Below are 115,343 nucleotides of genomic sequence, written 5' to 3'. Positions count from 1 at the left end.
ACTCTCGCCACTTCTCCATATCTAGCAGCAAAACTCCAGCATTGAAGTAAAATCCCAAGTGATTGCTACACGCGCTAGAAGCGTCATTAAAGGCTAGATCACGCACCGCACCCAAAAGCGCGCCGTGCAACTCATAAGAAAAAAGCCTAGCAATATCTGTGCGCACTAGCACATCGCAATCAAGATAGACGCATTTGCCAATGCTAGGGGGCAAGATAGAGTCTAGCAATAAGCGCAAGTAGGTGATATGGCTGTCATTCTCGCCTTGGGTGGGCAAGGATACAAAGCGTGCTAGAGAGTGGCAAGAGTGTGAAATACTAGCATTGGGGTAGGTGGATTCTATGCGCGAGAGCTTGGCTTGTGTGGCTAGAGATAGGGGGCTATCGCTTAGGAGATAGAAAGTAATATCTGCTTGCGTTGTCTCTAGCACAGAGATCATCACCACGCTTGCGTATTTGACATAGCTCTCATCAGCGCATAGCACGATGGGCAGGGCATTATCTTTTGGCATTATTAGCCCTTGCGCTTTTTAAGCCGCGCACAAACTCCGCGATAAATACCGCCAAAATCGCGCAGACAAAGCCACTCACACAAAGCAGTATCCACATACTTTTGCCACCATAATGACTCCCCACGCCCTCTTTTAGCACACTTAGATCGCGGAAGCCTTTGGCATAAGTTTTAGCAGGGCTAGAGTAGATGAAAAAGCCATTGTTAAGAATATCATCAACCCCAGCCATCCACGCCGCTACCTCATCGCTCTTGGGCTGCAAATCGCGCAAAAAGCCAAGAGAGTCTAAAAGGGCTTGCACCTCTGGCGCAGAGTCTAGCTCCTTTTGCACCGCTTGGGCTACTTGCTTTGCTTGGCTCTCACTCTCTGCTGGATAAACACACCAATACACATCAGCATAGCTCATCGAATACCCAGCCGGTGCTAGAATCCACATTTTGCCCTGAATTATATGCGCGATTTCTCTGCCCACATTCTCCAGAGGCTTTGCATACAGGCGGCTAAGGAGCGGGTTTAAGATCCTATTGCTCACAAAATACGCGCTTTGAGAGTTAGGCGATCTAGTCGCACTCTTTGATAGGATAAAAAACGCATAATTATCCCCAGCACTTAGGCTAGCATTTTGCGCGGTGCGCTGCTTGTATAATATCCCCACACCCCCTACACCAAGCACCAAAGCAAGCACCACAATAAACACCCACTTATACCGCCAAAACACCGCTAATGTAGAATCCATCACAACTCCTTAAAAATATAGTAAAACCACTTCCCATAGATCCCATAGCTATCAAAAAGATAGATATTTTCCTTGCCAAAGAGCATAGTTTTAAGCTTATAAAGCAAGCACGCCCCAGCAAAAAATAGCGCGAGTATGGAGAATCTACGCAGCCCTACAAAGAGCAAAAATCCCAGCAAAATCGTGGTAAAAAGTATGGTAAATCTATGTGCGATCCCGCCAATGACCAAATGCAAAGCAAAATACATCATCACAAACCACACCACAAAGAAAAACCACCGCTTTTTGATAGGGTCATTTGTCGGTAGCAAAATCAGCCCCGCCACCATAATGACCAAGCCCAGCTCAATGGCATTTGGCATAAACTCCCCAAACCCCATCGCATAGAATCCTAGCTTATCAAAGAGCGGCAGCTCTCTAGGCAGCACACCACTATTATAAAGAGCTAGAATCTGGGGGAATGTAAGCCCTGCAAGCACCACGACAGCAAAGCTTAGAGCAAGCGTGGCTTTAGGATAATGCCTAAGTGCAAAAAGCAAGGGCGCAATCAGCAGGGTGCTTGTGTGAAAAAGTGTGGCAAGCGCGATTGCAAAAAGCTTGCCTAAAGTGGTGCGTGCATAAAGTGCATAGAGGATCACAAGCGAGGCAAAAAACTGCCGCGTGTATTCCCCGGCGATATAAAAGTCAAAAAACAGCAACGATAAGCACACGCAGAGGGATTTCTCACTTTCTTTAAGCTCGCTCATAGCGTATTTCTCTAGCCATGCGATAAGCACGACATACCAGAATCCAAGCGCACACTCAATCTTATAGAGCGAAAACACTTGCATAATATCGCCATTTAATAGCGTGCGATAGGTGGCAAAATAGCGGATAAAATCATCGCCCTCCCAGTGGAAATACATTCTACTTGCATAGAGTATGCTTCCACTTAGGATAATGCCCACGCCAAGTGCGATACGGCAGAGCTTATCAAGCTCTCTTCCACACGCCAAAAGTAGTAAAAACCCCAAAATGAAAGAAAAAAGCGGGCAAAAAGGCAGAGCCATATAGGGCAAAAGGCACGCCACATATAGCCCATAATGCCTAGAATCTAGCACGACTAGCATACACGCGCCTTGCTAGGCTTGCGGTAGAATCTATGCTTGATGACTCCATTTACCGCATAGTGCGCGAAGTAATACGCCGCTTTATGTAGCGGCAGCTGCAAAATCTCGCGATAGACTTGCCATTGTCTATGCGCGGATTTAAGCTTATTGGCAGTGTCGCTTTGGCTATGGATCCTAATGCGTGCTAGATAGCAAATATCATCTAACGGGGGGGGGGGGGGGCGAAATATATGCGCAATGATCGCGCAAGATAGAGAGCCAAAGCTCATAGTCGTGGCGGATTATGCCAGCTTGTGGAGTGCCGACTTTGTCTCTATCATACATTGCCGTGGAGTTGCCGATTTGACAAGTTTTAAGCATATCGTTGTAGGTGATTGTAGGGCTGGGGAGAAAGCCCCCAAGCATTGCCCCACTCTCATCAATCACGCGATAGCCCCCATAGCTTAGGGCTGCATCTTGCTCAAGCATTGTGCTTACCTGCACTTCTAGCTTATGAGCCTCCCACACATCATCAGCGTCTAAAAATGCGATAAACCGCCCCTTGGCTTGTGAGAGAGCGTGATTGCGCGCGGCACTTACGCCTTGATTGCGTGGGAAGAATGTAGGCTTAATGCGAGAATCCTTGTGCGCATAGGCTGCAATGATAGATTGCGAGCTATCTTTAGAGCCATCATCGACTATCAATGCCTCCCAATGTGCATAGCTCTGTGCTAGGACAGAATCTAGCGCGGCAGCGATATACCGCTCGTTGTTAAAATTGGGAATGATGATAGAGACAAGATGTGGCATTGTGATCCTAAAAGCGCGTAAAGTAAGCGCGAATTCTAGCTAGATTATTTTTAAGCGACAATAAACACCGCGCTCTCCTACTCACTTATGCGTCCTTCAGCACTCTCTTCTAGCTCATTTGGCGTGTCTTCAAACTCAAGGCGTGTTTTTTGGATTTGTATGATTGCATTGGCTAGCTCTTTGGCGATATTATGGCTAAAGCCCACGGCATTAAGCAGTGAAGTCCCATTGGGAACGCTTATTTGCTTTTTGCTTAGTATGGATTCTATATGCACGATAGAATCTTTATCGATTTTTTTAAACGCCTTTTTCTGGGATTTTAGCTTGATAATGGCTACTTGCGGGTGGATCTCTTCATCAGTATTGATCTGCTCGATACTGCGCAAAAGTAGGGCTAAATGTGTCCGTAAGGCGTTGTATTCACTAGATAGAATCTGGTTTCTTGATAGGCTATTTTTCTTAAGATTTGGCTGCAAAAGCTCCATATTTTTGATAGCTTCAATGATATGGCGCGAGGCAGAAGTAAGCATAGCAAACTTATAAATATGCTCTTTATCTTGCGTGTGGGCTTGGGCTTCTGTGGAGAAGTCAAGGATCGCATTAAAAAGCACTTTGATTTTTTTGATATAAAAAATCTCAATATCCACATCATCTTCATTTACCCTATTCCAAATATGCTCCTTTAGCACCTCTTCTATGTCTTTTTCACTTCGTATGTCGTGCCGCGAGAAGCCAAGCGCGTGGGCGATAAGCTCAAAGGCGTTTTCATAGAGATGATACACCTCTCTTGTAAGCGCGATTAGCGCGGTGTTTTGATACTGCACGATAGTATCACTCACATACAAAGGCTTATCGACTTGAGAGTCTTCATCTTTCATCAGCACTTCTAAGAATCTAGCGATTTTAGGGATAAATGGCAGGAGAAGCACCACGCCCACAAGATTAAAGAGTGTGTGAAACACCGCAATGCGCAAGACACTATCCTCCCCAAAGCCTAAAAGCGCGGAAATGGTGCTATTAGCCCACATAAAGTAGTCAAATGCCACAATCACAAGTAGCGCGATACCAAAGTTGAAGATACAATTGGCTATGGCTAGGCGTTTGCCATCGATATTGGTGCTAAGAGATGCGATAACAGCAGTCATAACCCCACCCACACTTGTGCCAAGTGTCGCTGCAAGGGCGTTTTCATAGCTCATACTGCCAGCTGCAAAAGCGGAGATGATGATAGTAAGCGTAGCGTGGGAGCTTTGCACGATAGCGGTCATCAATGCACCAAGTCCTACAAAGAGCAAGACCCCGCCCAAGCCCTCCATAGCATATTGCGAAAAATCTACAATCTCTTTATACTCTTCAAATCCTTCTTTAATATACCCCACACCTAAGAAGAAAAACCCAATACCCACAAAAATCTGCCCTATGCCTTTACTCACTTTTGAGCTTTGGAAGTTGAAAAGCACGCCACCCACGATGAGTGGCAGGGCTAGGGCTGAGATTTTCATACCACTTACCCCAGCAATAAGCCAAGAGCCTGCACTATTGCCAAGATTTGCGCCAAAGATCACGCCTATGCCTTGCGCAAGACTTAAGAGTGCCGCGGAGACAAAAGAGATTGATAGCACAGAGACTAGCGATGAGCTTTGCATAACTGCTGTGGCAATGCTCCCAAAGGCGACACTCCTTATCGAAGTGCTTGTAGAGCTTGCTAGGAGATTTTCTAAAAAGCCGCCGTTAAAGGCGCGGAATCCACTCCCAAGACTTAGCATACCAAAGAGTAAAATCGCAAGCCCAGCGGCGACATTTGTAAGGGCTTCACTTGTGGAGACAAGATAAATGATGGCTATAATGCACAAAGGAATCAAGTATCGCTGAAACATAGCTCCCCCTAGTGTGGCGTAAAGTGGAAAGTGGTGGGTGCAAACTTCTATCTAGTGCATTATATGATTGATTACTTAAGCAAACTTTAGCAACAATGCCGCCAAATCTTGCGACCCACCAAATCTTGCGACTAGGTAGGTCGCGATAAAGAGCGCGTATGCAAGGCTATATCATCTCTGTGCAGAAGCAAAAAAACGAAGATGTCATTGTGCGCATTCTCACACAAAACCACATCAAAACCCTGTATAGATTCTATGGGGCGCGGCACTCTATCGTGCATATCGGGCGTAAGATTGACTTCACCCAAGAGCATAATGGCACCTTTATGCCAAAGCTTAGAAATGTTATGCACTTAGGCTTTAGCTGGGAGAGAGAGCTAGAGAGAGTGTATGTGTGGCAGCGATTTATCCAGCTTTTGCACAGACATTTGCGCGATATTTCTCATATTGAAGAAGAGTATTTTGGCATTGTGGATTCTAGTGCATATAGGCTTAGCTCGCAAAATCCCAAGCGAGTCGTGCTAGAAGCCTATGCCCAAATCTTGCGCCTAGAAGGGCGAGTCCCACCCCTAAGCCACTGCCTAATCTGCGATCAGCCACTAGAGAGCGAGCCAGATCATAACGCACTAGAATCTTTGGAGCTAGGCTATTTGAGCAGTGATACAAGCGCGAGTTTGCAGGCATTGCAAGAATCTAGGGAGGCTACCTTAAGCACAAAGCTAGATCACAGGGCGCATACTTGTCCTATCACACCTCCGCAACACATCGCAAATATAGCGGTGCTACGAGGGTTTTTAAGTGCGCATACGGCGTGTGCAAATGCAGCGACCCTGCCTTATACTAAGCTAGAATCCTATCTCCGCACAGCTAGCACGATTGATCTAGATGATGAAGAGCTTGAGCGAGCATATCAAGTGCTGCTGCTTGGCTTGTAGGTGCCTTATAATCCCTTTAAGGCAAGTTTTGGCTATAATCACGGCTGTGATTTAGATTTAGGAGTTTGGTGGTGGGCTTAGGCAGGGCGTTTATCATAGGAGTATTGCGACAATCTTGCTCTAAATGGCTTATGTGTGGGGGCTTATGTGTGGCGGTGCTGTTTGGGATTCTGGCTTGTGCGAGAGTGCCAAAGCCTACGACAGAAACGCCCATACGCCTTACAATCAATGTCGCCGGTGTCTTTAGCGATCTTACAGATGAAAGCACCACGATAAAATCCGCACTCACTTATTGGCGTAAGCGCAATGATGATGGCAGCTTTGGCGATCGCTTTGCCATAGGCGGGGCAAATGCCTTTAACCGCGCGATCAACACGACACGATTCCGCAAGGTGCGCGATGAGGTGGTGGCACTTGATGCTGGGGAGTATGTCTTGGACTCCTTTGAGCTTCAAGCACCAAAATCCATAGCCATCTCACAAGATGGTGATTATACAAAGCGCGATGGCTGGGATCACACAAGCAACACCCCTAAATACTTGCTTCTATCACTGCAAAAGCCCGTTGTGCTACCGAGATTTATCATAGAAGTGCTAGATTCTAGGGCGCAAGGTGGGCAGAGAGTGCGGCTGCTTATGTGCCTAGCAGATAATGAGTGTGTCCCTGAAGCCTTGCGCTTTGGCAGATATATGCAGCCAGCGCGTGCGCCAAAGGCTATGTGCGATAGAGTCTTTGGCAATATGCGTGTAAGCAAAGAAGAAGGCAGGTAGGGCGTGGTATCTCTAGGAATGTAATTTGCTTTAGATTCTACAAATCTAGCACGCCCATAATGACTCTATATTTAAGATTATTTGTAAGGAGCAACAATGGCAGAAGTCATCACCATAACTTCCGGTAAAGGCGGTGTAGGCAAATCTACCGCCACGGCAAATCTCGCAGTAGGGCTTGCGCAAGTGGGGCAAAAGGTCGTAGCAGTGGATTTTGACATAGGGCTTAGAAATCTTGATATGATCCTAGGGCTTGAAAATCGCATAGTCTATGATGTGATTGATGTGATGGAGGGCAAATGCGCCATCTCCCAAGCCCTAATCCAAGACAAAAAGACGCCAAATCTTAGCTTCCTCCCAGCAAGCCAGAGTAAAGACAAAACGATCTTAGATAAGCAAAAGGTAAAGGCACTAATCGAGTCGCTTAAAGAGCAGTTTGACTATATTTTGCTAGATTCTCCAGCGGGGATTGAAGGCGGCTTTGAGCACGCGATTTTCTGGGCGGATCGCGCGCTTGTGGTGGTAACGCCAGAGGTAAGCTCGGTGCGTGATAGCGATAGAGTCATAGGCATAATCGATGCTAAAAGTGATAAAGCCGCCAAGGGCGCAAAGGTGCAAAAGCACTTAATCATCAATCGCATTAAGCCAGAGCTTGTGGAGAGCGGCTCTATGCTTAGTAGTGAAGATGTGCTAAAGATCCTAGCGATCCCGCTTATCGGGCTTGTGCCAGAAGATGAGCGAGTCGTATCTGCGACAAACTGCGGCGAGCCTGTGATCTATGACAAATCTAGCATAAGCGGCGAATGCTATAAGCGCATTGTGGCTAGAATCCTAGGTGATGAAGTGCCATTTGTGGAGTTTAAGAAGCAAGGCGGGATTTTGCAAGGCTTTAAAAGGCTGTTTCAATGAGCTGGAAACTTTTTAGCAGAGATGGCGGCAGCGCGAAAGTCGCACGCGATAGGCTTACGATAATGCTCGCACACGAGAGAAGCGTGAAAGTGCCGTATATGGAGCAGATGAAAGAAGAGATTTTAGCCGTGGTGCGCAAATACACCCAAACGGACAAAATCGCTATCCGCGCGGATTCTAATCAAGAAGTAAGCACGCTAGAAGTAGAAATCACTTTAGGATAGGATATGAATAAAACAAAGTTTTTCAAGGTATTGCAGCTTATCAGCTCGCTTGTGATTATCGCAGTCATCGCCACGGGCGCGTATTTTGGCTATGGACTTTATAAAGAATACAAGATCGATCAAGCCGCCAAAGCCGAGCACATAAGCCCAAGCACCCCAGACACTCAAGCAAAATCTAGCAACGCAGAATCTAGTCAAGAATCTAGCATTGATTGGGATAAAATTAGAGCCAATGCCAAAAATGACACAAAAGAGCAAGTAGCAGTGCAAGAGCCTGTGATAAAGACACTCGCCCCGCCCAAGAAGCAAGCCAAAAAGCAAAAGCCAAAGCTTGCTATCATTATGGACGATCTAGCATACAAAAGCCAGCTTAATGACTTGCAAAAGCTTAATCTGCCCATCACGCCCTCATTTTTCCCTGTGAGTCCGGACTCTCCTGATACGGCAAAGCTTGCGGCTTCTACGCCTTTTTATATGGTGCATTTGCCATTAGAAGCCCAAAATCCACAGCATTCGCGCCAAAAGTGGATTCTAGTAGGCTCCAATCAAGATGAGATCCGCGCACAGATCGCGACAATCAAAGAGCAGTTCCCTAGGCTGATGTTTCTCAATAATCACACCGGTAGCAAATTTACTGCCAGCGAGCCTGATATGGCAAATCTCTTGCAAGTGTTAGGGGAGTTTGGGATAGAGTTTGTGGATTCTAGGACGAGTGCTGATACAGCCGCGCCAAAGCTCTATAAGCAGGCAAGCCGCCCACTGCTCTCACGCGATGTGTTTTTAGATAACACGCCAAGTGTGAGCTACACGACAGACCAACTCAAGCTTGCGATAAAAATCGCCAAGAAAAAGGGCTATGCCATAGCGATATGCCACCCACATAAAAGCACCTTTAAAGCCCTAGCAAATGCCAAGCATAGTCTCTTCAAAGAAGTGGAGCTTGTGTATATCAAAGATCTCCCTATAGCACGCACGCTACTTGCTCAAAATCTCCCTAAAACTCCGCCCAAAGCCCCCGCCACAGAGACTAGCACGCTAGCACACACACCAGAATCTACAGCCCCCATACTCCCTAGCACACCAAGCCAGCTGCCCAACGCCCAAACTAACGCCCCAAAAGACAATGCCCCAGATACTACCCCAAAGGACAATGGAATCGCAGGGCTTTTTGACTCAGCACAAGGTGGCGAAATACCGCATAATGCGTATTTAGACCACACCCCAAGCAACGAGCCTTTGCAAGCAGATTCTAGCTCCTCTGCGCCTTTAGAGACTCTCCTAGAAGCCCCAGAAGCTCAAGAAGCCCAAGTCTCTGCTCCACAAACCGCGCAAGCCCAAACACCACCTACTAAAGAGCCGATCCCAAAGCCCTCAAAGATTGATACCACGATGTTTAAAGAAGCTAAGCGCGTAAGTAATGAGCAAAGAGCAAAAGCCAAGCCCACCCAGCCGCCAAAGCCCAAAGTCAAAAGCGAAAAATCCACCACAAAGACTTATGAGAGTAGCCAAGATTGTGCGCAAAATGAAGTAGAAGCCTTTGTCTCTGGCTGCCCAAGTGATAAAGCTAAGAAAAAGCAAGGCTTTATCGATATTAAGTGGAATGGCAATGAGCAAAACCCCAGCAAAAAGCCTAAAGATTTTTTAGATTCTAGTGATTTAGACTCTAGCTTATAAAATGCCAAGCCCTAGCAGCGTATCGCCTTATCTTATTGATATTCCGCGCTCTTTGCAGATCTTGCCAGATCCGCCTGCTAGGCTCTTTGCCCTAGGGGATAGCGCGCTTTTAGACCCTAGGCTAAAGATCGCCATAATCGGCACAAGAAAGCCTAACACCTACACTCAAACCTACACCACCTTGCTTGCTAGCTCACTTGCTAATATCGGTGCGATTATTGTGAGCGGTGGTGCGCTAGGCACGGATATTATCGCCCATAGTGCCGCGCTGCCTAAGACTATTTGCGTGCTACCTACAAGCCTTGATCGCTTCTACCCAGCAAGCAATGCCAAGATGATCCAAGCTATCGCAGAGCAGGGACTTGTGCTTAGTGAGTATGAGTGCAATCCCACCCCCCAGCGATATGACTTCCTCCATAGAAATCGCTTGATTGTAGCTTTGAGCGATATTGTCATAATCCCTCAAGCTGATCGATATAGCGGCTCACTTGCTAGTGCGAATCTTTGCACCAAGCTTGATAAGCCGATATTTGTGCTATCTCACCGCATAGGAGAGTCGCTTGGCACACAGGATTTGCTAGCTAAAAAGCGTGCGAGTGCGATCACCGATATAGAAGCTTTCACACAAGCCCTAGCCACGCGCTTTGGGCTTAAGGCACAAGAAGCCAAAGAGCGCGATAGGCTGCTAGAATTTGCCCTAAGCAATCCCACCTTTGAAGAAGCTTTTGCGCGATTTGGGGAAAAGGTGCTTGAGTATGAGCTTATGGGCAAAATTACGCGCGAAAATGGGCGCATAATCATTAGCGGCGCATAATATTAGTGGAGTAAAAAGTGGATTCTAGTCAAAGCTCTAAAATCCTAGCGTGTGATGTGGGGCTAAAGCGCATAGGGCTAGCGCATATTGTGCAAGGCATTATCCTGCCATTAAAGCCAATTATACGGCGCAATCGCGATCAAGCTGCCACAGAGCTTGCAGAGCTTCTAGCACAAATGGGTGTGGAGAGGCTTGTCATAGGGCTGCCAAGCGGAGGGCTAGGAGGAGATACGAGCACGCAGAAACGCATTAAGCATTTTGTGGGGTTGCTTACTTTTGGCGGGGAGGTGGTGTATGTCGATGAGGATTTTACTAGCACGCACGCGCTAGAGTCTTTACACCACGCTAAAAGAGAGTCTAGGCAAGCATATAGGAAAAACGGCGTGCTAGATTCTCTAAGCGCGTGTGAGATACTTAGACGCTATCTTGGACAAATGGCTTAGGTGGCGCATTGTAGGCATATCTCGCTAGAGCGCAAGGGGGAATTTGCTACAATGCTAGGAATTTATCATAAAGGGTTGTTATGGATATTCGTGCCAAGTTTTTAGAATTTTTTGCAAAAAAGGGGCATAAGGTGTATAGCTCTATGCCTTTAGTCCCAGATGATGCAAGTTTGCTTTTTACCAATGCGGGAATGGTGCAGTTTAAGGATATTTTCACAGGCAAGATTCCAGCCCCAAGTCCCAATATCGCTACAAGCTCACAGCTGTGTATCCGTGCAGGCGGGAAGCATAATGACCTAGAAAATGTCGGCTATACCGCGCGTCATCACACACTTTTTGAAATGCTGGGGAACTTCAGCTTTGGAGCGTATTTTAAAAAAGATGCGATCGCGTATGCGTGGGAGTTTGTAACTGAGATTTTGGGCTTTGATAAGAGCCTTTTGTATGTAACAATCCACGAGAGCGATGATGAAGCCTATGAGCTATGGTGCGAGCATATAGAGCCTAGTCGCATTAAAAGAATGGGCGATAAGGATAACTTCTGGCAAATGGGCGATACAGGACCTTGCGGACCTTGCAGTGAGATATATGTGGATCAAGGGGCGGAGTTTTTCAATGGGAAGGAAGATTATTTCGGCGGAGAGGGGGATAGATTTTTAGAAATATGGAATCTTGTGTTTATGCAGTATGAGCGGGATTCTAGTGGGGCGTTGAAGCCGCTGCCTAAGCCTAGCATTGATACAGGTATGGGGCTAGAGAGAGTAATCGCACTGAAAGAAGGAAAGATTAATAACTTTGATACTTCGCTGTTTGCACCGCTTATGGAGTGTATTGAGGGGATAACGGGGGAGAAGTATTATAGAGATGATGAGATGTTAAATGCAGATTCTAATGCGACTCAAGCAAGTTTTAGAGTCATCGCCGACCACTCTCGAAGCGTAGCCTTTCTGCTCGCTCAAGGGGTAAATTTTGATAAAGAGGGGCGCGGCTATGTCTTGCGGAGAATCTTGCGCCGAGCGGTGAGACACGGCTATTTGCTAGGCTTAAGAAAGGCGTTTTTATACGAAGTGGTGGGGGTGGTGTGTGATACTATGGGCGGACATTATAGCTATTTACAAGAGCGTAAAAACGCGCTGCAAGAGCAGTGCAAGGCAGAGGAAGAGAGGTTTTTTGAGACGATAGAGTTGGGGATGGCGTTGTTTAATAAAGAGATTGAAATACTAAAAGCAAGAATTAGCTCAAAGATCTCTAAATTAGATAATGATAATGCGGAAGCAGTTGAGATGATAAATCGTGGTTTTCAAGGCGAGGGCGAAGGGATTTATCTAGGCGATAATGAGCAAGCCCTCGCCGCAGAATCCGCGATTTATCGCTCAAATGCAACGCATTTTAGCGGTGAAGTTGCTTTCAAGCTTTATGACACTTACGGCTTTCCACTTGATTTAACACAAGATATGCTAAGGGAGCTTGATTTAAGCGTAGATTTGCAGGGCTTTGAAAAATGTATGCAGGAGCAAAAAGAGCGGAGCAAGGCACACTGGAAGGGCAGCGGCGATAGCGCAAAAGAAGGTGATTTTAATGCACTTTTAAGCGAGTTTGGCGAGAATGAGTTTGTAGGCTATGAGTGTGTGAGTGTGGAGTCTAGGATTCTAGCCCTTTTGGATTCTAGCTTTCAGCGCGTGGAATCTTTACAGGCAGGGGAAGAGGGCTGGGTGATGTTGGAAGCTACACCATTTTATCCAGAGTCAGGGGGACCGGTGGGAGATAAAGGGTTTTTATTGGGGCATTCAGTATTGAGCGATAAATCAGGGAGTGCTTCGCCTTGCTCACTGCAACGCACGCCTAGTGCGTCTCATTCGCAAGACTCGCACAACCCTAATTTCTCATCTCAATCCTTAGAATGCCAAGATTCTAGTGGAGTGGAATCTCACAAAGTGGATTCTAGTCATTGCGAGACTTCCTTAGGAAGTCGTGGCAATCCACAAAACATAATCGCTAAAGTCTTAGATACACAAAAATACTTTGGTTTAAATCTCTCTAAAATCCACGCCCTAAGCCCATTAAAAGCAGGGGATTTGGTAAAAGCACAAGTAGATTCTAGCCGTTTTGAAATCATTAAGCACCACTCTGCTACACATTTGCTCCATTATGCTCTAAGGCAGATTCTAGGACCCCACATCGCTCAAGCTGGAAGCCTTGTAGAAGCAAATCGCTTGCGCTTTGACTTCTCTCACCCAAAGGCGTTAAGCGTCAATGAGCTAGAGCAAATAGAAGCCCTAGTCAATAGCAAAATCGCAGAATCTTCACCGCAAATTTGTGAGACTATGGGCATAGAGCAGGCAAAAGCAAAAGGGGCTATGGCACTCTTTGGCGAAAAGTATGGAGAGAGTGTGCGTGTTATTTCACTTGGGGATTCTATTGAGCTATGTGGGGGGATTCATATCCAAAATACCGCAGAGATTGGGAGCTTTTATATCGTGCGTGAAAGTAGCGTGAGTAGCGGTGTTCGGCGTATTGAAGCGGTGTGTGGCAAAGCTGCATATCACTATGGCAAAGCGGCATTAGAATCTATAAAGAGCCTAAAAGAGCAGCTAAAAGCCCAAGATGTCTTGCAAGGTGTAGCAAAGCTACAAAATGCACTCAAAGAAGCAAGAGATAACGCAAACAAGGCAAAGCAAAGTGTCAAAAGCCTAGATTATGAGGAAGCAAATGGCACAAAACTCATCGTCCTAAAGCTAGATTCAGTGGAAACAAAAGAGGCAAAAGACATCATAGATAGGGCAAAAAATGAGAATGAAAAAGTAGCGATTTTGCTTGTAACAGAATCTAGTGGAAAAGTAGCTTTAACTGCTGGGGTAAAAGGTGTGGCAAATCTCAAAGCCGGAGCGTGGGTAAAGCAAGTCGCACAAATCTTAGGGGGCAATGGTGGTGGCAGAGATGACTTTGCTACCGCTGGGGGCAAGATCACAGATTCTAACAAAATCCAAGAAGCCCTAGATTTGGCGAAAAGAATCGCAAGAGAGAAGCTAAGCTAAAAGGAAAAAAAGATAAAAGGGAGCGGTATGCAATTTAGTTTTATTGATTTATTTGCTGGAGTGGGCGGATTCCACCTAGCATTATCACAGGCAAATAACGGGGGGGGGGGGGCAAAATGTCACAAAATGCGTATTTGCAAGTGAGATAGATTCTAACGCACAAGTAACCTATACGCAAAACTTCCCCAAAACGCCACTTTATGGTGATATTACACAAGATTCTACACAGGCTTGTATCCCTAAAGATTTTGACATTTTATGTGCTGGGTTTCCCTGCCAAGCCTTTAGCATAGCAGGCTATCAAAAAGGCTTTGAAGACACACGCGGGACACTCTTTTTTGAAATTGCAAAAATTGCTAAAATCCATAAGCCAAAAGTGCTATTTTTAGAAAATGTTAAGAATCTAAAAAACCACGATAATGGCAAGACATTTCAAGTCATCAAGAGTGTTTTAGAATCTTTAAATTACATCGTGTATGACTCCATACTTAACACCGCTACACACGCAAATATCCCGCAAAATAGAGAGCGGATTTTCATAGTAGCCTTTCATAAAGATAAAGTGAAAAATCACGCAGATTTTAGCTTCCCAAGCCCTATAAAACTTACAAAAAGCATACATAATTGCATAGATTCTGCAAAACAAGATGATAGTTTTTACTACACGCCAAAGAGCAAATATTATGCGTGGCTAGAAAAAGAAGTGATAAAACAAGATAGTATTTATCAGCTACGGCGTATTTATATAAGAGAGAATAAAAGCAAGCTTTGCCCAACACTCACTGCAAATATGGGGACAGGTGGGCATAATGTGCCAATTATCAAAGATAATTATGGTATCCGCAAACTCACACCTAGAGAATGCTTCAACTTTCAAGGCTATCCTAAAAATTTTAAACTGCCAAACCTAGCAAACTCTAAGCTTTATATGCAAGCTGGAAATTCTATCACTTTGCCTTTAGTCAAACGCATAGCACAAGAGATTTTAAAGGTGCTACATAATGGGTAGTTTAGATTTTTACGCAATCGATAAAGAGCAAAACAAAAATTATGCAAAATCTTTAGGCATTATCGCAACTTTATCAAGGCTTTTTAGTGATAATACAACACCCTATTTGCATTATAGGATTATGGAAAATCTTTTTTGTGATTGTTTTGGATTTGAGAATCTTAGTCGCTCTGATACTGCTTATGATGCAAGGCTAAATCACTTAGGAGTAGGATTAAAAACTTTCATTTGCAATAGTAATGCAAGTGTTGAAAAAGTGGCAGAATTTAATAAAGATTCTGCGTTTTTAAAACACATAACAGACAAAAGAGATTTAGCAGAAAAACTAGCACATTTACGCAATGAACGCATAGAATCTGCTAATAAAATTTATGATATAAAGAATTCTGTTTATCATATCATCGCAAGGCAGGATAAGAAACTACTATTTTTTGAAACTGATTATGAAAAAATCAATATAAACAATATACAAAAAATTAAAAACAATGATAAAAGTTTAAGCTTTTACGATGGAACTAATGAATACATTTTTAATCATTCTAAAAGTGTTTTGCAAAGAAAATTTTATATCCCTACAAATCCCCATATTTTAGAAATAGAAATTGCCAATAATCCTTTTGAGTTGCTTCTATCACTACAAGACTTACAAATAAAGCAGCATAAAGAAAAAATTGCAGGGCTTGATTATGTCGTTTTGCCTTTGTATAGCATAAAAGGTGGGGTAAAAAATGTGCCTGAAAAAAGCGGTTTAAATCAATGGAATGCAGGAGGTAGGATACGAAAATATGGCGAAGTATATATCCCTGTGCCAAGAGAAATCCACAAAAAATATCCTAACTTTTTCCCACCAAGAGATGAGATATTTACCCTAATAACGCCCAATAAAGAACAATTACAAGCCAAACTCTGTCAAGATAACGCAAAAGCTCTAATGAGTAATCCAAACACAAATTTAGCAAAATGGCTTTTACAAACTGCCCTGCACTATAAAGAAGGGGAGCTTGCGACTTATGAAAGAATGCTAGAGCTTGGCTTTGATAGCGTGATTATCACAAAGGAATCACAATCACACTTTAGCATAGACATTATGCCACTTGATAGCTATGAGAAGTTCATTAGTCTTTAGATACAAAAAGAGCCTATAAACAAGTGGTAGAAACGCCCGTATAAAGCCCAATAGTCCCTAGTAGCCTTATCCTGCATAGTTTTCAAAAGTGGATTCTAGTGTGGATTACCAAAAGACTGCGGCTATGTCTTGCTTCTAGCAACTTCGCTTTACCGCGCCGTGCTAGCACAAGGCTCGCAATGTGATAAATCGCCCCTTTAATCAAACCCCCTAGAATCCACTTTCACACAATGCCACAAATGTGTATTTAAGAGCTTCTGGGCAAATATTGCTGCACTTTGCTTGGTGTTTAATATATTTTTCCCTACAATCACGGACATATTTATCACGCACGACATATTTAAAGCATTGGAGCTGCTATGGCTGCATCGCAAAAGTGGATTCTAGTCGTATCACAAGCTCTAGCAAAGCCCATAGCAAAAGTCGCGATTCTCTAAGCACACTAGAATCCAAACCCCAAAGAGCCAGCAATGAACAAACCACAAAACTCCGCCAACACACGCCGCAAGATCTTTTTCATCAATCTATTGCCAATTATTTTGATCACCCTAAATCTCCGCGCCCCTATCACTTCTATCGCGCCTGTGGTGGATAGCGTGCGTGAGTATTACGCGCTTAATGCCGCGCTTGCTGGGCTGCTTACCAGCCTGCCGCTGCTTGCCTTTGGGCTTGTGTCTTTTGTCGTCTCGTATTTTCAGCCTGTGCGTGCGATGTTTGTGGGGCTGCTTTGTATCCTGCTAGGTGAGATTGTGCGCTGCGTGGGCGGGAGCGCGGAGCTTTTCATCGGCACGGCGATTATGGGCAGTGGGATTGCTGTGGCAAATGTGCTACTCCCAAGCCTTGTCAAAGCTAAATTCCCCCGACAAATCCCCAAAATAATGGGGATTTACAGCCTTGTGCTGAATTTCTCTGCTATGCTTGGGGTGCTGCTTATCCTCCCACTTATGGGGCTACTCCCTGTGCCTTTAGCTCTCTCTAGCTGGGCGGTTTTCGCAGTAGCTGCGATTGCTAGCTATCTGCCTCAAATGAGCAACCGCAGGATCTCACGCCCCAAGCTCAAATCCACCGCCACAGGCACGCTGTTTGCCAATGTAAATGCGTGGAAAATCACGCTGTTTATGGGGATTACAAGCACGATCGCATATAGCTTTTTTGCGTGGTATCCTAGCTTTCTTATGTCCTTTGGATTCTCCGCGCATTTTGCCTCTCAAATGATGATCCTTTCATACTGCGTCCTTGTGCCTACGGCATTTTTCGCGCCGCTTATGCTTGGGGTGCTGCCTAGTGCGCGTAGGATCTATCTCATCATTTTCATTTGCGGGGCGTATATTGTGTGCTTTGCCTTGCTGCTTATCTCCCAGCAAGTGTGGGTGGTGCTCATCGTCTCTATGCTGATTGGCGTGCCTGTGGGAGGGGTGTTTGGGATCGCGCTGCTCTTTATCTCCACAAAAAGTGCCAATGTCCAAACCGCCACCAAACTCTCCGCTATGGCACAAGGCGTGGGCTATCTCATCGCCGCGCTCTCCCCTGTGGTAATCGGCAAAATCTATGATCATTTTCATAGCTTTACCTACGCGCTTGTGGGGCTGCTTGGCTTGGCGATTTTGCTAAATTATATCGGCTATCTCGCCTACAAATCCCCGCAGATCTAGGGGCTAGGGTGGGTGGATCTGCGTGCTTTGTGTGAAATGGCTTGAAATGAAGGGCTTGCTACTACAATGCGCGTATGTTGATATTGGGTGTTAGGGCGTGCCTTTAGGCAAATTTACCGCGCTTTGCTTGGTATTTAATGTATTTTGCCCTACAATCGCGGATAATTTATAACATTGGGAGTTGCTATGCGTTTGATTATGTGTGCGGTGCTGTTATTTGGGGTTTGCTTGGCACAAGAGGTAGGTGTGGGCGTGGATTTGGGCATTGGGGATTCTCCTACGCCGCCTGTGGATATGAGTGAAGTGGATTCTAGTAAAGTCTCGCTTGTGCAGGGACCAAACCTTACAGACATACTCCCTCGACCAAACACCGATGAAATGGGCAACCACACGCCCACCGAGCATACAGAGCTGCTTGTGCTAGCTGGGAATAGTAGCGGCAGAGAGAATGTATCTGATTTGCTCTCTATTATGAGCCCTGAAGGGGGTGTTTTGACGCTCTGGGCTTTAGCGGTGGGGAATTGGGTGTGGGGGTATCCACTCATAGATACCCTAGATTTCGGTGGGGCTAGGATTTGGCGGATTTTTACCAAAGCTAATGGCAGCGTAGCAATCCAAAATGCCAAAGAAGGCACCTGCCTAAGTGCGTATAGAAATGGCGTGATCCATAGCTACTGCAATATGGAAGATCCAGCGCAGCTATGGAGGTTTAATTTCTTTGACAATCAAGCAGTGCAAATCCAAAATGTCGCCACGAAGCAATGTTTGCAGACCCCAAGCAATCAAGCCACGAGATTTTTTAGCATTTTTCTTACAAACTGCGTGCAAGGCGGGCAGCTAAATAGTGATCAGCAGTGGTTCATCACCGCTCCTCCGCTTCAAGCAGGTGTGGTCTTTAGCACCGATGGCAGATAGATTGATACAATATGACATAACAGGGAGTAGCACAATGAAAATTATCGCGCTAATGTTACTAGGCATAAGCCTACTTTTTGGCAAGATTGAGGACTATGTTGTAGGCACTTGGAATTTGCAGGGCTCTTCAGCTAGCACGGAAAATAAGTGGAATGTAAGTGTGCGGCAGCTCATCACCGGGGATAATCCTGTGAATATCCTAATGGTGCAAGAAGCCGGCAGAGTGCCTGCCACTGCTAGACCCACAGGCAGAGTGATCCAGCCCGGTGGCACGCCCATTGAGGAATACACTTGGGATCTAGGCACGCGATCACGACCAAATTCTGTGTTTATCTACTATGCCAATATCGATGTAGGAGCTAGGCGAGTGAATATGGCGATTGTGAGTGCTAGACAGGCGGAGGAAGTCTTTGTGGTCCGTCAAGATAGGGTTGCGGCTGATGTTTCACGCCCGGCTATTGGCATTAGGATCGGCAATGATGTGTTTTTCAATATCCACGCATTAGCAAGTGGGGGCGGCGATGCGACAGCTCTAGTAACAGCGGTGCATGATACATTTCTCACGCGTCAAGAATTAAGCTGGATCATCGCTGGGGACTTCAACCGCGATCCTGCAAGCCTACAATCCGGGCTTGATACAAGGATCACCAATCATATACACATCGTTACGCAAAATTCCGCCACGCATTTTAGCAGAGGTGCTGCTAATAGGATTTTGGACTATGCGGTTGTGGGGCGAAGCTCTAGTGATAGGAGGACGCTAGCCCTGCCTGCTATCACCGCGCTTTTGATGGCAGCTAGCGTGCGATCGCATTTAGCTTCAGATCATGTCCCTGTGCGTTTTGGCAAATTTAAGTAGTAAGGAGTGGGTATGAAAAGATTATTGCTAGTTGCGATATTTATGCTTAGTGCGTATGCAGATGATCCAGAGCTGCCAGATTTTGTAGAATTTACCACGCCTGTGTCGATACGAAGTGCGTTTTCTGGGGATATTGTGGGCTTTGGGAAAGATAGGAATTGGACTATACGGGATATTCCTTTGACAGAGGATATGAGTAAAGATGATCCTTTTAAGGATTTTGGGCTTGGTGCGGTGCAGTTTGTGCAGCTAGGCACGCAAGATGTCTGCCTAGCCTTAGGCGAAGATGGGCTTTTCACGCGTAAAAACTGCGATGAAGATTTGGATTCTAAAAAATATGAGACACTCTATACCATTATCCCCACAACCACGCCCGCAGTGCAAATCCGCTCCTTTGTGCTAGCAAAAAATGAGTGTATGACCGTGTTTAATAACCCCCAGCTCCCTAGGGGCAGGGGCATTGGAATCCGCCCTTGCGATGTGGATAGTCTCTTTTCTGTGGATTTGGATAATCTCTTTTTGCTCAATCCCCCTATCCGTGATGCAAGACTTATCAATCCTTAATCTTGCTCCTTGCCTAGAGTCTTTTACTGCGCAAGAGAATCTCTCTACAAACAATATTCCTAGAAAAGGGGCATTTAAACGAGGGCTGGATACTCAAATCACTTGGCTCTAGGGTGAAATTCACCCCCACGCCCGCTACTTCTGCGCGGAAGCGATTGCGCACAAAGCCTAGCCGACATTGTTTGGATTCTAGTGTGTGGGCTTCTATAAGTGCGCGCACTTGGGATTGCGTAGGCTTGCTGCCTAGCAGGCTGTGGCGCGTATAGAGAAAAGAGAGCTGCTCTTGTATCGTGCCTAGTGTGTGGGCTAGCTTGGTATAGCAGGCTTTCTTGCTAAAATCTAGCTGCTTGATGAGCGTAGCACTTAGCACACCAAGCACGGCTATCACAAACACTAGCTCAATCATACTAAACGCCCTGCTTAAGCGCATAGTAGATCTATTTAGCGGGGGTTTTTATGATATATGGCACGCCTTGCAAGCCTGCTTTTTGCAGCTCTAGCCCTATTAGAGTAAGTTTGGCAGTGATATCTCCTTGCTCTGTGGGCTTATCAAAGCGCACGCTACTTGGTTCAAAGTTTTTGTCAAACACCCTTTTTAGCACGGCGATTTGCTCATTCTTGGCTTTGGCACTTTGGATAAGCTTGGTAAATGCCGCTGCTTTATCTATGGAGCTTTGCTTGAGAATGCCTACAATCATAAGCACGAGTGTAGAATCTTTGGCATATTCTTCAAGCTTTTCTATTTCATTTTTACAATAAGGGCAGTTGGGATCAAGCACCATATAAAGTGTGTTTTTGGCTGATTTGTTTGCGATAGTTATGGTGCTATTTGCGTGCTGTTTAAATACCTTTAGCACGCCATCATCGGTGATTTGCTTGTTATGTAGGCTGACTTTTTGCAAAAGTGCTTCAAGCTTGGCATCAAACTTCTCATCTTTGGAAAAGACAAGGTTTGGCGATATGCCTAAGATGATTTTGCCACTATCGTGGGCGAGCAGAGGTATCCAGAATCTATCTTGCTCGACTATGGCAAATGTAAATCCCTGCAAGCCAGAATCCACTTTCTGCACGACTTGGGCAGAGAGTCCTTGTGCTTGTAAAGTGGATTCTAGCTGCTTAGAATCTAGCCCATAAGCTAAGCCTACAAGAAGCACACTATAAATACACACTCTAATACCGCGAATATATGGCATTATCATTGTTTGTCCTTTTTGATTGGTTTGAGATAGCCTTGGGCGATAAGCTCTTTGGCGATTTTTTGGAAAACAGGCGCAGAAGTTTGTGAGCCATAGTAGTGCTGCCCTGATGAGCCAAAGGTTACTACCCCTATGACATAGGCGTTTTCATCATCTTTGGCAAAGCCAAAAAATGAGCCATTATAAGTCTCGCCATAGCCACCAGATGACGCCACAACGCGTGCTGTGCCTGTCTTGCCCCCTACGATGATCTGCTCTACTTTAGCTGCTTTGCCCGTGCCAGATTCTACGACTTTGATTAGCACTTCTTGCATTTTTTGCGCGGTGGTGCTAGAGATAGCGTGCTTGGGAGATGGGAGATTGGGGACATAGATGGAGCTATCTTGGGCGATGAAGTGCTGTGTGATATGTGGGGTAACCAAATATCCACCATTGACAAATGTCCCATAAGAACGCAAAAGCTGCATAAAAGTAACGCGCACGCGATAGCCATAAGACACCGATGCCTTTGCCGCGGAGGACTCTTGGCTTAGCTCGCGCACAGATGGGATCACGCCATCTTTCTCATAAGGCAGATCAATCCCTGTAATCTGTGCTAGCCCAAATGCTTTTAACCCATCATAAAACTCCCTCCCACTAAGTAGCATTGAGAGCTTGACCATTCCTACATTGCTAGAGCGCACAAGCACATCTTCTATCGTGGGATTTTTGGGCATTATGGAATCATCTTTAATGATATATCGCCCCACGCGGTAGTAGCCATCGTTTAGATCAATGGCACTTAGTGGATTGATAAGCTTCTTTTCTAAAAGTAGCGCATAGACTAGTGGCTTAATGGTGCTGCCGGGCTCAAAGGACTCTATCGCGCGGATTTTTAGGCTTGTGTAGTCTTGCTTGCGTATGGATTTTGGATTGAAGCGATTGGAAGTGGCTAGGGCTAGAATCTGCCCTGTTTTTGGATGTAGCACGCCAGCGATCACTTCATCAGAGTCAAACTCCCTAATGGCATCATCTACGATGGCTTCTACCTTTTGCTGGAATTTAAGCGGAATGCCTAGCACCACATCAAAGCCATCATAGCGTTTTTGCTGCAATGCCCCCTTGCTTTGAATGACATTAAACCCTATATCGCGCCTGCCAGATACTTTGCCGTGGCTTACGGCTTTTAAGATCGGGTCTTGGGATTTTTCTATACCATCGACACCTTTGGGGATTGTTAGCCCAGATTCCTGCTCCTTTCTTGTGTAGCCTACAATTGGCTCTAGTAAATCTGCATACGGATACTCCCTATCAACCCCACTTACCTCGATACTAAGCCCTATTTTTTGCACGAGCTTACCGCTATCATCTTCGTATTCTTGGAACACATCATAAGCGAGCAGCTTGGCATTTAGGGCTTTTAGATTAGCGGCGGTATTGGGGCTTATGGCATAGGAGAGAGTCGTGTAGTTTGTCTGGGCGAAAGCTTCTAGAATCTTAGATCTTGGTATATGGCTATATATCTCTAGAAGTTTGATAAAAAGCTCTTTTTTATCAGGGTCAATGGAGCGTGGGTTGAAGCTTAGTTTATAGAGCTTTTTGCTTCTTGCGAGTGAGTAATTATCCTGCGTATAGATAGTGCCACGCACTGCTATGTCAGCTTTGGTGATGATAAGGGTAGGCATTTTGCGAGGCAAAACTGCCTTGAAATACGCCACAGCTAGAAATACGATAAACCCCACCAAAAGCAGTAGAAAAAAAACAAGAATTCTACGCGATTTTTCTAACTGCATACACAAGAATCTAGAATCTACACTTGTGTGCGTAAAATCTCTTTATACGCGCTCAAAGCCTTATTGCGCACTTCTAGCATAAGTTTCATACTTGTCTCTGCTTTGCCAATAGCAATGGCTGCTTGATGAAGATCTTTAAGCTGACCGCTTGCCATATCAGCAAGAGCTTTGTCGGAAGTTTCTTGGACTTGATTAAGCTCATCAATGGACTTTTTCAAAAGCTTTGAAAACTCCCCACTAGAAGCATCGCTACTCCCAGCGGTGCGAGATGATCCCGTAGAGCTTGTGATAGAGAGTGCTTGGTTTAAGCCAATCTTTTTAATCTCATCCATTTGGTTTCTCCGTGTTATTTATCAAATTATTATATCGGTTTTTTGTAATTTTACTATATACAACCATATCGCTATGCTTGCATCATTAAAATCGCATTGCCAGCCATAGTCTTAGCACTTTGAAATGCCGCAACATTAGCTTGATATGCCCTTGTGGCTTCGATTAGATCAGCCATTTCTACCACAGGATTGATATTAGGATATGCGACATAGCCTTCAGAATTTGCATCTGGGTGGTTTGGCTCATATTTCATAATGGGTGCGCGATCATCACGCACGATTTTATCGATATACACGCCCATTATCGCGGGCTTTGGAGTTTTGCCTAAATCCCCTTCGTTGAGCGGATCTTCGTATTCTATGCCATTAGAGTTTTTCTCAAGCTTTTGGTTTAATGCCTTATTAAAATCAAATGCACGGAATGAGAGCATTTGCCGCCTATAAGGTCCGCCCTCATCAGTGCGCGTGGTGTTGGCATTTGCGATATTAGCAGAGATGAGATTGGCGCGGATCCTTTGAGCCGATAGCCCATAGCCGCTAATGTCAAATGAGTTGAAAAAATTCATCGCTTATCCTTTGTTAAATGTTTTTGCCAGCTTCAATGGCGTAGTTTAAGATGCCTTTGTGCTTTTTTAGCGCGGTGGTTAAGCCTTGATAGACAACAGAGTTTTTCCCAAGCTCTGTTGTCTCAATGTCCAAATCCACACTATTGCCATCATTTCTTGCCAAATGCCCATCACGGAAAAACATATCGGGTCTATGGATATGGCGCGATGTGCGACTATCATCTAGGCTAAAATGCTTGGATTTTGTTTGTGCGATATGAAGAATAGGTGGCTTTTTGTTTTCAAGTATTTCTGCTTGCTCTAGAGCTAGCATTTGTGTAAATTCTATATCTCTTGGGCGATAAAAGGGGGTGTTTTGATTAGCGATATTGCCAGCTATCAAATCTTGTCGCAAAGAGCGAAAATCCAACGCCTTATATGTGAGAGAATAGACTTTAGCCTCAGCTGCAAAAGAAATCATCACAACTCCTTTATGACTCTTCATAAATATATTAAGCAATGAAGCAAATTTAATTCCATATTGAATGGGCTTGAAGGAGATTGGAGAAAATTATGGCATTTGATCGTGTTTAATGGTAGATGATAATTGTGGGGATAAGGCAGATGGCGACCCTTGAAAGATTCGAACTTCCGTGACTGCCTAGAAAGGGCAGTATCCTTGACCGCTAGATGAAAGGGTCTTGTATAAAAAAGCCTTTAGATTCTAGTAGAATCTAAAGGCTATGCACATACTATGGGATTTCGACAGGTGTTGGATTTTCTTTAAACATATTGGCTATTTCTTCGCGATTTGGGGCTTGCGCTCTGCTTTTGTATGGTCCTAAAAGATAGCGAGCATTTGGCTTGTTGTCTAAAACAATATGCTGGATTCTATAAGGGTATTTTTTAATGAGTGTCAAAAATTCTGCATTTGGCTCTTTCTCAAATGCGCCAACCTGCCAATAAAACCCTTGTGTAGGTGCAGATCCATTTGCCACTGCGGGGGCACTCGCGCTAGCAGACTGGGCTTTGGGGCTAGATTCTGGCTTGGGCTTTGGAGCTTCTGGCTTAGGCGCAGGCTTTGGCGTGGTAGTAGGCTTAGGAGTAGGGGCTTGTGGCTTTTGGACAGGTTTTGGCTTTTCTGCTGGCTTTGGAGCTTCTGGCTTAGGTGTGGTAGTAGGCTTAGGAGCGGGGCTAGGGCTAATTGTATCTTCGATATTGCTCAAGGCATTGTCAATATCGACAGCATTGCCTGCATTGGTATTGTCTTGAGAGATTGGATCTTGCTCAAAGCCCATATTCAAATCCTGTGGGATAGATGGCATACCATAGGTATCTATGGAGCTGGGCGCACTACTATCTTGCCCAAAATCTAAACTACCAAAATTACTACTAAACACATCATCGGCTGGTTTCATTGCATTTTGATCGACAATCTCGCTTGGAGTAGCTAGCGGCTCTTCTTTGGTGATGAGAAATTTCCATACCAAAAACGCTACCACCGCGATAATCGCAATAGCCGCTATGACGACAAACACCGCTTTCTTGCCACTTGAAGATTGTTTATTGTTTCCTAGTAGAATCTCGCTTAATTCTTTCCTATCTTCCATATATGCTCCTTCCTACATATGTCTAGCCCAAGAAGCCCCACGCTCTTTGGCATAGACTTCATAAGGCACGATAAGTATATTAAAATCTCTTGGTAAATCAATATTCGGGAAAACGCGCCATTCAAGGGGCATTTTTTGTCCAAGTTTTAGTGAGAGTGTGCGTGCAAGCCGCTGCCCCTCGCTCAAATCTGTGTGTCCTTTGTGGATATACAAATGCAAATGCCCAGGGGTTTTTGTGTTATAAGCGGTAAAATTGATGAACCCTTCATCGCGCAAGAGTAGCTGCGCTTTGTGGTAGAAGCGATCAGGATTCCTACCATTGTAGTCAAAAACGATATTTTCTACCTTATCACCGGGTAAAATTAGGCTATGTGCCACAGTGATCTTGCGCGCGAAATGATCCCGTATAATCTGGCTTGTGAGCATACTATTGACGCGTTGGAATTTATCAAACAATAATCGCCCATTGTAATGCACCTTTTGCCCCAATCCATCAAGCTTCTTGAAGTAAAACGCGCTATGCATTTTGATGAGCTTCAATTCCATTTCTGTCATACTGCGTCCTTAAAAAATGGGCTTTTGATAGACCACAAACCCTCTATTTAGCTCCCTAATCTCAGCTTTAATGCGCTCTTGGAGTTTTGTATCAGTAATATTATCTAAAATATCAGCGATTTTGTGTGCTATCCACTCAAACTCTGCTTCTTTCATCCCCCTAGCCGTCAAGGCAGGAGAGCCTATGCGGATACCGCTTGTTACAAATGGGCTTCTTTTTTCGCCCGGCACGGTGTTTTTATTGACCGTGATTCCAGCATTGCCTAGGGCGATGTCCGCATCTTTGCCGCTAAAATCTTTAGCCAAAAAGCTCATTAAAATAAGGTGATTATCACTTCCGCCGCTCACTAGATCATAGCCTCTATCGACAAGCACTTCTGCCATTTTGCTAATGTTTGCTTTGACTTGTTTGGCATACGATTTCCACTCGGGTTTTAGATTTTCTTTAAAGCCCACTGCCTTGCCTGCGATGATGTGCATAAGCGGTCCGCCTTGCAAGCCCGGGAAGACACTTTTGTTGATTTTAGCGGCGATTTCTTCATCATTGGTTAGGATAAGCCCTCCTCTAGGACCGCGCAAAGTCTTGTGGGTAGTGGAGGTTACCACATCACAATGGGGGAAAGGATTGGGGTATTCGCCCGCGCAAACAAGTCCGGCGATATGGGCAATATCTGCCATCAAAATCGCCCCCACTTCATCAGCGATTTCTCTAAACTTGGCAAAATCTAGCTCTCTTGTATAGGCAGAAAATCCACATACCAAAATCTTTGGCTTGATGATATGCGCACTTTGGCGTAGCTTTTCATAATCAATCCTGCCATCTAGCTCCACGCCATAAAAAAAGCTTTGATAGATCTGTCCTGTAATGCTCACTTTCGCACCGTGCGTGAGATGCCCTCCGTGGCTTAGATCCATACCCAAAATCTTGTCATAAGGCTTGAGCAACGCACTATACACCGCGCCATTTGCTTGGCTACCAGAGTGTGGCTGCACATTGGCAAATTTGCAGCCAAAGAGCTTTTTAGCCCGCTCAATAGCTATGGATTCTATCGCATCGACAAACTCGCAGCCTCCATAATATCGCTTATTTGGATAGCCCTCTGCGTATTTGTTTGTCAGCACGCTGCCCATAGCCTCCATAACGGCTGGAAAAGTGTAGTTCTCACTAGCAATCATCTCTAAATGCTCATTTTGGCGCGTAAGCTCGGCATTGATGAGATTGTAAATCTCAGCATCAACTCGCTCTATTTCATATCCCATATTTACTCCTTTAAGTCTTGGCTAGATTCTAGGTCTGTGCCTTTTGCTTGGGGCTTCATCGCGGGGAAAAGCAAGACATCTTTAATGCTCTTATTGTTGGTAAGCAACATCACAAGTCGGTCGATCCCTATGCCCTGCCCAGCAGTTGGCGGCATACCATAGCCTAGCGCGGTTACAAAATCCTCGTCCATATATTGAGCTTCTTCATCGCCCGCATCCTTTTGACGCACTTGGGCGAGAAATCGCTCATATTGATCGATAGGGTCATTGAGCTCGCTAAAGCCATTGGCAATCTCCTTGCCTCCGATAAATAGCTCAAATCGATCAGCAATGCTTGGGTCTTCATCATTGCGGCGTGCTAGGGGGCTTATATCTATGGGGTATTGTGTGATAAATGTGGGGTTTATGAGCTTGGATTCTACAAACTCGCTAAAGGCAGCATCTTGCAGCTTACCATAGCTTAAATTGGATTCTAGCTTCACGCCCTTTTGTGCGAGATAGGATTCTAGGCTTTTGGCATTTTCTAGGGCGGATTCTGGGATATTGCCGATTGTCCTAAGGCTATCTTTGTAGCTTAGAGTACTCCATTTGCTAAAATCCACTTCCGTATCGCCCCAAGGTAGCTGCGTGGGGAGCTGGAGCTTTTCTAGCAAGTAGGTGAAAAACTCCTGTGTCAGCGTGATTAAATCCTTATAAGTATGATACGCCCAATAAAATTCAATCATACTAAACTCTGGGTTGTGGGAGTGATCCATTCCTTCATTGCGGAAGTTGCGATTAAGCTCAAACACCGCTTCAAATCCCCCTACAATGAGCCGCTTTAGATACAGCTCTGGGGCTATGCGCAAGTAGCGATCCACGCCTAGGGCATTATGATGGGTTACAAAAGGCTTGGCATTAGCACCGCCGGGGATTGGGTGCAGCATTGGCGTCTCTACCTCTAAGAATCCTTTTTCTTCAAAAAATCTCCGCACAAGCGCGACAATGCGCGATCGTAAAATAAAAGTCTCTTTCACGCCAGGATTCATAATCAAATCCACATATCGCTGGCGATAGCGCGCTTCAATATCAGTAAGCCCGTGAAACTTCTCTGGCAAAGGGATAATGGCTTTAGTAAGGATTGTAAATGCACTAGCGTGGATACTTAGCTCACCTGTTTTGGTAACAAATGCGTAGCCTGTGATATTGACAATATCGCCCACTTCAAGCAGCTTTTTGACAATGAAAAATTCTTGCTCACTTAGCTCATTTTTTGACAAATATGCCTGCAAAATCGCGCTTTCATCTTGGATTTTGATAAAGCAGGCTTTGCCCATAATGCGGATAAACTTCACACGCCCTACAACCGACTCGGTTGGCATTTCAGCTTGGTCGGTGGATTTGGCTTGTAGCGATAAATCGTGGATTCTGCGTGATTGGCTGCAGTCATTACCGCTAAGATAACTCCCTTGCCAATCGCTTGAAAGCCCCGATTTACTAAAGAAACTGCGGCTATGCCCCGATTTCTCATCTACAATCCTAGAATCCTTTGCGGAGTTGGCTAGAGCTGGGGCGTTATCCAAAGCTGAATCCCCATCACCAGAATCCACTTTTTGCGCGTTGATGTCAAAAGTGGATTCTAGCAAATGCGCGTAGCGTTGCAAAAACGCCGCATTGCTCATCGTGCGTGTAAGCGCATTGGTATATGGGTTTAGATCCTGCTCTCGTAGGGCGTTTGCCTTTTGGATTCTCTGTGTGATATAAGTATTCTCAAACATACCAATCCGCTTTATTTAGTGTTTAGATTCTGGACTGCTTGCTTGACTTCTTCAAGCCCTTGCTCAAGACTATCGGCACTCGCCTTGCCTTGCGTGATGTCGCTGAGATTTTGGAGCGTGCCATCAACCACAGAGAGCTTCATAATCTTTTGGGCGATATTGATCATATTGACATACATTTGGCTATTTGCCCTAGCACTTTGCACGAAATTTTCACGGATAAAGCTAATTTGCGACACCGCATAAGCGATAAAGCTAAAGATGAAAAACACCTTCACCGAGGCAAAGACAAAGCCTAAGCCTTTATTGAGAAAATCTAAACGCAAAAATACAAGCTTGCTTGCTAGCACAATCCCAATAAGCACAAACAGAGCCCAGCACACAAGCAGCACGATGATAAAGCCTAGAGTCGTGTGGATTGTGCTGCTCCCAAAGTCATAGACATTTTTGAGCACATTGCCCACAGGGCTAGCAAATACCGAGCCTAGATACACCCCAAGCAGCACGCCTACCAAGCTACAAAATTCCGCGACAAAGCCAGATGCAAACCCACGAAATCCAATCACTACAATAATCACAATCAGCGCGACATCAATATAATTCATCACCACTCTTTACGGAAAATTTAGCTTAAAAAGGCTACCATTGTAGCCAAAGATACATAAAATCAAGGTAAATATTTTGAAAAAAGCTTCCGCGCAGGGCTTGCTTGATAAAGGCTTGCTAGAATCCACTTTTGACAGAACGCAAAAAGTGGATTCTAAGACAAACGCCCAAAATGTAGAAACGCCGCCGAACGAAAAAACAAAAAGCGTGTTTGATAGTGAGCAGCAGGCGGCAGGATTTGTGATGAGAAAACAAGGCGTAACCGCAGTTTCTTTAGTAAATCGTGGTTTTCAAAGCGGGGGCAAAGGGATTTACCTAGCGGAGAGCCAAGCCCCCGCCGCAGGATCCACGACTTATCGCGCAAAGCCAACGCCCAAAACACAATTTTTCTCGCGTCTGCTGCTGGGCTTGCTCTATGCGCTAGGATTTTGTGCGTGGCTTTATGTCTTTGCGCTTATCGCGCTTATGCAGGATTCTACTCTTGAGGTAAGTTTTTCAGCTCATATTACTAGTGCTTTGCTCCTTAGCATTCTTGTGCTAGCAAGCTTTAGTATCTGGCTCTATGTGCCACGCGCGATAGGGGGGTATTTTGGGTTTTTTGTGGGGGTGTTGCTGTTTTATTGGATTGGGCTTTCTTTTCGCTTTTCTATCGCGCCATTTTTGCTAGGCTTTGTGTGTGTGGGCGTAGGGCTTGCGTATGCGGCGTTGCTGTATCTGGGGCTATATTTTACAAGCAAGATCTATCGTATTTTTTCACTCTTTGCGCTAGGGATTTTCGCGCCTTTTTCGTTTGATTGGTTTGTGCCGCAATCGTGGCTGGCGTATAGTGTGTTTGGGGTGGGGGATTTGGCGTTTATAGGCATTTTGTGTGCGCTGGCTTTTGGGCTATATCGTGGCAAGGCTAGGGTAGTGAGAATGCTAGTAAGCGCGGTGCTTTTGCTTGTTTGCGTGGATTGGGCGATGGTGGATTCTAGTGCGCATAGGCAAGCCCTAGCGCATATCACGCCGCTTGCAGATGAGATTGTCATCGTCCAAAGTGCTATCCCCCAAGATCTCAAATGGGAGCAAAGCACCATAGATTCTGTGCTTGAAGGCATTATGAGCGATATTGATTCTGCGATTATGGATTCTAAGCAGATGATCATCTTCCCAGAGACGATCCTACCCTTTGTGCTTAATCATCAGCAAGGCTTCCCAAAGCGCGTGCTAGAGGCATTTCTAGCAAAAAGCGCGAAGATCACCATAGTGCTTGGGGCTTTTAGCGAGGAGGGATCACAGGTGCATAACTCCACCTATGTTTTTAAAGATATGGGCGTGGAGATTTTGCACAAAGTCATCTTAGCCCCCTTTGGTGAGAAGATCCCGCTCCCAGACTTCTTGGCAAAGCCTTTGTATAAGCTCTTTTTTGGCATAGATGATGGACTGCAAGCCGCCAAAGATCCGCAAGATTTTAGCGCATTAGGCAGGCTCTGGCGCAATGCGATCTGCTATGAGGGCACGAGCAAGGAGATCTATGCCAATGCCCCAAAATATCTTGTGATGATTAGCAATAATGCGTGGTTTTACCCAAGTATCGAGCCGTTTTTACAACGCGTGCTGCTAAAATACTACGCGCGTAAATTTGGCACGACACTCGTGCATTCTGCTAATTATTCTCGCTCGATGATTATCACGCCCTTGATCGATGATACAAGGGCTACTAGAATCCTATCTCACAAGGAGTAGTATGCTACTACAAGCCAAAGCCCTATCGCATCATTTTGATACCCTGCTCTATGACAATGTCTCTCTCAAAGTGGATTCTGGGCAGAGTGTGGCTATCCTTGGGGTCTCTGGCTCTGGGAAATCCACCCTGCTAGCAAATCTCTCTACAATGCTAAAGCCACGAAGCGGGAGCGTGGAGATTTTGGGGCAGGATATTTACGCGCTTAAAGAGTCTCAAAGGCTTGAGCTTTTGCGCACAAAGCTTGGGATAATCTTTCAAGCACACTATCTCTTCCGTGGTTTTAGTGCGTTGGAGAATCTTCAAGTAGGCGCGATTTTGGCAAGGCAGCCCATTGATATGGAGCTTTTAGAGCGATTTGGCATAGCGCACACTTTGGAGCAAAACTCTGCTGATCTCTCTGGCGGGCAGCAGCAGCGGCTCTCTATCGCACGCGTGCTAATGAAGCAGCCTACTATAATTTTCGCCGATGAGCCCACGGGCAATCTTGATAAAGCCACCGCCCATAGCGTGATGGACGCGCTGCTAGCGTATATTGCTAGCAAGCAAGGTGCGCTCATCATCGCTACCCACGATGAGTCTATCGCTCACAAATGCACGAGAATCTATCGCATACAAAAGCACGGCTTAGAGCCATTGCAGCTTCATTAAATACATTGAAGGACAGCTATGAAACCGCTAGAATCCACTTTTACCCCCCCTGCTAAAATGCCCCTAAAGGTGCTTATTATCGCCGCTTGTCTGCTAAGTCTCATCGTCATCGCTGCAAACTACTCTGTGCAGTTTCACCTAGGCGACACGCCCCTAACCTTTGGGGCTTTGACCTATCCTTTTAGCTTTTTGCTGCTAGATATTTTGAGCGAGAAATACCGCCGAGCAGATGTTACAAAAGTGATCGCCCTTGCTATTTGTATCGCCTTTTACCCCTCTTATCTCTCGGCTACTACGCAAATTGCGCTTGCTTCTATCGCGGCGTTTTGTATCTCCCAGCCTGTTGATGTGGCGATTTTTTATGCGTTTAAGCGGTTTTTCCCTAAGCTTTGGTGGCTTAGAAATGGATTTTCTACGATTTTTGCGCAAAGCTTTGATACACTTATTTTCTTTAGCTTTGCATTTTGGGGGGTGAAAAGCTTTAGCGAGTGTATGGATATGGCAGCGGCGGATTATACGATTAAGGCGATTGTAGGCATTATGAATACGCCGCTCTTTTATATCCTTGCCATTCGGGCAAAACGCCTATGGCGACACCTTACCTAGATCTACAAGGAGCAGAAATGAAAATAGTCAATCTTGATGTAAGCACACTTGGCGCAAATGCGGATTTTAGCGAGCTAGAGAGCTTTGGCAGCTATGTGAGCTATGATCTCACAAGCCCAGAGCAGACACTTGAGCGGGTAAAAGATGCAGAGATTATCCTTACCAACAAAGTCGTGCTAGATAAGCCCCTGCTCTCTAAGCTCCCTAGTCTTAAGCTTATTGTCGTAACGGCTACTGGCACAAATATCGTTGATGTAGAGTATGCCAAAGAGCGTGGAATCCCCGTGAAAAACGCCGCTGGCTACTCCACGCTAAGTGTCGCCCAGCACACGCTGACTTTTGCGCTTAATCTGCTTAGTCAAATGCCTTATTATGATAGCTATGTCAAGCAGGGGCAGTGGGCTAAAAGTGCTTGCTTCACGCATTTAGCGCAAGGGCGGCGCGATATAAATGGGCTTGCTTGGGGGATCATTGGACTTGGGGCTATTGGGCTAAGGGTCGCAGAGCTTGCTACAAGCTTTGGGGCAAAGGTGGCTTACACCTCCACAAGCGGCAAAAACACCGCCCAAGCCTATCCGCATTTAGCCCTAGATGAGCTACTTGCACAAAGTGATATTCTCTCTATCCACGCCCCGCTAAACCCCGCTACAAAGGGGCTAATCAACGCGCAAAAGCTTGGATTGCTTAAAAGAGACTGCATTCTCATCAATGTCGGTAGAGGGGGGATTGTCGATGAGCAAGCTGTGGCAGCTAGGCTAAAGGGCGGGGCGGAGTTTTACTATGCTTGCGATGTGCTAGAGAGTGAGCCTATGAGGGGTGATCATCCATTTTTGGATTCTAGTATCCAAGATCGCTTGCTCCTAAGCCCCCATATCGCCTATGCCTATCAAAACTCGCTTAAAACCTTGGTGCAAATGAGTATCGATAATGTCAAAGAGTTTTTAAAGGCATAAGCCTTGCGCCATCTCTATCTCTCCACAAAGCCCCTTGATGAGCGAGCTAAGTCGAAATATCTTTTAAGCGATGAATTGCTTATGGAAAATGCCGCTAATGCTCTATGTGGGCTTATAGGCTCGCTCACGCATAAGGGCAGTGTGGTTACTATCGTGTGTGGCAGTGGGGATAATGGCGCAGATGGCTACGCGCTAGCAAGAAAGCTTCAAGGCAGCTATATCACTAGAATCTATGAGGCAAAAGAGCCTAAATCGCGCTTATGTAAGCTCCAAAGTGAGAGAGCGCAAGTCGCAGGTGTAGAGTGGATAAAAAAGCTTCTGCCTTGTGATGTGATAGTGGATTGTCTCTTTGGCAGTGGGTTTGCTGGGGAGCTAGGCGCGGAGTTTATCAAGCTTTTAGAGCAGATGAATACTTGTGCGCGCCTAAAAATCGCGTGCGATGTCCCAAGTGGGCTAGATCTACAAGGGCGCGTGGAGTCCTATGCCTTTAGCGCGGATTATACGCTAAGTATGGGTGCGCTTAAGGTCGCGCTTTTTAGCGATGTGGCAAAGGATCTCACAGGCAAGGTGCTAGTAGGCGATCTAGGCGTATCAAGGGAGCTTTTTGAAGTGCAAAGCCCCTTTTATCTGCTTGAAGAAAGCGATTTATGCTTGCCACACCGCACCAAGCACAACTGCCATAAAGGCAGCTTTGGGCATATCGCAGTGATTGCTGGAGAGAAGGCTGGGGCGGCGGAGCTTAGTGCGATGAGTGGGCTTAGGATGGGGGCGGGGTTGGTGAGTGTGGTTAGCAGGGATTCGGTTTTACTAAAGAAACATCGGCTAACGCCGACCGCTTCGCTTGTTTTGGGTAGTCATTCCGCAGATTTTGGGGATTTTAGGGCAACCGCAGACCATCAGTCTAGCTCTGCCCTAAAATCCCCAAAAAACTACGAAAGCAATACCGCAAATCCTAGAATCCTAGAAGAAAAAGCCACCGAGAGTGAAAATCTTCCACAATCCTGCCGCGAGCAACTTGAGCTAGAATTCACTTTTGAGCAAAACGAGCAAGACGCCACCGCAAAGCGCAGAATCCTTGCAGACAAACAAGCCGCGCTAGAGTCGTCATCGCGAGATTTGCCCCAGCAAATCGTGGCGATCCATAATCAAAACGCGGATTCTAGCCTTGAAGCTATGGATTGCCACGCAAGCACTAGCGCGCTTGCTCGCAATGACGGAAACAACAATCAAGCGCAAAACGCAGATTCTAGGCAAATCGCGCGAAATGTAGCCGCCCCACAGACAGAAGCAAAAGTGGATTCTAGGAATGAAGCCCAAACCCTAGAATCCACTTTTGAAAGCACTCCCACCACCGCGCAAAAAGTGGATTCTAGCACCGCCCAAAATCTAAACAACTCGGCGCAGGATTCTAAGAGTGAAGCCCAAACCCTAGAATCCACTTTTGAAAACGCCACAAATGTGAGTGAGTCGCAGGCGGCAGGATTTGCCGATGATTTTTGGGGTTTTCAAGCGGTAGGCGCAGGGATTTACCTAGTCGGTAATGAGCAAGCCTACCGCGCAGAATCCCCAAAAAGCGCGGCAAAACAAGCGACAGCGGTGCAAGGCGAAGCCGAAGCAGGTTTCTTTAGAAAGCCAACGCCCAAACCAAGCCAAGCGCAATCGCTATATAGCACCATCACCACCCATAGCGAGCTTATGTATCCCCACGCAATCCCCCCCACCGCCAATGTCCTATGCCTAGGTATGGGGCTTGGCAGTGGCTATGGATACTTGCTTGAGCCTAGCTTCATCGGCGAGAGATTGTGCGTGCTTGATGCTGATGTGTTTTATGAAAGCACATTGCCCAATCTACTAGAATCCACTTTTGCCCACAATCTTGTCCTAACTCCCCACCCCAAAGAATTTCACGCGCTTTTGCACTTATGCGGGCTTTTTAGCGGCGATATAGCAGAAGTCGCAAACAATCGCTTCGAGCTAGCCTTGCGCTTTAGCCAAGCTTACAAGTCCCCCACACTGCTGCTTAAAGGCGCAAGCCCCATCATCGCCCACAATGCCAAGCTCTATATCAATCCCCTAGGCACACCAGCCCTAGCCAAAGGCGGTAGCGGCGATGTGCTTAGCGGCGTTATCGCAGCCTATCTCGCACAAGGCTTTAGCCCCCTACAATCCGCCATCAATGCCTCTCTAGCCCACGCACTAGCCGCCACTAAAGAGAAAAACACCTACGCCCTAACGCCCCTACGCTTAATCGAGCATTTAGGCACGCTTTAGCACTTTTCTAGCTAGATAGATTCTAGGCGGCTCTTCCCTTTCCTTGACTCGTTTTTTTTTTTTTTGTAATCTGCGCGTTTTTGGATTCTAGCCTATTATAAGGATAAGCGATGAAGCAAGCTATCAAAGCCCTTTACACGCGCGCACCACAACGCCTAAAGACCAAATTCCACAATCTCCTAAATAGCGATGGCTTTTATAGTCATAAATCCCAAGCCCTAATTGATAGGATCACCGCCCTTAGCCTGCCTATCACAGATACAGAGCTACAAAAGCGTATCATCAAGGACAATCTTTTGCTAGTTGAGATAGAGATTTCTAGCTTTTGCAATCGCACTTGCTGGTTTTGCCCAAACTCTAGCGTGGATAGAAAGAGCAAAAGCATAGAGCTGCCTGAAGAAGTGTTTATGAAGCTTATTGATAATCTCGCGCAAATTGATTATGACAAGGATCTAAATTTCCATAGATTTAATGAGCCTTTAGCTGATATGGAGCTACTGCTAAAGCGCGTGCGACAGGCTAGGGCGGCTCTGCCAAAGGCGCGGTTTAGTATCTTTTCTAATGGTGATTATGCAAGTAGGGAGAATCTAGAAGCTTTACGAGAAGCTGGGGTAGATAGTATGCTTATGTCTTATTACTACGGCAAGGATAAGTCCTATGACAAAGAGTCTGTGATACTCCCAGCTATGGAGAAAATGCGCCAAAAGCTAGGGCTAGATTATGCCGTGGTAGAAGATAATTTGCAGCAGTTTTGCGTGCAGTTTGCTATGGAGGGTATGGAGGTGTATTATCGCGTGTGGAATCCAAGCACAAGCGGGCAGTCTAGAGGCGGTGCCATAGAGTCGATGAAAAGAGCGCGAAAAGTGGATTCTGGCTGCTTCCAAGGGGCTATGAATTTCTATGTGGATTATAATGGCTTGGTGATGCCCTGCTGCCATACGCGCAGCGATGTCAAAGCGCATAAAGACTTTATCATAGGGGATTGCAACAAGCAGGATATGTTTGAGATATTTTTTAGCCCAAGATTTACGCGCTTGCGTCAAGAGCTATTTATGAGCGGGGCTTGCTCGCCTGCTGTGCGGCGTATCTGTGCGGATTGTAGCGATAGGCGAAGGGAGCAGTTTCTATCACTAGGCTAGATTCTAGCTAGATCAAGCACGCCTAGATCAGCGGGCGATCCATTTCTTTGGGGATTGCTAGTCCCATAATCTTTAGCACACTTGGGGCGATATTATTCAGCGAGCCAGAATCCACTTTTTCCACGCCATTAGCTAGCACAAAGCACCATACATCGCCTATGGTGTGATTGGTCTTAATCTCGCCTTGCTCGCTTTTCATCTCCTCACAATTGCCGTGATCGCTTGTAAGCACCACCGCATAGCCTAGCTCACGCGCTTTGGCAAATATCCGCCCTAGCTCATAATCCACCGCTTCTACCGCCTTTAGCGCGGCTGCATAATTGCCCGTATGCCCCACCATATCGCCATTTGCGAAATTGACCACGATGAAGTCATAGGCGTTGGTATCATCGCGGTCTTCTCCCATAGCCTTTAGCACCGCATCGCCCACTTCTGGCGCGCTCATTTGGGGCTGCAGGTCATAGGTAGCGACTTTGGGCGAGGGGATAAGCACGCGCGACTCTCCTATGAAAGGCTCCTCCACGCCGCCGTTGAAAAAGAAGGTTACATGCGCGTATTTTTCTGTCTCAGCGATATGGGCTTGGCTCTTCTTAGCATCTGCTAGCACTTGGGCTAGGGTGTTTGCGGGCTTTTGCTTAGTGAAAAGCACAGGATAAGAGAAGCTCTCATCATACTCACACATCGTTACAATCCGCTCCATACGCTTAGGGCGTGGGAAATGCTCGAACTTCTCCGCCCCAAGCGCGGTGATAATCTCTCTCGCGCGATCAGAGCGGAAATTGCTCATAAGCAGCCCATCTTCACTAGCAAAGCCGCCATTTTTAGCAAACTCCCCAAAGCACATAGGCGTGATAAACTCATCTGTAATGTCTTTGGCATAGCAAGATTCTATATACTCCCTAGGGCTTTGCTCTGTGTGTGGCGTGGCGTGGGCTAGGGTATTGTAGGCTTCTTGTATGCGCTCCCAGCGTTTATCTCTATCCATCGCATAATATCGCCCGCTAATGCTTGCTATGCTGATAGAATCCACTTTTGCACACATTGCCTCCACTTTTGCCAAAAATCCTAGCGCGCTTTTAGGCAGCACATCGCGCCCATCGGTGATTAGGTGCAAAAACACACGCTTTTTATGCGCGGCAAAAATCTCTGCCAACCCTAGAAAATGCGATAAATGCGAATGCACGCCACCATCGCTCATAAGCCCTAGCAAATGCACTGCTTGTGTTTCTTGCATAAACTGCTGCAAAAGTGGATTCTCTGCTAGCTCATTAGACTCTAGTGCGCGAGAGATCCGCACCAAATCTTGGTAGAGCACCCGCCCAGAGCCTAGGCTCATATGCCCCACTTCAGAATTCCCCATCTGCCCCTCTGGTAGCCCCACACTCTCCCCATAAGTATGGATAAGGCTATAAGGCACATTTTTAAAGAGCCAATCATAAGTAGGCTTAGTGGCATTGGCAAAGGCATTGTAGGGAGAATCTGGCTTATAGCCGATCCCATCTGTGATGATAAGCACGCATTTTTGAGACATTGATAATCCTTTGGTGAGCGATAGAATCAAGCCTTTATTAAAGCTAAAAATATTAAACCACTGCTCATAAAGCGCGGATAGAATCCACTTAAGATCTGCTACAATACGCGCAAAATATCCCAAGGACTCTTTTATGTATGCATTCCAGCAGGCAAATGCCATTCCTATCCTTAGTGTCGCTGGGAGTGATTGTAGCGGTGGGGCAGGGCTACAAGCAGATCTAAAGACCTTTGCCGCGCACGGATTGTATGGTATGAGCGTGGTGCTAAGTGTCGTAGCAGAGAACACTCAGCGCGTGATAAGTAGCATAGATATGCCTAGTGAGTCTATTTTCGCGCAGTTTGATGCGGTGTTTGAAGATATTGTGCCTAGGGCTGTGAAGATCGGTATGCTAGGCTCATCTTCTATCATCGAGAGCGTGGCTCAAAGCCTATCGCGCTATCTTCCTAGCAATATTGTCATCGATCCTGTGATGTTTGCGAAAAATGGCTTCCCACTTATGCCTAAATCTATCCGCAAGGAGTTTGCTACATCACTTATCCCTTATGCGTGTGTGCTTACCCCAAATATCCCAGAAGCTAGCGAGCTATGTGGCTTTGAGATAACAAGCCTTGAAGATATGAAAAAATCCGCGCTAATGCTCCACAAAATGGGTGCAAAAAGCGTGCTTGTCAAAGGTGGGCATAAAGAGGACTTTGCTGATGATGTGCTTTATGATGGCAAGGAGTTTCATATATTCCGCGCTAAGAAGCTCCAAAGCACCAGCACGCACGGCACAGGCTGCACGCTAAGTAGTGCTATTGCCAGCAATCTAGCCTTGGGCGTTGGCTTGCAGGATTCTATCAAAAATGCCAAGGCTTATACCTACAATGCCATAGCCCACGCCGCGCCTCTTGGCAGGGGCTTTGGTCCTACTAACCACCTCTATGGGCTTACCCATAATACTATGGCAGGTGTGGAATTTTAGAGATTAGGAGTGTGTATGGAGTTTTTGTATAACTATATCAATGTGGTGTTTTATATCGTGGCATTTCTTGTGGGGGGGATCCCCTTTGGCGTGTTTTTCACGAGGCTTTATGGTGTTAAGATCCAGGAAGTAGGCTCAGGTAGCACGGGTGCTACCAATGTCTATCGCGCGTTGAAAGACATCGCCCCTAAGCAGGCTAAGCTGCTCTCTATCGCCACGCTTGTGCTTGATGCGATTAAGGGGCTGCTTGTGGTGCTTGTAGCAAAGCTTGTGGGGCTGCCTTATGGGGCGCAGTGGATGATCGCGCTACTAGCGATTGTGGGGCATTGTTATAGCCCATATCTGGGCTTTAAAGGGGGCAAGGGCGTATCCACGGCTATTGGCTCTGTGCTATTGCTTATCCCTATTGAAGGTGCGCTTGGGCTTGTGGTGTGGGCGATTGTAGGGAAGGTGTTTAAAGTCTCTTCGCTTTCTTCACTGCTTGGTGTGCTAAGTGGGATTGTGCTGACCTTTGTCGTGCCCTATGTCCTGCCGATCCCAGATTCTATCAATATCGTTGCTCAAATCCATAGCCACACGCCAGTGGTGTTAATCGGGCTGCTTATCCTCTATACACATATCCCAAATATCAAGCGGCTATTTTCTGGGCAGGAAAACAAGGTGCTATAAATGCCCTATGAAATCGTGCTAGAAGATTTGTGCCTTGAAGCTATCATTGGAGTCTTGCCACGCGAGAGAGAGCAGGCACAAAGACTGCAGGTAGAAGCGCGTATAGGCTATGAGCGAGATGGCAAGGGGTTTTTAGACTATGCGCAAGTGCGAGAATCTATCATCACACATTTGCAGCAAGCACGCTATGAGCTACTAGAGCAAGCCTGTGATGGTCTAGCGGCGTGGCTGTATGCGAGCTTCCCTCCTATCACGACGCTCACACTCACGCTAAAAAAGCCTGATGTTTTTGTGGATTGTTGTGTGGGCGTGTGTAGGAGCTATCCTTAGGCAGTAGTAGAAAGTGGATTTTGGCACATAAGAATGACTACAATATCTATCGTGGTGGTGCGGCAGATCCACAAGTCTATCCAAGAGCTATACTCTATACTCCACTACGCAGTAGTTTGGTAGAATCTTTTTTAGCCTTTCTGTTAGGATTCTGCCTCTCTCAATAATCGCTTCATCGGTTACTGGGGTATAGCACCCATTTTTCCATTCTAAATCTATGTGTTCTTTAGCCCATTTATCCAAGTCTTTTTCTAATTGTTTTGCTTCATTGCTTTGTAAAGAGATATTGCAATCCTCTTCAATATTTTGAAAGCAAATTCCAACATCCTCTTCATCCCACAACGCATCATAATCCGCCATTACACAATAATACTTTATCTCCTTTATATCATCTTCACTCTCAACATAAGTCTCTATATATGCTTCACCTTTAAAGTGTGCTTTTAATGCCTTAGCAAGCTCTAATTTTTGCTCATCAAATGCAGTGCGAAGCTTTTTTAGAAACTCATCTGCATCATCTCTATACCAATACAGCCCATACTCATCATACAAACTCTGCCATTGTTTAAACTTCCACACTAAATCTTTTGGCAAATCTAAAGACTCATAATCAACATTTGCAAACTTCCCTTCCCCTTTTTTACTATCCCAAAGATTCCATATCCCACTACTATAAAATTCCCCCCACACTTGCAAATGCCACTTATGTTCGCAATGCTGATCGCCACAGGGCTTAGTCTTTCTTTTTTGCTCTAGCTGCTCTTTATGCTTTTGTAGGAGACTTTCATATCGCTCTAGCACGCCTTTATTTGGCTCTTTTTTGCTATTTCTCTCCATAATGTCAATAATACTTTGTGGAATCTCTTTGTAAGTTTCAATCACATTTAATGCCATATTTCGGCAGCGTGTTACAGGGCTTTGCAGAGCAGTTTCTACAAACTCTAGCCCGATAATTTCATCAAAATTTCTAAGATTTTGCACGATGAAGCTTATATCATCATACACCCTAAACTCCGCTCCAAGCCCTAGCTCATCTTTTGGCTCACTTTTTAAAGCCTTCAAGTCAAATCGCTCCTTTGCTAAAGCACAAAGCCTTTTATATCTATCTTTAGAATCTGTGAGTGTGAGCGGATACCACTCTTTAAACTCCTTATTTTCACTAGCGATTTTAAACATATCCTCCCATATATCAATGCCAAGATGTCTAGCAATACTCCTTGCATCATAGTTAAACACATCGACACGGATAAGCCCCTCCCAATCAATATTGCTATGAAACGCTAGTTTATTGACAATATCTAGCAGCTCCTGCCTCTCACTCTCATCATATTCTAACTCCTCTTTAATGGGATCAATAAGCGCGCAAATAATGGCAAATCGCTCTATATTCATCTTTTGATTTTTGGATTCTTTGATAAACAATGCTACTAATTCTTTAGAGTGCGGATAGTCTTCAAAATGCACCTTGCTTAATCCGCAAAAGCTTTGCAGCATTTCGCCTGTGGCAATGTAGATTTTCTCTTCAAAGCCCCTTTCTTGTATCAACCCTAGCAAATCGCCCTTCTCCAAACACTCAAGCACAATATGATCAATCCCAATCTCACATTTATAGCTCTCAAGCAAAATCCACTCGCGCTTTTTCTCATCATCAATTTTCACATAATCCACATAGGCGATTCTCCCCCAGCCCTTTGTGCATTGTGCAAGATAAAAGACCTCTTCATTTTTCTCATTGCGTGCTAATGCCACGGCTACAAATCTCGCAAACTCATCTGCCAAGCCAAATTGCATTAGCATACTTATTTCTTTTTCATCAAGTCTGCAAACCCCAAGCACCGCTATACCAAACTTAATCGCCTCTCTATGCACCCCACTAAGCAGAAACTGCCTAGCAGTGTTTATGCAAAAATGCAAAAGTTTTGTGTTATTCTCCGCTTCATTCATCAATGCTTCTAAAAAATCATCAATATACCCAAGCGTTCTATGCTGGATAATAAACATATAAATCCCGCCCAAATGCTTATCTATCAATTCATCACTTAGCTCACTAGAATCCACTTCTGCAAAACACCTAAACATCGCAAGCAGCGTAGCAGCACTATTGTCTGTGTCTTTCCCCATAATGCCATCTAGCATTCCGGGCATAAAGTTCATCTTAGCAATTTCTGGCATAGCAATATGCAGACTATCATCATCTGGCAAGTCTTTATCCAAGCCATCTTCTATCGCATTATCTATAATCCATCTAAGCAATCCTTGCTCACCGCTTATAATCTTTTCATAGCTTTGCATAATCACTCCTTTTGAATCTATAACAAAATCTAGCTATCTATAATGATGGCTTTGGCGTGGCATTGGTGCTAGCAGGCAAGATAGGATAGATATTTGCAGGGTATTTACCGCCAAGTGATTGGAAAAACTTCTCTAATATTTTTATCTCATCATCGCTTATAGTGATCCCTAGCTGTATAGATCCCATTTCTTTGATCGCTCCTGCAATGTCCCAATACTGCCCATTGTGAAAATAAGGCGCAGTGTCTAAAATATTGCGCAAAGATGGGGCTTTGATCCTGCCCCTAGCATCGCCCTTGAAGCCCCCGATCTTAGCAAATGTATAGGGCTTGATGACAGAAAATTCCCGCATAGAGCCGCCTAGATTGATGTCTGTGTGGCAGGTCGTGCAGCCTTTATCGATAAACATATTAAGCCCAGCTTGCTCATCTTTGCTTAGGGCTTTGGTATTGCCGTTTAAGAAATCATCATAGCGACCCGGGGTAGTAAGTGTCATCACAAAAAGCGCGATAGTATCGGCAATTAGCGCAGGCTGGATTTTGACATTGTTGCCATAAGCGGCTTTAAACTCATTGACATAATCTGGGATTGATTGTATGCGTGCAAGAATCTCTTGGGGCGTGGTTTGCATTTGATTTTGTATATGTGCTTGAAGCTCTAGCCTAGTCGCACGACCATCCCAAAATAGCACACCATTAAAGATCGCGTTATACACGCTTGGGGAGTTTAGATAGCTTTGATTGTCTGTCCATTTATGCCCTGCTGGGACTATATCTGTCCCGCCTAGCCCTAGATTGTGGCAGGTGTTGCACGAGATTAGGTTTGAGCGCGAGAGTCTTGGGTCAAAGTAGAGCTTTTTCCCTAGCTGAATTTGGGCTTGCGTGAGCTTGGGTTTATAGGGAGTGGCGAGCTTATGCTTTTTGGCGTAGTCTTGCTGGTATGTCTCTAGCTCTTTGCCTTGAGGCATAGGCTTTAGCCCTGCGTCTTTTGCCTTTTGTATGAGCTGCTTTGGGTCTATGGTGCTTGGCTGATTGGTAGCGGTGTAGGCTAGGCTAGTCATCACTACTGCTAGAGAGAGATTGCAGATGTGCTTGTAGGGGCGTGCTGGCATAGTTGTCCTTATATGGCTTATGGTGCGATAGGTGCGTTTATGGGGCTAGTGGCTTGAAGCTGGCGGATGGCTTCATACGCCACGATCCCCACACTTGTGGCGAGATTGAGCGAGCGAGCTTGCACTGCCATAGGGATTGTTAAACACTGCTTGTTGTTCGCATTTAAGATACGCTCACTAATACCCGCATCTTCACGCCCAAAGTAGAGAAAACACTCTTTATCAAACCGCGCGTGGTAGTAGGGCTTATGTGCTTTAGTCGTTAGGAAAAAGTGCCTAGAGTCTAGTGGATAGTGCGCCCAAAAATGCTCCACACTATCCCACTCACATTTTTGCAAATACTGCCAATAATCTAGCCCTGCACGCTTGAGAGACTTCTCACTAAGGCAGAATCCTAGCGGGTGGATAAGATGGAGCGTGGCATTAGCAGCGACACAGAGCCTGCCGATATTCCCTGTGTTTTGGGGGATCCTAGGCTCTATGAGAATGATATGAAGCATAGCCGCACAAAGTGGCTATCTAGCAGGACCATCGATAATGTCATCGACAGCTTGAGAGAGCGCGGCAGCTGCGGCTTTGTCGAGAGATTTGGAGTTTAAAAGATTGCTTTTTAGCAAGTCGGTGTTTAGCTTTTGGATCTTTACAAGCACCCATAGCGTGCCATCTTTGCTGACCCATTTGTTTGTGATCTTTGAGCCTGCTAGCACTTGATCGACACTATTGCGGATAGCTTGCACAGCTTCTTGATTGACACTATCTTCATCGCTTGTGGCAAGCTCTTTATACTTGCTCTCAATCCTTGTAGAAATCTGTGTAGCAAGCTCCACGCGTGCCGCTGCTCCTGCTTGTGTAGTGGCAAAGCCCAAATTGCCATTTTTGACTTTCGCGCTTCCGGTAGCACTAAGCAAGTCATCATTAGATTCTACTACCCAAGCAGGTGCGCCCTCTAGGGAGGCGTTGATTTCTTTATTATCGCCTAAGCCCTTTTTGCAACCATTGATCCCAAGTATCGCCACAAGCACAAGGCTCGCAAGCACGCCAAACTTTAAAGCTTTCATCAGCAGTCCTTTGTATTAAGATTGAGCGATTATAAAACATATTTAGTTAATGCTGGCTTTAAACGAGTTGGTATATAATCGCGCCTTTAAGCGCACGACTCCCCCTATTTCACACATTACAAAGGATTCTTATGCCAAGCAAAAAGCGTGTTTTCTCCGGTATCCAGCCCACAGGCTCTATCCATTTAGGCAATTATCTAGGGGCGATTAAGCAGTGGGTGGATTCTCAAGAGCAGTATGACAATATCTTTTGCGTGGTGAATTCCCACGCGATCACCACCAAGCAAGACCCCAAGGAGCTAAGGGCAAAGACCTATGAGCTTGTGGCTATGCTTTTGGCGTGTGGGATTGATAGTGAAAAGTCTAGCCTTTTTATCCAAAGCGAGATCGATGAGCACGCGGCTTTGGCGTGGATTTTAGACTGCAATATCCCTATGGGCGATATGAGCCGTATGACGCAGTTCAAAGACAAATCCCAAAAAAACCCCAAAAATATCAATGTCGGGCTGTTTAACTACCCAGCCCTTATGGCAGCAGATATTTTGCTCTATCAAGTTGATGGCGTGCCAGTAGGAGAGGATCAAAAGCAGCATTTAGAGCTTACGCGCGATGTGGCTACGCGCTTTAATCGCGACTTTGGCGAGTGCTTCACAATCCCTAGTCCCATTATCCCAGCTCTAGGCGCGCGTGTGATGGGGCTAGATAGTCCAGAATCCAAAATGAGCAAATCCGCCAAAGGCGAGAATCACGCGATATTTTTGCTTGATAGCCCAGAAGCTATTGCTCGTAAGTGTAAAAAGGCAGTAACAGACTCTAGCGGGGTCATCGCCTTTGATACAAGTCGCCCCGGTGTGCATAATCTCCTAAGCATTTATCAAGCCCTAAGCCAGCAGAGCCAAGAGCAGATACAAGAGCATTTTGCTAGCAAGGGCTATGGCGCGCTAAAGCTTGAGCTAGCTGATATGCTAGTAGCCACGCTAGAGCCGATCCAAGAGCGTTATGCGCAGCTTAGCAGCGATAAGCACTATCTCCAAAGTATCCTAGATACAAGCCTAGAGCGCGTGCGCCCCATCGCCAAAGCCACTTACCAAAGAGCCAAAGAGCTTGTAGGGCTTGTGTGAGACTCTTTGTGCTATGGAGGCTAGGCTTTGCTTGCTGTGATTTTGCCCGTTTGGGCTTGCTAGGCTTCGCGCTTCTTTGCTGTGCTAGCTTGGCACACGCCGCGCCTTTTATCTCGCTTGGCGATCCGCCTAAATACCGCGACACCAGCACATTCAAAGCTTTTGACTACACTAACCCCAACGCCAAAAAGGGCGGCACGCTTAAAGCCTACGCGCTAGGCAGCTTCTCCACGCTTAATGCCTTTAGCCTAGAAGAGAGTGCTGCTGGGCTAGAGCTTGTCTATGACACGCTAATGGCACAGAGTATGGATGAGCCTTATGCGCAATACGCCCTTGTAGCAAGCGATGTAGCCATCGCGCCAAATCATAAAAGCGTGATTTTCACCATAAATCCCAAAGCACGCTTTAGCGATGGTAGGGCAATTAGCGCGCAAGATGTGGGATTTAGCTTTGATATGATACGCCAAAATCCACTCTATAAGCAGTATTATGCTGATATTAGCGGGTATGAAATACTAGATTCTAGGCGCATTAAATTTCTCTTTACCACAAGTGAGAACAAAGAGCTGCCGCTAATCCTAGGGCAGCTTAGTATCCTGCCTAGGCATTATTATGTGCGAGATGGGCAAAACTCCTATGGCAAAGACCCCTTGCAGCTCCCGCTAGGCTCTGGGGCGTATAAGCTCACGCGCTATGAGGTGGGCAAGCTTGTAGAATATAGGCGTGATAAAAACTACTGGGCAGAGAATCTCCCTAGCCGCAAGGGGCAGTTTAATTTCGATGTGGTGCGCTATGAGTATTACCGCGATGATACGGCGGCTTTGCAGGGCTTTTTGCGCCATAAATACGACTTCCGCATTGAGAGCGCGGCAAAGGTATGGGCAAATGGATATAGGCAGAGTAAGGACTCTGCCTTTAGCAAGCTTGAGATCCCCCATAGCCTGCCAAGCGGTATGCAGGGCTTTTTTATCAATCTGCGCAAAGCTCCCTTTGATGATCCGCTTGTGCGCCGCGCGATGATTTTGGCGTTTAACTTTGAATGGAGCAATGAAAATCTCTTTTTTTCCCAATATCAGCGTACGACAAGCTTTTTTAACCACTCCATTTTTGCCTCCACGCCTAGCCTAAGCAGCGATCAGCTAGAGCTTTTGCGCGTGTGTAAGGTGGATCCTGCCACGCTCTCACGCTTGCAAAAGCCCTATACTATCCCCACCGCGCCAAGCCTGCAAGATGAGCGGGAGAATCTCAAAAAAGCGCGCGATTTACTGCGCCAAGCTGGCTATGTCGTGCAAAATAATCAGGCGTATAAAAATGGCATTCCACTGCGCTTTACCCTGCTGCTTGATAACCCAGCCTTTGAGCGACTAGCGATCCGCTATGCCAGAAACCTCGCACGCCTTGGGATCACTATGGAGATACAAAAGCTGGATTCTAGTCAATACGCCAATCGCGTGAAAAGCTTTGATTATGAGATGATTGTGGGCATTATCCCCCAAAGTCTCTCGCCGGGCAATGAGCAGCGGTATTTCTTTGGCAGTTTAAGTGCGGATACGCAAGGGAGCAGAAATTACAGCGGCGTGAAGTCTGTGCTTGTAGATTGCTTGATAGATAGGCTTATTAACGCTCCAGATAGAGATAGCCTAGTGCTTGCCACACGCACGCTTGATCGCGTGCTGCTTGAGCTAGACATAGTCGTGCCGCACTACTTTTTGCCAAGCTTCCGCCTAGCGATTTGGGATAATATCGCTATGCCTAAGGTGCAGCCGCTCTATGATATTAGCCCCACACTTTGGTGGGATAGGCGCAAAAGTGGATTCTAGGGGGTTTGATTCAGTCTTGGGTGAGCAATGCGATTGATTGCGCTATTTTTAGGACAACCGCAGACCTCTAGTCTTGCTCTGCCCTAAAAATAGCGTAAAACAACCACAGCCCCACCACAAAACAAGCGAAGCGGTGCAAGGCGAAGCCGCAGCAGGTTTCTTTAGTAATGCTTAGAATCGTGTTTTTCCAAAAGGGACTTCGCTCCTAGAATCCACTTTTTCACTAGCAGCGTTGTTTTTGTCATTGCGAGCAGTGTTTGCGTTAGCTGTTTGCTGTCATTGCGAGCCGCTGCGGTAGTGGCGGCGCGGCAATCCACTCCCCCCCACTTTGTCATTGCGAGATTTTCTAAAGAAACTGCGCTTCGCTTGTTTTGCGGCAGCAAAATCGTGGCAATCCATAAATTCTGTGCTAGCAGAATTGACTGCCCTAGAATCCACTTTTTGAAAACGCTCCATTTTCTCACATTCTAAGAATCCTAAAAGCTCTTTTATATCCATACTCGTCCTTTTAAGCTTTACTTTACAATTTTGCATTATAATGTCGGTCCTATCTAGGTGGCACTTGCCACCATCTTTACTTCTCCATAATGCACCAAATCCTTATGAAAGCTTCCTAGCAAATCGTTTAAAAACTCTACAATTTTGTCTGGGCGGATTGCTATATAAATCGCTTCATTGTGCTTATTTGTGATTTTTACATTTAGTCTAGGGTAGCCATTGCCTACGATTTTATAGAGATTCTCAAAATGAAAGGCGCGATTGCGAATAAGTCGCAGAAGTAATAAAATCGCTTTTGCTTTGTGGTGTCGCATTATTCTTGTATGATTTGTGTGAAAGGTATCTTTATTTTTATCAAAATACTTCTTAAAATCCAAAGTATCCAAAAACTCTGCTTGAAAAATCGCATTATGGATTTTATAAAAATCCACTACTTTTAGCCAAAATCCTAAGTTTTGAGCGGAGATGAGGCTATCTCTGCTTTGATTTTGCAAAACAATCTTTTCAAGCCATTGCGAATCCTTTTGAGATAGCAAGAAGTCTATTTTGTTTCTTATGATAATTTCTAGGATTCCTATTTTATGCGCGATATGGGATATTAAATATAGATTTTGCTCGTGTTCTTGTGGATTGGTATAGCCATTTAAGCGGCTTTGCGAAAAAAGCTTTATGTGAAGTAAATTGCACAAATGTGGCTTCATTCTTGCTGTCCTTGTCTAAAATCCAGATTATAGCGGATTGTTGTCATATTGAGCGGCAGCAGCGGCGTGGCGATCTACTCCCCCCACTTTGTCATTGCGAGATTTTCTAAAGAAACTGCGCTTCGCTTGTTTTGCAGCAGCAAAATCGTGGCAATCCACTTTCACACTAGAATCCACTTTTGATAATCCACCGCTAAGGCACAAACACAAAGATATAAAAAGTGGATTCTAGCTTTAGCCTTGCTTCAGCCCCTAGAATCCGCTTTTGTGTTTTTTGTGTTATGGATCGCCACGCTTTGCTAGCGCAAAGCTCGCGATGACGGAGAAAGTCGCTTACTTTGTCATTGCGAGCCTCGTTAGCGTGTGGAGTGGTTGTTTTGCTGTCATTGCGAGATTTTGCGGCAGCAAAATCGTGGCAATCCATTTTCACACTAGAATCCACTTTTTGATTGTGGATCGCCACGCCGATTTCATCGGCTCGCGATGACGGAAAAGGGGCTTCGCTCGCTCGCAATGACGGGGCATTGAGGCTAGAATCCACTTTTGCCTATTTGCCTTGCTCTTTAAAGGTTAATAGCCGCTCTCTGTAATACTCATATTGTTTTTTTCTCGCTTCTATCTCGGCGGGGATTCCGCTTGTTAAATCATTTGTAAGTGTGTCAAATTTGTCTAAAAGCTCTACGATGTCATTTTGCACTTCTAAAGGCGGCAGGGGAATTTGGATAGTTTTTAAATTTTGTTGATTGATTTTTGGAGGCACGCCTCTAACGATTGAACTTACATCGCAAGTTTGCAAATAAAAAAATACAAATCTTAAATTTGTTGTGTTTGATTTTTCTTTTAAAATATGGGCGTGATTATTGACCCAAAATTTACCACTAACCCAATTTAATACGGGACTATTATCTTTGTTGATAACGCTTCCATCTTCTCCCATAAGTAAAAAATCGCCATCAAAAATGTATTCATTCACATAGTCTTGTATCCCATTTGCTCCATAATATGGATAAATCCCTTGTGTTCTTTTGCTTTTAGTAATGGGTTTTCTTAAATTATCTAATATCTCGCACGCTTTGCCTAAGGTTACATAAGGCACAAGGGGGGTGGGGTCGCTGTCATTGCGAGATTTTGCGGTGCGGTTTTCTAATTCATCGTGGCTTAAAAGCTTATTTCTATAATAATGATATTGCTTTAGCCTTGCTTCTAATTCTGCTTGTAATTCTGCTTGTAATTCTGCTTGTAATTCTGCTTGTAATTCTGTAAAGGCGTCTAAAATCTCTACGATTTTATACTGAATTTCTAGCGGCGGCAGGGGGATTTTTACCTTTGCCATTAATTTTTTAGAAATATTAAAGCGGGTTGTTCCATTTGCTGTTTTTATAATTTGTTTTCTTATCGGTTCATCTCTAAAAAGATATTTTGTAAAATCTGGCAAAAATAATTTTTCATCATAAAATCTAAATCCAAAACAAAAGCTGTTTAGATAAATGTTTTCTTGTGGTTGTTTAGTTACTATGCTTGAAATTCCACATTCGTTTTGAGTTTCTGATGAACCTGTAAAAAGCACATCACCAAGTTTTAAAATATGTTGTTTTTCACCTGCTTTTATGGTTACAAAATCATCATAATCAAAACAAACAGCTAAATTTGTAAAAATATTTTTGTAGCTTATGTATTTTGCGTTGCCTTTTTCAAAATCTTTTTTTGTTTTACCGCTTAATCCGCTGTAAAATTCTCCAAGCTCCCCAAGCTCTTTAAACTCCACGCCATTTGGGCAGTGCTGTTGTAGTAAGGATTCTAGGGGGTGGGTGCTAGGCTGTGGCTGTTTCATTATGTTCCTTTATGGTGTGGATTTCAAATTGCTTACTTATACACTTCTTTTCTATGAGCGATGTGGATAGCATAGATAAGCAACTCATTGTCATTTATCTCACACACAATGCGATAATCCCCCACCCGATACCGCCAAAGTCCGCCAAGATTGCCCACTAGTGCTTCGCCTTTGCTTCGTGGGTTTTCTAGGGACTCTAGCTCTTGTGTTAGATTTTTAATACGCTTTTGTGTGATTGTATCAAGCTTTTCAAATTGCTTTTGCGCTTTTTTAGAATACACAAATTGCATCGCTAGAGTCCTAGCTCTTTGTAAAGCTCTTTAGCAGGTATTGCGCCATCGCGTTTTTCATCTTTGCTTTTTAGCTGCCATTCTAATGCTGCATTTAAGTCTTCTAAGTCTTCCATATACGCGATTAACGCCTTTTGGATAAGCTCCTCTTGGCTGATATTTTGCTCTCTAGCGAAGTTTTGGTAGGCTTCTTGTAATTCCTGTGAAATGTTTATAGTAATGCTCATTTCTTGCTCCTTGTGTTTATTCTAATATTTTAGGGTAAAAGTAGATTCTAGCATATTTCTTGCACTGCATTTGTGGATTCTGTGGATTGCCACGATTCTGCTAACGCAGAATCTCGCAATGACGGAGGGGGCTTGCGGTGCAAGTCTTGTAATGCCATTTCATCGCTCCTGCCTTAGCTCTAGTCCCTTAAAAAGCTCGAAAAATGCTTGTAGCTTTTCTAGGGCTTTTTCGCGGATTTTATGCGTCTGCTCTGCACCTTTGCCAAAGAGTGGGCTAGGAGGCAAAATCTCGCCGAAGGCTCTCCCATAGTCCCTTAGCTCGCCTCGCTCAAAGCTATCTTGTATAAATGCCCTAGTCTCTTTGGGCTTTAGATCTAGCTCGGTGATGATTGTATCTAGGCTCTCATCTTTGCGCGCGGCTATGTAGGTGCTAAAGTCTTTTTCCACATTGCTTTGGGGGTTTAGCGATTGTATGAAGCGGAGCAAAAGCTCCTTTTTGCTCCGTAGGCTTAGACTAGAATCTAGCAGCTTTAGTATGCGCTCATAGCTGCCTTTGTCTTTGTGCCTGTGGTATGTGGCGATAAGCTCTAGGATATACTCGATACTTACTTCTACTTGCTTCAAAAGCTCTACTTCAAACTCCACTTCATCTAGCACGCTGTGCTTCTCTGCTTGGTCTTTGGCGCGTAGGCTCTCATAAGTGTCGATGTAGTAGCTTTGATAGTCTTGGCGGTCTCGCTCGCTTAGAGGGTCGCTAAACTCATCAAAGACTTCAAGGATATTGCGCAGCTTCAAAATCTCGCCAAAAAGGGCTAGAAAGTCTCTTTTGTCGCTTTGCTTTAGGGTGGATTCTAGGAAATTAGCTAGGGGGAAGCGCGTTTGTAAGATGTGTAGAAGCTCGTGGTAGCCTTTATGCTTATCGCCTTTTTCATCGGTGTAGCCGTGCAAATATTCTTCTAAGCTTCTTAGAAAGACTATGCCCTTAGCATTCTCATCGCTGAAAAGAGCTAGAGCGTCATCAGTGTTTCTCTGCAAGTCTCTAAAGGCTATGATATTGCCAAAGCTTTTTATGGAGTTTAGGATTCTATTGGTGCGGGAGTAGGCTTGCAAAAGCCCGTGATAGCGCAAGGACTTATCGACATAGAGAGTGTTTAGCGTGGTGGCGTCAAAGCCTGTGAGAAACATATTGACCACGATGGCTAGGTCTAGCTCGCGGTTTTTAAGCTTTAGGGAGAAGTCTTTGTAGTAGTTTTGAAAATTATCCGCGGAGCTATCAAATCTGCACGCAAATATTGCGTTATAGTCGTTTATCGCGGCGTCTAAAAAATCGCGCTGGGACTTAGGCAGGGAGATGGTGTCCTCGCTGCTCTCCTCCTCTTGCTCATCGTTTGGGGCATAGCTGTAGATGATGCCTACTTTTAGCCTTTGAGATTCTGGCAGGCTGGCTTGCTGGGCTTGAAACTCTTCATAATATCGCATAGCCATAGGGATAGACTGGGTGGCAAAGATAGCGTTAAAGCCTTTTGTGTGCTTGCCATTTATGGTGTAGGTGGAGCTGCGCTTGGTCTGGGTGGTAAAATGCTCTAAGATATAGCGAGTGATGTGGGAAATACGCTCTTTGGCTAGGAGGATCTCTTCTGTGTCTATGGCTGGGACTTGCTCATCTTGGATAGGCTGGGACTTTAGCTTAGCTGTGGTGTGGTAGCTCACGCGGAAAGGCAGGACATTATGGTCGCGTATGGCGTGGATTATCGTGTAGCGGTGCAAGCAAGCCCCAAAGACGCGCTCTGTCGTCTCAAAGCCTAGCGCGTTTGCGGCAAAAATGGGCGTGCCTGTGAAGCCAAAGAGATAGAGCTTTTTAAAGGCTTTGGAAATGTCTTTTTGCATTTGCCCAAATTGACTTCTATGGCACTCATCAAAGATCATCACAATGTGTTCGCTAAAGATTGTATGGTCTTTTTCTGCTTGGGCGATGAAGCGGGAGAGCTTTTGGATAGTGGTGATGATGATTTTATGATTTTTGTCTGTGCTGTTAAGGCGTGATTGTAGCTCTTTGGTGCTTTTGCTCCCTGTGGCAGCACCCTTTTGGAATCTATCGTATTCACGCATAGTTTGATAGTCTAAATCTTTTCTATCCACGACAAAAAGCACTTTAGCAATCTCTTGGATTTTGCTCACTAGCTGGGCGGTTTTGAAGCTGGTCAAAGTTTTGCCGCTGCCTGTGGTGTGCCAGATATAGCCGCCGCTTTTTTGCTCGCTTGATTTTTCATAGAATTTGTTGTGGTAGCTTATGGCAATTTGTTGCAAAATCTTTTCACACGCGGCGATTTGGTAAGGGCGTAGGACTAGGAGCTTTCTATCCACATCTAGCACGCAGTAGTGGCAGAGGATATTTAGCAGCGTGTGCCTAGCAAAAAAGGTCTTTGCAAAGTCGATAAGGTCGTTTATAATGGTGTTTTTCTCATCGCTAAAATAGCTTGTAAATTCAAAGCTATTGGAAGTTTTGGTCGTTTTTATGCCGTTTTGGGTTTTGATATGAAAATCGCGCGTGGTGTTAGAATAATACTTGCTTTGCGTGCCGTTGCTAATGACAAAAATCTGCACAAACTCAAAAAGCGCGTTTCCGCTAAAAAAGCTCTCCCGCCCGTAGCGGTTGATTTGATTGAAAGCTTCTTTAAGGCTCACGCCGCGGCGTTTTAGCTCGATATGCACTAGGGGCAGTCCATTGACTAAAATGCTTACATCATAGCGGTGGGAGCGTGTCGGCGTGGTAGCTTCATACTGATTGATAACTTGCAAGGAGTTTTTATGTATGTCGGCTTTGTCGATTAGCTTGAAGTTGATAATGCTGCCATTATCGCGCTCTAGGGGCTGGATATAGTCCTCTTGGATTAGCACGCTTTTTTCCACGATAGAGGCATTTGCCCTAGAAAGCACTTGAGCGAAAAATCGCCGCCACTCTGTGTTGCTTAGGGTGGTGGAATTTAGCTCCTCTAGCTTTGTGCGGAGATTGGATTCTAGGGATTTTTCATCGCTGATAGGGGCGTATCCATAGCCTTGGGCTTGTAAGGTAGCAATAAGCTCTTTTTCAAGCTGGGCTTCACTTTGATAGCTAGAATCCACTTTTTTACTTGGGGTCCATTCCACGGCTATGGTGGAGGCGGTGCTTTGGGCTAGGAGTTTTAGGCTTCTCATTGCTAGCCCTCTAGGCTTGTGATGATAGAGTCTATTTGCGTCCTTAGGGCTGCTTGTCTCTCTACGATTTGGGCGATTTGTGCGTTTAGGTCGGTGATATTGATAACTTCCCTTGTGTCTTTTGGCGTGATGTAGGTGGAGGTGCTTAGATTGTAGTCATTAGCCCGTATTTCTTCCACACTTACTAAACGCGAGAAATGCTCTATATCTTCGCGTTTGGCATAGGCTTCTACTATGGTATTTATATGGGTGGATTCTAGGATATTTTTCTTTGTAACTTTGGTAAATTGCTCGCTTGCATCGATGAAAAGGGTGTGCATATTGGGCTTATTTTTCTTTAGCACGATGATAGAGGTGACGATATTTGTGCCGAAAAAGAGATTATCCGGGAGCTGGATAATGGTATCGATGAAGTTTTGATCGATTAGGTATTTGCGGATTTGCTTTTCTTTTTTGTCGCGGTAAAGCACGCCCGGGAACTCTACTATGGCACAAGTGCCAGAAGGAGAGAGCCAAGAGAGCATATGCATAGTGAAAGCTAGATCGGCATAGCCTTTAGGGGCTAGCACGCCAGCAGGGGCGAAGCGAGGGTCATTGATAAGCTTGGGGTCATCATCGCCTATCCATTTGGTAGAGTAAGGGGGATTTGACACAATGGCATCAAAGGGCTCATCATTTGCGTGCTTAGGCTCTAGGAGTGTGTCGCCTAGGGCTATGTCAAAATTCTCAAAGCCCACATTGTGCAAAAGCATATTGATACGGCAGAGATTATAAATAGTCGGGTTTATCTCCTGCCCGAAAAAGCCTTGCTTGACATTTGCGCTGCCTAGCACTTTGGCAAACTGCAAGAGCAGCGAGCCACTCCCGCAAGCTGGGTCATAGACTTTATTGACACTTTGCTTACCATAGCTTACAAGCCTTGCTAGTAGGTGGCTCACTTCCTGAGGGGTGAAAAACTCGCCCCCACTTTTGCCTGCGTTGCCCGCATACATACGCATAAGGTATTCATACGCATCGCCAAAGGTATCGATAGCATTATCACTATAATGCAAATCAAGCGTGGCTATGGCTTGCATCACCTTATAGAGCTTTTCATTGCGCTTTAGGAGAGTTTCTCCTAGATTTTTACTAGAATTGACATCAATATCGCTAAAAAGCTCTTTAAACTTGGCTTCACTTGCTGTGCCTATGGTGGAGGCTTCTATGCTTTCAAAGGTGTTGCTTAGGGTTTGGTTTAGGTTGGTGGTGTCGTGGGCGTGGGACTTTAGGACATTGCAAAAGAGCTGGCTTGGGTAGATGAAAAAGCCCTTTTCTCTAATGATAGCTTCGCGGCTCTTTTCATTTTCATCTATATCTTTATCGCTTAGATTTTCGTAGGCGTTGGGGTTGTCCCCCCCCCCCCGTTTGCATAGTGGCAGGGCTTATGCCTTGCTTGATATTGATATGGGCGGCTAGATTTTCACTGATAAAGCGGTAAAAAAGCATTCCTAGCACATACATTTTGAAATCCCAGCCATCGACACTGCCGCGCAGGTCATTAGCGACTTTCCAAATGGTAGAGTGCAGGGCATCTCTTTGGGCTTGGGTCTTATCTGGTGTGGGTTGCATTGGATCTCCTTAGAAGTGATATGGGGCTAAAAGCCAAAGCCTATGGTCAAAAACACGCCGTGCGCACCTGATCGCGCCTTGCTAGTAGAATCTAGCACCAAAATACTTGAATGCCTATCGCTATAAATATACCCGGTGTGATAGGTGTAGGACTGGTAGAGATACTGCACGCCTAGGCGCATAGATGATAGCTCAATGCCTACCCCAAATCCCACGCCTAGCATATCGCGCAGAGGGACACTTATATCGTGTGAGAGCTTGGAGAAATTGGCTAGATAATTGACTATCCCATAGGCTCGATAGATTTTATACTGCACGCCTGCTTGTATCCCAGAGCCAAAGAGTAGGGCAGAGACTCTACCGCTCTCTTCATCGCTCTTATCATCATCGCGCTCTTTCTCTCTAGCAAAATCCTCTGCGCTAAAAAGCCCTTGCCACGCTAGCTCGATAAATGGCGCAGCATAGAAAGATAGCGGCTGCTTTGCCGTGCTAAGCTCTATGCCTAGCCGCGCAGATCCTGCAAAAGACATCGCCTCATCATCAAGGATTTTGTGCATACCCTTAATCTCTGGGAAGCGCATAGCCCCCACACCTCCTAGCCCTAATTCACCAAAGAGCTTGATGATCTTTGGCTTGCTTGGGGGCAGAGCTTTGGCGGTGGATTTGGGAGTAGAATCCACTTTTTCAAAAGTGGATTCTAGGCTTTTGTTTTGACTTGGCTTTGGCGTGAGTGTAGGATCTAGCGGGCTATCATCATCGATAATGCTATCAACTGCGCTAGATAGGGCTAGGGCGGGATCTTGCTCGCTAGCAAGGCTTACGCAAATGCTCTCATTCTCGCATTTATCGGGGGATAGGTCATAGAGCTTTTGGCAGGCACTTGCCTCATAGAAGAGGTGATTGCAGCTTGTGGCGTAGTAGTCTTGCGCGCGGGCTTTGTCGCTTGCTAGTAGTGTATCGCCAAGGGCTTCACACGCTTTGGTGAAGTCATTGCGCACGCCGACTTCACAAGAATGTGTAAGAAAATTGTCCCTAGCTTTGTCCCTAGCTTGCAGGGCTAGGAAGTAGGCTGCTTGTGCCGAGCCTAGTGAAAACGCCTTTTGCAAAAGGCTAGAATCCTGTTTTTGCTGCCCTAGTAAGGCACACGCGCGGGCGTTGTTGTGATCGCAGAGCCTTTGCATATTTGCTGGGTCAAAGTTGGACTCTCCTAGTAAAAGCACCGCGCCATCGCCATAGGGATCAAGCCTAGCAGATTGCTTGTAGAAGTCTTTGGCTTTGGCGTGATTGGCTTGTAGATTGGCTAGTCCTAGGGCGTAGATCTCGCCTAGATACGCGCACGAAGTGGAGTCGTTTAGCTTGCAGCCTAGCGCGTAGAGATCAAGCCTCTTGCGCACTAGCTCTTCTAGCCCGGCACTTTTGGCACACGCAAGCCCATAGCCATTTTCACACGCGTGGGAGAAATACCACTGCGCGCTCTTTTTGGACTCTTTAAGGGCGATCTCTCCTGCTAGCACACAGCCCTCCAAAGTCCCCATAAGGCAGGCTTTTTTGTAGTATTTAAGGGCTAGCTTGTCGTTTTTAGCTAGCTCAAGCTCGCCCTTGTGATAGGCATTGCCCAAATGCACGCAATAATACCCATCAAGCTTAGAGTCTTGGCAGAGCTTTTCAAGATTGTCTAGCTCTCTAAACTCTGGGGCGGGGGCTTCTTTGACAAGCTTTTTGCTAGGGTCATATTGAAGCTTGATATAAAGATACTTGCTATCTTCATAGCGATCTAGGATTTTATAGCCGATATTATGCGCACCTGCATAGATTCTAACGCGCTCATTTGCCACGCTCTGCCCGCTCTCATCGGTGCTTTGCTCATACTCTGCTTGCACGCTTGTATTCAGCGATAGGCGCAATTCTTTCAATGCACGCGCGATCGCACTTGTCTCGCCCTCTTGCTTGCTTGCCTGCCCTATGGCGCAATGCTCCTGCTCGCAGATTTTGGATTCTACCCATTGGGGCTTAGGCTTTGCCCACATACTACACACACAGAGTCCAAGACATATCCACCATTTCATTTGCTGCTCCTTATGCCTAGCTCTTACCCAACTTTTGCAGTAGCAAGAAAATGACAAAAGCACCCGCGCTCACCACAGCGATCGTGCTAAATGCCTCAAAATACCCAAAGGGCGCACTTAAGTCAAACACGCGCATACCAAATAGTTCAAATCCCATAGCTAAGCCTTTGTGTAGTGTTAGAGCTTCACGCGCGCACTCAAAGCACGCGAGAGCGAGAGCTGGTCGATATTCTCAAGCCCGATCCCAGTAGGCACGCCTTGGGCGATCTTGCTAAATGACAGGGATAAATCTTGCAGCTTATCTTCGATAAAGAGCATTACCGCCTCATTTGCCAGACTTGGTGAAAAGGCAAAAATAACTTCTTGTATATGCTTGCTAGCTATGCGTGTGCGCACTTGGGCGAAGTCGATTTGCTCTAGCTCAGGAGATAGCACCCAATATTTGCCGTTAAAATCGCCCATTTCTTCAATGGTGAAAATATCTTTAGGGTGAAGCACGACACAAAGCTTTGTATCATCTCTGCTTTCATCAAGGCAGATTTCACAGATTTCATTCTCACTTACAGAGCCACACACCACGCAAGTCCTGATGTGCTGGATCGAAGTTTCTATGCAATGAGCGAGCTTTAGGGCTAGGTATTTGTTTTCAATAGCTAGGAGATAGGCGATTTTCTGCGCACTTTTGCGCCCAATGGTTGGGATCTGCTCTAGAGATTCTACAAGCGCGCTAAAACGCGCGAGAGACTTTCTGTATAGATTCATAAAGCAAGCAAGCCTGCTGCGCTATTTGGCGAAGTTTTTTATAGACTGCTGCAAGATCGCAACGGCTGCGGCTTTGTCTTTATACTCTTTGACTTTGACCCATTTGTTTGGCTCTAGCATTTTGTAGGTTTCAAAGAAGTTTTTGATCCTATCGCGCGTGATTTGGGGCAAGTCATCTAGGGAGCTGATCTTGTCATAGCGCGGATCGATTTTGCTAACAGGCAGGGCGAGCAGCTTCTCGTCCATTCCGCTCTCATCTTCCATAATCAGCACGCCAATCAAGCGCACTTTGATCACGCTTCCAGCTTGCAGGGGGTATTCATTGAGCACCAAAATATCCACAGGATCGCCATCATCAGCGAGTGTGTGAGGGATAAAGCCATAGTTTGCAGGATAAAACATCGCGCTATACATCACTCTATCGACCACCACCGCGCCAGAATCCTTATCGACTTCATACTTCACGCTTGAGCCATAGGGGATTTCGATAATGGCGTTGATATTATCTGGGATTTCTCCTAGGGGGATTTTTTCTACATTCATTTTCTATCCTTTAATGTGAGATATGACATAGGCATTCATTTCTTCTACAATCTCTTCAATCGTGCGCTCGCCATTGATCGTGTGTAGCAGATCCTTTGCTCCATAAAATGCGCGGATCTCTGCCAAAGGCTCTAAAAATACACGCATACGATTATTAAAGACCTCTTCATTATCATCAGCCCCTCTCGCACGCCCTAGCACGCGATCTTTAGCGACTTGCTCGCTTACTGCTACTTCTATGACTTTAGCAAGCTTGACATTGCTTTGCTCGGCAAGCTTGCTATGCAGGGCTTGCATTTGCTCGACACTTCTAGGGTAGCCATCAATTAGCACGATGTCTTTGGGCGCGTTTGCTAGGGCATTGACGATAGTTTGGACGACTATGTCTAGTGGCACGAGATTGCCTTTAGCGATAATATCGCCGATGATCTTGCCTTGATCTGATCCGCTTGCGACTTCTTCGCGTAGCAAATCGCCCGTGGAGTAATGCACGATCGTGTCGGCATTGCGCTTAGCTATGGCTTGCGCATCGGTGGTCTTGCCAGAGCCGGGGGCTCCAATGATGAGAAATAACTGCTTCATAGTTGCTCCTTATGATGATGGATTGCGTAGGCGGATATGCAGCTCGCGCAAAAGCTCTTCACCCACTTTGCTTGGTGCTTCTGTGAGTGGGCAAGCGGACCTTTGTGTCTTGGGGAAAGCGATCACATCGCGGATACTTCCTGCCCCGCTGATAAGCATAGCCAGCCGATCAAGCCCTATGGCAAAGCCTCCGTGTGGCGGTGCGCCATAGCTTAGGGCATCAAGCAAGAATCCAAACTTCTCTTTTGCCTCTTGCTCGTTTATCCCAAGTAGCTTAAAGACTTGCTGCTGGGTAGAATCCTTGTGGATTCTCATACTTCCACCGCCTAGCTCTATGCCATTTAGCACCACATCATACGCGATAGATTCTATCTGCTCTATGTCGCTTTTGTCCAAATCTTTAGGCATTGTGAAAGGATGGTGCAATGCCGCGATAGAGCCATCATCGCTGCGCTCAAACATAGGGAAATCCACCACCCATAAAAACGCCATTTTGTTTGTATCAATTAGCCCCAAATCTTTGGCGATTTTCTGTCGTAAGCGTCCCATATAATCCCATATCACGCGCTTTTCTCCCGCGCCAAAAAAGATTATATCTCCTTGTTTTGCTCCTGTGCGCTCTAAGATTGTCTTTAACCCATTTGGCGAGAGAAACTTGACAAGCGGTCCTTTTGGCTCATCTTTTAGCTGGATATAGGCTAGCCCTTTCGCGCCAAATCCACGCACAAATTCTTCAGCTTCGCTTAAACTCTTGCGGCTAAAGAGACTATCCCCATCTTTTATGCACAGAGCCTTTATGCGCTGCTTATGCGTGTCTTTGGCGATTGCGGCAAAAATCTCATTACTAGAATCCACAAACGCATCGCCCACTTCAACAAGCTCTAGCCCATAGCGTAAATCTGGCTTATCGCTGCCATATTTCTCCATAGCTTGCGCATAGGGCAGGCGCGCAAATGGCGTAGTGAGCTGCACGCCCACTGTGGCAAAAATATCGCACAAAAGCTGCTCGCAAACGCCCATCACATCTTCTTGTGTGCAAAAGCTCATCTCTACATCAATTTGCGTAAATTCCGGCTGTCTATCAGCGCGTAAATCTTCATCGCGGAAGCAGCGTGCAATTTGAAAATACCGATCAAACCCCCCTACCATTAAGAGCTGCTTGAAAAGCTGCGGGCTTTGAGGCAGGGCAAAAAAGCTCCCATCATACACACGACTAGGCACGAGATAGTCTCTAGCCCCTTCAGGTGTCTGCTTGGTCAAAATAGGCGTCTCCACTTCTAAAAAGCCCATTTTCTGCAGGCTATTTCTCGCTGCTATACTAATATCACTACGCATTTTAAAGATGTCATAAGCCTTTTTGGAGCGCAGGGTTAGATAGCGGTATTTTAGGCGTAGCTCCTCGCTTGTGTTTTCATCGTTTATGGGGATTGGCAGGGTTTTGGCTTTGTTTTCTATGGTGAGATTCTCTAGCACGATTTCTACTTTGCCGGTTTTTAGCTTTGGATTCTCAAGTCCTGCCCCACGCGCTCGCACAAGCCCGGTAGCAAGCAGCACAAACTCATCTCGCACGAGATTTGCCTGCTTGTATGCGCTAGATTCTGGATCGCACACAAGCTGCACGATCCCACTATGATCGCGCAAGTCGATAAATATCACGCCCCCGTGATCGCGGTAGGTATTGCACCAGCCACATACTTCCACGCGCTGCCCGATAAGCTCCTCACTAATTTCTGCGCATAAATGCGTCCGTAACATCGCCACTGCTCCTTTAGCCTAAAAATTTTCGCAATAAATCTTGCACTTGCAAAGGATCTGATTTTGAGATAAATCCATCGGCGTGGAGACTTGAAGCCATTTCAAGATTAGAATCATTGCTCATAGAGGAATTAACAATCACAGGGAGATTTCTGGATTCTACGCGCCCTTTGATTTGCTTAAGCACTTCAAAGCCGGAGATGACAGGCATTTCAAGATCTGTGATCACAGCCCCCACTTGCTCTAGCACGCCATCAGAGTAGAGATAATCCAGCAATGCACGCCCATTGCTAAACGATATATAGCGGACATTCAGCTTTTCTAAAACTGACTCTAATGCCTTAGAAGCCGACTTAGAATCCTCTGCCATAAGCACGAGTTTATCACTATTGATTGTGCCTAGCACATCGATTTTGAGCTTGCGCCCAAACTCTTGATCAGGGAAGGCATCGGCTACCATTTTTTCTACATCAAGGATTTGGATCACAGAGCCATCATCGTATTTGGTCGTGGCAGTTACCTTGCTATCCCCATCAAAGCCAAATTCACTCCCCACGGTAATGTCATTCCAATTTTTGTTGATGATGCGCTTCACGCCTAGAATCTTAAGCCCTACATTTTGGTTAGAAAAATTACAAATGACTACAAGGCTTTTTTGCGAGCTGATTGAGAATGGGCGCAGGTCTTTTTGGGGGTTTTGTGAGTTGAAATACAGCCAGCGGCGCATATCCACAAGGGGCATAGACTCTCCACGCACGGTCAAAAAGCCCAGCACAAGCCCGTCATTCTCCCCAGCAGTCTCTGTCAAATCTCCATCATAGTAGATAATCTCGCGCACTTTAAATACATTGATCGCATATAGCTGCATACCGATATGCTCGCCGTGTAGCTCTACGGATTCTGGATCATCAAGCGTGAAGCATAGAAACTGCGCTTCATTATTGAGATGAAGACTCGTGGTTTGATCAATATCTTTTATCACGCCTATGCTCCTTGTGCTAGAGAGTGTGTCTGGATAGGTGGAATGGCTTAAACTTAAAAAATGTATAATTTTACATAGCTTATGTTAAAAAACACTTATAAAAAGGACAAAAATGCTACGAAGCAAGGAGCAATACCTAAGCGCGCTAAAGACACTACAAACTTACGCGTATGCTTACTATGTGCTTGATGATCCAATCGCTAGCGATGAGGAATACGACATACTCTATCATCAAGTCAAAGCCTATGAGAGCAAGCACCCCCAAGACACTCTGCCAGAGTCCCCCACGCAGCGCGTAGGTGGCGGTGTGCTAGAGGGATTTGAGAAGCACACACATAAGCAGAGAATGTGGAGTCTTGATGATGTCTTTAGCGTGCAGGAGCTAGAGGAGTGGGTGGAGCGACTGCATAGACAATATCCACACGCTAGCTTTGTATGCTCGCCGAAGTTTGATGGCGCATCGCTTAATCTCTGCTATGAAAACGGCGTGCTAGTGAGTGCTGCCACAAGGGGCGATGGACTCATTGGCGAAGAGGTGCTGCAAAATGCCAAGACAATCCACTCTATCCCACTTACAATCCCTCATAAAGACACGATTGAAATCCGCGGTGAAGTCGTGATAAAACGAGCGGATTTTGCCGCGCTTAATGCCACTAGAGCAGAGCAGGGCTTGCCACTTTTTGCCAATCCGCGCAATGCCGCAGCAGGCTCACTGCGCCAGCTAGATAGCGCGATCACTGCCCAAAGGAAGCTGCTGTTTATCCCGTGGGGCATTGGCTTTAGCGCGATGAAGATCTCTGCTAGCTTTTATGAGACAATGCGCTTTGTGGAAAAAAGTGGATTCTACCCCATAATGCGCCATATCCGCCAAGCTAGCAACGCCCAAGAAATCCACGCCTACTATGAGTATCTACAACAACAGCGCGATGGCTTTGCGATGATGCTAGATGGTATGGTGGTGATGATAGATAGCTTTGCCCTGCAAGATGAGCTAGGCTGGACGATCAAGTCTCCTCGCTTTGCTTGTGCGTATAAATTCCCAGCGGTTGAGAAGATCACGCAAATCCTTTCTATCACCAATCAAGTAGGGCGCACAGGCGTGATCACACCCGTAGCAGAGCTAGAGCCTATCGAGATTGAAGGTGCTATGATCACGCGCGCTAGTTTGTATAATTACAGCGATATTGAGAAAAAGGGCATTTATCTTAATGACTTTGTCATCATTATCCGCAGTGGCGATGTGATCCCTAAAATCATTAAGCCCTTAGTCGCTAGGCGCGATGGCTCTCAAACCCCTATCCTCCCTCCTACAACCTGCCCAGAATGCCACTCACACTTGGTGCAAGAAGAAGTAGCCTTGCGCTGCTGCAACCTCTCGTGCAAAGCTCGCATAGTCGAGTCTATCGTGTATTTTGCGAGCAAAAAGGCATTAAACATCGATGGGCTAGGCGAGAAGCTAGTCTATCAGCTCTATGAAGCTGGGCTCATTGCCTCTATCCTTGATCTTTATGTCCTTGATAAGCAAAGCCTGCTATCTCTAGAGGGCTTTAAAGACAAAAAGGCAAGCAATCTCCTAAATGCCATTTCTGCCACTAAGCATATCGCGCTATGGCGGTTTATCAACGCGCTAGGCATTACACATATTGGCGAGTGGGCGAGCAAGGAGCTAGAGAGAAGCTTTGGGCTTGACTGCTTTGCAAAAAGCTATGAAGAGATTATCGCCATTAGTGGCTTTGGGCAGGAGATGGCGCGAAGCTTTGTGGAGTTTGTGCGTATCAATGCCGAGTTTATCAACAGGCTTTTAGCACTCATTGAGCCTACACCCCTAGAATCCACTTTTGAAAAAGTGGATTCTAGCCCCATAGCTAATCTAAGCTTTGTCATCACCGGCACACTGAGTGTCCCGCGCGATGTGATGAAGCAAAGACTAGAAGACCTAGGCGCGCGCGTAAGCTCTAGTGTGAGTAAAAAGACAGATTTCGTGCTGTGTGGGGTGGATTCTGGGAGCAAGGAGCAAAAGGCTAGGGAGCTTGGCGTGCGTATTATCGATGAAGCAGGATTAGAGCAATTACTAGCAGCTAAGTCCTAGATCTAGCTTATCGTGCTTGCTATGACTATGGAGAGAGCGGCAAAGTGTCGCTAGATCACTTTCAAGCATCAAACAAACAATGCCGAGCCGATACGCACCATATTTGCCCCTTGTTTAATCGCATAGGCAAAGTCCCCGCTCATACCCATAGACAAAGTCTCTACACCTGCAAAGTGCGCTTGCAGCGTATCATACAGGGCTTTTGTCCTAGCAAAGCTCTCTTCTATGGCTTGTGTATCGTGCGTGTGCGCACCTATACACATAAGCCCTTGTAAGCGCAAATGCGGGCAATGCGCACGGATATGGGCGAAAGCATCACAAGTGGATTCTAGGGAGAAGCCGTGCTTGCTAGGCTCATTTGCGGCATTGACTTGCAAAAGCACAGGCTGGATTCTATCCTTTGCGCGGCATTTTTCATCAAGGCTTAGGGCTAGCTCTAGGGAGTGGATAGAGTGGATTAGAGTGGGGCTTAGGGCTAGGAGGGAGTTGATTTTATTGCGCTGGAGTGTGCCGATGAAATGCCACTCAATGGGAGGATTAGCTGGCGCAGTGGGGGCTAGATCGCTTAATGCGCTGCAAAATCCACGCTGCTTATCGCGCAAATCTTGCACCCTGTTTTCGCCAAAGGCATATTGCCCAGCAAGGTAGAGTGCGCGCATAGAATCTAGATTTTGGTATTTACTTACAGCGATGAGTTTGATTGTGTGTTTGCTGAGATTGTGCTGCTTTTGGTATTGTGCGGCGGCGGTTTGGATTTGCTGGGTGATGTGGGCGAGATTGTGTGCTAGATTATGCATATAGTGGTGTGCCGCCAAAATACACCAACGCCGACCCCCAAGTAAATCCCCCGCCAAAGGCATCAAGCAACATAAGATCGCCTTTTTTAAGTCTCTTAGCCTTGTAGGCTTCATCGATTGCCATAGGGATACTTGCTGCTGAGGTATTGCCATATTTCTGCACGGTTATGATGACTTGATCATCGCGCAAGCCTAGCTGCTCGCCTACTGCGGAGATTATGCGCAAGTTTGCTTGATGAGGGATAAAGAGATTGATAGCTTCAGGGGAGAGATGATTGCGCTCTAGGATATGGATCACATCGGCAGTAAGTGTGCGCACTGCGTGCTTGAAGACTTCGCTGCCTTTCATTTGCAGCTTGCCGCCTGCGCCATCGCTAGATTTTTGCGGTGTCATTAGCAAGTCGCTATATGTGCCATTTGCGCCGATATGGACATCAAGGATAGATTCTGCTTTGTCTTGTGTGCGTGAGATGACAGCAGCCCCCGCCCCATCGCCAAAAAGCACGCAAGTCCCCCTATCGCTAAAGTCTAGGACATTGCTGACTTTTTCTGCTCCCACAATAAGCACATTGCGATATGTGCCTGACTCTACAAAGCTCTTTGCCACGGAGAGTAGGTAGATAAACCCCGTGCAAGCAGCAGTTATATCAAAGGCTGGGACATCAACTATGCCAAGCCCAGCACTGATCAAGCACGCATTGCTAGGCATAGCCATAAAATCTGGGCTAAGGGTCGCGCAAATAACTAGATCTATATCTTTGGCTGTGAGATTGGCTCGCTCTATGGCTAGGGAGGCTGCTTTGATCCCTAGATCACTGCTACCTTCATCATCGCTTGCAAAGTAGCGAGATCTGATCCCTGTGCGTTTGGTGATCCACTCATCGCTTGTATCAAGCGTGCTTTCAAACTCTGCATTTGGGACACAGCGACTTGGCACAAATGATGCGATAGAGCGCATAGCAGCATAATACATCTCTACTCCTTGCTGGCAAATGCCTGGGCTATGCGCTCACACACTTTGGCTTCACACGCTCGCAATGCTTGATATACGGCATTTTCTATGGCGCGGGCGTTAGATTTTCCGTGGCTGATTATGGCGACTTTTTTGACCCCAAGCAGTGGCGCACCGCCATACTCGGCGTAATCGACCTTTTTCTTAAGATTGGCAAATGCGCCTTTAAGTAGCAGCCCACCTAGCAGGCGCAAAGGAGATGACTTAATCTCTTGTTTTAGGATAGTGCTTATAGAGCTTGAGACACCTTCACTTGCCTTTAGCACGAGATTCCCGCTAAAGCCATCGCATACGATGACATCAACACTGCCATTAAATATGTCATTGCCCTCTACATTGCCCTTGAAAAATGCATAGGGCTTCAGCATAGCAAAGGCGGCTTTTGTGAGTTCATTGCCTTTAGATTCTTCCTCGCCATTTGCTAAAAGCCCCACGCGGATAGCGTTTTCATCATAGCCCATCACGCCTCGCGCGTATTCATAGCCCATTATCGCAAACTCCACTAGGTATTCAGGCTTGCAGTCGGTGTTTGCCCCGGCATCTAGGATCATACTAGGCTTATCTGTGATAGTGGGCATAAGTGTGCAAATAGCAGGGCGCGACACGCCATCAATGCGCCCAAGCCGTAGAGTCGCTAGACTCATAGTCGAGCCGCTATGCCCGGGTGATACAAGTGCATTAGCTTTGCCCTCTCGCACAAGCTCTGTGGCGATATAAATCGATGAATCCTTGCGCTTTAGGGCATCGGTGGCACTCTCTTCCATACGGATATAGTCGCTACAATGCACCACTTCTACGCGCTCATTTGCCCCATACGCCACGCTACTTTGGGAAAGCACAGGGACTATCTCGCGCTCATCGCCTACAAGCAGCACCTTGCACTCACGCGCTTTGCTCGCTGCAATAGCACCTTGCACAATGGGCGCGACTCCGTGGTCAGCCCCCATCACATCAACAGCTATTTTCCACATCTCTACTCCTTAGCGGTTGGCTAAACGCGATTTAGTGAGTTATTTATATGAGCCACTAAATTTATTGATATGGTGTGGGAGCTTCCAGCTGCCGTCTTTGTCTTTGATCGGTTTTGCTAGGGCGATTTTGTAGTGAGTCCTGCGTTTTGCTGCTCTTGTTTTACTTACTCGTCTCTTTGGCACTGCCATAGTGGTCTCCTTTATTATGATAGTCAAGCTTGATGGATTCTATCTCGCTTTGTAAGATAGAATCCAAATCGACAAAGCCATCAAAACACTCAATCACATCAAGTGCATCAAAGCGTTGGCTTTGTATATCCCAGAATCCATCTGCGATATACAAAACCAACTTTTCATCAATCTCTTGTAAAAATTCTTCCCCACTTCTATCGCATATCAGCTCTATTTGACCCTTTAGGCTCGCATCGATACAAAACAGCCCCTTTTCTTTGGCAAAGATTTCGCCCTTGAAGCAAAGCCCTTGCGCACATAGCTCAAATGGCTTTGGTGTGGCGGAGATCTTTTTAGCCTGTATGCGCATAGCAAGCACACGCCGCTAGATCTAGCAAATCTCTCTAGCAGCGAAGAAAAACGCGATTTCATTACGCGCATTCTCTAGGCTATCGCTGCCATGCACGGCATTAGCATCAATACTTTGCGCAAAATCCGCACGGATCGTGCCGGGCTTGGCTTCTTTGGGGTTTGTCGCGCCCATTAGATCGCGGTTTTTGCTCACGGCATTATCCCCTTCTAGCACCATCGCTACCACTGGACCGCTGATCATAAACTCTACAAGATCGTTGAAAAATGGTCGGTCTTTATGGATAGCGTAGAATGCTTGCGCATCGCATTTAGATAGTTGAAGCTTCTTCATCGCAGCAATTCTTAAGCCATTGCTCTCAAAGCGATCGATGATTTTGCCGATCACGCCTTTTTGCACGGCATCAGGCTTGATGATAGAGAGAGTCTGCTCTGCCATAAAATCTCCTTAACAATAAGTCAAATGTAGTAAATAGAATTTGCGATTATAAGCCCATAATGCTTAAAAAATAATAATTATATAAGCATTCCACGCACTCTTGCTACTCTCTGCATAGATTGTCAATGTTACAGAAAGTATCATAATGTTTGCAGACACTACTATACTTTAGATTTTAAAGATTTTAAGCTGTTTTTTTTTTTTTTTTTGATTGAATCACTTTTCAATTTCAACATAAGGAATAAGGAGCAGTAATGCGAATGTTATCTATGTGGTCTTTTGGTGCGATTCTTCTCGCTTTTGGTGTGATTTTCACAGGCTGTGCGACTATCACAAGTGGTCCCAAGGAGCAAGTCTCACTTGTAGCTTCAAATGGCGATAAGGTTGTAGTAACTATTAGCGGGCAAAAGGTGCGCCTCCCAGCCACCTTGCAGCTTAAAAGAAAGGGTGAGATGATACATTTGTATTCAGCAGATAATCCAAACTATCAAGATAGCTCTATCAACTCGCAAGCAATCGGTAGAAATGAAATTATGTTGCCAGAAAATCCGCTTATGTTCCTTAATATACTTGGTGTATTTGCATTTATTTTGCCGGGCTTTACTAGTATGATTGTGGATCAAACTAGTGGCAGTGCTTTTAAATACTCCAACAAGCAACTTGTTTTGCCTGTATATCCAAAATGTGTCAAATGAGATATGTGTAGGTTTATTGGGGTTATTGTAGCAAGGATCTTAATGCTAGGTATGCTTCTTTGCCTAAGTGGCTGTGGGCTTATCACCAATGGCACAACACAAAAGGTGCTTATTAACACTTCAAATGGCAAAAGTGTCGTGGCTACTATAAATGGACAAAAAGTGCAAGTCCCAGCAGAGTTAAAAATTAGCAGAAAAAAGGGAGCAAGCATTCAGGTGTTCAATGCAGATAATCCTAGATATGAAGATTCATTTTTTAGTATTGCAGGACAAGATGAAATGAGTGTCGGTGTGTGGCTGGATATTCTTGGTATTTTCTTATATATATTGCCCGGGCTTATAAGTGTTGGGGTAGATTTTGCCACAGGCGGAGCGTATCAGTATTCAAATACAACTTGGATCATTCCTGTGAGAGAAAAGACATAAATTGCGCGTAGTTTTTCTAGCATTATGGGCTTGTCTTTGTGCAAGTCCGCTGGTAGCCAGCCAAGCTTCATTGAGTGTTGGCATTTCAAGTATTGATTTTCGTGTAGATTCTGCCACTTTGCGTGAGACTCTTCTCGCACTTCCTGTTCCGCAATCCCCCACTTGGAGAGCTCTGCTCCACTACCAAAATAATCACTCAAGTATCCCTAAGCAATCCCAAAAATCGACATTTTTCTTGCACAAAAAGGGGCATAAAAATCCGCGATTAGAATATATCGCTACCATAAATAGCCTAATAAACGCAATAGATTCTAGTGGGTTAAAGGCAAATGGCAATGAGCGAGAGTTTGCCTGCTTGTATCCTGCGAGATTACAGCTTATTGAATTGTATTTGCAAAATCTAGTAGCAAGTAGCACGACAAATGCGCTAGCTTATAAACAAGCCTTGCAGGCGATTCTAGCTTATGGGCAAAGCACGCTATGCAAGGGCTTGCAAGAGTTTTTGGCTCTTGTGCCAATTGATGAAATCTGGCTTGAGTTTGCCGCAGAGAGCGACATATATCCGGGCTCTAGTATGGGGCATATCTATTTGCGCTTGCTTGGAGAAAGCCAGCAAGACATAGATACAGAGGCTGGAGACATAAAAATCGTGCGTAAAAAAGGCGACATACAAGAATATGGTATGAGCTACTACGCAATTTTAAGCGAGTTTTTTAATCCGCTCGATTATATCCGCGCGATGTTTGGTAGCTTAACAGGCTATTACGCGCTAACTCCTTATAGCAATCTCTCCACAGAATATTTAGAGAATCAATCTCGCGTGCTTTATCGCTTCAAGCTAGAATCCACTTTTTCACAGCGCGAGCTGTTTAGGCTGCATTTGTGGGAGCTAAAAGATAGGCAAATCCACTACGCTTTCATCACTCATAACTGCACCGATGGGATCGCACAGATCCTAAGCGTGCTAGATTCTAGCTATGGATTTAAGAAATTTAAGCCTTTTATCACGCCAGCTACTTACATTAAGCGCCTAGATTCAACGGGGCAGATTGCCACACAAGAGTGGCTCGCACCACCACATAAACAGAAATTCATCAATCGCTTTGGGGTAAATGATATTTTGCACTCCTATCCAAATAGCAAGCTAACGCTAGATTATGAGCAGGGCAATCTACTCTCTTTTTATCTCGCACCAATTTACTCTGCTATCACAAATGCGGATTCTAGCTACAAGGAGCATATAGAATCTAGACTTTTTGCCATAGAGGGTAAAATCGCACTAGATTCTAGCTTGACCACTCGCCAAGAGCGTGCTTTTCTCTCTCAAATTGAGCTGTTGCATTTGTATTCTTTGGCGGATTTTTATCGCACGCATACGCTATCTAAGCTTATCTCTGTGCGCCTAGAATCTAACCTCTACCAGTATGAAGCTAGCAATGCTTTTGGTGCTTTTATAAATCGCCAGACAAGGCTTTTTCCAACCATTGAAAGCGGGCTTGGGTTTAGCGCGTATGCTAGGTATTTGACATTTTTTGCACTGCCATTTCTTGGCTATCGCTATGAAGTGATTCATAATCCCTACATTGCTATGAGACTTGGTGTGATCGCACGCCTCCCCAGAGTCAAAGCTATCGTAGAATCAAGTTTGTATTATGATATTTTGGGAAATAATCGCGGCTATGACTCAAGGCTGCGTGGCTTTCTTGGGATAAATCTCTATACAAGCAAACATTTCGCACTAGATGTATTTGTAGATTCTAGTGTATATTGGAATCTACTCCCCAACACACGCATTATCTATGAGACACAGCATTTGTGGCAGACAAAAGCTGGCATATCACTGCATTTTTAGCATTATGGCAGGCTTGAGTCCCTTGTGCTTTGGGATATAATTAGCAGCTGTTTGCTTGCTATTTTAAATATAAGGAGACCCTATGATCATAATCCCAGCGCGGCTTGCTTCCACTCGCTTTCCAAACAAAATCCTAGCCGATATTTTTGGGCTACCTATGGTGATAAAAAGTGCCAAAAACGCCGCCAAAGTCGATGAGGTCTGCGTGGCTTGCGATGATATAAGCGTGCTAGAGCTATGCCAGAGCCACAATATCCGCGCCACTCTTACAAGCAAAGATCATCAAAGCGGCACTGATAGATGCTATGAAGCGGCAAAAAAGCTAGGGCTTCCTAGCAGTGAGATCATCATCAATCTCCAAGCTGATGAGCCGTTTTTAGAGCCAGAGATTTTGCAAGCATTGCAGAGCAAAATGGCGCAAGGTGCGTTTATGGCAAGCTGTGCTACACATATCACCAAAGCCCAAGCCCTTGACCCAAATGTGGTGAAAGTCGTGGTGGATTCTAGTGGCAATGCGCTGTATTTCTCGCGCTCTCTTATCCCTTATGATCGCGATGGTAGCACAGATGATAGCAAAATGGATTCTAGCTATTTGGGGCATTTGGGCGTGTATGGGTATAGTGTAGAGAGTCTTAAAGAGTTTTGCTCCCTGCCACAATCTAGGGAGCAATCCCCCCTAGAGCATACAGAGAAGCTAGAGCAGCTACGCGCGCTTTACTATGGATGGCGCATTGCTATGGTGTTTGTAGAGACGCAGAGCATAGGGATTGACAGCCCAGAGGATCTAGCAAGGGCTTTGGCGCGATTTAGCCATAAAGAGTCCTAAAGAAACCAGATAAAGCAAGATTCTGTTAGAATCCACATTTTCAAGCCCAACACAAAGGACATAAATGAGCCTACAATCTCTACTAAAAAACTCCGCCAAATCCTACATCAAATCCTATTTGGCGAGCTTCAAAGCCACTAGAGTTTATAAAGCCCAAAGATGCTATTTTGCAAGCAAGACCAAATCCTACCTAAACTACCTAAGCCAAGTAGGAGCTTTACGCGATTTGCCACAAGATCACGCTAAAAAGGTGCTAGAGTTTTGGACGCCTTTACTCTCTCTCTCTCTCTCTCTCTCTCTCTCGTGGCGGCGCGGGCAAGAGTGCATTACAAGAGCGACTAGATGAGCTACTAAGCTGGCATACAATCTACCATAGCATAAATCCCCACCACCCCCTAGATGTAGCCTACCTAGACAATCACTTCTACTACTGCGATATCCTCCCCTACTTCAATCCTAAATCCTACCAAGCCGCCTTTAGCGATAAAAACTACTATGATGTGATTTTCTCCCGCTTCCCTACCCCTCGCACGATAGCCAAGCGTATAAAAGGCAGCTACTACCGCCCAAGCGCAAATACAAGCCACACGCCCCAAAGTCTAGAATCCACTTTAGCATCGCTACAAGACTATGACCGCGTGCTGATTAAGCCCACAGAAATGCACGCCACAGGGCTAGGCAGTGGGATTGCAATAGTGGATTCTAGGGGGCAAGACATAGCACAAGTGCTAGCAGGCTATACAGGCGATATTGCGATACAAGAAGTCATTACACAGCACCATTTTTTGCGCGATTTACAGCCAAGCTCTGTGAATACCTTTAGAATCGTTACTTTTTTATATCAAAACAAATGCGTGCTACTTAGCGCGGTGCTATATATCGGGGCTGGAGGCGTGGCGTCTAATGATGGGGAGTTTTATAAAATCGGCATTGATGAAAATGGCGTGGCGAGAGATTTTATCGCCCAAGGCTGGGGCAAACAGGCTTCAAGCCTACCAAGTGGCGCGAGAGTTTGCGGCGAGCAGATTCCGCATTTTGATAAGGCTGTAACTATGGCTAAGTCTATGCACCTAGTGCTGCCGCATTTTGGGCTTATCGGCTGGGATTTTACTATCGATGAAAATGGTAAGCCTGTGATGATAGAGCTAAATCTTGACTGCCCGACTTGTGAGAGCTTGCAGTTTTGCAATGCCCCACTCTTTGGCGATTTAAGTGAGAGTGTGTTTGAAGAAGTCTTAAGAGCTAGAATCTAGTCGCTTCAAGACTACACACTATGCTTAAGCATTTAGGGTGGATTAAGTGAGATTTTAGCACTTTGTGCCTAAAATCCGCAGCTAGATTAGTTGCAAAGTAGCAAAGGAGAGAAAATGAAAAAAGTGGATTCTAGCTTTGATATGACACAAAAAAGCACACAAGAGCTTATGGCAGAGGTCTCCACTAGGCTTGATAGGATAGAGAAGCTCCCCGCGCACAATGGCGATAAAGAGCTTATCACAGAGCTAGAGAGTAAGGGTATCTCACGGCGTGATTTTATGAAATGGGCGGGGGCGATGACAGCAGCTCTCTCACTTCCAGCAAGCTTCGCACCGCTTACCGCGCGTGCCGCAGAGATCGCTAATCGCACACCTGTGATCTGGCTGCATATGGCAGAATGCACCGGCTGCAGCGAGAGCTTGCTGCGCACAGAGGATCCAAGTGTGGATTCTGTGATATTTGATATGATAAACCTTGAATACCACGAGACCATTATGGCAGCCTCAGGCTACCAAGCGACACAAAACCTAGAATCCGCTATCAAAAAACACCACGGCAACTATATCTTAATGGTAGAAGGTGGGATACCAAAGGGCAGTAGTGAATACTTCCTAACAATCGGGGCAAACGCCACCACAGGTGCGCAAGAGTGCCGCCACGCCGCAGAGGGAGCTATGGCGATATTTGCTATTGGGACTTGCTCTAGCTATGGTGGTGTGCAAGCTGCCGCGCCAAACCCCACCAACGCCCAACCACTTGATAAAATCATCTCAAAGCCTGTGATAAAAGTCCCGGGCTGCCCACCAAGTGAGAAAAATATCGTAGGCAATGTGCTGTATTTTGTGATGTTTGGCAAGACTCCGCCTATTGATGCCTTTGGGCGACCGACTTGGGCGTATGGGCATAGGATCCACGATCTCTGCGAGCGTAGAGGGCATTTTGATGCGGGTGAGTTTGTAGAAGCCTTTGGCGATAGCAACGCTGAAAAAGGCTACTGCCTATACAAAGTAGGCTGCAAAGGTCCCTATACTTTCAACAACTGCTCTAAACTGCGCTTCAACTCCCACACAAGCTGGCCCATACAAGCAGGGCACGGCTGCATTGGCTGCAGTGAGCCAAACTTCTGGGATACGATGAGCCCATTTGAGCGACCCTTGGGGAATACGCCATTCCACACCGCATATAGCGGCTATGGCGCAGATAAAGCGGCAGATACAATCGGCACCGCAGTGCTTGCTGTAACAGCTGTGGGCATCGCCGCGCACGCAGTCGTATCAAGTATGACTAAAGCCAAATAGCACGCATTAAGGAGAGAAAATGACAAAGCGAATTATCGTAGATCCAATCACAAGGATTGAAGGACACTTGCGTATAGAAGTGATCGTTGATGAGAGCAACACCATTGTCGATGCGTTTTCTTCATCGACTTTGTGGAGAGGATTAGAGAAAATCATCGTAGGGCGCGATCCTAGAGATGCGGGGTTTATCGCGCAAAGGATCTGTGGTGTATGCACATATAGCCACTATAAAGCCGGTATTGTCGCTGTTGAAGATGCCCTAGGTATCAAGCCTCCGCTCAATGCGCAAATGGTGCGCTCTCTTATGAATATCTCACTCTTTTTGCACGACCACATTGTGCATTTCTATACGCTACACGGACTTGATTGGTGTGATATTACAAGCGCATTAAAAGCCGACCCAGCAAAAGCTGCAAAAGAAGCCTACAAATACGCCAAAATTCCTTTATGCGCTGGAGAAAATGAGCTCCTAGCCGTGCAAAAGCGCGTAGGAGACTTTGTCCAGCAAGGCGCACTAGGACCATTCCAAAACGCCTATTGGGGGCATAAAACTTATCGCTTCTCTCCAGAGCAAAATCTCATTGTCCTATCGCACTATCTAAAGCTCCTTGAAGTGCAGCGCGAAGTGGCAAAAATGATGGCAATCTTTGGTGCTAAGCAGCCCCACCCACAAAGTCTAACCGTAGGTGGGGTAACTTCTGTTATGGATATTTTAGATCCTACAAGGCTTGGCGAGTGGAAGAGTAAATTTGAAATGGTAGCAGACTTCGTGTATCGCGCATATTGGGCAGATCTTGTAATGGCAGCTCAAGTGTATGCTAGCGAGCCTTCAGTGGCACAAGCAGGCTGCGGAGTGAAAAACTTCCTATCACACGCTGAAATGCAAATTGGCGAAAATGAGTATTTATATAGCACAGGGATTGTGAAAAATGGCGATTTAAGCAAGCTCTATGATTTAGATGAAAATCTCATCGCCGAAGAAGTTACAAACTCTTGGTATAAGTATGAAAACACCGATAAAGTCGCTCTCCACCCTTATGATGGACAAACAACGCCAGACTACACAGGCTTTGATGATGGAGTAAGCATAGGACCAGATGGCAAGGAAATCCCCACTAAAAATCTCAAACACGATGGTAAATACTCGTGGATCAAATCTCCGCGCTATGATGGCGAGCCTATGGAGGTAGGACCTTTGGCAACCGTAGTAGTAGGGCTTGCAGCCAAAAACCCCTACATCACGCCCGTAGCGCAAGAGTTTTTAAAGCAAACAGGCTTGCCGGTAGATGTTCTCTTTACCACACTTGGTAGAACAGCGGCGAGATGTATTGAAGCGCGTGTGTTGTGTGATTATGGGCTAAAGGCGTTTGACACACTTGTGGAGAATCTCAAAGTCGATACACGCACTTGTGCGCCTTATAGCATTGATGAGAGTAAGGAATACAAGGGGCGATATATCGGCAATGTGCCTAGAGGTATGCTAAGCCACTGGGTGCGAATCAAAGGCGGCAAGGTGGAGAATTATCAAGCGGTCGTGCCTTCTACTTGGAATGCCGGTCCAAGAGACTCTCAAGGCAAGAAAGGTCCCTATGAAATGAGCCTTATAGGCACAAAGGTAGCGGATATTACACAGCCGCTAGAGATTATCCGCCATATCCACTCCTTTGACCCTTGTATTGCGTGTGCGGTGCATATTATGGATACAAAGGGCGTGGAGCTTAGTGAGTATCAAGTCAAGCCCTCATTTGCTCGCATATAAGGAGAGACTATGAGAGAAGCAGTAGATTCTGGCAAGAGGGATTTCCAAGCCCATACGGAGTTTTCTGGGCTGACTAGGATTTTCCACTGGTTGCGTGCGTTTGCGATTTTTGGGCTTATTGGCACGGGATTTTATATCGCTATGCCATTTTTGAGCGCGACTCCAAGCCCTGAGCCTACGCTTTTTACCCAAGCATATATCCGCAGTATCCACTTGATTCTAGGGTTTATCTTGATCGCAGTGTCTATCTTCCGTGTGTATCTTTTCTTTTTTGACAAAGAGGGGAGCAAAGAGGAGCGGCGGTCATTTAAGCAGTTTATCGATGTGAAAGTGTGGATTGCTTCGATTAAGACTTATCTCTTTATCGGCAAGCATCCGCATATAGAAGGCGCGTATAATCCACTGCAATTTATCACTTACTTCACACTTGGTGTGCTGACGCTGCTTGTGTGCTTGACAGGTGTGGCACTCTATGGCAATGTCTATCATAGTGGGCTAGGTGGCGTGCTGGGCGCGTGCTTTAAATGGGTAGAAGTGCTATGTGGTGGGCTATCTAATGTCCGCGTGATCCACCATATATTGACTTGGGCGTTTGTGATCTTTATCCCTGTGCATATTTATCTTGTCGTGTGGAATTCTGTGAAATATCCAAATGGTGGGGCAGATGCGATTATCAGCGGTGTGCGCTATCAAAACGAGCTGAAAGTGTAAATTTGCGTGTTTTGGTGCTAGGGATAGGCAATATCCTCTTTGGTGATGAGGGTATTGGCGTGCATTTGTGCAATTATCTAAAGGTCAATTATGCCTTTGACTCACTAGAGCATAGTATAGAGTTTGTCGATGGTGGCACGCTCGCCCAAGCTCTTATCCCTATGATTGTCGAGTATGATTCTGTGCTGGTGCTTGATACGATCAATGTCGCTGGTGCGGCGATCGGCGATGTGTATAGCTTCCCATTTTCTGCGATCCCTGATACTATCACTTGGGCGGGGAGTGCGCACGAGGTAGAAATGCTCCAAACGCTAAAGATGATTAAGCTTCTAGGCGATCTACCGCCCTTGCATATCATCGGTGTTGTGCCTTATATCATAGGAGAGGATACGACTTTTGAGCTATCAAGTGAGCTTCTAGCGCGATTTGATGACTTAGAGCAAGAGGTGCTGCGATATTTACGCACGCTAGGCTTTGAGAGTAAAAAAGTGGATTCTACTCCTATCCAAGCTATCGCCAATCATTCCTACAAGGGCTACTAGCGTGCTAGCCTTTATCTTCCACACAAGCAAGCCTAGCTCCTATATCGCGCCATTTGAAGCGATCTTAACACACATAGCCAAAGCACATAATCTAGCCTATGCCAAAGAATTTATCGACACAAATCCGCCCTATCAATACGCCTTTATCCTTGCAGAAGTGGATTCTAGCAATAACGCAGGGATCAAAAGTGTGTTTGACAAAAACACCGCAGGCGGCAGGATTTCTAAAGAAACATCGCCTAACGGCGAGCGGTATCCCTTGTTTTCTAAAGAAACATCGCTTCGCTTGTTTTCTAAAGAAACATCGCCTAACGCCAAAACCAAACCAACACCCAAAACACCAAACACAGATGATTTTTCCGCGCGCGTGCTAGGCTTTGCCGATGAGCTCTCACGCACCCTGCCTTTAAGTATGTATTTCATCTTTGATCGCATTGAGCCAGAGTATGAGGCTAGCCACCGATCGCCGCGCTTTTACCGCGCCGCACGCGCTTGCGCTAAACCTCTGCCTATGGTAAGCGACACCCTAGCACTGATACAAAGCTTTGAAAAGCAGGATTCTAGCTTTTCGCGTTTATGCAAGCAGTTTTTCTCCCATATCCACACGCCAAATCCTAAAGACCCCAAAAGCTCTCGCGCGATCACAATCCCCCCAAACGCACTTTACACGCTCCTAGACTCTCTCTCCCACGCCCTGCTTAAGCGTCCCATCACTATCGCCACCGCACGCGGGAGCTATGAGCTATCACGCGCCAAATCCAAGCAATCCGCGCTAATGTTTTGGGAAATGGGGGCGTTGCAGAGCTTTATGCGTATCGATTCTACCCAGCTCTCCTGTCTTGCTAGCGTGGAGAAGCCTAGTATGAAGCTCTGCTCTAAGGATATTTTCCGCGAAGAGCTGCTAGGCTCTAGCGAGCGCGTGGAGATAGAGTGCTTGCTCGCTTTTGACCCTATGCTTATGCTGCTAGGCTCTCTTGCTCGCACTAAAGGTGTGGAATATGTCTTTATCCGTAAAGCTCGCAAGTCTGCGGATTTATCGTATAGCTCGCGCTTTTGTGTGCCAAAGCTAGAGAGCATTGTCTGCGGACGCGATGGGATCTATCTCAACACGCGCAAGAGCAGGCATAATCTTTTTAGCATTGTTGCTAAGCATTATCCGCGCCCCCTAGAATCCACTTTTTGCGATGGGGATTCGGTCTTGGGTGAGCAATGCGGCAGTGTTGCAAACTTTGTGAAAGGCACGACCACCAAGGTCGCTAACCTTCCCCAAAGTTTGCAAAGCTCCCACAGCCCCACCGCAACTCCTAGAATCCTAGAAGAAGATAATCGGGGCGATTTTGAAAAATCCACCAAAAATCAAAATCAGCCGCAAAGTAAAAAAGTGGATTCTAGCAATGAAGCTTTTTCATCGTCATTCGGGTCCGCGATAGCGGCGCGGCAATCCATACAAACAAAAACACAAAACCTAGAATCCACTTTTGAAAAAAATGCTGAACAAATACAAAAAACTCAAAAAAAGGATTTTAGCAATGAAGCTATGGATCGCCACGCCACTGCTACGCAGTGTCTCGCAATGACAGAAAACAACGCTGCTAGTGAAAAAGTGGATTCTAGGGAAAATGCTGAAAGTGTAAAAACATCGCAGAATGAAAACGCCGCAGGCGGCAGGATTTTTCTAAAGAAACATCGGCTAACGCCGAGCGGTGTCCCTTGTTTTCTAAAGAAACATCGCTTTGCTTGTTTTGATGAAAACGCACAAACGCAAAAAGTGGATTCTAGCAAGCAAGCCCAAAGTTTAAACAAGTCGCAGGCGACAGGATTTGCCGATGATTTTGTGGGTTTTCAAGGCGGGGGCGAAGGGATTTACCTAAGCGGTAATGAGCAAGCCCCCGCCGCAGAATCCCGCAAAAGCGCGGCAAAGCCAAAGCCCAAAACACAGCGCGAGCAAAACGCTGCCCTTATGCTTGTATGCTATCTCTCTATGGCGCATTCTAGCGCGGTGTGGATCTATGATGGCACAAGCTACAAGCAAGCCCTGCCCGTGCGCTTTGCTAGCAGTGAAGCTTCTATGCTAGAGACTCTAGTGCGCGAGTATAAAGGCGCAGATAGGCTACTAGCAAACTATCAGGCGCATTTTGGGGCACTCGGTGCGCTAGAGCTAGAGGCTAGCCCTAGAATCTCAACAAACCTTACTGATATATTTGCCATTATTGCGCGAGTGCTTGGGTTTTGTGAGAGTGGTGCAAGCGATGATTGCGCGAAAGAGAGCTTGCTAAATTATGCCAAGCTATGCTTGCGGGATAAGGGTCCGCGCATTGACTACAAGCTTAAAAAAGCCCCCCAAGGAGGCATAGAGCTGGACTACCCTAGGATCTTGCGTAGCTGTATGAGCTTCGCGCTTGCAGGCGTGGAGCGCGAGATGATAGCCTTTGGCGTGCTGGATTCTCTAGCGGAGTTTATGGGGAATTTCGTGCGAGATATGAGCCAAAACTACGCGATCAAGCAGGTTTTCATCTGTGGGGATATGCTTAGTCATAAAATATTTTTCGATAAGATTTTGCTCTATCTACCGCGCGATATTACGCTAATCTTGCCACAAGATGGCTATATTGATACATTATAGGAGAGTCTATGCACTTTGAAATGCTCTATGCCAAAATCCACCGCGCACGCGTGAGTGATGCAAATATCAACTATATAGGCTCCATTACGATTGATAGGGCGTTGTGTAATGCAGTGGGCTTGCTTGAAGGTATGAAAGTTGATGTAGTCAATGTCAATAATGGCGCAAGACTTAGCACCTATGTCTTGCTAGGGGAGAGTGGTAGCGGGGTAGTGTGTCTAAATGGCGCGGCAGCTAGGCTTGCTTGCGTGGGTGATGTGGTGATCATCATCGCGTATGCGAGTATGACGCTAGAGGAGGCAAAAGTGCATACGCCTAGAGTCGCTTTTGTCGATGAGAATAATCGCTTACTACAACAACCAAAGGAGTAATAATGTTTGATATGAATCAATTACAATCTCTACTAAGCACAATGCAAAAGCAAATGCAAGAGCTAGAATCTAGTGCGCAAGACTCTATCCACACGGCTAAGAGTGGCGGCGGGCTTGTGAGTGTCAGCATAAATGGCGCAGGGGAGGTGGTGGATATTAGTATCGATGACTCTTTGCTAGAGGATAAAGACTCCTTGCAGATTCTCTTAATCTCAGCCCTAAATGATGCCTACAAAAATGTCGAAAACAGCAAAAAATCCCAAGCCCTTAATCTACTTGGCGGACTTAATCCGTTTCAAAAATCTTAGCCTAGAATCCACTTTTTGCGACTTTGGCGGTGTTTCTTATGGATCGCCACGCTCGCTTCACTCGCTCGCGATGACGGAGAAAGTCGCCTACTTTGTCATTGCGAGCCTTGCGACAGCAAGGCGCGGCAATCCATAAAATAACAGGTAACCCCCTAGAATCCACTTTTGCGCGGTGTGTGGATACGCGGATAATCCGCTTGCAATCACGGATACAAGATAAGAAAACAAGAGATGTAGAAAGTGGATTCTAGCTTAGAGTTGCGCGTTTAGTGGGTTTGCTGCTTGCTAGGGCTAGATCCTGCTTGCTCCACTCATCAAGGGCTTTTTGTGTTGTGTGGATCACGCAGTCTATCCCCCCAGCAAGCGAGAAAAGCCAGTATTTATGGTAGTAGAGCCATTGCAGCTGCTTTGCTTTAAGCTCATCTTCATTGGCAGTGTAGAGCACTAGCACTTTGGCGATGTCTAGCTCTTGGTGGAATATGTAGGATTGTATGGCGTCCATAAAGTAGCTCGTAAATTTCCGCTCGCCAAAAAGCCCTTTAATATCATCGATTTTATCGCTTAGGGCATTAAGCTTGGCGAAATTGATCTTTTCAAGCTTGTTTTGGGCATTGAGCTTTTCTATATGCTCTAGCTCTCTAGCTAGCTGCAAAAATACGCGCTCGATCTTGCGCTTTTGCGTGCTGCCGTATTTGATGATGTCTTGGGCTTTTTTGTAGGCTTGCTTGATGAGCTTTGCGCTGTGCTTGGGGCTAGGTGGGGCTAGCAGTAGGGGGGGCTTTTTCTGCGCTTTTTGCACGATAGATTCTACCACTTGTGTAAAGGGCAGCTCCTTTGTGCCAGCTATGCGCGCGCCTCCTTGCGTGGCATTGATGACTTGCATACTAGGTGGCGTCCTAGCAATGTCCTTTTCAAAAAAGTGTAAAAATAGCTTCCAAATCTTGCTTGTCTCTATCTGCCCTTCTCCACCATAGCGCGGGACATATATGCCCTCTTTTTTGTATTGGGACTCTTGTGTGCCATAGATCGCATCTTTAGAATGCGAGCTGCCATCATCGCCAAACGCCAAATCCTGCCCGATAAATATGCACTGCTTAAATTCTGCGAGCATCGCTAGCTCATACGCCATATTTGCCGCACTCATTCCTATGCCTAAATACCCATACTCATCAAAGCCAAAGAGACTTGTATAGCCAAATGGACGGAAGCTAAAGCACACTTTTGCCCCCTTTAGGGCTAGCTTGGTGTGCTTATGCACGATAGAAGTTAGGGCAAACACCACGCCTTTTTGCGCGCTTTTGGGCGTGTCGGTGTAGAATTTGGCACTTTCTTGCACGCGCTCTAGACTTAGGACAATATCTGGCTTTATGCCGTGCTTTGTGAGAATGGGGAAGCTCGCATCCACGCATAATAATGTCGCATAGGGCGCGACTTTTTTCAGCAAGGGCAGCTGCTTATGTAGGCTAGGACCTGTGGAGATGATGATCGCGCTATCTCTGCCCCTTAAAGCTAGCACGAGATCCTTTAGGCTTGGGGTGCGCAGGGCGTCTGGGAGATTGGCTATGTGGTGATAAATCCCCACCACAGAATCCCTAGCGTCATTGCCCACACTCACGACCGCTTGCTCAATGGCTTTGATAAAATAGCCATTGATACGCAAAATATCATCGTGATAGCTCTCATAATATGGGCAGGTTACTAGTAGGTCATAAGTTTTTACAAATACGCGGGAGTATTTATTGCTATCAAAGAGAGAATCCACGCCCATATAGCCGATTTGCTTAGTGTAGATGATTTGCAGCTTTTGCGTGGCGATTTCACTAGAAAAATCAAGCAAATTTAGCACGATGAAAATGATCTCAAGCTCTGGCTCAAAGACTACTATGCGCTGCCGCTGCTCATTAAAGAGCAAGCGGATTAGCACGCCATTGCCTAGTCCATAGAGGTATAAAAAGGGGTAGTAAGAGTAGCTATGGAGCTGGGCATTTCTCTCCATAATCTCATCAATAGGCTTTGTGAGGTAGAGAGCTTTGGTGTTTTTGGTATCGATGATGTTGTAGTTTGCCGGATCATTATCCATAAAGACTTCATAGTGTTGATTGGGCTTGAAAGATTTCAAAGCGAGATATAGTAGCGCATCGACTTTGGCTAGGGCGGCTAGGTTGGTATCAAAATGGCTCATTAAGGCTCCTTGGTAGCTAGGCTTTAGAAGCCTTAAGCAATTTTAAATCCACTTAAGCCCCGCTTGCATAAATCCTTAAATACTCTTGCAGGCAAAAAGAGCTAGCCCTATGGATAGCTAGCACATCGTAGTAGTGGATTTGCTTGGAAGTGTTTGTATAGCCCATAAGTAGGCTAAGATTTAGCCTATCAGTGCTATCTAGCACACATAGCAAGTCCCCAAAATTATCAAATATCACAAGCTTTTCATAGCCCAAGTCTCTAAGCATAGGGAATATAGAAGTTGGGGATTCTCCTTGCTCGAGCAAATGCGATAAACTCCACTCAAAATAAAGAGTCGGCATAAATGCGCTAATCGTAGCCCTAGCTCCTCGGAGGACTTTGAAGTCAAATCCATCGGTATCGATTTTGATGAAATTAGGTGTGAAGTTGGTCTGCTGGATAATGTGATCTAGTGTAGTGATAGATGATGAAGTAGAGCTAGCGACAAGCTTGCCACTACCATCTTGCAAGCTCATCGCATACTTTTCACAAGAGTCGCTCTGCCCTAAAAATGTCGTGTAAATATAAAAGAGTTTATGGTCTCCCCCCCCCCCCGTAGAATCTAGTGTGCTATTAGTCGTATAGATAGCATAAGAATCTGGGCTAGGGAGCTTATGGAGAGAGCGGAGATTGTGCGAGAGATTGGTATAAATCAAATCCGCATAGCTCCTCTCTCCTTCTATAAGCAAATATGAAGCATTGCTAGCTTGATCGCTTAAAGAGAGCACCGCCGTATCGCCGATATTTGCCCCTACATCAATCATAGCAAGCCTGCCATCTTTGGCACAAATATATTGCGCGATAGCTTGCAAGCGCATATCATAATGCGGATAGAGCTTTTGATTGATAAAAATCGTATGAGAAAAGGGCATAGTAAGCCTAAGCCCTCTAAAAGTAGCGGTGATAACAGGATCACAAAAGCGTAGTAAAAACTTGCGTAAATGCAGCAAGATTCTAAAACAAAGCCTGCTTTGTGTCTTTAAAGTGTGCTGGTAAATGGCTTGTGCCAAGAATTTCATAGCGACTCCTTGTGGTATAAATAAGCGCGAAAGGCGCGGAAGCGATTGTAGCACAAGCGTAACGCAAAAGTGCTATAATAATATACATTATCATTATAGAGGACAAAATGAATCTTGATGCTTGTGCATATAACCATAGCTACAAAGTTACGGCAATCAACCTAGAAGATAGCATAGCCAAAGAGCGTTTAGCATCGCTTGGGATAGTGGCTGGCGTGATCATCACGATCTTGCAAACCTCAGCCAAAAAGGCGACTATTTCCGTGCAAGTGCATCAAACAATCATCGCCCTGCGCAATGAAGAAGCTAGGCAGATACAAGTAGAGCTAATATAGCTCCGCTGCTTGTTGCTCCGCGCAATGGATAGTATCTTACTTACAATGTAAAGCTCGCAAGTAGGTGTGCAAAAAGTGGATTCTAGGGCTAGTGATTCAGTCTTGGGTAAGCAATGCGATTGATTACGCTATTTTTAGGACAACCGCAGACCTCTAGTCTTGCTCTGCCCCCAAAACAAGCGAAGCAAAGTTTCTTTAGAAAGCCGAATCCTTATCAAAAAGTGGATTCTAGGGACCAGATAGAAGCTAGAGAATCTCGGCAGTGCTTTCATCAATAATTTGTGCGCGCAAGATTTTTTGCGTGCTTTGATTGCGGACTTTGATGATGTCGCCTTGTGAGCCATTTTGCAAGGCTTGGACTTGGGTTTGCAAGGTGAGATTATCACTGCGGATAATACCTGTGATCATCTCGCCCTTACGCACTAGCACGCGCTCTTTGACTTTATCTAGCGTGATAAGCCCCCCAGAGCCTATGAGCGATCGCGCCGAGACTTTGCCTAGCGCACTTTGGGGTAGGAGCTTGGTGCTTGTAAGGGTGGAGAGCTTGGCGCGTGTGGTGGCGGTGTTTTGCGTGGTTATATTGACATTGGAGCTAATAAGCCCCGTGGCTTTGATGATAGTAAGCTCGGCTTCGATATTATACGCGATAGGCACAGATAGCACGCTTGTGCCGTTGTGGATTTTGGCTATGAGTGTGCCGCTGGATTTGCTAAGGGCATTGGCAGAGAGTGTGCAGAGATTTGGAGCAGCGCAGGAGAGATTGGGCAGGTCTTTGGCTGAAGGTGGGATTTGTAGGCTGATTTGCGTGATGTGCAGGTCATAGTCTTTGTAGGCGTGCATATAGCTTTGCTCGATGAAGTGTGTAAGAGAGTCTTTGGCACACAAATGCGCACAAAAGCACAGCAAAAGCACAAAAAATCGCATCTCACACCCTTTGCACAAAATCAGCAAGGATCAAGCGGATATTCCCGCCAAAATTTATGCGTAAATACTCCTGCCCGCCCTGCCTACGCACTTCTTGCACCACTCCTAGCCCAAAGATTTTATGACTTACCGCACAGCCCTTGCTAAAGCCACCACTAGAATCCACTTTTGCCCCTCTAGAATCCACGCCCCTAGAATCGCCCCTAGAATCCACTTTTACGCTATCTTCACAAAAGTGGATTCTAGCTTCTTTGAGGAAGCGCGATGGGGCTAGACTCTCTCGCTTGCCTTTGTAAAATCGAGAATGCGCGTGTGAGACAAAGAGTCTCTCCCTAGCGCGCGTGAAGGCTACATAGCCTAGCCGCCGCTCTTCTTGTAGATCGCCCTCTTCACGCAGCAGGGGGAAAAATCCTTCTTCACAGCCTATGATAAACACATAGTCAAACTCCAGCCCCTTAGAGCTATGTACGCTCATACAGCTCACACTCTCGCCCACTTCTACATCACTGCTAGAAGAGAGACTTAGCTCATAGAGCAAATCATCAAGCCCTTGGTGCGGATTTTGCATAAAAAAGTCGCGGAAATAGCCATAAAACTCCTCAATATTTGCCCGCCTATCAATATCATCAGCACTTGTTTGCAAGCGCAAAGCAAAGCTCTCATCAAAGGCGTCTAAAAATCCTAGCGCGCTTTCTTGGAGTTTTGCTTGCAGGATTTCTAGGGTGTCAAAAAGAGCGCGTAGCTGCTTATTTTGCGTGTGTGATAAAGTGGATTCTAGTAGCCCTTGTTTGTAGGCTTCATAGACACTAAGTTTATGCGCACTAGCAGTGCTAAAGATCTTTTCTTGCGCGATTTTGCCAAGGGAGCGTTTGGGGACATTGATGATTCGCGAGAGAGAGAAATCATCATTAAGATTTAGCACCACGCGGAAATATGCTAGCACATCTTTGATCTCTGCTCTTTCATAAAATCTAGTCGCGCCGATAAGTTTATAGGGGATTTTGGCGCGGTTTAAGCCCTCTTCTATACTGCGAGAGAGCGCATTTAGGCGGAAGAGTATGGCGATTTGCGTAGGAGCGATGCCCTGTGCTAAAAGCGTGGTAATGTGGCTGGCTATGGTGTTTGCCTCTGCTACTTCATCAGCATTGCTAAGCAGCACAATTTCATCGCCTTGCCCCCTTGTGCTATGCAGCTCCTTGCCAAGCCTAGAGGTGTTGTGTGCGATAAGGGCGTTTGCCGCGCGTAGAATCGGCTCTTTGGAGCGATAGTTTTGGGCTAGGGTGATGGTCTTTGCGCCAAAAGTTTGCGCAAAGTGCAAGATATGAGAAATATCCGCCCCCCTCCAGCTATAAATGCTTTGGTCATCATCGCCTACGACACAGAGATTGCTATGCGTGGTGCAGAGCTTTTGTAGCAAAGAGACTTGCAAGAAGTTTGTATCTTGGTATTCATCAACCATAATGTATTGGTATCGCTCACTCATCATTGTAGCGATTTCAGTATTGATCGCTAGAATCTCATAGCTCTTTAGCAGTAAATCATCAAAATCAAGCATATTGTTGTCTTCTAAAAATGCCTGATAGGCTTGATAGGCTTTGCTTAGATCTAGGAAATGCTCGCTTTTTGCCTGCTTGCGTGCTTGATCGGGGGGGATAAGCTTGTTTTTGCAGCTAGAGATATAGCCTAGAATCTGGGCAGGGCTAAAGTAGGCAAAGCTAGAATCCAGTTTTTTGATAACGCGCTTTTGATCATCGCTATCAAGCAGTGTGAAGTCGTGTTTGCGCCCTAGGTGGTGGATATGCTCGCGTAAAAAGAGCAGCCCAAAGCGGTGGAAAGTGCAGAGCAAGGGTGGGTGCGGGATCTCTACACCTAAGAGCTGCAATGCTCTAGTGCGCATTTCATTTGCGGCTTTGTTGGTGAAAGTGAGCGTGAGAGTGCATTGGGGCGGGATCCCTACGACTTTGATGAGATAGGCTAGACGCGTGGTGATAGTTTTTGTCTTCCCGCTGCCTGCGCCTGCTAGAATCAATAGCGCGCCATCGATATGCTGGGCTGCCTCTGCTTGGGCTTGGTTTAGCTGGGAGAGTAGTGTGTCCAAGGCTATTGCTCGCTAGTTGGCGGGGCGTTAGATTCTAGCTCATAGGCATAGATTTTTTGCGTATCAATTTGGAAGTCAAAAAACTCCGAGCGAAAGTCAGCTAGTGATACGAAGTTGTAATTTGTCGCAGCGGCTTTGTAGTTTTGGGCTGCTTGATAGAGTAGCCCTAGGGCATAGCGTGCTTCATAGGCGGTGGGGGTTTCCATTTTGGCAAGCTGCAAAAGCAGAGTCGCATCGCCATAATTCCCTGCCCCTACGGCAGATACTGCTGTGAGGAAGCGCGTGTGGCTATCGTTTTCTTGCAGCTCATCAACAAGCATATTAAAAATCGTGTAGGCTTTTTGAAAGTCTTTTTGATAGATATTGATTGTCCCAAGTGTCTGCAACGCCCCGCGCGGGTCGTCATCTTTGGCGGTAAGGTGATTTTGTATAATGCGGGCTTGATTTTGCAAGGAGCCTGTGATAAATCCCGTATAGACATATAGCTCTCTAGGCAACGCCCCGCCATAATACAATGGGCGCAAATCTAGGGTATCGGTATTGAAGAGATTATACATACTAATGCTAATATCTTGCAGGCTCTCGCCAAAGTTTTTGGTAAGCACTGCTAGGATATTAACCACCACATCGTTTGGAAATATCGCTTTAAGGGCGTTGATGTTCTCTAGCATACCTTGCTTGTTTTTGTTTTTAAGCGCATAGACAAATTCTAGTGCATAGAAAATCGGCTCTTTGATTTTGGCTTGCGCGATCCAATCGCTCTCTTGGATTTGGTTGTCATTTAGGTAGTTTAAGAAATTTTCGACAAAGGTGTGCCAAGCGGGGTTTGCTATGTGGTCTTGGATCTCGTGATCTTGGAAAGACTGCACCATATCAAACACCACGCGCTCGGTATCTTTGTGGCTAAATCGCCCTGTAAGCACTGCAAAGATTCCAGAGAGATAGTCGTTTTGATCAAGATAATAAGCGCGGATAAAATGCGCATACGCATCATCATACTGCCCAAGTTGCGCATACACTAGCCCTAGGTTGTAGTATAAAATGGCGTGGTTTGGGTTGGATTTTGTCGCGTTTTTTAAAAATGCCAATGCCTGTCGCAAGTCTTTGGTCTCAAGGGCGACAAGTGTGCGGATAATTTCTCTATCGATTTTAGAAGTTGTCGCAGAGCGCAGAAGGATATTTTTCCCCTCTGTGATATTAAGCTGGGCAAAGTTACTTGCTTGTGTGATTTCTTCTAGAACAAGCTTGGCATCAAACACACGATAGGGAGCGAAATAAAAAAGCATTTTATAGCCGATTTTGTCTTTGTTTTCAAAATCGCGCTCCCAAAATGTCTTTTGGGCGATGCTTACATCAAATAGCTCTGGATTGATGACGACTTTGATAGGGTAGGTTACCTTGGCTATTTCGTGGATCCGCTTATCAGAGGTGATAGAATCTAGGCTTGATGCAGCCGCGGCATAGTTCCCAAGCTTTAGCTCGACAATTTGCAATGCCATAAGGGCTTCTACATCATTGGGGTGGTTTTGTAAGAATCGTATGAGATGTGTTTTTGCCTGGGCGTATTCTGCTTTGCGTGCATAAAGTAGCCCCATAGATTTGTTGTCTTCTGGGTTTGCTGCAGCTTGCAAATGCTCTAGGGCGTTATTATCATCGCCAAAAATGGTGAAAATATGCGCGGCTAGGCGGTGGTTTTGCTCACTAAATTCTAGGGAGTTTGGATTAAGCAGGGGGCTTAAGGTCTCAAAATATTTATCCTCATAGTAGGAGGTAAGCGCATAGGCATAGCTATAAAATGGCTCATTGATAATCTCGCTTAAATTGTCATTAGCGACTTTGACATAATGCCCATATAAATCAAATCGATCTATTTTAAACGCCGCTACTGCCGCGTTGATAGCACTTGCAGAGATATTTTGCCCGGTTTGGATACTTTCATTATATGCAGCAATGGCATCGTGATAGAGCTGGGATTTTAGCTCCATTGTGCCTAGGTTGTAATTAGCGATTGATTGCGAAAAGTCAGCGATTTTGCGAAAGACTTCATAGGCTTCTTGTCGATAGCCTTGATCATAGAGGACATTGCCTTTGATGATGAGATTATCGACACTAGAGTCTTGGGCTTCATCATCTGGGGCTGGCAGTGGCGTGGCTAGGAGTTTATGCACTTCTTCTTGGGAGATTTCATTGCTTACACTCTCTTGGGGGGTTTGCTTGGGGGATTTGGTGGATTTACTAGGCATAAGTGCTAAAATCAGCAGCAAAAGCAGCAAGACAATCAATAACGCCGTGCCACCTAGCACACTATATAGCAGGACTTTGTTTTGCTTGAATTTTTGCACTAAGGGGTGATCTATGGCTGCTATCTTGTCAAGTAGCCCTTGCATAGGGGCAAGCACACCTTGCAGTTTAGAAGCTAAGCTTGCTTTAGGCTCTGTATCTGGGGCTTGCTCTTCTTGGATACTATTGATGTCTGCCATAATATAGCTCTAGTTATAGGTAGGGTTCTAGGACTTTGGGGATAGCTATGGAGCCATCTTTTTGCTGATAGTTTTCCATAATCGCCACAAGCGTGCGCCCTACGGCTAGGGAAGAGCCATTAAGCGTGTGGGCGAAGTGATTTTTGCCATTTTCTTTGTAGCGGATTTTGGCACGGCGTGCTTGGAAGTCGCGCGTGTTGCTCACAGAGCTTATCTCGCGGTAGCAGCCTTGTCCTGGTAGCCAGACTTCTATATCAATGGTATTGCTCGCGCTAAAGCCCAAATCCCCACTACATAGCCGCATAAAGCGATGAGGTAGCTCTAAATCGCTTAGGATTTTGCTAGCGGTGCGTAGCATTAACTCTTGCATAGCATCGCTTTGGCTTGGGTGCGTTATGGCGACTAGCTCGACTTTGTCGAATTGATGCTCACGGATAATGCCCCTTGTATCGCGCCCTGCACTGCCGGCTTCTTTGCGGAAGCAGGGGGTTTGTGCGGTTAGGCAAATAGGCAGATCTTTGGCACTAATAATGCAGTCGTTGTAGAGATTGGTTAGGGTGATTTCTGAAGTGGAGATGAGGTAGAGGCTGTGTCCTTTTTGTTTTCCCCTAGAATCCACTTTTTGCGTTTTTGGCGTTGGCTTTTTGCGATAAATTGTAGATTCTGCGGCGCGGGCTTGCTCATTACCGCTAAGGTAACTCCCTTCGCCCGCGCCTTGAAAACTACAATTTACTAAAGAAACTGCGGCTGCGCCTTGTTTTCTCATCAAAAATCCTGCCGCCTGCGACTTTTTATCAAACGCGCTTTCTGTTTTTTCGTTCAGCGTTTCTACACTTTGAGCGTTTTCTCTAGAATCCACTTTTTTACCCTGCTGCTTGCTTAGAGTTGTAGCATTTTCAAAAGTGGATTCTAGGTTTTGTGTCTCACTCCTAGAATCCACTTCTTCGCCGCAGATCTTAAACATATCATCTTCAAATTTTGGCAGCTGCCCCGTGCCAAAGAGCATAGCACTATTGACAATCACCGGCGTGCTGACAAGCTCAAAGCCTGCTTTGCGATTGCTATCTATCATAAAGTTTATAAGCGCGCGCGAGAGTAGCGCACCTTGTCCGCGTAGCACTGAAAAGCGACTTTTAGCCAGCTTCACGCCAGCGGCAAAGTCAATCCAGCCATTTTGCTCTGCTAGCTCAAAATGCTCCTTAGGAGTGAAGTCAAACTCCCTAGGGGTAAGAATCCGCTTAAGCTCGACATTCTCGCTCTCATCTGCGCCTTCTGGTGTGTGAGAATCCGGGAGATTAGGGATAGTGGCAAGGCTAGATTCTAGCTCTTCTTGCAAGGCTCGCACGACTTCTTGCTCACGGGCGATATTTTGCTTATTTGCTTCTAGCTCTTGGCGCAAAGGCTCTAGCACACTAGAATCCACTTTTTGCGCCTTTTGCGCGCCAAAGAGCTTGGAGTTTTTGTTTTGCAGCTCTTGGAGAGATTCTAGGGACTGCTTGGCGTGCTTAAGCTTAGTGGCTAAGGCACTTAGAGCTTGCAAGCTACTAGAATCTACCTGCTTCTTGCTAAGGGCTAGGGCTACACTATCAAAATCGTGTAGCAAAAGTTTTATATCTATCATTATTGACCTTGAAAAGTGGGAGTTGCTCTGTGATTTTAGCAAAAAGCGCGAGTTTTTGCACGCTCTTATACTAGCCCTAGCACACTAGCCTAAAAGCTTTCCCCAAACCACTGGGCTATGGAGCTGCGGATCGTCTGGCGCAGCTGGATTCCAGCGATAGTGTCTGTGGCTAGGGCTTTTTGCAGTAGGCTCACTGCGCCATTGCGGAATTTGCTTAGGTATGGGTGATCTATCTGCGCCCAATCGCCTAGAAACACGATCCTGCTATCATCGCCAAGCCTTGTGCCGATGAGCTTGATCGTGGCATTTGGGGCATTTTGCACTTCATCAAATATCACAAACTTCTTGCGGATAGTGATCCCTCTAGCGTGGGCTATATCGATCACTTGGATATTATGCTTTTTCAAAAAATATTCCGTGGCATCTTCTTTGTGGATTGTATTGACATTGCCGCGGTATTCAAGGTAGCTTTTGAGCGAGCTAGAGCGCAAGGAATCAATGATGAAATTGATAGCACTATACAAAGGATACATAAAGTAGCCTAGCTTTTGGTCTTCATCGCCCTTGCGGAATCCTAGCTCGGCTTCTTTGTCATTAGCGGTGATAGTATTGCGGATATAGATAATCCCATCAACTACTTCTTGCTTAAGTAGCTCTAGCCCTGCTTGGAGGGCGATGAGCGTCTTGCCAGAGCCTGTGGAGCCTGTGGCTATGGTGGCGATATTGTGCGGGTGGGTAAGCAGGCAGAAAAGCATTTTTTGATCTAAATTTATGGGCGTGATATAGGGGGCTGCTTCTTCTATCATCGTATCGACATCCCACTCTTCAAAGCGACCTTGTCGCTTTATGCCAAAGCGTTTTTTCCCCGTGAGATAAAGCGAGCTATCGGTGTTATCTTGCTCATCGATGTGGATTAGACTCCACTCTTTTAGAGCTTTAAATGTCTTTGTTTTTTCTAGTTGAGAAAAAGGCGCGTCTTTATGGAGTAAAAAGCTATGCCAAAAGTTGATTTCACTAGGATTTTCCACGCGATCGCGGAAGAGTGATTGGGCGTTTAGCCCGCTTGCTTTGGAGCGGATTTTTAGGGCTATATCGTTGGTGAGTAAGATAAGCTTATAGTCTTTGGCTATTTCGGCGATCCTTGCGTCATTTAGCCCGTATTCTAGCTGCTTTGTCTTGTAGCTTGGGCGGTAGATTATGGTGATAGGGATTGTGCCTTGCTTGCTCTCATAGTAGGCAGTGCAAAGGAAGTCTTGCTCCTTTGGGGGGAATGGCAGCTCTTGCTTGCTTGCTTTGGCACCGCTTGTGCCGTGCTTATCAAAGTCCCCAATATTGCGGAAAAATTCTCGCGCAAGAAAGCCCACTTCGTGGGAAGTTTTCTTTCTATCAAGCTCTTCTAGCACGACATCGCTAATGCAGAGATGATTTTTGCCATTGTCATATAAATGCACGATATTTTCTGGGTCATCGAGTATGATAGAAGTGTCGATTAGGTAGGATTTTTTCGCCATTGTGTAGCCTGAGATTATGCCTTTTTGATGAAGCAAGTCTTTAGCACGATTTGCCCAAATTTGGGCAGCCTAACTTCTATCTCATCATCATTGTCGCCAATGCGGATATTTTTGATCATTGTGCCGCGCTTTAGGGTGCTTGAAGTGCCTTTGACTTTAAGGTCTTTGGTGATAGTTACGCTATCGCCTGTGCTAAGTGGGGTTCCGTTGGCATCTTTTGGCATTGTGTCTCCTTGGGGGGTTATGATTGCCTATGTGGTCGCAAATTATAGCGCAAATGCCCAAATACTAGAATCCACTATGGTATTTGCTTACTATTTTGCATATTGAAGTATAGATTAGCCATAGATTTTGTAGCATTTGTGTGGATTTATGCTACTCTTTTTGATACGGCGTTTATGTGGATCAGTTCAAGGAGTGGCTATGAAGTTTTACAAGAATCTCTCGCTTAAATCAAAGTTTTTGACATTGGTTATCGGCTTTTTGGTAGCGTTTGTCATATTTTTGGTATTGACAATTTTAGGAGAGGAGAAATCCTCTAAACACACGCAAGCCCAAGTCATAGCGATGTTACAAAAAGAGATTGAAGCCAAAATCAAGCTTGGCACAGATTCTATGGCTAGCGCATTGGGAGAGCTTGTAAAAGGGCTAGATGAAAAGGAGCAAATAGCCATCATCGCAAAAGCTATCGATAAATTTAACTTTGAAGAAGACAAGTCTGGCTACTACTTTGCTTTTCAAAAAGGGGTGAATGTCGCCCACCCAAACCGCAAAGACATTATCGGCACTTCGCTGTGGGATTCTAAAGATAGCAATGGTGTGTATTATATACGAGAGCTATTTGAGAGTGCAAAAAGCCAAAGTAAAGACGGGAAGTTTGTGTATTACATATTTTCTAAGCCACTGCCACAAGGCGGGCATATAGATGCACCTAAAATCGCTTACGCACAGCTTATCCCTAATACAAAGGATATTTGGATTTCAACGGGTGTGTATATTGATATGCTAGAGCCTTATACGCAAAGTGCTTCGCAAGGGATTTTGGACGAGATTTCCCAAACACTTTATAGCAATATAGCCATTTCTATGGTGGCGTTTTTGCTTATCTTTTTCCCATCAATGTGGCTCTTTTACAGCACGCATTTACGCGGGATTTTAAGCTTACAGCACAATGTCTTTGCCTTTTTTGCTTATCTCAATCACGAGAGCAAGCAGATGGACTCTATCCCGCTAGATTCTAAAGATGAAATCGGTCGTATGGCAAAGGCGATTGATGAGAATGTCAAACGCACACAAGAAGGACTCAAAAAAGATTCTAATCTTGTGCGTGATGTGCTAGGTGTCGTAGAAGAGGCAAAGGAAGGGCGATTTGGCTCTGTGATAGAAAATACAAGCCTAAATCCGCAAATTAATGAGCTAAAAGATGCGATAAATCAAATGTCTCACACACTTTTAAATCTTGTGGGAGAGAATCTCAAAAATCCCGCACGCGTCTTTGAAGCGTATAAAAATAATGACTTTACCGACAGGATAGAAAACCCCAGAGGGCTTGAGAATGCGATAAATAGCTTAGGCGATTCTATGGCAAGTATGCTAACTATCTCTAAAAGCTATGCAAACGAGCTTGATAAGAAATCAAAAGAGCTAGAATCTTCGGTGCTTGAGCTTACAGAGAGTGCCAATACACAAAGCTCATCACTCGCACAAACCGCCGCGCTCACAGAAGAAATAGCCCAATCTATGCAAAGCGTGAGCAGCCGCACAAATGAAGTCATCGCACAAAGTGAGGATATTAAAAATGTCATCGGTATCATACGCGATATAGCCGATCAAACAAATCTTTTGGCTTTGAATGCCGCTATTGAAGCTGCAAGGGCAGGAGAGCACGGCAGAGGTTTTGCGGTCGTTGCTGATGAGGTGAGAAAGCTAGCCGAAAGAACGCAAAAGTCCCTAGGTGAAATTGAAGCAAATACAAATCTTTTGGTGCAGAGTATCAACGATATGGCAGAGTCTATCAAAGAACAAGCAGAAGGTGTAACGCAAATCAATGACACCATTTCACAATTAGAGGGTATCACGCAGCAAAATGTAAAAATTGCCAATCATTCACGCGATATAAGCACAGCATTAGATAATGTCGCAGTAAAAATTTTAGATGATGTGAATAGTAAGAAATTTTAGTCAAGCCTTAGCCCAAGCTATAAAGAAGTTTTTAGAAAAATCGTGTTAGAATCCGCGCTTATTTTGTCGCTTAAAGACTTAAGCGCGGTATATCTTATGAAAGGAGACGACAATGCCAAAGATGAAAACAAATCGTGGGGCAGCCAAACGCTTTAAGTGTAAGAAAAACCTTATCAAGCGTGGGTCGGCGTTTCGCAGTCATATCTTGACAAAGAAATCGCCAAAGCGTAAAGCACGGCTAAAATCCCCGCATTTCGTGCATAGTGCAAATATGGATTCTGTGAAGAGTCTTTTGTGCCAAGCATAAGTTGAAGTCCCCCTATTTTAGGGAAAGATTAGCAAGAGCTACACCTACATACTAGGTCAAGGAGAGAAAATGAGAGTTAAAACAGGCGTTGTCAGACGCAGAAGACACAAAAAAGTCCTAAAGCTAGCCCGTGGATTTTACAGCGGGCGCAGGAAGCATTTCCGCAAGGCAAAGGAGCAATTAGAGCGAAGTTTGTGCTATGCGTTTCGAGATAGGAAGCAGAAAAAACGAGATTTTAGAAGCTTATGGATTGTGCGCATAAATGCAGCGTGTAGAATCAATGATATAAGCTACTCTAAGTTTATCTATGGGCTAAAGCGCGCAAATATCGAGCTTGACAGAAAGATCTTGGCTGATATGGCGATGAATGATCCCCAAGCATTTGGCGCGATTGTCCAGCAGGCAAAAGCCGCCCTATAATCTTAAGAATCCTATCGCGCAAGCGGTAGGATCAATCACCCCCACTTCTCTAAAACTTGATTCCCCCCACTTATAAGCCAACCTAGCCTTAAGATCTAAGCGATATGTATAGGCGCATTGCCACATCGTGCGCTAGATTGACTAACGCCTTTTGCGGATACTCCTACGCCAACGCCACTCTACGGCGCGTTTGAGTGCTATGGCAATAAACCCAGAGAAGCTTTTGCCCGCGATTTCTCCTATACCATAGCAAGAGCCAAGTGAGCAGATCGTGCCTTGTGGCTCATAGGCAAAGGGCGGGATTTGCTCGCTAGCGTGCCTGCTAGAATCCACTTTAGCAGAGTCTTTGGCAGCGTATTGTTGTAGATATGCTGGCAAAATGCTTGCTAGATAGATCCCTTGCTGCTGGGCTAGCTGGGCAGTAGGCGGATAGAACCGCTGGGTCTTTTCATCAAGCAATGCCCCGCAATCCCCAAGCACAAAGATAGAATCCATATCAATAGGCGTGCTAGATTCTGGGGCTTCTTCTGTGGAGAGAGATTTGGGGTGGAGGTAAGGGGTGATTACAAGCTTAGATTTTGGCGTGGCAAAGGAATTAGCGATGACAAGATTGCCCTGCACGCCCGCGGTCCATATCACGCAAAATGACTCGATTAGCTCTGTTTGTGGCTCTTTTTGTTCTTGATTTGTGCTAGGGAGTGCGATTTGCACGCCATTTTCTTGCACGGATAAGATCTTGCTAGAGGTGCGCACATTGACCCCTAGCTTCTCTAAATATTTACGCCCCTTTTGGGCTAGCTTGGACGCAAACATCGGCAGCACTGTATCTAGGGCTTCTATACACACGCATTCTATCGCCTTTTGTATCCCTAGCTTTTTGGCTTGGCGTGGGATCTCTTGGGCAAGTGTCGCCACAAGCTCACACCCGCTAAATCCCCCACCACACACCACAAAGCGCAGATACCGCTCATCATTAGTGCGTATATAGGCGTGAAGATTTTCTTCTATCCTAGTGCGGATTGCTTTGGCTTGGTGGTAGCTAGTAAGTGGCAGAGCATACTCACTCACACCCTTTATGCCAAAGCTATCGCTAGCAAACCCTAGCCCAATGACTAGCACATCATAGTGGTATGTGCCATTATCGCAAATGATACTTTTATCGCTTGCGTTGATTGTCTGCACGCAATCTTGCACGATCGCTATGTCTTTGGGGATAATATCTTGCAAGGGGTGCAAAATTTCTCTATCTTTATAGCCACTTACTACTTCGTGCAGCAAGACACTTTCATAATGTGCAGACTCTTTTGTGATAAGCGTCCATCGCGCAGTGTTGTAGATAGATTTTGGCAAATTAGCAATACAAGCAAGGCTTGCATATCCAGCACCTAGTATTATGATATGTGGGGCGTTACTTTTCATAGTATGTCCTTGTGTAAGTAGAAATCTAAGTTGCATAAATGTATCATAAATTACTTAAACGAGTAGAATAAATAGAAAGAAGTGGCTCCGGATGCAGGATTCGAACCTGCGACCAAGCGGTTAACAGCCGCCTACTCTACCGCTGAGCTAATCCGGAATGCGTGAAGTAAAACGCGTATTTTATGGAAAAACTTATGCCTTGTCAAGGGAGATAGACATAAAGACTCCGTTGATTTTGCAAAAGCGTTGAAAATCTATCGCGCTATCGCAGCTATGGATCACATTGCACAGCACGCCATCATAGCTATGTGCTAGAAGCTGGCTAGATTCTAGCACGCTAATGCCATACTCTAGCCTTGCTTGCTCTTTGTCTATAAGAGAGTCTATCACTTCTACTTCTAAGCCCAATGCCCCTAGCTCATCGCATAAATTTGGCACTAAGGTATTGCGCATATCTTTGCAATCTTTTTTAAAGGCAAAGCCCACGACAAGCACCCTAGCACCTTGCAGCTCAATCCCAGAGGATTCTAGCTGCTTGACAAACTTGCTAGCGATGAAGCGCGGCATCGCTTCATTAGTCTGCCTGCTGCTTGTGATAATCTGCGGGGCAAAGCCCTTAAGCTCGGCGATATAGGAGAGGTAGTAAGGATCGACACTAATGCAATGCCCCCCCACAAGCCCGGGATAAAACGGCAGGAAATTCCACTTGCTGCGTGCTGCTTGCAAGATCTCTGCCATATCAAGCCCAAGTGTATCAAAGAGCATATACGCTTCATTCATAAAGGCGATATTGATGTCGCGCTGGGCGTTTTCTAAGGCTTTGCTCGCTTCGGCTACCTCGATACTAGAGACACAATGCGTGCCAGCAGGGATCACGCTCGCATAGAGCTTGTCGATTATGGCAGCAGATTCTGGAGTGGAGCCTGAAGTGATTTTCACCACTTGGCTTAGGCGGTGCGCTTTATCGGCTGGATTGATACGCTCTGGCGAGTAGCCCACAAAAAAGTCGCGATTAAGCTCTAAATCGCTAGTGGATTCTAGCAGCGGCACACAAAAGGTGCGCGTGCAAGTGGGGTAGGTGGTGGATTCAAACACGACAATATCCCCCACCTTTAGCACAGAGCCTACAAGCTCGCACGCGCTTTGCAGGTAGGAGAGATCTGGGAGCTTATCGTGGGTGATAGGCGTGGGGACGGCGATGAGATAGATAGTGGCTTGTGCTAGGTGCTTTGGATCATTGCTAAAGTGTGCTAAAGGGGCTTGCAAGAAGTCTTGCAAAGTGCATTCACCGCTAGAATCTAGCTTTTGTTGTAGCTCGTTTATGCGTGTAGGGTTTATATCAAAGCCTATGGTGGGGTATTGTCTGCCAAAGGTTAGGGCTAGGGGTAGCCCCACATAGCCAAGACCGATGATGGCTATGGTGCGGGGCGTTGGCTTTTGAGTGCTTTTGAGGGATTCTGCGGCGTGGGCTTGCTCATTACCACTCAAGGTAAATCCCTTCGCCCCCGCCTTGAAAACCCCCAAAATCATCGCAAAATCCTTCCGCCTGCGACTTGGTTTGTTGGGCGTTGGCTTTTCTAAAGAAACCTGCGAGCTCACGCTCGCACCGCTTTGCTTGTTTTGCGCGCTTTTACTAAAGAAACATCGGCTATCACCGACCGCTTCGCTTGTTTTGGTGGATTCTGCGGCGGGGGCTTGCTCATTACCACTCAAGGTAAATCCCTTCGCCCACGCCTTGAAAACAAGGGATACCGCTCGGCGTTAGCCGATGTTTCTTTAGAAAATCCTTCCGCCTGCGGCTTTTTATCAAACACGATTTCTGTTTTTTCATCTTGCGGCGTGGTATCAAAAACACGATTTCCGTCATTGCGAGATTTTGCGTTAGCAAAATCGTGGCAATCCATTTTTTTTGCGGTAGCAAAAATAGCGGTGTTATGAAAAATCCTAGAATCCACTTTGTGCGTTTTTGCGGTGGTGGGATTATCAAAAGTGGATTCTAGGGATTGTGTCTTTGTTTGTATGGATTGCCACGCTTTGCCTCGCAAAGCTCGCAATGACAGAAAATGAGCTTGCTTGCTAGAATCCACTTTTTGAATATCGGTAGTTTTTTTATTTTCAGCTTGTTTTTCTTCTTCTAGGATTCTAGGAATTCTAAAGAAACCTGCTTGCGTGCCCCCGCCTTGCACCGCTGTCGCTTGTTTTCTAAAGAAGCTTCGCTTTGCGGTGGTGCTAGTGGTGCTTTTTGTGGATTTTAGGGCAGAGCAAGAGTCTGCGGTTGTCCTAAAATCCACAAAATCGCCGCTATGATTACCCAAAACCCAATCCCTTTTTTTAGACTTCACGCACGACACCATTTTCTAATATATACCCTCTCCCATCATAAATGCTCCTAGCAAAGCCCCCCTCATCAAACCTAAGCCTAGCCCCAGATCTATCCACAAAGCCGATAAGCCTAGCAGGGTTGCCCACCATAAGCGCGTAGCTTGGCACAGATTCTAGCACCACACTCCCTGCACCAATGAGTGCAAACTCGCCTATTTCTATGCCGCAAAGTATCGTGGCATTTGCGCCGATAGAGCAGCCTTTGTGCAAGAGTGTGGGGAGAAACTCACTCTTGCGATTGATGAAAGCGCGTGGGGTCAAAACATTGGTAAATACTACACTTGGACCCACAAAGACTTCATCGCACAGCCGCACGCCTTCATAAATACTGACATTATTTTGGATTTTACAGCCACTGCCGATAGAGACATTTGCGCCGATACAGCACCCCTGCCCGATGACACAATCACGCCCTATCACGCTGCCGCGCAAAATATGACAAAAATGCCAGATCTTGCTGCCTGCGCCGATTGCTACATCTTCATCGATTATGCTGCTTGAGTGGATCAGCGCGCCATTTACTTCTCGCACTGCTACTGCCCTTTGGCAAGGAGCTTGCACGCACGCAAAGATTTTTGGGCAAAGAGCCGCATACGCACATCGCGGTAGAGTCTATGCAGCTCGCGCAGCAGCACGAAGCGATAGTAGAAGCCCTTATCCTTTGGCTGGTGCTCTGGCTTGCCTATGGTGGATCGCTCATCTAGCTCGCTAATCTCTGCGATATGCGGGAGGTAGAGCATTTCAGCGACATTATGCAAGTAAGAAAAGCTCATATAATAATCCACCGCGACAAAGATTTTCTCCGCGCTTTTGATGAGCTTTGCCGCGCCACTTGGGGAGATGTAGTAGCCAGAAGCCCCTAGTATAAGCTTAGGAGCTAGGGCGAAACGCTCTTGGATAAGATACATTGTATGCCAAGTCCGCCACGCTAGGCGGACATACTCATAGGGGCTTTGCGCGATTGAGAGCACACCTTCCCCAAAGCCAGCGCAAAAGCGTATATCATCTTCTAGCACGATGATCCCTTCTCCTAGCTCTACGCATTTTTGCCACAGCGCGTAGTGTGAGGCAAAGCACGCTAGCTCTGTCTCTCGCACCGCCCTAGCCTTATATACCCCAGCCCAAAATGGACAATACCGCGTGATAAAGCCACTTTCTCTAATGTCTTTAGGCGTTATAGCTTGGAAAAATGTGAAATTAAGCTTTTCTTGCAAATGCGGCTCTTTGGCAAAAAGCTCGGCGATATGTGCCTCCATACTTGCCCTGCGATCAAGGGAGCGGGCAAGGTTTATGACAAAGCATTGCAGCATAAATTCTACTCTCCTTTACTATTGCGATTACTTACTATTGCGATTGCTGGATTCTAGCGGCTTGCTAGCTGCCAAAGCCACTTTGCGTGCTTCTTGGGCTTGTCGCGCCTTTGGCGGTGTTTTGGGCGGCGTTGTTTTGGTAGAATCCACCTTTTGCATTACTTGGCGTAGCCCCTGCTCTTGGGGAGTTTGTAGCACCTTGCTTGAAGTTATTTGCGCTGCGCTCATAGGCTTGGGGGGATTTGTAGTTGCGCTGCTTGTTTTGCTGGTAGTTTGGGTTGTTAAAAAGCTTGTTGCCGATGTAGCTTCCTAGCAGTGCGCCTGCTGCGCTTGCTAGGATCGCGCCTCCTAGCCCTAGCCCTCCGCTGCCACTTTGCTCACCTGCACCCCCTGCTGCTGGGGCTAGTAGCTCGCTTGTGCCATTCTCCACGCGTGCGGCTTCTTTTTTGATAAGCTCATCGACTTCCTCATCGCTTAGAATCCGCTCTGTTCCAGATTTGTCGCGCACGACCACGCGCGTGGTGGCACTTGGGTATTCTTCTAGGACTTTGTAGCTGCCATCTAGCTGCTCTTCTACGATGACAAACGCCCCTTGCTTGATGGCTTGGCTTGGGGTTTGGCTATTTGATGTTTGATTGCTTGATACAAAGTCTTGCTCTCTAGGATTATCGCAGCCTAGCAGAGCGACTAGCACAAGCGCGCTGCTACTGCCTATCATCGCAAAATCCGCGATTTTCCTATGTGGCGATTTGCGTGGTGATGAGTTTGTGCTATGTGTGGGCTTTTTCATCATTGCTCCTTAGTCAAAGTATCAAAAGTGGATTCTAGCGCAAAGGCTCATAGATAAATGGCACGCCCTCTACAAGCCCTGATTCTCTAATGCTATTTGTTATGCGTAGCACTTGGCTATATGCTTTGTCATTAGCGGGTGGGTTTGTAGGCTCATAGGTGCGTGCATAGATTTTGCGCAAGGTTTGGATCTGGTCTTTAGGCGTCTTGGCAGAAGGGATTTGCCTGATAATATCTGCTGCTTTGTAGAGAGAGTCCTGCCCTAGCAGCCCTATCGGGACTATGACAATCGTGTGGGTTTTAAGCCGCTCTTCTATGTGTGCTAGCTCTTCTTGGCAGTGGCTACACATAGGGTCTGAGATGATGTAGAGCTTTTTTGTATTCGCGCCGGTTATGGTTATGGCATAGTCTGTGGGGATAGAGGCAAAAAGCTCATTAAGCTTGGCGGAGTTCTGGGCTTTGAAATTATGGCTGCTTATGGCGTTTAGCTCCTGCTGCACGCGCTTCATCGCTGCTTCATTGCTGCTAAAAAACGCGCTTGCTACCACTAGGTTTTGCTGCTTCTCATCGCTTATAAGGAGAGTTTTGTAGCCATTTGTTTTATCTTGGATAGTGAGCAAGAAGAGATTGCTGGATTCTAAGGGGCTAAAGCTCACTACTTCTAAGCTGCGCTTGGTTTTTGACTCTAGGAGATTTTTCGCGGTGGTGGCATCGCTTGGGGCGGCATAGATTACCCCTAGAAACGCCATAAAAGCGGCGATATATATATGCGTCTTTTTCATTTGCTTCCTTTGTCTTTGGCTGTAAAGCGCAATAATGCCATAGAAAATCTAACGCTTGCCCACGCGCCCACTAGAGCCTGCAGCGATACACTTCGGCGTAGATGATGTATTCATCGATTTTGTTAGCGGTATTGTCATTTGCCAGCCCCATTTTAAACTGATAGTCCGCCCCTAGGTAGCGCGACTCTGTGTGTAGCACAAGAGCGGCATTGCCCCCAAAGCGCACGGCTTTGTTGCGTAGGTCATTTTCCGCGCCGGCTATGGCGGCAAGGAGCTTTATGCCATAGCCTTTGGTATTGACAACCCCTGAAGTCTCTGTGATATACACGCAGTCTTTGAGCGATGATTTACCGCGATAGATTTTGACATTTATGGCATTTTGGGTGAGTTTTGGAGGCTTGTAGCACGCGCTAAGCATACTTGCTACAAATAGCCCCACTAAGGCTAGGGCAATGTGATAAGAGTATTTCATAATCTATCCTTACAGGCGTATTTATGCTAGATACTAGCAAATAGCATTCCTTACGATCTGCCAAGATGTGCTTATGGCTTAGGCTACACTACAAGCGCGAAGTGGATTCTAGGCTTGGGATTTTGGCTTTGGTATAATGCCGCCACAAATCCCACTTAGCCTAATGTAAGGAAATGATGTGAAAAAAGTCGTGCTTGTGCTTGATAGCGTTGTCGGCAAGGTGTTTCTTGACTCCGTGCTAGAAAAGTATTTTAGTAATAATCTCTATATTGTCATTGTTAAAGACTCTGCAATGATCCCAGAGAAATTCCCAAGCTCCTTTAGCTTTCATCATTTTGATCCCACTTCAGAATACCACCTTACACAGGTGTTTGATGAGCACAGAAGCCTAGATCTTAGCGATGTGTTTGTGATTATGGAAGATAGAGATCAAGCGCGCGCGGTCTTTGCAATCACGCGCAAAATCTGCAAAGAAGCGCGTATAGTTACGCTCTCTAGCGTGAGCGATGAGAGCTTGCAGCGCGATGATCACGCGATATTTCTTGATGATGCCAAGATCATCGCAGGGCAGTTTATCTCAAGGCTGCCTAATGTGCCCATTATCCCGCGTGGCTTTGGGCTAGGGCAGGGGGAGATTATGGAGGTGGGCGTGCCATTTGGGAGTGTGTTTGCCTATCGGCATATCGGCTCTATCCAGCAGAAAAATTACAAAATCATTGGGATCTACCGCAATAATGCATTTCTTCTAAGCACCTTTTCTCTAGTGATACAGCCTCAAGATGTCGTGCTTGTCGCAGGTGATCCAAAGACACTAAGAAATATTTATAAGCAAATCAAGTCTGATATAGGGCAGTTCCCCTCACCCTTTGGGCGCGATATTTATGTCTATGTGGATATGCTAGCCCAAGATTCTAGCGCGATTTTGCGCGACATCACGCAGGCTATCTACTTCCATAGTCTTATCCGCTCGACAAAGCTCTTTGTCATCGTGCTAAATCCAGCGGACTTTGCCACAATCTATGAGATCAAGGAGCTTTGCAAGCAGGATTCTAGTATCGCGCTCAAATTTGATTATAGCAATGCGAGCTTCATTGATAGGCTTGAAAAAGATCGCACGAGAAAAATCGGGCTTATCATCGTAGGGACAGAGCTTTTTGCCAAGCGATCGCACCGCAAAGCACTCTATCGCACCGCAACCCCTGTGCTAAAAACCGCTGCCCTTTGCCTAACAGACTGCAAGCAATGCCTAGTCATCACCAATGAAGAGATGAATGCAGGGGAGAATATCTCAAGCGTGATTTTTGACATCGCTATCCAGACAAAGACTGATATACAAGTGTATGATTTTGAGCCAGATGGTGTGCATCAAGATGCCATTATCAAAGACTATGAAGCCCTAGGCAGAAGCTTTGGCAAAAAGGTGCTAATCACCAAAACCACAAGCAAAAATCCCATTTTCTACCTGCAAGACTTGACCGAGCCTGTGCTGCATTTCCTACCCTTTGAAGAATGTATCGCTAAAACAAGGCTTTTCGCGCTCTTTTCTACCAAGGCGGAGCGACTCTCCTTGCTGCTTCATAAGCATCCGCAGATGTTTATCCCCATAGGATCGCATTAAGCCTAAAAGTGGATTCTAGGGATTCAGCTTGCGGGCTAGAATCGTGGATTCTGCGGCGGAGGCTTGCTCATTATCGCCTAGATAAATCCCTTCGCCTCCGCCTTGAAAACAAGGGACACCGCTCGGCGCAAGCCGATGTTTCTTTAGAAAACCACGATTCTAGCACCACAATCTTAGAATCCTAATTAAGCAAAGTGTAAAAAAATGGATTCTAGGGGGGGTTGGCGATTCAGTTTTGGGCGAGCAATGCGATTGATTACGCTATTTTTAGGACAACCGCAGACCTCTAGTCTTGCTCTGCCCCCAAATCCCTAAAAAGCTACGAAAGCCCCACCGCAATCCTTAGAATCGTATGAAGTAAAATAGGCTTTTTGAAGTTAAATACCCTTCAAACGAGGATTCTAGGCTTAATGCCCTTTTTCTGTCATTGCGAGCCGATGAAAGCACCACTTCTGTCATTGCGAGATTTTGACTTGTCAAAATCGTGGCAAAGCAAGGCGAAGCCGCAGCTTCTTTAGTAATCCACTTTCACACTAGAATCCACTTTTTGCATATCGTTGGCATTGTTTTCAAAAGTGGATTCTAGGGGGTTTGATTAAAGGGGCGATTTTCCAAACTGCCTTGATTGTCTTCTTCAAGGTTTCTTTGAGAAAAGCCAACGCCAAAATTAGATCGCTTGCTAATCTAGCTTAAGCCCAAATCCCCCAAAGCTCTCATCGCCTGCTCTATGGCATCTTGTAAAAATGCTTCCCAATTGGCATCAGAATTAGCAATGGCGATATTTCCGCAGACTTTGCGCGCGGCTTTTATCGTGGCTTTGCTTTGTTTTGGCGTGTCAAAAAGCGAGTTGTAATTATACGCATAGCAATGCCCCCAGCGATTAAGCGTGATACCTAGCACATCGCTTTTTTTAAATCCAGCCCCGCCAAGCATCTCTTGCAAGTGCGAAAGGGTCATTTGCTCTAGGGTAGAAAATGGCGTCTCTAAAAGGGCGTGGCGTGTCAAGCGAGAGAGATCTCTAGCAGTAAGCTGCGTGGTGTCAAGCTCTTTAGGATTAAGCCGCAAGGGAGAGCCGATCAAATGCAGGCATATAGGCTTTTTGGGATCGCGTGGGTGCTTGTATGCGCCCATATCTACGGGATAATCAAGCTTGGTATTGACATAGAAAGATTTTGGCGCGTAAATATCGTGTATGCCAAGCTTTGTGAAGCACTCCCATTGAGAGAGCAGGACTTTTGTATAAATAAGAGAGGTTTTGACACATTGAGATAGCGCGCTTTTTTGCCCATCTTGCAGCTCTTTGACAATGTAGGGGATCATCGCATTGTAGTTTGCCATAATGACCTTTTTGGCAAAGATTTTATGCAGCTTTCTATCCTGCATAGATCCATAGACTATCTCCACACCCCCTGCGACATTACGCACATCAAGCGCGGTGCTTTGCAGGCGGATCCTACTCATATTTTTTGGCAAATCAAGCTTGCTATAATCAAATTGAGCTAGTAGCACTTCTTCTGGTGTATTGCCACAAGTAGCGATATGGGGGATAAGCTTTTTTACCATTAGGCGCGTGATAGAGGCATTGCCATCGGGGAAGTGGTGGATATAGGGCTCTTCAAAGACTTCATTCGCAGAGTTTGTAGCAGCAAATCCCGGCAAAGCACACTCTTGTGCTAATTCGCAAGAGATCATATCAATCCCTAATGCCATAAAATCATCACTCACACCATCAAAAAAGCTTAGAGCCAGCGGAGAGAGCTTGACTCTCTCTTGCAAGAATTGCTTATAGCTTGTGTGGGCTAGGTAGTCGCGCTTTTGCTTGCTGCTTAAGCCTTGTAGATAGTCTTTAGGCGTGGTAAAAAGCTCTAAAAGCGCGTCTCTATCAGCCTTAGGCATAGGAAAATCCCCGATAAACTCCGCAAAGCTCCTAGCATTATTGCGCTCTTTTTTAATGCTATCATCAATCACCACGCGAGGATCGCCGCTTACAAGCTTGCTTGCTCCAAAGTCCTTTTTGCTAAAAAACACGCCCCGACTAAGCCCTAAATCTGGGTAGAAGTCTTGATTAAAGCACTTTGCTAAAGCGTCTATATCGATATTTAGGCTAGCTAGAAACGCCACGACCTTTTTGCTATAAAGAGATTTTGGCGATTGTAGCGACTCGCTGCCACCATAGGTCAAGATCTGCCCATAAGGTGTGGCAAACTCATTGCGCCTAGCGTGTCCGCCGAAGTCTTTGTGATTATCGAGTATCAGGCTTTTTGCGCCTTTGTGTGTATCGTGGAACAAGCACGCCGCACTAAGCCCGCTGATCCCAGCTCCTACGACCACCAAATCATACTGCTCTTGTATAGGCAGCGCACTAAAGTCATATTGCTCACCATCGCGCAAGGCGTGGGCGAAGAAGTAGCTATCATCATCGCTGCCCACAAGATTCTGCCAAAGTGGGGGATAGTAAGGCTTTTTAGCATCTCTTGCTAGAATCTCTAGCGGTGTCATTCCAGCGACTACGGCTACTGCCATACCATTGATAAAGTCTCTACGAGTCATTTGTATCCTTTCAAAAGATTTTGTGTGTGGATTCAGCTTTTCTAAAGAAACCTGCTTGCGTGAGCTCGCAGGTTTCTTTAGAAATCCTAGAATCCTGTGCGACTTGCTTAGAATTGTCGAAAAGTGGATTTTAGCACCACAATGCTTAGAATCGTTTTCCTAGAATCCACTTTTGACTTGCCGCGTTTTTCCGTCATCGCGAGCTTTGGCGCAAGACAAAGCGTGGCGATCCACTCCCCGCACTCCCCACACTAGAATCCGCTTTTGTGTTTTTGTGCTTTTTAACATTGTTTTCAAAAGTGGATTCTAGGGGGTTTAGGCTTGTTTTATCACCGCTTTTGGATTCTAAGATTGCGCGGCTAGAATTGTGGCTTTTCAAGGCTTATAAGGATAATAAGACTTAAGGTCTATTGACGCAGTAAGCGGCAGAAATCCACGATTCTAGCCCGCAAGCTGAATCCTTTGCAAAAAGTGGATTCTAGGATTTGGGGCTGCTTGGATTCTATTGGATTCTAAGGCTAGATCTATGGATCCACCCCTAGGTCTAACCATCCCTTAAGCCAAATATACTACAATCCCTATCATCTTACTCCCAAGGAAGCGTATGCCTACACTTACCATTACAGCACCTTCTGCGACTTATCCTGTCATCATCGAAGACTTTTTGCACAATGATCGCGCTTTCATCACGGCAAAAAGCAAAGCCCTAGTTGTAAGCAACCCAAAAATAGCAGGACTCTATCTCCACAAAATCCTGCCCAAAATCCGCGCGCAAGAAGTCTTTGTCTGCATTGTCCCTGATGGCGAAGAGCATAAAAATATGCAGAGTATCGAGCAGATTTTGCAATGTGCTTTTGCCAATCGCCTAGATAGAAAATCGCTAATGATAGCCCTTGGAGGTGGCGTGATAAGCGATATGGTGGGCTTTGCTAGTGGGATTTTTGAGCGAGGGATTAGCTATGTGTCAATCCCCACGACCCTGCTCGCACAAGTCGATGCCTCTGTGGGCGGTAAATGCGGGATCAATAATGCCTATGGCAAAAACCTCATAGGGCTTTTCCACCAGCCTAGTGCGGTATATATCGATAAAGAGTTTTTGCGCACACTCCCTGCACGCGAGATTAGAGCTGGGCTAGCAGAGGTGGTAAAGGTGCTTGTGTGCTTTGATAAGCTAGGCTTTGAAGCCCTAGAATCCAGCCAAGATGATATGCTAGATCCTAGCGTGTTGCTGCCTTTTATCCAAAAGTCCATAGCGATCAAAGCTCGCGTGGTCGAGCAAGATGAGAGAGAGAGCGGTATCCGCGCCGCGCTTAATTATGGACACACTTTTGCGCATATCATTGAGATGCAAACCCACTATAAACGCTTCTTGCACGGACAAGCCGTGGCGATAGGTATGACTATGGCAAATGATTTAGCCCTGCGGCTAGGGCTTTTGCAAGAGACACAGGCAAAGCGCATAGAAAGAGTGCTTAGGCGACTAGGGCTTGATGAGGCTTATCCTATCAGCGATATAGAGGCATTTTATCAAGCCTTTTTCCTAGATAAAAAATCTCACAACAACGCACTTTGCTTCGTGCTACCTAAAGGCATAGGGGATTTTACCCTGCGCGATGATATACCAAAAGACCAGATTCTAGCCACTCTTGCACACTTTAGCCTAGAATCTATGAGAATCTAGCTCCACACATATCGCCTTTTTCTCTCACTTGCGAGCCGATGAAACTCTCTGTCATTGCGAGATTTGGCGGTAGCAAAATCGTGGCGATCTACTTTTACCCTAGAATCCACTTTTTGAAATTAGATTTTAGGGTTGTTTTATGGATCGCCACGCCTTGCTAGCGCAAGGCTCGCGATGACGGAGAAAGGCTGGCTTGTGAAAAATGGGCATTGCTAGAATCCACCTTAGGCTCTAAACCGCCATAGCCGCTGGCTATTTAGCACCACACAAACACTGCTAGCACTCATCGCAAAAGCCGCTAGCATAGGGTTTAGCAAAATCTGGGCTGGATAGTAGAGCACCCCACACGCAATGGGTATGCAAAGGCAGTTATACACAAAGGCGAAGGCTAGATTCTCCTTGATATTTTGCATAACCTTGTGCGAAAGTCTCATCACATAAAGCACGCGCGATATGTCATTGTGATAGATGATAATATCAGCGGTATTTTTACTCACATCGCTTGCGTGCGCGAAGCTTAGTGAGACATCTGCTGCAGCAAGCGCACCTATATCATTGACCCCATCGCCTGCCATTAGCACGACTCTGCCTTTATCTTGCAACGCCTTGATATAAGCAAGCTTATCCGCGGGCTTGGCGTGGGCTTTATAGTGCGTGATACCAAGCTTGCGTGCTATATGCGCGGTATTAGCAGCACTATCGCCGCTTAGGATATGGGGGGTTATGCCCTTAGCCTTTAGGGCTTCTATCATCTCTTGCGCACCGCTTTTTAGAGTATCTTGCAGTGTGATAGAGCCTAGGATCTTATAGCTAGAATCCACCCTTTGCCCCAAAAAGACTTGGATATACGCGCATTCTTTATCTAGGCTAGAATCCACCGCGCCTTGCAATAGCTCTTTTGCCCCAAGCACATAGGTGATCCCTTGTGTGTCTCTAGCCTCTATGCCATAGCCCGCAAATGCCCTAAACTCGCCGCAATCCCTTGGGCTAATGCCCTGCTTTTTGGCTTCTTGCAAGATCGCTTTGGCGATGATATGCTCACTGCCTTGCTCGACTCCTGCGCTTATGGCTAGGATCTCTGCTTGATCTAGCTCGCTTATGCTGCTAATCTCCACTACCTCTAAAGCCGCATTAGTAAGCGTGCCTGTCTTGTCAAACACCACATCACTGACCCTGCCTAGATTCTCAAAGCTTTGAGCCTGCCTGATGAAAACCCCTTGTTTATTAGCAAGGGCTGTGCCTATCATCACTGCCATAGGCGTGGCAAGCCCAAGCGCACAAGGGCAGGAGATCACAAGCACAGCTATACACACGCCAAAGCCAAAATCCACCCCCATAATCGCCCACCACAACAAAAATGCCCCAAATGCTATGGCAATCACTGCTGGGACAAAATAGCTTGCGATTATATCTGCTAGCCTAGCAAGTGCTGGCTTTGACACAAGGGCTTCTTGCACAAGCGCACTAAGCGCACTAAGCGTGCTTTGCTCGCTGGTGCTAGTAGCCTGTATAATAAAGGCGCGATTGGTATTGATACTCCCTGCATAGACCCTTTGCCCTACACTCTTTTCCACCGGTAGCACCTCGCCACTTAGCATAGACTCATCAAGCGCGCAAGATCCTTGCGTGATAATCCCATCTGCTGGGATTGTCTGGGCGGGGAGGATCTGCAGCCTATCGCCTATGCGTATGGCTTGGGGTGGGATTGATGTTTTAGAGCTGGATTCTAGGCGGATCACTTGAGAGAGATTGCGCAAAAGTAGCGTGCGGATCACCGCAGCGGTCGTGTCTTTGGCATTTTGCTCTAAGCCTTTCCCAAATAGCACAAAAAACACAATCACACAAATACTCTCAAAATACCAATGCGTATGTCCTAGCAGGGCATTATACACGCTATACACAAGCGATGCGCTCGTGCTTAGGGCGATGAGTGAGTCCATTGTAGGGGCTTTGGCAAACAACGCCCTAAAACCCTTGAAATAATACTCCCGCCCCAAATGCATACCACTAAGGGCTAAAAAGAGCTGGGCAAAGAAATTTACACGCATATCATTAAATGGTGCGATAAGTGCTGTATCAAACACCATAGGCGACATAGAGAGATAGAGGATTGCAAGGGCGATGAGTCCGCTTAGTAGCACGCGTTTTTTGTGGATAAAATTGGTGGCAAGGTGCATTAGCTCTTGTATTTTTGGCGTTAGAAAAATTCTCTGGCTGGGATTGGTGCTTGTCTTGCTTACATTTTCTTGCGTTGGTTGTGGAATTATCGCGGGGCTAGAATCCACTTTATCCCTAGTGTGGAAGCTCTGGCTTGACTGGCTAGGACGCCCTTGTGCTGGGGGAGAAATGCTTGGCTTATATGGCGTAAGCGGCGATGTGGCAAGAGGTTTTGCGGCATTGCTCACAGGGATAAATGGACTAGATGGGCTAGATTTTGGCTCATAGCCTAGCTTTTTAATCGCGGAGAAAATTGCTTCTAGCGAGTGGCTCTCATCTAGGGTGAGCGTGGCGGTTTTGGTGATTAGATTGATGTGTATGTCATTGAGAAGCTGCTTTGCTTTGAGGGTTTTTATGATGGAATTTGCACAAGAAGCGCAAGACATACCATTGATTGTTATGACAATCTTTTGCATATCTATCCTTTGAAAAGTGGATTCTAGGATTGAGGCACAAATTCTGTCATCGCGAGATGATGAAACTCCCCTTTTATCATCGCGAGATGACACCGCTCTCCCCCAATCTCTCACTCGCGAGCCTTGCGCTACGCTGTCTCTCTCCGTCATCGCGAGCCTTGCGCTAGCAAGGCGTGGCGATCCATAAAACAACCCTAGAATCTAATTTCAAAAGTGGATTCTAGTGTGAAAGTGGATTACTAAAGAAGCTGCGGCTTCGCCTTGCTTTGCCACGATTCCGCTACCGCAGAATCTCGCAATGACAGAAGTGGTGCTTTCATCGGCTCGCAAGTGAGAGAAAAACGGCATTAAGCCTAGAATCCACTTTTTTTGTGGATTGCCACGCCACTGCTTCGCAGTGTCTCGCAATGACAGAAAAAGGGCTTATTCAAAAAGCCTATTTTACTTCGCACGATTCTAAGGGTTGCGGTGGGGCTGTGGTAGCTTTGCGGCTTATGGTAAAGGTTAGCGAACTTAGCGTTCGTGCCTTTGCCATAAGCCGCAACACTGCCGCATTGCCCACTCAAGACTGAATCGCCTACCCCATAGAATCCACTTTGCTCTTACTACCTTAAAGCTACACCTACCGCTTAGGCACAAACAGCCAGCTTACAAAGCGTCCTTCTGTCTTTGGCTCTTTCTCTGGCTGGGCGACTTCCTCCATCATTGCTAGGACACGATTAAGCACCGCTACACCAAGCTGCGGGTCGCTTGTCTCCCTGCCCTTTAGCACGACTTTGAATCGCACATGCTTGCCACTTGCGATAAATTCTTTAGCGTGCTTGACCTTGTAGTTGATGTCATTTTGCGCGATTTGGGCGGAGAGCTTGATTTCTTTAATGTCAATTTGCTTTTGCTTTTTCTTGGCTTCTTTTTGCTTCTTTTCTAGCTGGTAGCGGTATTTGCCATAGTCCATAATCTTGCACACAGGGGGCTTGGCAGTAGGCGAGATACACACTAGATCTAAGCCTTTCTCCCTTGCAAACCCTCTTGCTTCACTAGCTGAAATGATCCCATAAGTGGAGCCATCATCATCAATGCACCGCACCTCGCTAAAACGGATATTTTCATTTAGCAAAACTTCTTCTTTGCTCAAAAGCTCACCTCTTCTTTTTTGGATTCTATCATTGCTATAAACTCTCCTTCTGTCATATTGCTCTGCTCTTTTGCTCGCCTATCTCGCACTGCAAGCATTTTGGATTCCACTTCCTTTGCCCCGATGATAGCAATCATCGGCACGCGCTGTTTCTCTGCATTGCGCACGCGCTTGCTAAGGGTCTCATTTTTATCGCTAATCTCCGCATACACGCCTATGTGTCGCAGAGCTAGCTGGATATGGCGTGCGTAGTCTTGCTGCTCGCTAGAAATGGGGATAATCACCACTTGCGTAGGCGCGATAGCAAAGGGAAATTCCCCGCCAAAATGCTCACACAAAATCGCGCAAAATCGCTCAAAGCTCCCCAAAATCGCGCGATGTAGCATTACAGGCTGCTTGGGCTGATTGTTTTCATCAATATATTCAAGGCAAAAGCGATTGGGCAGATTCATATCCACTTGGATCGTCCCACACTGCCATTTGCGCCCGATAGCATCAGTGATTTTAATATCAATCTTAGGTCCATAAAACGCCCCCCCACCTTCATCGACATTATAAGGGATCTGGCTGGATTCTAGCGCGGATCGCAGGGCATTTGTAGCGATCTCCCACACCGCATCATCACCGATAGATTTCTCCGGGCGTGTGGATAGCTCCATTTCATAGCTAAAGCCAAATGCCCCCATAATCTTGCGCGTAAAATCCAAAATACTATGCACCTCTGCTTCTATCTGGCTTGGCATACAGAAAATATGCGCATCATCTTGGGTAAATTCTCTCACACGCAAAAGCCCGTGCAGCACGCCGCTTTTCTCGTGTCTATGCACCACGCCATATTCATAAAATCTAAGCGGTAGCTCTCTATAACTTCGCTTGCTATGCTGATAGACTTTGATATGCCCCACGCAGTTCATCGGCTTTATGCCATACTCCACATCATCAATACTTGTGAAATACATATTTTCTTTGTAATTATCATAATGCCCGCTGATTTTCCATACTTCACTTTTCAAAATCTCTGGTGCCCTCACAGGCTCATACTCTCGCATAATAAGCGCACGAGTCAGCAGCTCTTCTATGCGCCTGCGCAATCTTGCCCCTGCTGGCAGCCATATAGGCAGCCCAGCCCCTAGCTGCTCATCAAAGGTAAAAAGCCCCATTTCCTGCCCTAGCTTTCTATGGTCGCGCTTTTTGGCTTCTTCTAGTTGGTGGAGATAGCTCTTTAAACTCTCTTTATCCGCAAAGGCTATGCCATAGATTCTAACAAGCATCTCCGCACTCTCATCGCCGCCCAAATACGCCCCTGCAAGCTTAGTGAGCGTAAAGCTATGCAAGAGCTTCGTGCTAGGCAAATGCGGTCCGCGGCATAGATCCACAAAATCCCCTTGCGCATACAGCCCAAAGCTATCGCCCACTATGTTGCTCATCACCGAACACTTTAGCTCATCATCTTTAAATCGCTCTTGTGCTTGGGCGCGGCTTATCACAGACTTTTCTATCATATCACCAGATTTTGCTAGCTCTTTCATACGCGCTTGGATTTTCTCTAAGTCTTCTTCACCGATTTTGCTGCTTGTCTTAAAGTCGTAGTAGAATCCCTCCTCAACCACCGGTCCTACGAAAAACTTCGCATCAGGGTAAAGCTGCTTGATCGCTTGGGCTAGCAAATGCGCACAAGAGTGGCGGATAATCGCAAGTGCGTTGGCAGAATTATCAAAGTGGATCGCCTCCCCATACGCGCTTGTATCAATGGAGTGCTTTTGTAGCTTTTCTCGCAGTGTAGCTAGCGACTCTCCGCGCTCTAGGGCGATACTTTGCAGATCGATGATCTCTCCGCCTTCTTGTCTAAATCCTATAATCTCACTCATTATCTTCCTAATCTCTCTAATCTTGCTGGCTGTTGTGGTCGCGCGATCGCACACGCGTATGTATGTAGTAATGCAAAAAGCGCGATACTAGCACACAATCCATTATTTTTCACTAAAAATATCACTTAGGATTGCGTATATCGTATTTGGCAAGCTTATACTGCAAAATCTCTTCACTCATTCCTAGAATCTTGCTTGCTTTTGCTATG

Annotated in this window: 115 protein-coding genes, 2 tRNA genes and 3 pseudogenes (2 of these 120 cut by a window edge); 48 read left to right on the top strand and 72 right to left on the bottom strand. The window is 45.9% G+C overall.

All coding sequences use genetic code 11. The features are described 5' to 3' along the window. The 5 genes from DX060_RS01415 to DX060_RS01390 all read right to left on the bottom strand — a co-directional run. Nucleotides 1–511 carry the 5' end (the start) of a glycosyltransferase family 8 protein gene (locus DX060_RS01415; protein ID WP_115010810.1) on the bottom strand. It extends 1,154 nt beyond the left edge of the window, so only the first 511 of its 1,665 coding nucleotides appear in the window; the start codon lies at nt 509–511; its stop codon lies off the left edge, out of view. Beyond that, nucleotides 498–1,247 (bottom strand): hypothetical protein, encoded by a 750-nt coding sequence (locus DX060_RS01410; RefSeq protein WP_115010809.1) that lies wholly within the window; start codon nt 1,245–1,247, stop codon nt 498–500. The genes DX060_RS01415 and DX060_RS01410 overlap by 14 nt, the downstream gene beginning before the upstream one ends. Further along, the gene (locus tag DX060_RS01405) at nt 1,247–2,356 is read right to left on the bottom strand and encodes an EpsG family protein (protein WP_115010808.1); all 1,110 of its coding nucleotides are present in this window, start codon (nt 2,354–2,356) and stop codon (nt 1,247–1,249) included. Before DX060_RS01405 ends, DX060_RS01410 begins: the two co-directional genes overlap by 1 nt. Before the next feature lie 198 nt (nt 2,357–2,554). Next, nucleotides 2,555–3,145 (bottom strand): glycosyltransferase family 2 protein, encoded by a 591-nt coding sequence (locus tag DX060_RS01395; protein WP_115010806.1) that lies wholly within the window; start codon nt 3,143–3,145, stop codon nt 2,555–2,557. 77 nt (nt 3,146–3,222) lie between these two features. Next, the gene (locus DX060_RS01390) at nt 3,223–5,022 is read right to left on the bottom strand and encodes a Na/Pi cotransporter family protein (RefSeq protein WP_115010805.1); all 1,800 of its coding nucleotides are present in this window, start codon (nt 5,020–5,022) and stop codon (nt 3,223–3,225) included. A 158-nt stretch (nt 5,023–5,180) separates the two neighbouring features. Here DX060_RS01390 and recO point away from each other — a divergent pair, with 158 nt between their 5' ends. The 11 genes from recO (at nt 5,181) to DX060_RS01340 (ending at nt 15,958) form a co-directional block, all read left to right on the top strand. Beyond that, the gene (gene recO, locus DX060_RS01385; protein WP_115010804.1) at nt 5,181–5,957 is read left to right on the top strand and encodes a recombination protein RecO; all 777 of its coding nucleotides are present in this window, start codon (nt 5,181–5,183) and stop codon (nt 5,955–5,957) included. A gap of 68 nt (nt 5,958–6,025) precedes the next feature. After that, entirely contained in the window at nt 6,026–6,727 is a 702-nt protein-coding gene (locus tag DX060_RS01380) for a hypothetical protein (protein ID WP_115010803.1), read from the top strand. Nucleotides 6,728–6,823: 96 nt separating this feature from the next. Next, a complete protein-coding gene (gene minD / locus DX060_RS01375; RefSeq protein ID WP_115010802.1) occupies nt 6,824–7,633 on the top strand; it encodes a septum site-determining protein MinD in 810 nt (269 codons plus the stop codon). Continuing rightward, nucleotides 7,630–7,857: a cell division topological specificity factor MinE gene (gene minE / locus DX060_RS01370; RefSeq protein WP_115010801.1), complete on the top strand. Its 228-nt coding sequence runs from the start codon at nt 7,630–7,632 to the stop codon at nt 7,855–7,857. Before minD ends, minE begins: the two co-directional genes overlap by 4 nt. Nucleotides 7,858–7,860: 3 nt before the next feature. Beyond that, on the top strand, nt 7,861–9,531 hold the full coding sequence (locus tag DX060_RS01365; protein ID WP_115010800.1) for a divergent polysaccharide deacetylase family protein: 1,671 nt from the start codon (nt 7,861–7,863) through the stop codon (nt 9,529–9,531). Between the two features lies 1 nt (nt 9,532). Next, complete coding sequence (locus DX060_RS01360) at nt 9,533–10,345, top strand: DNA-processing protein DprA (RefSeq protein WP_115010799.1); 813 nt, start codon at nt 9,533–9,535, stop codon at nt 10,343–10,345. A 17-nt stretch (nt 10,346–10,362) separates the two neighbouring features. Continuing rightward, nucleotides 10,363–10,788 carry a Holliday junction resolvase RuvX gene (ruvX, locus tag DX060_RS01355; protein WP_258552146.1) on the top strand — a complete coding sequence of 142 codons (426 nt, stop codon included), beginning with the start codon at nt 10,363–10,365 and terminating at the stop codon, nt 10,786–10,788. Between the two features lie 80 nt (nt 10,789–10,868). Then, nucleotides 10,869–13,823 (top strand): alanine--tRNA ligase, encoded by a 2,955-nt coding sequence (gene alaS / locus DX060_RS01350; RefSeq protein WP_115010798.1) that lies wholly within the window; start codon nt 10,869–10,871, stop codon nt 13,821–13,823. Between the two features lie 27 nt (nt 13,824–13,850). Continuing rightward, complete coding sequence (locus DX060_RS11670; RefSeq protein WP_220176683.1) at nt 13,851–13,967, top strand: DNA cytosine methyltransferase; 117 nt, start codon at nt 13,851–13,853, stop codon at nt 13,965–13,967. Beyond that, nucleotides 13,918–14,832, top strand: coding sequence for a DNA (cytosine-5-)-methyltransferase (gene dcm, locus DX060_RS01345; protein WP_220176694.1), 915 nt, complete (start codon nt 13,918–13,920; stop codon nt 14,830–14,832). The genes DX060_RS11670 and dcm overlap by 50 nt, the downstream gene beginning before the upstream one ends. 121 nt (nt 14,833–14,953) lie before the next feature. Beyond that, nucleotides 14,954–15,958 carry a phospholipase D-like domain-containing protein gene (locus tag DX060_RS01340; protein WP_258552145.1) on the top strand — a complete coding sequence of 335 codons (1,005 nt, stop codon included), beginning with the start codon at nt 14,954–14,956 and terminating at the stop codon, nt 15,956–15,958. Between the two features lie 197 nt (nt 15,959–16,155). Here DX060_RS01340 and DX060_RS11090 read toward each other — a convergent pair whose 3' ends face one another. Next, nucleotides 16,156–16,296, bottom strand: a complete 141-nt coding sequence (locus tag DX060_RS11090) for a hypothetical protein (RefSeq protein WP_181814125.1) — start codon at nt 16,294–16,296, stop codon at nt 16,156–16,158. Nucleotides 16,297–16,428: 132 nt separating this feature from the next. Here DX060_RS11090 and DX060_RS01335 point away from each other — a divergent pair, with 132 nt between their 5' ends. The 4 genes from DX060_RS01335 to DX060_RS01320 all read left to right on the top strand — a co-directional run bounded on the left by DX060_RS01335 (nt 16,429) and on the right by DX060_RS01320 (nt 19,948). After that, nucleotides 16,429–17,610 carry an MFS transporter gene (locus tag DX060_RS01335; protein ID WP_115010796.1) on the top strand — a complete coding sequence of 394 codons (1,182 nt, stop codon included), beginning with the start codon at nt 16,429–16,431 and terminating at the stop codon, nt 17,608–17,610. A gap of 186 nt (nt 17,611–17,796) precedes the next feature. Continuing rightward, nucleotides 17,797–18,525, top strand: a complete 729-nt coding sequence (locus DX060_RS01330) for an RICIN domain-containing protein (protein WP_115010795.1) — start codon at nt 17,797–17,799, stop codon at nt 18,523–18,525. Between the two features lie 34 nt (nt 18,526–18,559). Next, complete coding sequence (locus DX060_RS01325) at nt 18,560–19,384, top strand: cytolethal distending toxin subunit B family protein (protein ID WP_115010794.1); 825 nt, start codon at nt 18,560–18,562, stop codon at nt 19,382–19,384. Nucleotides 19,385–19,396: 12 nt separating this feature from the next. Then, nucleotides 19,397–19,948 (top strand): RICIN domain-containing protein, encoded by a 552-nt coding sequence (locus DX060_RS01320; RefSeq protein ID WP_115010793.1) that lies wholly within the window; start codon nt 19,397–19,399, stop codon nt 19,946–19,948. A gap of 13 nt (nt 19,949–19,961) precedes the next feature. Here the strand turns inward: DX060_RS01320 and DX060_RS01315 are convergent, their stop codons facing one another. The 12 genes from DX060_RS01315 to DX060_RS01260 form a co-directional block, all read right to left on the bottom strand. Continuing rightward, nucleotides 19,962–20,378 (bottom strand): type II secretion system protein, encoded by a 417-nt coding sequence (locus DX060_RS01315; RefSeq protein WP_115010792.1) that lies wholly within the window; start codon nt 20,376–20,378, stop codon nt 19,962–19,964. A 7-nt stretch (nt 20,379–20,385) separates the two neighbouring features. Continuing rightward, nucleotides 20,386–21,147, bottom strand: a complete 762-nt coding sequence (locus tag DX060_RS01310) for a hypothetical protein (RefSeq protein WP_115010791.1) — start codon at nt 21,145–21,147, stop codon at nt 20,386–20,388. Continuing rightward, nucleotides 21,144–22,916 carry a peptidoglycan D,D-transpeptidase FtsI family protein gene (locus DX060_RS01305; RefSeq protein ID WP_115012258.1) on the bottom strand — a complete coding sequence of 591 codons (1,773 nt, stop codon included), beginning with the start codon at nt 22,914–22,916 and terminating at the stop codon, nt 21,144–21,146. Before DX060_RS01305 ends, DX060_RS01310 begins: the two co-directional genes overlap by 4 nt. Before the next feature lie 17 nt (nt 22,917–22,933). Then, nucleotides 22,934–23,248 carry a flagellar hook-basal body complex protein FliE gene (fliE, locus tag DX060_RS01300; protein WP_115010790.1) on the bottom strand — a complete coding sequence of 105 codons (315 nt, stop codon included), beginning with the start codon at nt 23,246–23,248 and terminating at the stop codon, nt 22,934–22,936. A 71-nt stretch (nt 23,249–23,319) separates the two neighbouring features. Next, a complete protein-coding gene (flgC, locus tag DX060_RS01295) occupies nt 23,320–23,814 on the bottom strand; it encodes a flagellar basal body rod protein FlgC (protein WP_023929475.1) in 495 nt (164 codons plus the stop codon). 13 nt (nt 23,815–23,827) lie between these two features. Next, nucleotides 23,828–24,274: a flagellar basal body rod protein FlgB gene (gene flgB / locus DX060_RS01290; RefSeq protein ID WP_115010789.1), complete on the bottom strand. Its 447-nt coding sequence runs from the start codon at nt 24,272–24,274 to the stop codon at nt 23,828–23,830. A gap of 144 nt (nt 24,275–24,418) precedes the next feature. Further along, nucleotides 24,419–24,494 (bottom strand) — tRNA-Glu (locus DX060_RS01285). Nucleotides 24,495–24,545: 51 nt separating this feature from the next. After that, complete coding sequence (locus DX060_RS01280; protein WP_115010788.1) at nt 24,546–25,403, bottom strand: SPOR domain-containing protein; 858 nt, start codon at nt 25,401–25,403, stop codon at nt 24,546–24,548. A gap of 12 nt (nt 25,404–25,415) precedes the next feature. Continuing rightward, nucleotides 25,416–25,958, bottom strand: coding sequence for a DUF1882 domain-containing protein (locus DX060_RS01275; protein ID WP_115010787.1), 543 nt, complete (start codon nt 25,956–25,958; stop codon nt 25,416–25,418). A gap of 9 nt (nt 25,959–25,967) precedes the next feature. Beyond that, nucleotides 25,968–27,218: a serine hydroxymethyltransferase gene (locus DX060_RS01270; RefSeq protein ID WP_115010786.1), complete on the bottom strand. Its 1,251-nt coding sequence runs from the start codon at nt 27,216–27,218 to the stop codon at nt 25,968–25,970. Between the two features lie 2 nt (nt 27,219–27,220). Beyond that, complete coding sequence (lysS, locus tag DX060_RS01265) at nt 27,221–28,975, bottom strand: lysine--tRNA ligase (protein WP_408938830.1); 1,755 nt, start codon at nt 28,973–28,975, stop codon at nt 27,221–27,223. A gap of 11 nt (nt 28,976–28,986) precedes the next feature. Continuing rightward, nucleotides 28,987–29,580 carry a CvpA family protein gene (locus DX060_RS01260; protein ID WP_115010785.1) on the bottom strand — a complete coding sequence of 198 codons (594 nt, stop codon included), beginning with the start codon at nt 29,578–29,580 and terminating at the stop codon, nt 28,987–28,989. Between the two features lie 76 nt (nt 29,581–29,656). On the opposite strand from DX060_RS01260, the gene lnt reads away from it, so the two are divergent. From lnt to DX060_RS01230, 6 genes are all read left to right on the top strand, one after another. Continuing rightward, nucleotides 29,657–31,306 carry an apolipoprotein N-acyltransferase gene (gene lnt, locus DX060_RS01255; RefSeq protein WP_115010784.1) on the top strand — a complete coding sequence of 550 codons (1,650 nt, stop codon included), beginning with the start codon at nt 29,657–29,659 and terminating at the stop codon, nt 31,304–31,306. Nucleotide 31,307: 1 nt separating this feature from the next. Beyond that, nucleotides 31,308–31,955, top strand: a complete 648-nt coding sequence (locus DX060_RS01250) for an ABC transporter ATP-binding protein (protein ID WP_258552144.1) — start codon at nt 31,308–31,310, stop codon at nt 31,953–31,955. An 18-nt stretch (nt 31,956–31,973) separates the two neighbouring features. Then, on the top strand, nt 31,974–32,561 hold the full coding sequence (locus DX060_RS01245) for a queuosine precursor transporter (protein WP_115010782.1): 588 nt from the start codon (nt 31,974–31,976) through the stop codon (nt 32,559–32,561). Nucleotides 32,562–32,578: 17 nt separating this feature from the next. After that, entirely contained in the window at nt 32,579–33,514 is a 936-nt protein-coding gene (locus DX060_RS01240) for a D-2-hydroxyacid dehydrogenase (RefSeq protein ID WP_115010781.1), read from the top strand. Nucleotides 33,515–33,517: 3 nt separating this feature from the next. Further along, on the top strand, nt 33,518–35,785 hold the full coding sequence (locus tag DX060_RS01235) for an NAD(P)H-hydrate epimerase (protein WP_115010780.1): 2,268 nt from the start codon (nt 33,518–33,520) through the stop codon (nt 35,783–35,785). 110 nt (nt 35,786–35,895) lie between these two features. Further along, nucleotides 35,896–36,924: a radical SAM/SPASM domain-containing protein gene (locus DX060_RS01230; protein ID WP_115010779.1), complete on the top strand. Its 1,029-nt coding sequence runs from the start codon at nt 35,896–35,898 to the stop codon at nt 36,922–36,924. Between the two features lie 22 nt (nt 36,925–36,946). On the opposite strand, the gene gpmI is transcribed toward DX060_RS01230, so the two are convergent. Further along, the gene (gene gpmI, locus DX060_RS01225) at nt 36,947–38,455 is read right to left on the bottom strand and encodes a 2,3-bisphosphoglycerate-independent phosphoglycerate mutase (RefSeq protein ID WP_115012256.1); all 1,509 of its coding nucleotides are present in this window, start codon (nt 38,453–38,455) and stop codon (nt 36,947–36,949) included. Nucleotides 38,456–38,588: 133 nt separating this feature from the next. Between gpmI and thiD the strand changes: the two genes are divergently transcribed. From thiD to DX060_RS01210, 3 genes are read left to right on the top strand one after another with little or no spacing between them, the layout of a single operon-like run. Then, nucleotides 38,589–39,422 (top strand): bifunctional hydroxymethylpyrimidine kinase/phosphomethylpyrimidine kinase, encoded by an 834-nt coding sequence (gene thiD, locus DX060_RS01220; protein WP_115010778.1) that lies wholly within the window; start codon nt 38,589–38,591, stop codon nt 39,420–39,422. Nucleotides 39,423–39,437: 15 nt separating this feature from the next. Then, complete coding sequence (gene plsY / locus DX060_RS01215) at nt 39,438–40,091, top strand: glycerol-3-phosphate 1-O-acyltransferase PlsY (RefSeq protein WP_115010777.1); 654 nt, start codon at nt 39,438–39,440, stop codon at nt 40,089–40,091. Further along, nucleotides 40,092–40,421: a dihydroneopterin aldolase gene (locus DX060_RS01210; protein WP_115010776.1), complete on the top strand. Its 330-nt coding sequence runs from the start codon at nt 40,092–40,094 to the stop codon at nt 40,419–40,421. It begins immediately after the preceding gene. An 87-nt stretch (nt 40,422–40,508) separates the two neighbouring features. Here the strand turns inward: DX060_RS01210 and DX060_RS01205 are convergent, their stop codons facing one another. The 4 genes from DX060_RS01205 to DX060_RS01190 are packed head-to-tail and all read right to left on the bottom strand — an operon-like array spanning nt 40,509 to nt 44,882. Continuing rightward, the gene (locus DX060_RS01205) at nt 40,509–42,713 is read right to left on the bottom strand and encodes a hypothetical protein (RefSeq protein WP_115010775.1); all 2,205 of its coding nucleotides are present in this window, start codon (nt 42,711–42,713) and stop codon (nt 40,509–40,511) included. 37 nt (nt 42,714–42,750) lie between these two features. After that, nucleotides 42,751–43,824, bottom strand: a complete 1,074-nt coding sequence (locus DX060_RS01200; protein ID WP_115010774.1) for a cytochrome-c peroxidase — start codon at nt 43,822–43,824, stop codon at nt 42,751–42,753. Nucleotides 43,825–43,841: 17 nt separating this feature from the next. Then, on the bottom strand, nt 43,842–44,324 hold the full coding sequence (locus tag DX060_RS01195; RefSeq protein ID WP_115010773.1) for a tRNA (cytidine(34)-2'-O)-methyltransferase: 483 nt from the start codon (nt 44,322–44,324) through the stop codon (nt 43,842–43,844). Nucleotides 44,325–44,339: 15 nt separating this feature from the next. After that, nucleotides 44,340–44,882: an LPP20 family lipoprotein gene (locus DX060_RS01190; RefSeq protein WP_115010772.1), complete on the bottom strand. Its 543-nt coding sequence runs from the start codon at nt 44,880–44,882 to the stop codon at nt 44,340–44,342. Between the two features lie 131 nt (nt 44,883–45,013). On the opposite strand from DX060_RS01190, the gene trpS reads away from it, so the two are divergent. Both trpS and DX060_RS01180 read left to right on the top strand, forming a co-directional pair. After that, nucleotides 45,014–46,003, top strand: a complete 990-nt coding sequence (gene trpS / locus DX060_RS01185; protein WP_115010771.1) for a tryptophan--tRNA ligase — start codon at nt 45,014–45,016, stop codon at nt 46,001–46,003. Between the two features lie 56 nt (nt 46,004–46,059). Then, nucleotides 46,060–47,823, top strand: coding sequence for an extracellular solute-binding protein (locus DX060_RS01180; RefSeq protein ID WP_181814279.1), 1,764 nt, complete (start codon nt 46,060–46,062; stop codon nt 47,821–47,823). Between the two features lie 161 nt (nt 47,824–47,984). Here DX060_RS01180 and DX060_RS11085 read toward each other — a convergent pair whose 3' ends face one another. From DX060_RS11085 to DX060_RS01110, 17 genes and pseudogenes are all read right to left on the bottom strand, one after another. Beyond that, the gene (locus tag DX060_RS11085) at nt 47,985–48,140 is read right to left on the bottom strand and encodes a hypothetical protein (protein WP_181814122.1); all 156 of its coding nucleotides are present in this window, start codon (nt 48,138–48,140) and stop codon (nt 47,985–47,987) included. Further along, nucleotides 48,100–48,321, bottom strand: coding sequence for a hypothetical protein (locus DX060_RS01175; protein WP_115010770.1), 222 nt, complete (start codon nt 48,319–48,321; stop codon nt 48,100–48,102). The genes DX060_RS11085 and DX060_RS01175 overlap by 41 nt, the downstream gene beginning before the upstream one ends. 53 nt (nt 48,322–48,374) lie before the next feature. Beyond that, on the bottom strand, nt 48,375–49,022 hold the full coding sequence (locus tag DX060_RS01170; protein ID WP_115010769.1) for a hypothetical protein: 648 nt from the start codon (nt 49,020–49,022) through the stop codon (nt 48,375–48,377). A 27-nt stretch (nt 49,023–49,049) separates the two neighbouring features. Continuing rightward, a complete protein-coding gene (locus DX060_RS11080; RefSeq protein ID WP_181814121.1) occupies nt 49,050–49,199 on the bottom strand; it encodes a hypothetical protein in 150 nt (49 codons plus the stop codon). Between the two features lie 16 nt (nt 49,200–49,215). Continuing rightward, entirely contained in the window at nt 49,216–49,563 is a 348-nt protein-coding gene (locus DX060_RS01165) for a hypothetical protein (protein WP_115010768.1), read from the bottom strand. A 6-nt stretch (nt 49,564–49,569) separates the two neighbouring features. Next, on the bottom strand, nt 49,570–50,853 hold the full coding sequence (locus DX060_RS01160; protein WP_115010767.1) for a restriction endonuclease subunit S: 1,284 nt from the start codon (nt 50,851–50,853) through the stop codon (nt 49,570–49,572). A 32-nt stretch (nt 50,854–50,885) separates the two neighbouring features. Beyond that, entirely contained in the window at nt 50,886–51,143 is a 258-nt protein-coding gene (locus DX060_RS01155; RefSeq protein WP_115010766.1) for a type II toxin-antitoxin system RelE family toxin, read from the bottom strand. Between the two features lie 2 nt (nt 51,144–51,145). Beyond that, nucleotides 51,146–51,370, bottom strand: coding sequence for a DUF6290 family protein (locus DX060_RS01150; RefSeq protein WP_115010765.1), 225 nt, complete (start codon nt 51,368–51,370; stop codon nt 51,146–51,148). Nucleotides 51,371–51,529: 159 nt separating this feature from the next. Continuing rightward, nucleotides 51,530–54,565: a type I restriction endonuclease subunit R gene (locus tag DX060_RS01145; RefSeq protein WP_115010764.1), complete on the bottom strand. Its 3,036-nt coding sequence runs from the start codon at nt 54,563–54,565 to the stop codon at nt 51,530–51,532. 2 nt (nt 54,566–54,567) lie between these two features. Then, nucleotides 54,568–56,173, bottom strand: a pseudogene (locus DX060_RS01140) (type I restriction-modification system subunit M). Nucleotides 56,174–56,199: 26 nt separating this feature from the next. Beyond that, complete coding sequence (locus DX060_RS01135) at nt 56,200–58,239, bottom strand: tetratricopeptide repeat protein (RefSeq protein WP_115010763.1); 2,040 nt, start codon at nt 58,237–58,239, stop codon at nt 56,200–56,202. A 16-nt stretch (nt 58,240–58,255) separates the two neighbouring features. After that, nucleotides 58,256–58,396 carry a hypothetical protein gene (locus DX060_RS11075; RefSeq protein ID WP_181814120.1) on the bottom strand — a complete coding sequence of 47 codons (141 nt, stop codon included), beginning with the start codon at nt 58,394–58,396 and terminating at the stop codon, nt 58,256–58,258. 20 nt (nt 58,397–58,416) lie between these two features. Continuing rightward, a complete protein-coding gene (gene recR / locus DX060_RS01130; protein ID WP_115010762.1) occupies nt 58,417–59,001 on the bottom strand; it encodes a recombination mediator RecR in 585 nt (194 codons plus the stop codon). A gap of 21 nt (nt 59,002–59,022) precedes the next feature. Continuing rightward, a complete protein-coding gene (gene ppa / locus DX060_RS01125) occupies nt 59,023–59,544 on the bottom strand; it encodes an inorganic diphosphatase (protein WP_115010761.1) in 522 nt (173 codons plus the stop codon). A 3-nt stretch (nt 59,545–59,547) separates the two neighbouring features. Further along, nucleotides 59,548–60,126 carry an adenylate kinase gene (locus DX060_RS01120; protein WP_115010760.1) on the bottom strand — a complete coding sequence of 193 codons (579 nt, stop codon included), beginning with the start codon at nt 60,124–60,126 and terminating at the stop codon, nt 59,548–59,550. A gap of 9 nt (nt 60,127–60,135) precedes the next feature. Continuing rightward, nucleotides 60,136–61,881 (bottom strand): aspartate--tRNA ligase, encoded by a 1,746-nt coding sequence (aspS, locus tag DX060_RS01115; protein WP_115010759.1) that lies wholly within the window; start codon nt 61,879–61,881, stop codon nt 60,136–60,138. 13 nt (nt 61,882–61,894) lie between these two features. Continuing rightward, on the bottom strand, nt 61,895–62,863 hold the full coding sequence (locus DX060_RS01110) for a chemotaxis protein (RefSeq protein WP_115010758.1): 969 nt from the start codon (nt 62,861–62,863) through the stop codon (nt 61,895–61,897). Nucleotides 62,864–62,975: 112 nt separating this feature from the next. Here DX060_RS01110 and ligA point away from each other — a divergent pair, with 112 nt between their 5' ends. Next, nucleotides 62,976–64,952 carry an NAD-dependent DNA ligase LigA gene (ligA, locus tag DX060_RS01105; RefSeq protein WP_115010757.1) on the top strand — a complete coding sequence of 659 codons (1,977 nt, stop codon included), beginning with the start codon at nt 62,976–62,978 and terminating at the stop codon, nt 64,950–64,952. A gap of 68 nt (nt 64,953–65,020) precedes the next feature. Here the strand turns inward: ligA and DX060_RS01100 are convergent, their stop codons facing one another. Genes DX060_RS01100 through ndk form a run of 6 tightly spaced genes read right to left on the bottom strand, consistent with a single transcriptional unit; the run spans nt 65,021 to nt 68,711 of the window. Next, nucleotides 65,021–65,767: a YggS family pyridoxal phosphate-dependent enzyme gene (locus tag DX060_RS01100; protein ID WP_258552143.1), complete on the bottom strand. Its 747-nt coding sequence runs from the start codon at nt 65,765–65,767 to the stop codon at nt 65,021–65,023. Beyond that, nucleotides 65,742–66,722 carry a beta-ketoacyl-ACP synthase III gene (locus tag DX060_RS01095; protein WP_115010756.1) on the bottom strand — a complete coding sequence of 327 codons (981 nt, stop codon included), beginning with the start codon at nt 66,720–66,722 and terminating at the stop codon, nt 65,742–65,744. The genes DX060_RS01100 and DX060_RS01095 overlap by 26 nt, the downstream gene beginning before the upstream one ends. Before the next feature lie 2 nt (nt 66,723–66,724). Then, complete coding sequence (gene plsX / locus DX060_RS01090) at nt 66,725–67,732, bottom strand: phosphate acyltransferase PlsX (protein ID WP_115010755.1); 1,008 nt, start codon at nt 67,730–67,732, stop codon at nt 66,725–66,727. A 39-nt stretch (nt 67,733–67,771) separates the two neighbouring features. Further along, nucleotides 67,772–67,921 carry a 50S ribosomal protein L32 gene (gene rpmF / locus DX060_RS01085; protein ID WP_115010754.1) on the bottom strand — a complete coding sequence of 50 codons (150 nt, stop codon included), beginning with the start codon at nt 67,919–67,921 and terminating at the stop codon, nt 67,772–67,774. Then, complete coding sequence (locus DX060_RS01080; protein WP_115012253.1) at nt 67,893–68,273, bottom strand: DUF177 domain-containing protein; 381 nt, start codon at nt 68,271–68,273, stop codon at nt 67,893–67,895. Before DX060_RS01080 ends, rpmF begins: the two co-directional genes overlap by 29 nt. Before the next feature lie 21 nt (nt 68,274–68,294). Continuing rightward, entirely contained in the window at nt 68,295–68,711 is a 417-nt protein-coding gene (gene ndk, locus DX060_RS01075) for a nucleoside-diphosphate kinase (protein WP_115010753.1), read from the bottom strand. Nucleotides 68,712–68,965: 254 nt separating this feature from the next. Between ndk and DX060_RS01070 the strand changes: the two genes are divergently transcribed. From DX060_RS01070 to DX060_RS01000, 13 genes are all read left to right on the top strand, one after another. Continuing rightward, the gene (locus DX060_RS01070) at nt 68,966–69,406 is read left to right on the top strand and encodes a hypothetical protein (RefSeq protein WP_115010752.1); all 441 of its coding nucleotides are present in this window, start codon (nt 68,966–68,968) and stop codon (nt 69,404–69,406) included. A 42-nt stretch (nt 69,407–69,448) separates the two neighbouring features. Beyond that, on the top strand, nt 69,449–69,832 hold the full coding sequence (locus DX060_RS01065) for a hypothetical protein (RefSeq protein WP_115010751.1): 384 nt from the start codon (nt 69,449–69,451) through the stop codon (nt 69,830–69,832). Between the two features lies 1 nt (nt 69,833). Next, nucleotides 69,834–71,684 (top strand): lipoprotein N-acyltransferase Lnb domain-containing protein, encoded by a 1,851-nt coding sequence (locus DX060_RS01060; protein ID WP_115010750.1) that lies wholly within the window; start codon nt 69,834–69,836, stop codon nt 71,682–71,684. A gap of 82 nt (nt 71,685–71,766) precedes the next feature. Next, on the top strand, nt 71,767–72,510 hold the full coding sequence (kdsB, locus tag DX060_RS01055; protein ID WP_115010749.1) for a 3-deoxy-manno-octulosonate cytidylyltransferase: 744 nt from the start codon (nt 71,767–71,769) through the stop codon (nt 72,508–72,510). A gap of 64 nt (nt 72,511–72,574) precedes the next feature. Further along, nucleotides 72,575–72,856: a hypothetical protein gene (locus DX060_RS01050; RefSeq protein ID WP_115010748.1), complete on the top strand. Its 282-nt coding sequence runs from the start codon at nt 72,575–72,577 to the stop codon at nt 72,854–72,856. Nucleotides 72,857–73,010: 154 nt separating this feature from the next. Beyond that, nucleotides 73,011–73,763 (top strand): sugar-transfer associated ATP-grasp domain-containing protein, encoded by a 753-nt coding sequence (locus DX060_RS01045; protein ID WP_475690379.1) that lies wholly within the window; start codon nt 73,011–73,013, stop codon nt 73,761–73,763. Between the two features lie 141 nt (nt 73,764–73,904). Continuing rightward, a complete protein-coding gene (locus DX060_RS01040) occupies nt 73,905–75,062 on the top strand; it encodes a hydrogenase small subunit (protein ID WP_115012252.1) in 1,158 nt (385 codons plus the stop codon). Between the two features lie 19 nt (nt 75,063–75,081). Further along, nucleotides 75,082–76,821, top strand: a complete 1,740-nt coding sequence (locus tag DX060_RS01035) for a nickel-dependent hydrogenase large subunit (RefSeq protein WP_115010746.1) — start codon at nt 75,082–75,084, stop codon at nt 76,819–76,821. A gap of 9 nt (nt 76,822–76,830) precedes the next feature. Next, nucleotides 76,831–77,532, top strand: coding sequence for a Ni/Fe-hydrogenase, b-type cytochrome subunit (gene cybH / locus DX060_RS01030; protein ID WP_115010745.1), 702 nt, complete (start codon nt 76,831–76,833; stop codon nt 77,530–77,532). A gap of 2 nt (nt 77,533–77,534) precedes the next feature. After that, the gene (locus DX060_RS01025; protein ID WP_115010744.1) at nt 77,535–78,074 is read left to right on the top strand and encodes a HyaD/HybD family hydrogenase maturation endopeptidase; all 540 of its coding nucleotides are present in this window, start codon (nt 77,535–77,537) and stop codon (nt 78,072–78,074) included. A gap of 1 nt (nt 78,075) precedes the next feature. Continuing rightward, nucleotides 78,076–80,697, top strand: coding sequence for a hypothetical protein (locus tag DX060_RS11665; protein ID WP_220176706.1), 2,622 nt, complete (start codon nt 78,076–78,078; stop codon nt 80,695–80,697). Nucleotides 80,698–80,705: 8 nt separating this feature from the next. Then, on the top strand, nt 80,706–81,068 hold the full coding sequence (panD, locus tag DX060_RS01005) for an aspartate 1-decarboxylase (protein WP_115010740.1): 363 nt from the start codon (nt 80,706–80,708) through the stop codon (nt 81,066–81,068). Nucleotides 81,069–81,070: 2 nt separating this feature from the next. Then, nucleotides 81,071–81,376, top strand: coding sequence for a YbaB/EbfC family nucleoid-associated protein (locus tag DX060_RS01000; RefSeq protein WP_115010739.1), 306 nt, complete (start codon nt 81,071–81,073; stop codon nt 81,374–81,376). A 1-nt stretch (nt 81,377) separates the two neighbouring features. Here the strand turns inward: DX060_RS01000 and DX060_RS11065 are convergent, their stop codons facing one another. From DX060_RS11065 to DX060_RS00990, 3 genes are all read right to left on the bottom strand, one after another. Continuing rightward, the gene (locus DX060_RS11065) at nt 81,378–81,539 is read right to left on the bottom strand and encodes a hypothetical protein (protein WP_181814118.1); all 162 of its coding nucleotides are present in this window, start codon (nt 81,537–81,539) and stop codon (nt 81,378–81,380) included. Between the two features lie 84 nt (nt 81,540–81,623). Continuing rightward, nucleotides 81,624–83,558 (bottom strand): motility associated factor glycosyltransferase family protein, encoded by a 1,935-nt coding sequence (locus DX060_RS00995; RefSeq protein ID WP_115010738.1) that lies wholly within the window; start codon nt 83,556–83,558, stop codon nt 81,624–81,626. Nucleotides 83,559–83,610: 52 nt separating this feature from the next. Then, a complete protein-coding gene (locus DX060_RS00990) occupies nt 83,611–84,618 on the bottom strand; it encodes an FkbM family methyltransferase (RefSeq protein ID WP_115010737.1) in 1,008 nt (335 codons plus the stop codon). Nucleotides 84,619–84,725: 107 nt separating this feature from the next. Here DX060_RS00990 and DX060_RS00985 point away from each other — a divergent pair, with 107 nt between their 5' ends. After that, nucleotides 84,726–84,953 (top strand): FeoA family protein, encoded by a 228-nt coding sequence (locus tag DX060_RS00985; protein ID WP_115010736.1) that lies wholly within the window; start codon nt 84,726–84,728, stop codon nt 84,951–84,953. Nucleotides 84,954–85,199: 246 nt separating this feature from the next. Here DX060_RS00985 and flgA read toward each other — a convergent pair whose 3' ends face one another. The 7 genes and pseudogenes from flgA to DX060_RS00950 all read right to left on the bottom strand — a co-directional run bounded on the left by flgA (nt 85,200) and on the right by DX060_RS00950 (nt 93,811). Further along, nucleotides 85,200–85,877, bottom strand: coding sequence for a flagellar basal body P-ring formation chaperone FlgA (gene flgA / locus DX060_RS00980; RefSeq protein ID WP_115010735.1), 678 nt, complete (start codon nt 85,875–85,877; stop codon nt 85,200–85,202). A 1-nt stretch (nt 85,878) separates the two neighbouring features. Continuing rightward, complete coding sequence (locus tag DX060_RS00975) at nt 85,879–87,975, bottom strand: ATP-dependent helicase (protein WP_115010734.1); 2,097 nt, start codon at nt 87,973–87,975, stop codon at nt 85,879–85,881. A gap of 2 nt (nt 87,976–87,977) precedes the next feature. Next, a complete protein-coding gene (locus tag DX060_RS00970) occupies nt 87,978–90,455 on the bottom strand; it encodes a tetratricopeptide repeat protein (protein WP_115010733.1) in 2,478 nt (825 codons plus the stop codon). A 13-nt stretch (nt 90,456–90,468) separates the two neighbouring features. Further along, nucleotides 90,469–91,263 (bottom strand): annotated as a pseudogene (serS, locus tag DX060_RS00965) (serine--tRNA ligase); the annotation flags it as partial. 492 nt (nt 91,264–91,755) lie between these two features. Next, nucleotides 91,756–92,076: pseudogene (locus DX060_RS11770) on the bottom strand (serine--tRNA ligase); the annotation flags it as partial. A gap of 89 nt (nt 92,077–92,165) precedes the next feature. Next, complete coding sequence (locus tag DX060_RS00955) at nt 92,166–93,587, bottom strand: PhoH family protein (protein WP_115010732.1); 1,422 nt, start codon at nt 93,585–93,587, stop codon at nt 92,166–92,168. Nucleotides 93,588–93,601: 14 nt separating this feature from the next. Continuing rightward, nucleotides 93,602–93,811 carry an alkylphosphonate utilization protein gene (locus tag DX060_RS00950; RefSeq protein WP_115010731.1) on the bottom strand — a complete coding sequence of 70 codons (210 nt, stop codon included), beginning with the start codon at nt 93,809–93,811 and terminating at the stop codon, nt 93,602–93,604. A 199-nt stretch (nt 93,812–94,010) separates the two neighbouring features. On the opposite strand from DX060_RS00950, the gene DX060_RS12320 reads away from it, so the two are divergent. The 3 genes from DX060_RS12320 (at nt 94,011) to rplT (ending at nt 96,495) form a co-directional block, all read left to right on the top strand. After that, nucleotides 94,011–95,768, top strand: a complete 1,758-nt coding sequence (locus tag DX060_RS12320) for a methyl-accepting chemotaxis protein (protein ID WP_115010730.1) — start codon at nt 94,011–94,013, stop codon at nt 95,766–95,768. Nucleotides 95,769–95,880: 112 nt separating this feature from the next. Further along, the gene (gene rpmI, locus DX060_RS00940) at nt 95,881–96,075 is read left to right on the top strand and encodes a 50S ribosomal protein L35 (RefSeq protein ID WP_115010729.1); all 195 of its coding nucleotides are present in this window, start codon (nt 95,881–95,883) and stop codon (nt 96,073–96,075) included. A 69-nt stretch (nt 96,076–96,144) separates the two neighbouring features. After that, on the top strand, nt 96,145–96,495 hold the full coding sequence (gene rplT, locus DX060_RS00935; RefSeq protein WP_115010728.1) for a 50S ribosomal protein L20: 351 nt from the start codon (nt 96,145–96,147) through the stop codon (nt 96,493–96,495). Nucleotides 96,496–96,636: 141 nt separating this feature from the next. On the opposite strand, the gene DX060_RS00930 is transcribed toward rplT, so the two are convergent. From DX060_RS00930 to DX060_RS00890, 9 genes are all read right to left on the bottom strand, one after another. Next, complete coding sequence (locus tag DX060_RS00930) at nt 96,637–97,914, bottom strand: NAD(P)/FAD-dependent oxidoreductase (RefSeq protein ID WP_181814117.1); 1,278 nt, start codon at nt 97,912–97,914, stop codon at nt 96,637–96,639. 82 nt (nt 97,915–97,996) lie between these two features. Beyond that, nucleotides 97,997–98,071: transfer RNA gene (locus tag DX060_RS00925), tRNA-Asn, on the bottom strand. 35 nt (nt 98,072–98,106) lie between these two features. After that, nucleotides 98,107–99,627 carry a nucleotide sugar dehydrogenase gene (locus DX060_RS00920; RefSeq protein ID WP_115010726.1) on the bottom strand — a complete coding sequence of 507 codons (1,521 nt, stop codon included), beginning with the start codon at nt 99,625–99,627 and terminating at the stop codon, nt 98,107–98,109. Continuing rightward, nucleotides 99,624–100,229, bottom strand: a complete 606-nt coding sequence (locus DX060_RS00915; RefSeq protein ID WP_147278738.1) for a hypothetical protein — start codon at nt 100,227–100,229, stop codon at nt 99,624–99,626. The genes DX060_RS00920 and DX060_RS00915 overlap by 4 nt, the downstream gene beginning before the upstream one ends. 16 nt (nt 100,230–100,245) lie before the next feature. Then, on the bottom strand, nt 100,246–100,827 hold the full coding sequence (locus DX060_RS00910; RefSeq protein ID WP_220176682.1) for an acyltransferase: 582 nt from the start codon (nt 100,825–100,827) through the stop codon (nt 100,246–100,248). 2 nt (nt 100,828–100,829) lie between these two features. After that, nucleotides 100,830–101,606 (bottom strand): glycosyltransferase family 25 protein, encoded by a 777-nt coding sequence (locus tag DX060_RS00905; protein ID WP_115010724.1) that lies wholly within the window; start codon nt 101,604–101,606, stop codon nt 100,830–100,832. A 64-nt stretch (nt 101,607–101,670) separates the two neighbouring features. Then, on the bottom strand, nt 101,671–102,396 hold the full coding sequence (locus DX060_RS00900; RefSeq protein WP_115010723.1) for a UPF0323 family lipoprotein: 726 nt from the start codon (nt 102,394–102,396) through the stop codon (nt 101,671–101,673). Between the two features lie 34 nt (nt 102,397–102,430). Further along, nucleotides 102,431–103,177, bottom strand: coding sequence for a hypothetical protein (locus DX060_RS00895; RefSeq protein ID WP_115010722.1), 747 nt, complete (start codon nt 103,175–103,177; stop codon nt 102,431–102,433). Nucleotides 103,178–103,247: 70 nt separating this feature from the next. After that, nucleotides 103,248–103,649 (bottom strand): DUF4156 domain-containing protein, encoded by a 402-nt coding sequence (locus tag DX060_RS00890; protein ID WP_115010721.1) that lies wholly within the window; start codon nt 103,647–103,649, stop codon nt 103,248–103,250. Nucleotides 103,650–103,827: 178 nt separating this feature from the next. Here DX060_RS00890 and DX060_RS00885 point away from each other — a divergent pair, with 178 nt between their 5' ends. Both DX060_RS00885 and DX060_RS11060 read left to right on the top strand, forming a co-directional pair. After that, entirely contained in the window at nt 103,828–105,267 is a 1,440-nt protein-coding gene (locus DX060_RS00885; RefSeq protein WP_115010720.1) for a COG3400 family protein, read from the top strand. 8 nt (nt 105,268–105,275) lie between these two features. Continuing rightward, nucleotides 105,276–105,452, top strand: a complete 177-nt coding sequence (locus tag DX060_RS11060) for a hypothetical protein (RefSeq protein WP_181814116.1) — start codon at nt 105,276–105,278, stop codon at nt 105,450–105,452. A 499-nt stretch (nt 105,453–105,951) separates the two neighbouring features. Here DX060_RS11060 and DX060_RS00880 read toward each other — a convergent pair whose 3' ends face one another. Continuing rightward, the gene (locus tag DX060_RS00880; protein ID WP_115010719.1) at nt 105,952–107,817 is read right to left on the bottom strand and encodes an NAD(P)-binding protein; all 1,866 of its coding nucleotides are present in this window, start codon (nt 107,815–107,817) and stop codon (nt 105,952–105,954) included. 193 nt (nt 107,818–108,010) lie between these two features. Further along, the gene (locus DX060_RS00875) at nt 108,011–108,196 is read right to left on the bottom strand and encodes a hypothetical protein (protein WP_115010718.1); all 186 of its coding nucleotides are present in this window, start codon (nt 108,194–108,196) and stop codon (nt 108,011–108,013) included. 225 nt (nt 108,197–108,421) lie between these two features. Between DX060_RS00875 and aroB the strand changes: the two genes are divergently transcribed. Further along, a complete protein-coding gene (gene aroB / locus DX060_RS00870) occupies nt 108,422–109,498 on the top strand; it encodes a 3-dehydroquinate synthase (protein WP_115010717.1) in 1,077 nt (358 codons plus the stop codon). Between the two features lie 224 nt (nt 109,499–109,722). Here the strand turns inward: aroB and DX060_RS00865 are convergent, their stop codons facing one another. Together DX060_RS00865 and DX060_RS00860 are read right to left on the bottom strand one after the other, a co-directional pair. Continuing rightward, nucleotides 109,723–112,281 (bottom strand): heavy metal translocating P-type ATPase, encoded by a 2,559-nt coding sequence (locus DX060_RS00865; protein WP_115010716.1) that lies wholly within the window; start codon nt 112,279–112,281, stop codon nt 109,723–109,725. Between the two features lie 57 nt (nt 112,282–112,338). Beyond that, on the bottom strand, nt 112,339–112,539 hold the full coding sequence (locus DX060_RS00860; protein ID WP_115010715.1) for a hypothetical protein: 201 nt from the start codon (nt 112,537–112,539) through the stop codon (nt 112,339–112,341). Here DX060_RS00860 and DX060_RS11055 point away from each other — a divergent pair. Beyond that, nucleotides 112,539–112,703 carry a hypothetical protein gene (locus tag DX060_RS11055; protein WP_181814115.1) on the top strand — a complete coding sequence of 55 codons (165 nt, stop codon included), beginning with the start codon at nt 112,539–112,541 and terminating at the stop codon, nt 112,701–112,703. The two genes, DX060_RS00860 and DX060_RS11055, sit on opposite strands and share 1 nt — an antisense overlap. Before the next feature lie 50 nt (nt 112,704–112,753). Here DX060_RS11055 and infC read toward each other — a convergent pair whose 3' ends face one another. The 3 genes from infC to DX060_RS00845 all read right to left on the bottom strand — a co-directional run. Then, nucleotides 112,754–113,266 carry a translation initiation factor IF-3 gene (infC, locus tag DX060_RS00855; RefSeq protein WP_115010714.1) on the bottom strand — a complete coding sequence of 171 codons (513 nt, stop codon included), beginning with the start codon at nt 113,264–113,266 and terminating at the stop codon, nt 112,754–112,756. After that, nucleotides 113,263–115,134: a threonine--tRNA ligase gene (gene thrS / locus DX060_RS00850; RefSeq protein ID WP_115010713.1), complete on the bottom strand. Its 1,872-nt coding sequence runs from the start codon at nt 115,132–115,134 to the stop codon at nt 113,263–113,265. Before thrS ends, infC begins: the two co-directional genes overlap by 4 nt. Before the next feature lie 121 nt (nt 115,135–115,255). After that, nucleotides 115,256–115,343, bottom strand: partial view of a sigma-54-dependent transcriptional regulator gene (locus DX060_RS00845; RefSeq protein ID WP_115010712.1) — the final stretch only. Its footprint extends 1,238 nt past the window's final position; the window shows 88 of its 1,326 coding nt (coding positions 1,239–1,326); the start codon falls outside the window, past its right edge; it ends in the stop codon at nt 115,256–115,258.

The sequence above is a fragment of the Helicobacter canis genome (assembly GCF_900451095.1).
GTDB classification, from domain to species: Bacteria; Campylobacterota; Campylobacteria; order Campylobacterales; family Helicobacteraceae; genus Helicobacter_B; species Helicobacter_B zhangjianzhongii.
The sequence above is the reverse complement of the archived record's forward strand: the minus strand, read 5'-3'. Positions and strand labels throughout refer to the sequence as shown.

Coding starts and splice junctions, on each gene's coding strand:
- DX060_RS01410 (WP_115010809.1), bottom strand. CDS start 1,247: ATGGATTCTACATTAGCGGTGTTTTGGCGGTATAAGTGGGTGTTTATT.
- DX060_RS01405 (WP_115010808.1), bottom strand. CDS start 2,356: ATGCTAGTCGTGCTAGATTCTAGGCATTATGGGCTATATGTGGCGTGC.
- DX060_RS01395 (WP_115010806.1), bottom strand. CDS start 3,145: ATGCCACATCTTGTCTCTATCATCATTCCCAATTTTAACAACGAGCGG.
- DX060_RS01390 (WP_115010805.1), bottom strand. CDS start 5,022: ATGTTTCAGCGATACTTGATTCCTTTGTGCATTATAGCCATCATTTAT.
- recO (WP_115010804.1), top strand. CDS start 5,181: ATGCAAGGCTATATCATCTCTGTGCAGAAGCAAAAAAACGAAGATGTC.
- minD (WP_115010802.1), top strand. CDS start 6,824: ATGGCAGAAGTCATCACCATAACTTCCGGTAAAGGCGGTGTAGGCAAA.
- minE (WP_115010801.1), top strand. CDS start 7,630: ATGAGCTGGAAACTTTTTAGCAGAGATGGCGGCAGCGCGAAAGTCGCA.
- DX060_RS01365 (WP_115010800.1), top strand. CDS start 7,861: ATGAATAAAACAAAGTTTTTCAAGGTATTGCAGCTTATCAGCTCGCTT.
- DX060_RS01360 (WP_115010799.1), top strand. CDS start 9,533: ATGCCAAGCCCTAGCAGCGTATCGCCTTATCTTATTGATATTCCGCGC.
- alaS (WP_115010798.1), top strand. CDS start 10,869: ATGGATATTCGTGCCAAGTTTTTAGAATTTTTTGCAAAAAAGGGGCAT.
- DX060_RS11670 (WP_220176683.1), top strand. CDS start 13,851: ATGCAATTTAGTTTTATTGATTTATTTGCTGGAGTGGGCGGATTCCAC.
- DX060_RS01340 (WP_258552145.1), top strand. CDS start 14,954: ATGGAAAATCTTTTTTGTGATTGTTTTGGATTTGAGAATCTTAGTCGC.
- DX060_RS11090 (WP_181814125.1), bottom strand. CDS start 16,296: ATGTCGTGCGTGATAAATATGTCCGTGATTGTAGGGAAAAATATATTA.
- DX060_RS01335 (WP_115010796.1), top strand. CDS start 16,429: ATGAACAAACCACAAAACTCCGCCAACACACGCCGCAAGATCTTTTTC.
- DX060_RS01330 (WP_115010795.1), top strand. CDS start 17,797: ATGCGTTTGATTATGTGTGCGGTGCTGTTATTTGGGGTTTGCTTGGCA.
- DX060_RS01325 (WP_115010794.1), top strand. CDS start 18,560: ATGAAAATTATCGCGCTAATGTTACTAGGCATAAGCCTACTTTTTGGC.
- DX060_RS01320 (WP_115010793.1), top strand. CDS start 19,397: ATGAAAAGATTATTGCTAGTTGCGATATTTATGCTTAGTGCGTATGCA.
- DX060_RS01315 (WP_115010792.1), bottom strand. CDS start 20,378: ATGCGCTTAAGCAGGGCGTTTAGTATGATTGAGCTAGTGTTTGTGATA.
- DX060_RS01310 (WP_115010791.1), bottom strand. CDS start 21,147: ATGATAATGCCATATATTCGCGGTATTAGAGTGTGTATTTATAGTGTG.
- DX060_RS01305 (WP_115012258.1), bottom strand. CDS start 22,916: ATGCAGTTAGAAAAATCGCGTAGAATTCTTGTTTTTTTTCTACTGCTT.
- fliE (WP_115010790.1), bottom strand. CDS start 23,248: ATGGATGAGATTAAAAAGATTGGCTTAAACCAAGCACTCTCTATCACA.
- flgC (WP_023929475.1), bottom strand. CDS start 23,814: ATGAATTTTTTCAACTCATTTGACATTAGCGGCTATGGGCTATCGGCT.
- flgB (WP_115010789.1), bottom strand. CDS start 24,274: ATGATTTCTTTTGCAGCTGAGGCTAAAGTCTATTCTCTCACATATAAG.
- DX060_RS01280 (WP_115010788.1), bottom strand. CDS start 25,403: ATGGAAGATAGGAAAGAATTAAGCGAGATTCTACTAGGAAACAATAAA.
- DX060_RS01275 (WP_115010787.1), bottom strand. CDS start 25,958: ATGACAGAAATGGAATTGAAGCTCATCAAAATGCATAGCGCGTTTTAC.
- DX060_RS01270 (WP_115010786.1), bottom strand. CDS start 27,218: ATGGGATATGAAATAGAGCGAGTTGATGCTGAGATTTACAATCTCATC.
- lysS (WP_408938830.1), bottom strand. CDS start 28,975: ATGTTTGAGAATACTTATATCACACAGAGAATCCAAAAGGCAAACGCC.
- DX060_RS01260 (WP_115010785.1), bottom strand. CDS start 29,580: ATGAATTATATTGATGTCGCGCTGATTGTGATTATTGTAGTGATTGGA.
- DX060_RS01250 (WP_258552144.1), top strand. CDS start 31,308: ATGCTACTACAAGCCAAAGCCCTATCGCATCATTTTGATACCCTGCTC.
- DX060_RS01245 (WP_115010782.1), top strand. CDS start 31,974: ATGAAACCGCTAGAATCCACTTTTACCCCCCCTGCTAAAATGCCCCTA.
- DX060_RS01240 (WP_115010781.1), top strand. CDS start 32,579: ATGAAAATAGTCAATCTTGATGTAAGCACACTTGGCGCAAATGCGGAT.
- DX060_RS01230 (WP_115010779.1), top strand. CDS start 35,896: ATGAAGCAAGCTATCAAAGCCCTTTACACGCGCGCACCACAACGCCTA.
- gpmI (WP_115012256.1), bottom strand. CDS start 38,455: ATGTCTCAAAAATGCGTGCTTATCATCACAGATGGGATCGGCTATAAG.
- thiD (WP_115010778.1), top strand. CDS start 38,589: ATGTATGCATTCCAGCAGGCAAATGCCATTCCTATCCTTAGTGTCGCT.
- plsY (WP_115010777.1), top strand. CDS start 39,438: ATGGAGTTTTTGTATAACTATATCAATGTGGTGTTTTATATCGTGGCA.
- DX060_RS01210 (WP_115010776.1), top strand. CDS start 40,092: ATGCCCTATGAAATCGTGCTAGAAGATTTGTGCCTTGAAGCTATCATT.
- DX060_RS01205 (WP_115010775.1), bottom strand. CDS start 42,713: ATGCAAAGCTATGAAAAGATTATAAGCGGTGAGCAAGGATTGCTTAGA.
- DX060_RS01200 (WP_115010774.1), bottom strand. CDS start 43,824: ATGCCAGCACGCCCCTACAAGCACATCTGCAATCTCTCTCTAGCAGTA.
- DX060_RS01195 (WP_115010773.1), bottom strand. CDS start 44,324: ATGCTTCATATCATTCTCATAGAGCCTAGGATCCCCCAAAACACAGGG.
- DX060_RS01190 (WP_115010772.1), bottom strand. CDS start 44,882: ATGAAAGCTTTAAAGTTTGGCGTGCTTGCGAGCCTTGTGCTTGTGGCG.
- trpS (WP_115010771.1), top strand. CDS start 45,014: ATGCCAAGCAAAAAGCGTGTTTTCTCCGGTATCCAGCCCACAGGCTCT.
- DX060_RS01175 (WP_115010770.1), bottom strand. CDS start 48,321: ATGGATATAAAAGAGCTTTTAGGATTCTTAGAATGTGAGAAAATGGAG.
- DX060_RS01170 (WP_115010769.1), bottom strand. CDS start 49,022: ATGAAGCCACATTTGTGCAATTTACTTCACATAAAGCTTTTTTCGCAA.
- DX060_RS01160 (WP_115010767.1), bottom strand. CDS start 50,853: ATGAAACAGCCACAGCCTAGCACCCACCCCCTAGAATCCTTACTACAA.
- DX060_RS01155 (WP_115010766.1), bottom strand. CDS start 51,143: ATGCAATTTGTGTATTCTAAAAAAGCGCAAAAGCAATTTGAAAAGCTT.
- DX060_RS01150 (WP_115010765.1), bottom strand. CDS start 51,370: ATGAGCATTACTATAAACATTTCACAGGAATTACAAGAAGCCTACCAA.
- DX060_RS01145 (WP_115010764.1), bottom strand. CDS start 54,565: ATGAGAAGCCTAAAACTCCTAGCCCAAAGCACCGCCTCCACCATAGCC.
- DX060_RS01135 (WP_115010763.1), bottom strand. CDS start 58,239: ATGAAATGGTGGATATGTCTTGGACTCTGTGTGTGTAGTATGTGGGCA.
- DX060_RS11075 (WP_181814120.1), bottom strand. CDS start 58,396: ATGGGATTTGAACTATTTGGTATGCGCGTGTTTGACTTAAGTGCGCCC.
- recR (WP_115010762.1), bottom strand. CDS start 59,001: ATGAATCTATACAGAAAGTCTCTCGCGCGTTTTAGCGCGCTTGTAGAA.
- ppa (WP_115010761.1), bottom strand. CDS start 59,544: ATGAATGTAGAAAAAATCCCCCTAGGAGAAATCCCAGATAATATCAAC.
- DX060_RS01120 (WP_115010760.1), bottom strand. CDS start 60,126: ATGAAGCAGTTATTTCTCATCATTGGAGCCCCCGGCTCTGGCAAGACC.
- aspS (WP_115010759.1), bottom strand. CDS start 61,881: ATGTTACGGACGCATTTATGCGCAGAAATTAGTGAGGAGCTTATCGGG.
- ligA (WP_115010757.1), top strand. CDS start 62,976: ATGCTACGAAGCAAGGAGCAATACCTAAGCGCGCTAAAGACACTACAA.
- DX060_RS01095 (WP_115010756.1), bottom strand. CDS start 66,722: ATGTATTATGCTGCTATGCGCTCTATCGCATCATTTGTGCCAAGTCGC.
- plsX (WP_115010755.1), bottom strand. CDS start 67,732: ATGTGGAAAATAGCTGTTGATGTGATGGGGGCTGACCACGGAGTCGCG.
- rpmF (WP_115010754.1), bottom strand. CDS start 67,921: ATGGCAGTGCCAAAGAGACGAGTAAGTAAAACAAGAGCAGCAAAACGC.
- DX060_RS01080 (WP_115012253.1), bottom strand. CDS start 68,273: ATGCGCATACAGGCTAAAAAGATCTCCGCCACACCAAAGCCATTTGAG.
- ndk (WP_115010753.1), bottom strand. CDS start 68,711: ATGGCAGAGCAGACTCTCTCTATCATCAAGCCTGATGCCGTGCAAAAA.
- DX060_RS01070 (WP_115010752.1), top strand. CDS start 68,966: ATGCGAATGTTATCTATGTGGTCTTTTGGTGCGATTCTTCTCGCTTTT.
- DX060_RS01065 (WP_115010751.1), top strand. CDS start 69,449: ATGCTAGGTATGCTTCTTTGCCTAAGTGGCTGTGGGCTTATCACCAAT.
- kdsB (WP_115010749.1), top strand. CDS start 71,767: ATGATCATAATCCCAGCGCGGCTTGCTTCCACTCGCTTTCCAAACAAA.
- DX060_RS01050 (WP_115010748.1), top strand. CDS start 72,575: ATGAGCCTACAATCTCTACTAAAAAACTCCGCCAAATCCTACATCAAA.
- DX060_RS01040 (WP_115012252.1), top strand. CDS start 73,905: ATGACACAAAAAAGCACACAAGAGCTTATGGCAGAGGTCTCCACTAGG.
- DX060_RS01035 (WP_115010746.1), top strand. CDS start 75,082: ATGACAAAGCGAATTATCGTAGATCCAATCACAAGGATTGAAGGACAC.
- cybH (WP_115010745.1), top strand. CDS start 76,831: ATGAGAGAAGCAGTAGATTCTGGCAAGAGGGATTTCCAAGCCCATACG.
- panD (WP_115010740.1), top strand. CDS start 80,706: ATGCACTTTGAAATGCTCTATGCCAAAATCCACCGCGCACGCGTGAGT.
- DX060_RS01000 (WP_115010739.1), top strand. CDS start 81,071: ATGTTTGATATGAATCAATTACAATCTCTACTAAGCACAATGCAAAAG.
- DX060_RS00995 (WP_115010738.1), bottom strand. CDS start 83,558: ATGAGCCATTTTGATACCAACCTAGCCGCCCTAGCCAAAGTCGATGCG.
- DX060_RS00990 (WP_115010737.1), bottom strand. CDS start 84,618: ATGAAATTCTTGGCACAAGCCATTTACCAGCACACTTTAAAGACACAA.
- DX060_RS00985 (WP_115010736.1), top strand. CDS start 84,726: ATGAATCTTGATGCTTGTGCATATAACCATAGCTACAAAGTTACGGCA.
- flgA (WP_115010735.1), bottom strand. CDS start 85,877: ATGCGATTTTTTGTGCTTTTGCTGTGCTTTTGTGCGCATTTGTGTGCC.
- DX060_RS00970 (WP_115010733.1), bottom strand. CDS start 90,455: ATGGCAGACATCAATAGTATCCAAGAAGAGCAAGCCCCAGATACAGAG.
- DX060_RS00955 (WP_115010732.1), bottom strand. CDS start 93,587: ATGGCGAAAAAATCCTACCTAATCGACACTTCTATCATACTCGATGAC.
- DX060_RS00950 (WP_115010731.1), bottom strand. CDS start 93,811: ATGCCAAAAGATGCCAACGGAACCCCACTTAGCACAGGCGATAGCGTA.
- DX060_RS12320 (WP_115010730.1), top strand. CDS start 94,011: ATGAAGTTTTACAAGAATCTCTCGCTTAAATCAAAGTTTTTGACATTG.
- rpmI (WP_115010729.1), top strand. CDS start 95,881: ATGCCAAAGATGAAAACAAATCGTGGGGCAGCCAAACGCTTTAAGTGT.
- rplT (WP_115010728.1), top strand. CDS start 96,145: ATGAGAGTTAAAACAGGCGTTGTCAGACGCAGAAGACACAAAAAAGTC.
- DX060_RS00930 (WP_181814117.1), bottom strand. CDS start 97,914: ATGAAAAGTAACGCCCCACATATCATAATACTAGGTGCTGGATATGCA.
- DX060_RS00905 (WP_115010724.1), bottom strand. CDS start 101,606: ATGCTGCAATGCTTTGTCATAAACCTTGCCCGCTCCCTTGATCGCAGG.
- DX060_RS00900 (WP_115010723.1), bottom strand. CDS start 102,396: ATGAAAAAGCCCACACATAGCACAAACTCATCACCACGCAAATCGCCA.
- DX060_RS00895 (WP_115010722.1), bottom strand. CDS start 103,177: ATGAAAAAGACGCATATATATATCGCCGCTTTTATGGCGTTTCTAGGG.
- DX060_RS00890 (WP_115010721.1), bottom strand. CDS start 103,649: ATGAAATACTCTTATCACATTGCCCTAGCCTTAGTGGGGCTATTTGTA.
- DX060_RS00880 (WP_115010719.1), bottom strand. CDS start 107,817: ATGACTCGTAGAGACTTTATCAATGGTATGGCAGTAGCCGTAGTCGCT.
- aroB (WP_115010717.1), top strand. CDS start 108,422: ATGCCTACACTTACCATTACAGCACCTTCTGCGACTTATCCTGTCATC.
- DX060_RS00865 (WP_115010716.1), bottom strand. CDS start 112,281: ATGACGGAGAGAGACAGCGTAGCGCAAGGCTCGCGAGTGAGAGATTGG.
- DX060_RS11055 (WP_181814115.1), top strand. CDS start 112,539: ATGACAGAAAAAGGGCTTATTCAAAAAGCCTATTTTACTTCGCACGAT.
- thrS (WP_115010713.1), bottom strand. CDS start 115,134: ATGAGTGAGATTATAGGATTTAGACAAGAAGGCGGAGAGATCATCGAT.